Origin of the sequence: Marinobacter panjinensis, from assembly GCF_005298175.1 — a bacterium.
GTDB classification, from domain to species: domain Bacteria; phylum Pseudomonadota; class Gammaproteobacteria; order Pseudomonadales; family Oleiphilaceae; genus Marinobacter; species Marinobacter panjinensis.
In genome coordinates, this window is sequence record NZ_SZYH01000002.1 from 56,610 (window position 1) to 170,224 (window position 113,615).

The following is a 113,615-nucleotide window of genomic DNA, read 5'->3' on the forward strand; positions in this document are numbered from 1 at the left end:
CTACGGTGGTCGGCCTGAACCTGTTGGTAGGCTTTGCGGGGCAGATCAGCCTTGGTCACGCCGGGTTTTTTGGTCTCGGTGCCTACTTCACAGGGATAGCCACGGGAACCTATGGCTGGCCGTCTGTGCCGGCGCTGCTGGTAGGTGCCGCCGTTGTTGGTATTATTGCCTGGGTTGTCGGGCGTCCGATTCTGCGTCTTAAAGGGCACTACCTTTCCATGGCGACCCTTGCAGTGGGTTTTATTATTGCCATTATCCTGAACAACGAACGGGCTATTACCGGTGGCCCCGATGGTATGCCGGTCCCGGCTTTTGAGGTGTTTGGCTGGGAGCTCAGTTCATTTGGCGCATACTCATTATTCGGGCTGGAGATTTCCGGCGTTCAGGCTTGGTATATGTTTGCCAGTGCTGTTCTTCTCGTGGCGGTCTGGTTTGCCCTGAACCTGATTGAATCTCCCATTGGCCGAGCTTTGCGTTCCGTGCATGGTTCGGAAGTGGCGGCCAGTGTCGTCGGCGTCAATACCGCGAAGTACAAGAGCCTCGTGTTCGTGATCTCTGCCATTTACGCCAGCCTGATGGGTGGCCTCTACGCTCACTTCCAGGGCTTTATCACGCCTGCAGTAGCAAGCTTCGAGTTCTCCATTCTCTTTATCACTATGGTCGTGCTCGGTGGCATGGGATCCACATTCGGTGTGATTCTCGGTGCCGTGGTGCTGAAGCTGTTGCCGCAGGTGCTGGCGGACTTCCAGGAACTCGAAACAGTCATGTTCGGCCTGATCCTGATGTTGACCATGATCTTCATGCCCAAGGGGCTGTTACCAACGCTGACCGCAGTTGTTTCCAAAAGAATGCGCAAGAAAGCGGGAGGTGAGGCATGACAGCTCTGGTTGAAGTCAAAGGGTTGGATAAGGCCTTTGGTGGTGTTCATGCGGTGGAAGGTGTCAGCTTCGCCGTGGAGGCGGGGCAGGTCTATTCTGTCATAGGCCCGAACGGTGCCGGAAAAACCACGCTTTTCAACCTGATCACCGGGCTCTATATCCCCACCAAGGGTGAGATTCTGCTGAATGGTGAGAGTACCTCCAGGCTGGAACCGAACCAACTTGCGGAACGGGGTATGTGCCGGACGTTTCAGCAGATGCAGATCTGTATGAACATGACCGCCATTGAGAATGTGATGCTCGGCCGGCACCTCCAGCTCAAGAGCAACCTGTTCACCACACTGTTCCGCTTGCCGGCTTTGCGCCGGGACGAGGAGTTTGCTTACAAGCGCGCCGCTGAACTTATGGAATACGTGGGGTGTGGCGAGTACGTGGGCGCCGAAGCCTCTGCGATGTCCTACGGTGCGCTCAAGCGGCTGGAGATTGCCCGGGCCTTGGCGGCGGAACCCAAGGTCATCCTGCTGGATGAGCCGGCCGCAGGCCTGAACGCCACGGAGACCGCAGCCCTGGAAGACCTTATTCGGAAAATAGCGGATCAGGGCATAACCGTGATGCTGGTTGAGCACGATATGAAACTGGTGATGGGGATATCCGACCGGTTGCTCGTACTTAACTATGGTCGCGTTTTGGCCGAAGGCACGCCCGAAGAAATCCGTCAGAACCCTGACGTTATCGCCGCCTATCTGGGTGGCTGAGCAAGGAGACATTTCACATGAGCGAGCAACACACTGAAATGGCGCCTGCCCGGTCACGCAGTGAGCAGGCCGTCCGAATTATTGTGCACGAACATCAGGCGCTGTGGCGGATCCTCGATCTGCTGGATCAGCTACTGAGTGATATGAACGTCAACGATCAGCGGCCGGATGAGCGGCTGGTCAAGACGATCTTTGATTACATTCAGCACTTCTCCCAACGGGTGCACAGTACGCCCACGGACATCGAGCTCTACAAGCGGCTCAGTGAGAAGTCCCCGGAAACAGCGCCCCTGCTTGAGAAGCTGGCCAAGGGCTATGTGATCGGGCATGAAAAGCTTCTTGAGTTGCGCGAGCTGCTGGCGGAATGCGAAGAACGCTGGCCGGAAGGTCGTGAGGAATTCAGTCATGCCCTGGCACGTTTCACGGAAGCCCTTCGCAAGCATATCCGCAAGGAAGAGGGCGTGGTTATTCCCCGGGCCCGGAAACTGCTGACCGAGGAAGACTGGCAGCAGATCATCGAAGCGCGGGATGTGGAAAACGACCCCTTGTTTGGTGAACGGGTGCGGGAAGAGTTCCGGGAGCTGCGTCACCAGATTGTCAGTTACACACCGGAGAAATTCGGGGGGCTGGGTCTCAAGCACGCAGACCGGGTGACTGCGCCTCACGCAAAGCAGGAAATGCTGTCCATCAAGGGGCTTGTGACGTCCTATGGCCAGATTGAGGTTCTGCACGATGTGGACATCCATATCAACAGTGGCGAGATTGTCTCCCTGGTGGGCGCCAACGGAGCTGGCAAATCCACACTGCTGATGACGATCTCGGGGCTGCAGCCTACAGACCGTGGCGCGATCACCTTTGAGGGCAAGGATCTGGCGAAGATCCCCGCCGATCAGCGGGTGGCTGATGGCATTGTTCAGGTGCCGGAGGGGAGACAGGTGTTCAAGGACCTCAGTGTTCATGACAACCTTTTGCTGGGCGCCTATACCCGTGGCAGGACGCCTGAGGTGATGGACGACCTGGAGCGCATGTACACCAAGTTCCCCATCCTTCGCCAGAAGCGCCACAACCTGGCCGGTGAGCTGTCCGGAGGTCAACAGCAAATGCTGGCCATGGGGCGGGCCCTGATGGCCAAGCCAAGGTTGTTGCTTATGGATGAGCCCAGCATGGGCCTGGCGCCGTTGATCATCGAAGAGATCTTCAACATCGTCAAGGAGCTGAAGGAAGAGGGCATCACCATCTTCCTGGTTGAGCAGAATGCGTCCCAGGCGCTGGCGTTGGCCGACCGTGGTTATGTGCTTGAAACCGGCAAGGTGGTAATTGAAGGCACTGGCCGTGAACTGCTCAGCAATGAGAAAGTTCGTGAAGCATACCTGGGTATGTGATGTTCCAGGTTCGGACCACACAAAGCGCCGCACATTGCGGGGCTTTGTGTTTCACGACCAGTGGACTTTTGAGGGGTTCTGTCAGATAAGATTGTAAAGGAACACTATCGCTATGCCGGCGGGCGTCAGATAGCGGAGTACAAACATAAAGGCCCTGAAGGCACCGCCTTGCAGGCCAATATCCCCCGGCAGACCTTCCCGCTTCATGGCCCAGCCTGCGAACAGGGCAATGGCCAGGCCACCCAGGGGCATCATCAGGTTGGACACCAGGAAGTCGAGCAGGTCGAACACGGTCTTGCCTTCAAAGAACACGATGAACTCCAGCGGATGAAGGTCTTCCCAGACGTTGAACGACAGCACCGTGCCGATGCCGATGAACCAGATCGCCAGCCCGCCACCTAGCGCACTTTTGGCCCGGCCGACTCCTTTGTGTTCTTCCAGCCATTCCACCACCGGCTCGAGCATGGAGATGGCGGAGGTAATGGCCGCCACCAGTAGCAGGGCGAAGAAAACGGTGCCGAACAGGGCGCCACCGATCATCTGGCCAAAAGCCAGCGGCAGGGTCACAAAGATCAGGCCGGGACCGGCGCCCGGTTCGAGGCCGTTGGCAAACACCAGGGGAAAAATGGCGAGTCCGGCCAGCAGCGCAACACTGGTGTCCAGAACGGTGATGGTCATTGCGGTTCTGGCGATATTGACGTCCTTCGGCAGGTAGGAGCCATAAGCCATGAGCACACCTATACCAATGCTCAGGGTGAAGGCGGCATGCCCGAGGGCGGTCAGCACGCCGGCCGTGGTCAGCTTGCTGAAATCCGGGGAGAACATGAAGCTCACTGCACGGCCAAAGCTGCCACTGTTCATGGCATAGATCACCATGGCAATCAGCAGCACGAACAACAGCGGCATCAGCATGTTCACGGCTTTCTCAAGCCCTGAGCGAATGCCGCGGCCAACGATAAACACAACAATCGCCATGAACACGGAGTGCCACAGCAACAGTTCCCAGGGGTTTGCGAGCAACCCGCCGAACTGACCGCCAATGGTTTCGGCATCGGCGCCGGTAAACAGGCCAGAAGCCGCCTTGCCGATGTAAACCAGGGCCCAGCCGCCGATCACGGCATAGAAAGACAGCACCAGAAACGAAGCGATAACGCCGTTCCAGCCGATGATTCTCCAGCCCCTCGCGGTGCCCTCGGTGTGGGTCAGGGTTCGCATGGTGGCTACCGGGCTCTGGCCGCCCCGGCGGCCGATCATGGTTTCAGCGATCAATACCGGCACGCCAATAAGAAAAATACAGGCAAGGTAGACAAGGACGAAAGCGCCGCCGCCATTCTCACCGGTAATGTAGGGAAACTTCCAGATGTTCCCGAGGCCGACTGCCGAGCCGGCAGCAGCAAGGATGAAGGCCATCCGTGAAGACCAGAGGTTGTTGGCCTGCTGGTGTGGTTGGGAATTCTGACTCATTGAGGTCTCCGCGTAGTTGTTTTTGTCGGATTGACGTTTCTGGTCTGGTTTGTTGTCTGAGCTGTCTGCTTACTTGAGGACGTCGCGTATGGCGTCTGCTACCCGTGGCATGACCCGGTCGTTCAGCCCTGCAACATTCACACGGCTGCTCTCCAGCATGTAGATCCCATGCTCCTCCCGTAACTGGCTAACCTGCTCAGGGCTGATCCCGAGGAACGAGAACATGCCCCGCTGACGGGCGATAAAACTGAAATCACCAACTGGCGCCAATGCGTCGGCAAAGCCGTGGCGCAGGTGCAGGATGCGCTTGCACATTCCGCTCAGCTCCTCCTGCCATTGGGCTTGCAGCCAGTCATCCCCCAGAATGGTCTCCACGATAGCGGCACCGTGGGCCGGGGGCATGGAGTAGTGGGAGCGGATGACGCTCAGCAGCTGGCTGGTGGCCGCCGAGTTGATGCTTGCCGTGGCGGAGATCAGAGCCAGGGCCCCGGTGCGCTCACGGTACAGGCCAAAGTTCTTGGAGCAGGACGCAGCAATCAGCATTTCCGGCACCGAACCGGCCAGGTGTCTCAAGCCGGCCGCATCAGCTTCCAGACCCTCACCAAGACCCTGGTAGGCCATGTCCACGAACGGCAACAGACCCTTCCGCTGAATCAGACTGGTGACTTCCTGCCATTGCGACAGGCTCAGGTCGGCGCCTGACGGGTTATGGCAGCAGCCATGGAGTAACACCACATCACCTGCTTTAGCACCTTCGAGAGTGCCCAGCATGGCGGCGAAGTCTACCTCCAGCGTTTCTGGATTGAGGTACGGATATTCTCGGATGGTAAGGCCTGCTCCTCCCAGCAAGGGGAGATGGTTGGCCCAGGTCGGAGTGCTCACCCACACCGTGGTATCCCGCTGGCACAGGCGCAGAAACTCCGCCGCCATGCGCAGGGCGCCACAGCCGCCCGGCGTCTGAACCACCGATGTCCGGCCCTCCCGGATCAGCGGGCTGTTACTTCCCAGGATCAGCTCCGCCACTGCATTGTTGAATCCGGCAGCGCCTGCGGGTCCCACATAGCTCTTGGTGGTTTCGCCCTCAAGCAGACGCCGTTCGGCTTCATGTACAGCGGCCATGATCGGCGTATTGCCGGCGTCATCCTTATACACACCGATCCCCAAATCCACTTTGTCCGGCCGGGTATCTTCCCGGAATGTCTGCATCAATTGCAGGATCGGGTCCTGTGGCAGCGGCTTCAGGGCCTCAAACATGGTTCGCCTCCTTATCGGCCGGTTGGGTACGGATGAGGGTGGGGCGGCCAGTGTCCAGCGCCTTGATCAGTTGGGTCTGTTTTTCACGGATGCCTTCTGCTGCCTGTTCGCGCACCGGCCCATAGCCCCGGACGTCGGCTGGCAGCTCGGCCAGTTGCAAGAAAGTTTCGTAGTTGCTGGCGTCCAGTTCCCGGCCAATGCGAGCCACCAGGTTTTGGTAGTCCTTCAACATGGCGCGATCCAGCTTCCGGTCTGCTGAGTAACTGAAGGGATCCACCGCGGTTCCGCGCAGGCTGCGGAATTTTGCCAGCAGCCTGAAGGCCCGGAACATCCAGGGACCGAATCGGCGCTTCTTCGGGCGTCCCTGGGCATCGGTTTCCTTGCTGAGCAGGGGCGGGGCGAGGTGAAAGTGGACCTTGAAGTCACCTTCAAAGGTTTCCATCACTTCTTTCATGAAGTCGGTTTCCGCAAACAGCCGGGCCACTTCGTACTCGTCCTTGTAGGCCATGACGCGATACAGTTGCTGCGCCACGGCCCGGGTCAGGAGCAGGTTTGTCTGTCCCAGGGCTTCCTCGGCCTTCCGGACTTCGGCAACACTGGCCCGGTACTGATCGGCCCAGCGCCGGTTCTGATAGTTGACCAGATGGCCATGACGGGTCTCGATCAGCTCATCAAGGGTCGGCTCGGACTTGGTCTCAGTAACCTTCGCGCCGCCGGTGTCCAGCAGGTCCGTTACCGCGCTCAGATCAACAGCGGCCACGCGGCCCCAGCCGAAGGCTTCCTTGTTGCGATCAATCGCCACACCGTTGAGTTCGATGGCCTTCATCAAGGCCGCTTCAGACAGGGGCAGCAGCCCTTTCTGCCAGGCAAAGCCGAGCATCATCACGTTTGAGAATACGGTGTCGCCCATCAGCTTCTCGGCGATGCCATTGGCGTCGAGCTGATTGAAGTGGTCCTGACCGACCGCATCTCGGAGCAGGCCCAGTCGCTTGTCGGCTTTCATGTCGGCATCGCGGAAGAGCACGTAATCGGCGGTAGGCAGTTCCGCTTCGTTGGCTACAATCCGGGTGTGGTTCGGCCTCAGTACATTCAGGGCCTTCTGGGAGGACGCCACCACCAGATCACAAGCGATAACCGCATCGGCCTGGCCGTTGCTGATCCGAACCTGGTGCAGCTTGTCCGGAGACGGCGCCATGCGCACATAGCTCAGAACGGTACCACCCTTCTGGGCGAAGCCCATGAAATCCAGTACCGAAGCGCCCCGGGATTCCAGGTGTGCGGCCATGGTGATCAGCTGTCCTACAGTGACCACACCAGTGCCACCGACGCCGCCAACGAGCAGGTCATAGGAGCCGGTCATCTCCGGCAGGTCCGGGGCTGGTATGTTGGCCAGTTTGCCGGTCAGTACCGAGCCGGTGTCCATACCCCGGGATTTGCGCAGCTGCCCGCCTTCAATGGTGACAAAGCTGGGGCAGAAGCCGTTGACGCAGGAAAAGTCCTTGTTGCAGGAAGACTGGTCGATCTTGCGCTTACGGCCCAGGTCGGTTTTGCGGGGCACAACCGAGAGGCAGTTGGACTGCACCGAGCAATCGCCACAACCCTCGCAGACGTGATGGTTGATAAATGCCCGCTTTGCCGGGTCCGGGAACTGATTGCGCTTGCGGCGCCGGCGCTTTTCAGCGGCACAGGTCTGGTCGTAGATCAGCACGGTGCAGCCCGGAATGTCCCGCAATTCGCGCTGAACCGTATCCAGTTCGGAACGGTCGTGGAAGGTGACGTCCTTCGGGAACTGGTCTTTATGGCCATCGTATTTTTCCGGCTCATCGCTGAGCACCACAACCCGGCGAACACCCTCGGCTGCCACTTGTTGGGCAATCATGGGCACGGTGATCTGGCCATCCACCGGCTGGCCGCCAGTCATGGCCACGGCATCGTTGAACAGAATCTTGTAGGTGATGTTGATGCCTGCCGCCACGGCCTGGCGGATGGCCATGGAACCGGAGTGGAAATAGGTGCCTTCACCCAGGTTCTGAAAGACGTGGGGGTTGCCGGTATAGCGGCTCTTTCCGATCCAGTTGACCCCTTCGCCACCCATCTGGATCAGGGATTCCGTGTTGCGGCCCATCCAGGAGGCCATGAAGTGGCAGCCTATGCCGGCCAGAGCCTTGCTGCCTTCCGGGACCTTGGTGGACGTGTTGTGGGGGCAGCCCGAGCAGAAATAGGGCATCCGTTTGACGCCACCCGGGTCCTGGGCATTGGACATGGCGCTGATCTCGGTCATGCGCTCGCTGAAGTCCAGTGAGAAGAACCGGCCAAGCCTGGCAGCCAGGAAGCCGGCAACCAGTTTCGGGCTCAGCTCACCCACATAGGGAATCAGCGGGCGGCCCAGCTCATCCTGTTTGCCGGTAATCAATACCTCGCCGGGGCGGTCGGGCTCGGACATGGTTTCTTTGATCTGGCTCTCGATGATGCCCCGCTTTTCTTCAATGACCAGGACTTCTTCCTTGCCATGAATGAAGTTGAGAATGCCGCGCCGCTCCAGGGGCCAGACCATACCGATCTTGTAGATATCCAGCCCCATGTCCCGGGCCTTGTCTTCATCGATGCCCAGCAGATCGAGGGCTTCGAGCAGGTCCAGGTGACCTTTGCCGGTGGTCACAATGCCGAAGCGGGCGTCCGGGTTGTTGTACAGGCAGCGGTCAATGGGGTTGGCCCTGGCGAAGGCCTGCACGGCGGCCAGCTTGTGTTCGATTCGGGTTTCCAGCTGGGGCCCGGGCAGATCCGGCCAGCGGTAGTGGAGGCCGCTTTCGGGTGCGGTGAAGTCATCGGGCGTGACAAACTCCGGCAGCGGGGGCAGCTCCACGGAGGCCGCGCTTTCAACCGTCTCCGATATCGCCTTGAAACCCACCCAGCAGCCGCTGTAACGGGACAGGGCATAGCCCCAGAGGCCGAATTCCAGGTACTCGGCCAGGCTGGCCGGGTTGATGGTGGGCATGAAGAAACTCATGAATGCCACATCGGACTGGTGGGGCATGGACGAGGACACGCAGCCATGATCATCACCGGCAACTACCAGAACACCGCCGTGGGGGGATGAACCATAGGTGGTGCCGTGTTTGAGGGCATCGCCGGCGCGGTCAACCCCGGGGCCTTTGCCATACCAGAGGCCGAATACGCCATCCACCTGGCGGTCATCATCGGTCTCCACCTGCTGGGTGCCCAGCATGATGGTGGCTGCCAGGTCTTCGTTAATCGCTGGCACAAAATCGATACGGTTTTCATCGAGCAGGGTCTGGGCCTGCCAGAGCGCCTGGTCGTAGGCACCCAGTGGAGAGCCCCGATAACCGCTGACCATGCCGGCGGTGTTCAACCCCTGTTTGCGATCCAGGGCGGCCTGCATCAACGGGATGCGGACCAGTGCCTGTGTTCCGGTCAGGAAAACCCGGCCTGATTCCCGCAGGTAGCGGTCTTCCAGTTTGTAATTGTCGAGCTGCGGGGTATCGGCGGACATGGTGCCCTCCTTTTGTCGGTTTTATAACCAGAATTCTAGAGAGAAGTCCGCAAAAGGTGCTTGCTTATTAAGTGGGGGTTGTCGGGGTTTGCGAAAGGATATTTGATAAAAGACAATGGTAAGCAAGAACCTTTGATAAAAATCAGGTGTTACCAAATGAAACAGGTCAACCTCGATAAACTGGATCGGCGGATCCTGTCGGTGCTTCAGCAGGACGGGCGCATCAGTAACCAGTTACTGGCAGAACAGGTGGGGTTGTCGCCAGCGGCCTGCTGGCGGCGGGTACGGACGCTGGAGGAAAGCGGTGTCATTCGGGGATATAGCGCGCGGTTGGACCCCGATCGCATCGGCCAGGGCTTGTGCGTGCTGGTCAACCTGTCATTACAGCGACACACTATCGACAGCACCGCGGAGATTGAACAGCAGGTCAGCAGTTACCCGGAGGTACTCCAGTGTTTTGCGGTGACCGGCAATGCCGATTTCGTACTGAGGGTTGTCGTGCCGGATATGGCCAGCTATGACCGCTTTCTGAACGAAAAGATCTTTACCTTGCAGGGCATTGCACAGGTGAATTCAAACTTTGCTTTGCGGGAGATCAAGAATACCGAGACCATCCCGGTGGATGGCCTGGTATGAGACGTCAATAATGCGAACCTGAGCGTATCTCCCCGCAGGGCGGGGAGTAAGAGCGGTAGCCCGGTGTTACTCGGGCTTTTTGGCAACCAGTGTCAGGATGTCGTAGCTTGCAACCAGTTCGTCGTTCTGGTTCTGAACCTGAACATCCCAGACCACTACGCCCTGGGGGTGTCCATCCGGGGATGTCCGCCCCTGATCGATCTTGCGCTTGCAGGTCAGCCGCGCCCGGATGGTGTCTCCCGGGGCAACCGGCTCAATAAAGCGCAGAGTGTCCAGACCGTAGTTGGCCAGAACCGGACCTTCGCCCGGATAAACGAACAGACCGGCCGCCGCAGAAAGCACGAAGTAGCCATGGGCAATGCGCTTGCCGAACTGTGAGTCCCGCGCTGCAATTTCATCAAAGTGCATGTAGAAATGGTCGCCGGACAGGCAGCCGAAGTTGACAATATCCGCCTCGGTGACCGTGCGTCGGTGAGTCAGCAGGGATTCATTGATCTGCAGATCTTCAAAGTGGCGACGGAATGGGTGCACGTCGGTTTCAATCAGATCAGCACCACGGACATACTCGCGGGTGACCGCTGCCAGCATGGTCGGGGAGCCCTGGATCGCCGTTCTCTGCAGGTAATGATGGACTGCGCGGATACCACCGAGTTCTTCGCCACCACCGGCGCGACCCGGGCCGCCATGCTTGAGCATGGGCAGGGGTGAACCGTGGCCGGTGGACTCCTTCGCAGCTTCGGCATCCAGCAGGTGCAGACGTCCGTGGAAGGCCGCAAGCAGGGGAGCGATTCTGCCGGCAATGGCGGGATCCCGGGTGGTCAGGGTGGTGACCAGTGAGCCCCGGCCCTGGGCGCACAAAGAGACTGCGTCCTCAATGGTGTCGTAGGGAATCACCGTTGCTACCGGGCCGAAAGCCTCGATGTCGTGCGCGCCACAACCATTTTCGGGGTTCCGGCACAGCAGCACGTGAGGCTCGATGAACGCACCGTTCTCGGTGCCCTCTCCAGTCGGTTTGAAGCTGCCTTCGCCACCCATGACCAGTTCGCTGGTTTTCAGCAGTTCCTGGATGTTGGCTTTGACGTCTTCAAGCTGGTCGATGGAGGCCAGGGCGCCCATGCGAACGCCCTCGACCGAAGGGTCGCCGACGGTGACTTTCGACAGGCGCTCCTTGAGTTTCTCGCAGACAGCATCTACCTGGTCTTTCGGTACCAGGACCCGGCGGATAGCCGTACACTTCTGTCCCGCCTTCGCCGTCATCTCGCGGCCCACTTCCTTCACGAAGATATCGAATTCTTCGTGCTCGGGGGTCACGTCCGGCGCCAGAACGGCACTGTTCAGTGAGTCGGCCTCGGCATTGAACGGAATCGAACGGTTGATGATGTTCGGATGATTCTTGAGCTTGCGAGCGGTTGCCGCCGAGCCAGTGAAGGTGACCACATCCTGCTCTTCAAGGTGATCGAACAGGTCGCCGGTGCTGCCGATGATCAATTGCAGGCTGCCTTCAGGCAGGGCGCCGGATTCCTGCATCAGGCGAACGGCGAGTTCGGTCACATAGCAGGTAGAGGTGGCCGGTTTCACAATGGAGGGCATGCCCGCCAGGAAGGTCGGTGCGAATTTTTCCAGCATGCCCCACACCGGGAAGTTATAGGCATCGATGTGAACTGCCACACCGCCACGGGGCACCAGGATATGGGTGCCGGCAAAGTGGTTGTTCTTGCCCAGCGGGGTCACCGGGCCTTCATGCACCACGTTGCCGGAGGGCAATTCGCGCCGGCCCATGCTGGCATAGGAGAACAGGGTGCCGAAACCGCCATCGATATCAATGCCGTTATCGCCCTTGGTAGAACCGGTATGCATCGACAGTGCGTAAAGCTCTTTCTTGTGTTCCTGGAGGTACATGGCCATGGCCTTCAGGGCCAGGGCGCGCTCCTGGAAATCCATCGCCATCAGGTTCTTGCCGCCGACCTTGCGGCCATACTCAACGGCTTTTTTGAAATCGAGGGTGTCGTCGTGGGTGTGTGCGACGATCTCGCCGTTGATGGCGCTGGGCAGGGCCTTGGCAGGCTTTTCACCGACCCACTGGCCGGCGATGAAACTTTTCAGGACTGACATGGGGAACTCCGTTTGTTTCTGAAACGCCAAGGCAAGCCCCGTGTGTGCGGGGCTTGCCTTGTTCGTGTCTTGGTGGGCTGGGCGGAAACTACATTTCGTCGTAGTCCAGAACCACCTTGTCGCTGACCGGGTAGCACTGGCAGGAAAGCACATAGCCGGCTTCCACTTCGTAGTCTTCCAGGGCAAAGTTCTGGTCCATTTCCACTTCGCCTTCCACAACCTTGGCGCGGCAGGTGGAACAGACGCCGGCTTTGCAGGAGAAGGGCAGATCCGCACCTTCCTCGTTGCCGGCTTCGAGGATGCTCTTGGTATCACGAACCAGCGGGAAGGTCAGGGAGCGGCCATCGGCGATAACGGTCACTTCGCTGACGGACTGCGGGTCCACTTTGGACGGCGCCCTGTCCTTGCGGGCCTGGGGCGCACCACCGACCGGCGTAAACAGTTCGAAATGGATCCGGCTTTTGTCCATGCCATGACGAAGCAGCGAGTCCCGGACATCCTCGGTCATCAGCTGGGGGCCACAGATGAAGGCGGCGGTGAGATCCTTGGCGTTGATCCAGTGATCAAACAGGGCGTCGCACTTGTCGTGGTCAATCCGCCCGTTGTACAGGTCAATGTCCTGCTCTTCACGGGTGAAGATATAAACCAGGTTCAGGCGGGCCATGTATTCGTTCTTCAGGTCCTGGAGCTCATCCCGGAACATGGTGCTGCTGGTGGCCTTGTTGCCATAGAACAGCGTTACCTCACTCTTGGGTTCGGTTTCCAGGGTGGTCTTGACGATCGACAGTATCGGGGTGATGCCACTGCCGGCAGCTACGGCCAGGTAATTACCTTCCCGCTCGGGATCCAGGTCGATGGAGAAATGGCCCTGGGGCGGCATGACTTCCAGCGTCTGGCCTGGCTTCAGCTGCTCATTGGCAAACGTGGAGAAACGACCACCGGCAACCCGTTTGACCGCGATGCGCAGCTCCTGATCGTTGACGCTGCGGCAGATCGAATAGGAACGGCGCACTTCCTCGCCATCCATCTGCGTTCTGACAATCAGGTGCTGGCCCTGTTTGTAGCTGAATTTGTCCGCCAGATCTTCCGGCAGGTCAAAAGCAAGTGATACGGCGTTTCTTGTTTCAGGTCTGACCTCTTTGAGGGTCAGTGAGTAGAATTTATTCATGATCGTATCGGCTCTAGATGCATTTGAAATAGTCGAAGGGCTCGAGGCATTCCTTGCAACGATAAAGTGCTTTGCAGGCGGTCGATCCGAATTCGCTGACCCGTTCAGTGTCGTTGCTGCCACAATGTGGGCAGGCAATGACGTCCGGCTCCCCGAGCAGGGTCAGCTTGCTGGAGCTGCCCTCGGGCGGTGCGATTCCGAATGCCCGAAGCTTCTCTTTGCCTTCGGCTGTGATCCAGTCGGTGGTCCAGGCAGGGGTCAGCACCTGGTTGATTTTCGGATCCCGGAAGCCTGCGGCACGCATGGCTTCGGTAATCAGTTCCTCAATCAACTCGGTGGCCGGGCAGCCGGAATAGGTCGGGGTTACGTCAATGGACAGTTCTTTCCCGTCCCAACGCACGGCACGAACAATGCCGAGTTCCACGACGCTTACTGCCGGCACTTCGGGGTCTTTGACCTCCTCCAGAAGTGTCCAGATATCGTCCTCTGTCAGCAGATCGGGGCGGGCGTTTGCCGGCACCCGATCACTGGCAATCAGGATATCAACGGCTGACCTGTGGTCTGACTCACCATGTTGTGGCATCGGGATAGGCCCTCTGCAGGAACTGCATTTCTGCCAGAATGAAACCGAGGTGTTCGGTGTGCTCGCCGTGCTTTCCGCCCATATACATCCAGGCGTCTTCGGCGCCCGGTGTCAGGGTGGCCTGGGTGAGCACCTCGTTGACCATGCCGCGCCAGTCTGTGGCCAGCTGGTCGGGGTCCGGGCCGATGCCCGCCTCGGCCAGGACACGATCGGTGTCGTCCGGAGTGATCAGTTCGCCGGTGAAGCGCCACAGGATATCAACCGCATCCTGCATGCGTTGGTGGCTCTCTTCGGTGCCATCGCCCAGGCGCTTGACCCACTCGGATGACCGGCGCAGGTGATAGGTAGCCTCTTTCAGGGCCTTGGCGGCAATACCGGCAATACGCTCATCGCTGGATCCGGTCAGGCTCTTGAGTGTGAAGTAATGCCACACGTCGAAGAAAAACTGCCGACCCATGGTGACCGCATAGTCCTCGTTAGGCTGCTCGGTGAGCAGCAAGTTGCGGTAGTTATGGGCATCGCGGCGGAACGCCAGCTTGTCGGCATCGCGGCCGTCATCAATCAGCTCGGCAGCGTACTCGTACCAGTTGCGGGCCTGGCCGACGAGGTCGAGGGCAACGTTCATCAGTGCCATTTCTTCCTCAAGCGCCGGGGCCTTGCCGCATAACTCGCACAGCCGCTGGCCCAGGATCATGTCGGAATCTGCCAGGCGCAGCAGGTATTCCTTTAATGCTTCTGCTTGTGTCATTGGATTCGCTCCTTACATGTGTCCGACTTCATCGGGCAGCTCGTAAAAAGAAGCGTGCCGGTAAATCTTGTCTTCCGACGGGTCGAACAGTACTTCCTTCTCGTCGGATGCGGAGGCCGTGATGGTGTCGGAGGGCACGACCCAGATGCTCACGCCCTCATTACGGCGTGTGTACAGATCGCGAGCGTTTTCCATGGCCATCTCGGCGTCAGAGGCGTGCACGCTGCCCACGTGTTTGTGGTTCAGACCGTGCTTGGACCGCACAAAAACTTCGTAAAGGCGCCATTCAGACATATTGCATTCCTCCAGTATCAGGCGGCTTGTGCGCGCTGTTTTTGTTTTTTGGCATAGGCGACCGCCGCTTCGCGGACCCATGCGCCTTCGTCAATTGCTTTCTTGCGAGTATTGATACGCTCGCGGTTACAAGGGCCGTTACCCTTGAGAACGTCGTAAAATTCCTGCCAGTTGATCTCACCGAAATCGTAGTGGCCGGTCTCTTCGTTCCATTTCAGGTCAGGATCCGGCGCGGTGCACCCCAGGAATTCGAGCTGTGGAATGGTCTGGTCGATGAACATCTGGCGCAGTTCGTCGTTGCTCTTGCGCTTGATCTTCCACGCCAGGGACTGCTGTGAGTTCGGGGACTCGTCATCGTGCGGGCCGAACATCATCAGGGCCGGCCACCACAGGCGGTTGATGGCGTCCTGCACCATGGCTTTCTGTTCGTCCGTGCCTTCACGCATCATGTCCAGCAGGATCTGGTATCCCTGGCGCTGGTGGAAGCTCTCTTCTTTACAGATGCGGACCATGGCGCGGGAGTAGGGGCCATAGGAGGTACGCTGCAGTACAACCTGGTTGACGATGGCAGCACCATCCACCAGCCAGCCAACCGCACCCATATCCGCCCAGTTCAGGGTAGGGTAATTGAAGATGCTGGAGTACTTGGCTTTGCCCTGATGCAGCTTCTCGATTTCTGCATCGCGGTCTGCACCGAGGGTTTCCATGGCGCTGTACAGGTACAGGCCGTGGCCTGCTTCGTCCTGAATCTTGGCCATCAACTGAAGCTTGCGCTTGAGTGTGGGCGCGCGTGTAACCCAGTTGCCTTCCGGTAGCATACCGACCACTTCGGAGTGGGCGTGCTGGGAGATCTGGCGAACCAGCGTCTTGCGGTAGCCTTCAGGCATCCAGTTCTTGGGTTCGATCTTGGTTTCCGCGTCGACCTTTTCCTGAAACTCGCGCTCTTCGGGCGACATCTCTTCCAGGGTCTTCAGGCGCTTGGCGCCGGTTTCAACGAGCTGGGCGTACATAAAATACCTCCGGATCGGGCTTGTTGTTCTGAAGCTCCGTGAACACTGGCACCCTCAAGTAACACCAGAGGGCGAATAACTCCATATTATATGATACTGAATAAATATCAAGAATAGTCTTTGTGTGTCATGTTATATCTCAAGTATCGCTTGATAACGCTTATATGCATGATTTAAATGGTAAAAGTTATGATACGTGAACAAATGCTATCGAGATCATTGGTCGGAAAGTGAAATTAAATCGACGTCTTTGGGTGGGCTGCGGTCAGGGGGCGTCTCAAGGACGGCGGGCCGCCCCCTGGGAGTCATGCAGGTTTATTGTTTGCGGCGGTCAAATACACGCTTGGCCTTGCCTTCGGAGCGGGCCAGGCGATTGGTTTCCACCACCTCGACACGGGTGCTGATGCCAATATAGGACTTGATGTGGTGGGCCAGTTCCTTGGCTGCCGCGGCACGACTTTCGCTGGTGTCAGTTGCGCCAGGTTTCAGCTCGGTCCGGATGTCCACGCAGTCCAGGTTGCCTTCCTTGTAAACCTCGATCTCATAGTGCGGCGCCAGGGCCTCGCATTTCAGCACCTGTTCCTCGATCTGGCTCGGGAACACGTTCACACCACGGATAATCAGCATGTCATCACTGCGGCCGGTGATCTTGTCGATCCGGCGCATCGGGCGCGCGGTTCCTGGCAGCAGGCGGGTGAGATCGCGGGTGCGGTACCGCAGGATCGGCAGCGCCACCTTGGTCAGCGAGGTAAATACCAGTTCACCGTATTCACCATCGGGCAGTACTTCGCCGGTTTCCGGGTTGATGATTTCCGGGTAAAAATGGTCTTCCCAGATGGTCGGGCCGTCCTTGGTTTCGACGCACTCCATGCCAACGCCGGGGCCCATGACTTCGGACAGACCGTAGATATCCAGGGCCTGGATACCGAGGCGTTCTTCAATCTCGGTACGCATGGCGTTGGTCCAGGGTTCCGCCCCGAAGATACCCAGGCGCAGGGGCAGCTTGTGGGGATCAATACCCTGGCGGTCCATCTCGTCAGCGATGTTCAGCATATAGGAGGGCGTCACCATGATGATGTCGGGCTCGAAGTCCTTGATCAGCTGGACCTGTTTCTCGGTCTGGCCACCGGACATGGGGATAACGGTGCATCCGAGCCGCTCGGCACCGTAGTGGGCGCCAAGGCCGCCCGTGAACAGGCCGTAGCCGTAGGCTACATGGACTTTGTCGCCCCGGGAGCCACCGCCTGCCCGGATAGACCGTGCCACGATGTCGGCCCAGGTGTTGATATCACTCTGGGTATAGCCGACAACGGTCGGCTTGCCGGTGGTACCACTGGAGGCGTGCACCCGCACCACGTCGGACATGGGGGTGGCAAACATGCCGAACGGGTAGTTGTCGCGCAGATTCGCCTTGGTGGTAAACGGCACCCTGGCGAGATCATCCAGGGAATGGATGTCCATCGGCTTGAGGCCGAGATCGTCAAAGGCCTTCCGGTAGAATGGCACGTTGGTGTAGGCATGGACGACGCTCCAGCGCAGGCGCTGAAGTTGTTCGTGGCGCAGCTCATCGACGCTGGCTGTCTCCATACGGTCAAGTTTGCCAAGTTTTTGCAGTGGTAAGCTCATGATTCTGTCCTGCGTTGTTCTTGTTGAATAATGGTCTTTGTTCTGTCCTGGTCCGGCGGCCTCAGGCCACCGCATCCATCCGCTCAATAATCAGGGCGATCCCCTGGCCAACGCCGATGCACATGGTGCAGAGCGCGTAACGGGCTTTCTGTCCAGCCGCGTGGCGGCGCTCAAGTTCATTCAGGGCCGTGGTCACGAGCCGGGCCCCGCTCATACCCAGAGGGTGGCCCAGGGCGATGGCGCCACCGTTCGGGTTTACGTGTTCGGCGTCATCGGCAAGTCCGAGGTCGCGGGTAACGGCAAGGGCCTGGGCAGCGAAGGCTTCGTTCAGTTCAATCACGTCCATATCGGCCAGTTCGAGGCCCGCGGTTGCCAGCACCTTGCGGGTGGCCGGGGCGGGGCCGAAGCCCATGATCCGTGGCTCAACGCCGGCGGTTGCCATGGCGACGATCCGGGCGCGGGGTTTGAGGTTGTATTGCTTGAGCGCATCGGCCCCGGCCAGAAGAACGGCGCAGGCGCCATCGTTGACGCCGGACGCGTTGCCCGCGGTCACGGTGCCGTTTTCACGGAAAGGCGTAGGCAGCGAGGCCAGCTTTTCAAGGCTGGTTTCCCGGGGATGCTCATCGGTATCCACCACCAGCGGATCCTGCTTGCGGCGCGGAATGGTTACCGGCGTGATTTCAGCGCCCAGTCGGCCTTCTTTCTGGGCTGCTGCCGTGCGCTGCTGGCTGCGCAGGGCGAAGGCATCCTGATCTTCCCGGGAAATACCGAAATCGGCGGCGACGTTCTCCGCCGTTTCCGGCATGGAGTCGATTCCGTACTGCTTCTTCAGCACCGGGTTTACAAAGCGCCAGCCGATCGTGGTGTCAAAGATCTCCGCCTTGCGGCTGAACGCAGAGTCGGCCTTGCCCATCACGAACGGAGCCCGTGACATGGACTCCACGCCGCCGGCAATCATCAACCGGGTTTCACCGGTGCGAATAGCCCGAGCAGCGCTGCCGATGGCATCCATGCCGGAGCCGCACAGACGGTTGATGGTGCTGCCCGGCACGTCCACCGGCAGACCTGCCAGCAGCAGAGACATGCGGGCAACGTCACGATTGTCTTCGCCGGCCTGGTTGGCACAGCCATAGAGAACGTCGTCGATTTTTGACCAGTCCAGATCCGGATGGCGTTCGGTCAGCGCCTTGATAGGGATAGCGCCCAGGTCATCTGCGCGCACGGCGGAGAGCACACCGCCGTAACGACCGATGGGGGTGCGGATGGCATCGACGATGTAGGCGTCTTTCAGGGGATGGTCGGTGCTCATGCAGTTTCCTCCGAGTTGCGTACGGTGCCACGAACCTCGTAGGAACGGCCCCGGAACAGGGCGACCTTGCGGCCGTCCTGATTGGTTAATGTGATGTCGTAAACACCGGTGCGCCCGCCACGGGCCTGTTCTTCGGCGGTGGCGGTCAGCCGGTCGCCCTCTTTGGCGCCGTACATGTAGTCGATGCTGCAACCGGAGGCGACGGTGGCCCGGTCGTAGCTGTTGCAGGCAAAGGCAAACGCGGAATCGGCCAGGGTGAACAGGTAACCGCCATGGCAGGAGCCGTGGCCCTGGATCATGTCGCTGGTGACGGTCATGGTGAGTACCGCTTTGCCGGGCGCGACAGATTCAATGGTCATGCCCAGGTTCTGGCTGGCACGGTCCCGCGCAAACATGGCCTTGGCGCATTCCTCGGCGAGTGTCTGTGGATCCATCTCGCTCATGAATAAAACCCCTTCTGTGCATATGCGTTCTTCCGGAGCAGCAGGGCAGGGCGATAGCGATCTTCTGCGTAGCTGTTCTGGATGTTGGTGAGCACGTTGAACACATGGCCCGCTCCCAGTCGGTCGCTCCAGCTCAGCGGGCCATCGGGATAGTTCAGTCCGGCTTTCATGGCCAGATCAATGTCCGCAACCGTGGCTACACCATGGAGGGCAGCATCGGCGGCTTCGTTTGCGAGGGTGGCAACCGTGCGCATAATCACCAGTCCGGGACGGTCAGCCACCAGGCTCACGGCAACGCCTGCTCTTTGCAGTAAAGCACAGGCGCAGGAAACCGCTGTGTCGGAGGCCTGGTCTGCCGGTGCTAACGCAAGCCGGGATGCCTTGCTGTAGTCGAAGGCCAGATCAAACAGCACCATGTTGGAAACGCCTTCGGTGGCTGCCCGCTCGGTGGCCATGCGCCCATCAGTCAGCGCCAGCACGACATCTCCGAAGCGAAGCTGGCCGGGGCCGTCGCGCTCAATGATTGTCACGCCTGCAGCTCTCAGTCGCTGGACGAGAGGGGCCGCCACGCCGGGATCACCCTCAACGACAAGCACGGTTTCGTCAGACTGGTGCTCCGGTTCCGTCTGTGGCTCGGGTTTTTCTGCGTCTTCGCCATAGGCGTAGAAACCCTGGCCGTTTTTGCGTCCGAGGCGCCCGGCTTCAACCAGCTCTTTCTGAATCAGCGACGGCAGGAAGCGCGGGTCCTGATAGTAGGAATTGAACACGGAGTTGGTCACGGCGTAGTTGACGTCGTGGCCAATCAGGTCGGTCAGCTCGAATGCGCCCATGCGGAACTGGCCGGCCTCGCGAATGATGGCGTCCAGCGTTGCCGCATCGGTGGCCTGTTCCTGCAGCAGGCGCAGGCTTTCCGCGTAAAACGGGCGGGCGACCCGGTTGACGATAAAGCCCGGGGTCGAGGTGGCGTAGACCGGCTTCTTGCCCCACGCGGTTGCCGTGGCGTGAACTGTCCCGGCTACGGTTTTGCTCGTAGCCAGTCCCATCACGACCTCTACCAGTGCCATCAGGGGCGCAGGATTGAAAAAGTGCATGCCCACCAGGCGCTCGGGCTTATTCATCTCTGCGCCGAGGGCGGTGACGGAGATGGAAGAGGTGTTGGTGGCGAGGATCGTATCCCCGGCACAGAGCTCTTCCAGGTTTGCCAACAGCTGACGTTTGATGTCGAGGTCTTCAATGATCGCCTCGATCACCAGTCCGGCGTCGGCCACGTCATCAAGTCTGGCAACCGGTTGGATCCGGCCAATGGTGGCGTCCAGGTCCTGCTGCTGCATCTTGCCTTTGTCGACGCGGCGCTGAAGCTGCCTGGCGATGCTGTCGCGTCCATTCTGTGCGGCGCCTTCCCTCTGGTCATGCAGGTAAACCCGATGGCCGGCCTGGGCCGCAACCTGGGCAATACCGGAGCCCATGGCGCCTGCGCCTATGACGGCGATGATGGTGTGGGTATCAAGTGCCGGCATGAATTACTTCCCCTTGAAGGCTGGCGTGCGTTTCTCCATGAAGGCGGCGACGCCTTCGCGGTAGTCATCGGTCTGCCCGGCCATTCGCTGGAGGTCTCGCTCCAGATTGATCTGCTCTTCAAAGGTGTTGCTGGCGCTGGCATGGAGCGCGCGTTTGATCAGGGCCAGGCCTTTGGTGGGCTGGGTGGCGAAATGTCGGGCCAGTTTCATGGTTTCTTCCATGAGCTGCTCGTTGTCCACGCAGCGCCAAATCATGCCCCAGTTCTCGGCCTGTTCTGCACTGATCTTCTCTCCCAGCAAGGCCATACCTTTGGCCCGCGCCATGCCGGCCACGCGGGGAAGAATCCAGGTGCCGCCCGAGTCGGGAACCAGGCCCAGCTTGCAGAACGCCTGAACAAAGCTGGCAGAGCGGGCCGCCAGTGTGATGTCGCAGGCAAGCGCAATGTTGGCGCCTGCGCCGGCGGCGACGCCATTGACTGCGCAGAGGACCGGCATCGGTAAATCACGCAGGCTACGCAACATCGGGTTGTAGTAGTTCTCCAGGGAGGCGCCCAGGTCAGGCGCTTCCTGGTCCGGGGATACGCTGCGGTCAGAGAGATCCTGCCCGGCACAAAAGCCCCGGCCAGAACCGGTAATGACCAGTACACGAACAGACTCATCCTTGCGCACGGAGCTGATAGCGTCCCGCATGCGCTCGTGCATTTCGACATTGAAACTGTTCAGGCTGTCGGGGCGGTTCAGGGTAAGCAGAGCCACACCCTGATCGATTTCGAGAAGAATGCTCGGCTGAGTCATGGCGTTATCCTGTAAATGGAATGATGGATGGCTTTCCGACGTGGCTTTGTTTTTATCGGGAGACAGTCTCAGCTACTCGGAATCAGATTTGCCCTGGGGCGATGTTTCCGTGGTGAATAGGCTGATTTTTGAATCAGTATATCTGTAAATTGATACTCGTCAAGGTTTGGGAAGTCCGCCTTTTGTATCACATTGCTCTTTCTGGTTTGAAATCTCTTTAGTGTCTGATAGTTAGGGGTTTTCTTGATTTTTGTCCAGGTTTCACGTGGGTTTTTTCCACGTAGATCGGGATTTAGGTCGCTTTTCTCTGTGAAAACATCCCACAGAAGCGGTAAAGTGATGCCGAAAATGAATCAGAATGAGTCTTCACATTCCGGGCTTGTCAGTGAAGGAGAAAAACATGCCTAGCTACAGCATTGAGGGCGTTCAGCCTGTTGTACATCCGTCTGCATACGTTCACCCGACCGCGATTCTTATCGGGGATGTGTGGATCGGTTCAGGGTGCTACGTCGGCCCGGCCGCCTCTTTGCGCGGAGACTTCGGGCGCATCGTGTTGAAGGAGGGATCCAATATCCAGGACACCTGCGTTGCACACGCCTTCCCGGGCAAGGATGTGGTGGTCGAGAAGGACGGGCACGTGGGCCATGGGGCCATTCTTCACGGCTGTACCGTCGGCGAGGGCGCAATGGTTGGAATGAACGCAGTCATCCTGGACGAGGCTGTTATAGCGCCCCGCTCTATTGTTGGCGCAGGGGCTCTCGTCAAGGCCGGTTTTCAGTGTGATCCGGCATCATTGATTGTAGGTACGCCGGCGAAGGTGGTGAGGATGTTGAGCGATAATGAGGTCGCCTGGAAAGCGAAGGGGACTGAAGAGTATCAGCGGCTGACCCTCCGCTGCTTTGCGAGCCTGAAGGAGTGTCAGCCACTGGAGGAGGCGGATCCTGATCGGACCAGAGTTGATGCCGGCAATTACCAGCCCAAACATCAGAGCTGATTCTGGGATAAACGGATATCACACAGGGTGATTGCGTGTTTCAGGCTGCCAGCTCGGACTTCAGGGCATCGATTATGATGCGGGCAAAGTCGTCGGGAGAGTCTTCCTGGAGGAAATGGCCACCCCGCAACGTAATGTGGGGCTGTCCATGGGCACCGGGTATGCGCCGCTGCATATACCGGTCGCCGCCCCGGGTGATCGGGTCGCCGCTGCTGAAACAGGTTATGAACGGCTTCTTCCATTTTTCCAGAACCCGCCAGGCGGCCTTATTGGCCGCACTTGATGGGTCGTCGGCGGACACTGGAACAAGTTTCGGGAAAGCCCGTGCGCCTGCCTTGTATTCGGCACTGGGGAAGGGTGCCTCATAGGCCGCGATTTCGGCCTTGCTCATGGTTCTTTCTGTTCCCAGCTGGACGATTCGGCCCACAGGAAACCACGGGCTGTGGGTGGCAAAGGCTTTCCAGAGTGAGAATACAGCGGGCACCGGCGTATCGCCTGTTGGCAGCATGCCGTTACCAACAATGATCCGGCGGAAAAGCTGTGGGTGCTCCGCTGCCAGGCGCAGGCCCAGCAGGGAACCCCAGTTCTGGCACACCAGGGTAATATTCTTCAGGTCCAGTGCTTTCAGCCATTGGGAAAGCCAGTGTATGTGACGCTCGTAAGTGTAATCGCCCACGTGGGAGGGCTTGTCGGATTTTCCGAAACCCACCAGGTCGGGTGCCAGTACTCGATGTCCGGCGTCGGCTACCAATGGGATCATGTGCCGGTAAAGGTACGACCACGACGGTTCACCGTGCAGCATCAGCACCGGTGCTGAATCGTTCGGGCCTTCGTCTACATAGTGCATTCTCAGGCCTGGCTCGACGTCCAGGTAGTGAGCAGAAAAAGGGTAATCCGGAAGCCCTGCGAAGCGGGCTTCATCGGTTCTCAGAATACGCATGCCATCGACTGTCCTGACTGAGTGGTTGCGTGGCTGGGTTGTCTCAGCCTTCATGAATCAGGATAAAGCAGATGGAAATTTTGTGTGTTTGGTTTACGTAACAGTGCGTTGGCTGTTTGAATCAGGACGCCTTGCTGAGCAGGTCTGCTGCCAGCGGTTATTGGTCGGAGTCAGCAATGGGGCGGCGGTTGGAGCGCTTGTCCTCCCAGCTGAGTGACTTCGGATCGTACCAGCCTATGCGGTCGAGTACCTTCTCACGGGTGGCGGGCGACAGGGTCGGCCACAGTTCGTGGAATTCGTCGAGCCCGCGTTCCCGCTGGCGTAGCTGCTTGCCCTGAAGCTGCCGAATGATGCGGGGAAGATGCAGGGCTTCTCCCAGTTGCCCGGGCACAAGCACCTCCTGTCCCATCACCTTGCGACGATGGGTTCTGGCAGCCAGTACCCGGTGAAGGGCAGTGGCTGCGCTCAACGCTGTTTCGACATCAAACTCTTCGTTACCCAATGTCTGACCCGTTTCACGAATGACCAGTAACCGTTCACTATAACCTGAAAGCCGCTAGACTGGCCACGGCGCCGTGGTAGTCTGGTGTCCCGGTTGGCAAACAGATTCAGGATCTCACTCTATGATGTACGGAAAACTGGAGACACGGACTTTTCTGGCCATGCTCGTGGGCGTCTCCCTGGCCTTTGCTCTGCTGATGAAGCCGTTTTTTGGCCCGATCTTCTGGGCCATCGCCATTGCGCTGATCTTTCACCCGATACGTGAACGACTGGCAAAGCGGCTGGGTGATCGTCCCAATGTGATTGCCTTGCTGACACTTATACTCTGCATGATTATCGTGGTTATTCCGGTGCTGGGACTGGTGACATCCCTGGTCGCCGAGGGGCTTTCTGTCTATCAGAAAATACAGGACGGGGAGCTCCGCCCTGGCGAATACATAGACCGGGTGAACCAGTCGTTTCCTGCTATTGAGGCTTTCCTTGCCCAGTTCGGAGTGGATTTCGCCGAGGTAAGGGACCGGGCGTCCAATGCGTTTGTCGGAGGTAGCCAGTTTCTGGCGAAACAGGCTCTTGGGGTCGGCCAGAACACCTTTCAGTTCTTTCTGGGGCTGTCGTTAATGGTGTATCTGGCTTTCTTCCTGATCAGGGACGGCAGCAAGCTGGTGGACCTGCTGATCCAGGCGCTGCCACTGGGCGATGAGCGGGAGCGCCTGCTGCTTGCCAAGTTTGCGGAGGTCACCCGGGCAACGGTCAAGGGCAACCTGCTGATTGCCATCATCCAGGGCGCGCTCGGCGGTCTGATTTTCTGGCTGCTGAATATCCAGGGCGCGCTGCTGTGGGGCGTGGTGATGGCGATTGTCTCGCTTATTCCCGCCGTAGGCGCGGCGCTGGTTTGGGTACCGGCGGCCGTCTACCTGGCAGCGACCGGCGAGATTATTTCAGCCGTTATCCTGACCGCCTACGGGACGGTTGTCATCGGGCTTTCCGACAACATTTTGCGCCCGATTCTTGTCGGTCGGGATACAAAACTGCCGGATTATATTGTTCTGCTGTCAACGTTGGGCGGCATTGTGATGTTCGGAGTCAACGGCTTTGTGATGGGGCCGTTAGTGGCGGCCCTGTTCATGGCCTTCTGGGGAATCTTTATTCGCGAGTTCGGGGAGATACCGGGAACAGCTGTGCATAACATGGCCGATACAGCTACAGAAACGCAACAATCTGAAAAACCCCGGCAGGACTAACTATGTTAGGCTTTGGTCTTAGTGTCCACCCTGTAGGGACTGGCAACACAATAAAAAACAACAGGTAACCGGAGTAGATCATGATCAGGAGATCGGCAACACGAAGCCGGCTGGCGGCGGCAGTAATGCTCGGAGCGGTCACGCTCGCAGCAGCCCCGCATGCACTGGCAAACGAGACAGTGGCGCTCAAGAATGCGCTCTACGGTGCTGGCTATGAGATCACTAATGTCAGCCCGCAAATGGACCAGGCAACACGCTCTGCGCTCACAGCGTTCCAGCGGGATCAGGGGTTGAATGCTTCGGGTGAGCTGGATAACGCCACCAAGGAAGCCCTGGGGATGGTGTCCGTGCAGGTTGCGTCATCCGGTTCTAACGGCTCATCGCAGAATGCAACTGCGTCCTCCGGCGCCGCGTCCGAGCCTGAAGAAGCTGAAGATGCTCAGTCCGAAGAGGAAATCGAGGAAGACGATGACGGTGGCTGGTTCTTCTAGTCCCGCGAATAGTACTCTGAACTGAGTCGGACTACCGTAAAGCAACGGGCCCGGTGGTACTCTGTACCCCGGGCCCGTTGCGTTCAGTCCAGTTTTTCCAGGTCTCTGACCGCACCCTTGTCGGCACTGGTTGCCAGCAGGGCATAAGCTTTCAGCGCCGCTGAAACCTTGCGAGGCCTTGCCAGTTCCGGTTTCCAGCCCTTCTGGTTTCTCTCTTCGCGGCGGCGATCCAGCTCGTTCTGGTCTATCTCCACGTTGATGGAACGGTTGGGGATGTCGATGCGGATCAGGTCGCCATTTTCGATCAGGCCAATGGCGCCGCCTGCGGCAGCTTCCGGAGAGGCATGGCCGATGGACAGGCCGGAGGTGCCGCCGGAAAAACGACCGTCGGTCAGCAGTGCGCACTCCTTGCCCAGCCCCTTGGATTTCAGGTAGCTGGTGGGGTAGAGCATTTCCTGCATGCCGGGACCGCCCTTCGGGCCCTCATAGCGAATGATGACCACCTCACCGGGCTTCACCTCGTCGTTGAGGATGCCGGTTACAGCGGTATCCTGGCTTTCGAACACCCGTGCCCTGCCTTCAAAAACATAGATGCTTTCGTCCACACCAGCGGTTTTGACCACGCAGCCGTCCAGGGCGATGTTGCCAAAGAGTACCGCCAGGCCGCCCTCTGAAGAATAGGCGTGTTCGACGGAACGGATGCAGCCGGTTTCCCGGTCGCCGTCCAGCGAAGGCCAACGGGTGCTCTGGCTGAAGGCTGTCTGGGTAGGAATGCCGGCAGGGCCTGCCCTGTAAAACTCCACCACTTCCGGCGTCGGCTCCTGCATGATGTCCCAGGTTTTCAGGGCTTCGCGCATGGTTTTACTGTGCACTGTGGGCAGGTCCGTGTTGATCAGTCCACCCCGTTCCAGTTCGCCGAGGATGCCCATGATGCCACCGGCCCGGTGTACGTCTTCCATGTGGTATTTCGGGGAGTTGGGTGCAACCTTGCAAAGCTGCGGAACCCTGCGGGAAAGCTGATCTATCTCGTTAAGGGTGAATGGAACGCCGCCTTCCTGCGCTGCTGCCAGCAGATGCAGAATGGTGTTGGTCGAGCCACCCATGGCGACGTCCATGACCATGGCATTCTCGAACGCCTCTATGGAGGCGATGCTTAACGGCAGCACGCTGGCATCGTCGTCTTCGTAATAGCGCCGGGCATTCTCTACAATCTGTCGACCGGCTTTCAGAAACAACTGCTCGCGGTCGGAATGGGTGGCAAGCAGTGAGCCGTTGCCCGGCAATGCAAGACCGATGGCTTCGGTCAGGCAGTTCATGGAGTTCGCAGTAAACATGCCGGAACAGGACCCACAGGTGGGGCAGGCACTGCGCTCGTACTCGGCAACTGTTTCGTCGTCCGCGTTCGGGTCGGCAGCAATGACCATGGCATCCACCAGATCCAGCTTGTGTTCGGACAGCTTGGTCTTGCCTGCCTCCATGGGACCGCCGGAGACGAAAATGGTGGGAATGTTCAGGCGCATGGCAGCCATCAGCATGCCCGGGGTGATCTTGTCGCAGTTGGAAATGCACACCAGTGCGTCGGCGCAGTGAGCATTCACCATGTACTCCACGGAATCGGCAATGATTTCCCGGGAAGGCAGGGAATACAGCATGCCGTCGTGGCCCATGGCAATACCATCGTCCACGGCGATGGTGTTGAACTCCTTGGCAACGCCGCCGGCCTGCTCGATTTCGCGGCACACCAGCTGGCCCAGGTCCTTGAGGTGCACATGGCCGGGAACGAACTGGGTAAAGGAGTTGGCAACGGCAATAATCGGTTTGCCGAAGTCTTCATTCTTCATGCCGGTGGCGCGCCAAAGAGCACGTGCGCCTGCCATATTGCGGCCGGCGGTGGATGTCCGCGAACGATACTGGGGCATGGTTTTCTGGTCTCTCTTTTAGCATCTTGGTCAAAAGTCGAAGGCAAAAGGATACCAGATTACCCCTTGATCGCATGGTTGTTTTGACAATCCGTGCTTACAATGTGTAACAGAGTTAATGAACTATTGATCAAGGAGTAGTCCTATGGCTGGGCGGGAAAGCCTGCCGCTGCGTCGTCTCAAACAGTTTCAGCCGTTGAACCGGTTGACCGACGACCAGTTGGTGTTACTTGCAAGCCGGGCAGAGCGGAGAACCCATGGCCCGGGGCAGCGAGTGGTGGAGCGGGGAGTGCGTGATGGGCTGGATTTCTTTCTGGTAGCAGGCAGCGTGGAGCTGGAATCCGTTGATGGCCGCAAGTCCACCATAGACGCGGAAAGTGACAAGGCAGTCAATCCCATTGCCAGGTTGCAGCCACGGATGTATGACGTAACTGCAACCAAAGCCAGTGAGTTTCTGGTGATTCCGCAGGATATCCTGAACCAGCTGCTGCGCTCGGCCCCGGTGCCGCAGGTGGAGATGGACTCGGGTGATGGCTTCGGAGACGACGGCAACGAGGAGCATCACCTGCTGATGGAATTTTATGCCGAGCTGCGCTCCAACCAGCTCAGCCTGCCCAGCGTTCCGGATGTGGCCTGGAAGGTGCGGCGGACCGTGGATCGTGAGGACTCCACCGCTGATCAGGTGGCCAGCGCGATTGGCGCGGACCCGTCGATGGCGGCCAAGCTGGTTCGCGCCTGCAACAGCCCGTTGTACCGGGGTTTCAGCGATGTCCGCAACGTCCGTGAAGCCGTTGTCAGGCTGGGGATGCGCACGACCCGGCAGCTGGTAACCGTGTTTGCCATGCGGGAAGTGTTCAAAACCAGGCAGGCATCGCTGCAGAAAGAGATGGACAAGCTCTGGCGCCACTCCCGCGAAGTTGCGGCGCTATGTTGGGTGCTTGCCGACAGCGCCACGTCCATAAACCCGGAAGAGGCCCTGCTTGCCGGTTTGCTGCACGATATCGGCGTGGTGCCGGTGCTGGTCCAGGCTGAGCATCACGTTAACCTTTTTGCAGATCAGGCCAATCTCGAACATGCCATTGGCGAGCTTCGGGGAGATGTAGGCACTGCGATTCTGGAAAGCTGGTCTTTCCCCGCGAACTTTCTCGAGGCCACCCGCCATGCCGAGGACTGGGCCCATGAAAGCCGCGAATCGGCCCCCCAGTTAGTGGATATTGTGATTGTGGCCCAGTTGCATGCCATGATCGGTTCCAGCCAGAATGGAAACCTGCCTCCGTTCGACGAAGTGCCTGCCTACCGAAGGCTGGGCGAGCTGGAGCTGAATGCCTCCCGAAGCCTGCAACTGCTGACGGAAGCCCGTGCAAGGGTGGATGAACTCCATCGCCTGCTTTCAATACACTGAGGATATGACAAGGTGGTCAGTCTTCCGGAGCTCTTGACTGGTGGCAATACCAACAATGAATGTACCTCTTTTTCCGTTGAACTCTGTTGTACTGCCCGGGGGAAGGATTCCCCTCCAACTGTTCGAGCCACGATATATCGACATGTTGACCCGTTGTCTCAAGGAAGACCGGGGCTTCGTCGTCGTGTTGTTGAGGGAAGGGTTGGAAACCGGTACCGCAGCGGCTTTTTATGACATTGGCACTTACGTGCGCATCATTGATTTCCAGCAGATGGATAATGGCCTGCTGGGCATTACGGTTGAAGGTCAGGACAAGGTGACAGTGGTGCGTTCCTGGCAGCAGCCGGACGGCCTGAACGTGGGCGATGTGGAGTGCCTGCTGGCGGAAGAAGAGTGGCCTGTTCCAGAGCGGTTTACCGAGCTGCCGTCGGTCCTGAAAGCGCTGTTTCGCCATCCGGTCATCCGTGAGCTGGGCATGGACGTCGACTATGACGATGCCCGTGATGTTGGCTGGCGGCTGACAGAGCTGCTTCCTCTGGACAAACAGGAAAAGCAGCGCCTGGTAGAGCTACAGGATCCGTTGGAACGTCTGGAGCGGCTGCTGGGGTTGCTGGAAGCACTGGAACAGAAATGACAGCTGCCTAGCCTGTCACTGGCCCGTAGAGAAGGATCGCTTCCGCCCATTTATCAGTGATGTACCAGACGATGTAGAGCATCCAGGCAACACCTGCTGCCAGTAGCGAACTGTCTGTTGTCAGCGGGATATTATCATAACGACTGTAACTGGCCCTGGTCAGCCCCGAAATGGACAGCCCCAGAAGAATTCCCCCGACGACATCTGTAATCCAGTGAACCCCCAGGTAAAGACGGCTCAGCGCAACCAGAACGATGGGAATACTGAACATCAGGTAATAACGCCAACGCCAACGGTGCCGGCTTTCCCGAGCAACGAAACTGGCGGCCAGTGACGAAAACACGGTAATGCCGGTGGTATGCCCACTGGGAAAGGCGCCGGAGGCAGGCGGGCCAAGCACAAGGTCCGGCCGCGGGATCCCCGACAGGTATTTGAGTGCCCACACCAGCACGGTGGCCAGCAAGGCTGCACCGACAATATGCAAAGCTGCCGCGTAGAAACCACGCACGCCCAGCGCGAGCGCGGCCAATGCCGCCGCAGCCAACAGTATGGGTGGATCTGCCAACAGCGTGATCAGGACCATCACCGGATCCAGTAACGGATTTCTGAGTTGTTCTAACCAATCCAGCGTCAGGGCGTTGTAAGGCTCGAACAACTGCGTTGCGGTTGCCAGTTGCCCCAGGATCATGAACAGTGCCCCGGCACCCAGGGCCAGGGACAGAGAGGGAAGTGGAAACTCGCCGGCCTGGGCCGGCCGCTTGCTTGTGTATAGCCGCCAGAAGCGATAAGTGCTGTGGTAGCGGGCCATCAGGCCGGCAATCCAGTGGTAAAGCCGGCTGCTATGGCCAAGCCCGAGCTGGAAGCGGAAAAGCAGCAGGTAGATCACCAACAGAATTCCGGCACTGACCCCGATAACCGGATAAAAATGGGCAGGTGGTTTGAAATCACTGGCCAGGGCGCTGCCGACCAGGTAGCCAGGCAGAACATAGGTGGGCGCCCAGGCAATGGCCGAGGACAGGTTAAACGCCAGAAATCGTCGCCAGGGCATTAGAAAGGCGCCGGCAATCAGGGGAATGATCGGGCGAATCGGGCCAACGAACCGCCCGATAATCACGCTCTTGCCCCCGTGAAGATGGAAGAATGCCTCACCTTTGGCGACAAAGCCGGGAAAGTGATTCAGCGGCCAGAGCTTCTCCAGTCGGCCCTGGAACAGTCTGCCGAGGGCAAAGCTGATACTGTCACCTGCAATGGCTCCGGTCCCTGCCCAGAACAGCACCTCCAGAATCGGTATGGAAACCTGGCCCGCAAGTGCCGCCACTGCAAAGATGATGGCCACGCCAGGAATAAGGATGCCGGCCAGAGCCAGGGATTCCAGAAAGGCAGTCGCGAAAAGGGCGACCGAAAGCCATCCAGGGTTGGCGCTCAGCCAGGCAGTCAATGCCTGTAACCACTCCGAACTCATGGCTGACGAACTTCTCCCTGGCTATACCAGACCGAATCGGCTCCCCTTTTTCTGGCTTCTTCCATTGCCTGCCGCACGCGTTTTCGCAGGTCGGCCGTGCGGGTGTCAGAGCTGGCGCGGGTAGTACAACCGAGGCTGACAGTGACCTTGCCCGCCAAGGGCCAGGTCTGCTCTGCAATGGTTCGGCGGATGCGTTCAGCGATGACTCTGACACCTTCCTCCGGAGTGAACGGCAGGATCAGGAAGAACTCGCCGTCCTCAAGCGTGTAGAGGGTGTCGCCGGCACGAATAACACCGAACAAATGTTGTGTGAGATCCCGCAGCAGCCGTTGCATGCCGGCTTTGCCGTGGAGATCCTCGGCTTCATCCGCATAGTCGATAGTGAGTGATATGACGGACAAGGAGTGGGACATCTCGATCGCGCGGCTGATTTCTTTCTGCAGGGTTTCATCCAGGAAGCGTGCGTTATGGGCACCTGTCACCGGGTCGGTGATCGCCAGGTCTTCCGCGGACTGCGCCATGTGGTCATAGTGCCAGATATACAGTGCTGCCACCGCCATCAGTGCAAACACTCCCGAGCTGATAGTGACAGTGGCGGTGACCGTTTGCGTGAGCAGCAGGAACAGCACGAGTGCGGCCAGCAACAGCAGCGAGAGAATCATTCCCTGGCGTAAGGGCAGGATCAACAGGTTCAGCAGTACCAGGGGCATAACCCAGTGACTGATTCCGGGCGGATCCAGTACGTAGATTGCAGCGACCAGGCCGCTGTTGAGTGCAGTCAGGATGATCAGGTGCCCGGGTGCTGACAACTGGTGGCGGCGACAGATGAACGTATAGCCGGCGCCAGCAATGGTCAGAAGTGCCATGCCGGACGCCAGGAAAAACAGTTCGTAGAAGCCATAACGAAGATTCTGGAAGGCCAGGCTGGCAATGAACAGGCTGGCAAACAGGTAACCGGCCAGGTGAGTGAAGCTTCTGAGGCGTGTCTCGGTCATGATGACGGCCCTCCGGTAACTTCGGTGCTTGCCGGTGGTGCCGTGTGGGACCAGGTGCTGTAGGACTGGGCCCGGTTACCGCCCTGTTGTTGAGCCCGCCTGAGGGCATTGGCGGCAGACTGCTGCAGGCTGTCGGCATCATCACCTATGTTCAGCCCCGCAATACCGGCGCTGACGGTAAGGTCCAGCTGGTGGGAAGCAAGCAAAGTACTCAGGCCCCTGCGGATGGTCTCAGCCAGTGCGGCTGCATCTGTGGTCGCAATGCCGGGCAGGATGATCAGGAATTGCAGATCCGCGACGCGGTAGTAGGTGTCGAAATCCCGCAGTTGTGAGTGCAGGTAGCGGCCAATTCGTGGCAGTATGGAGCGGATGTCGGCGTCAGGATTGTTGTCGCTCAGGTGAGTGTCCAGGCCGATCATGATCACCGACATGTCGGTGCCTTCCCGCTCGCTGCGCTGGATCTCCTTGTGCAGGTCGGCAGAAAGGTATTCCCGGCTGGCCGCCTGAGTCAGTTCGTCGGTGCGCCGCAGGGGTGCCAGTTGCCGGGATTTGTACTCCCGGAGAAATACCAGTAAGCCAGACAGCATGATGGTCAGCAGCAGAGCGCTGATCATCTGATGGCGTTCCGGGATTCCACCGGACCAATGGGTGGCAAACATCGCCATAATGGCGACCAGCACGGTAATGCAGGCGCCCCAGAAAACCGGCAGCAAGGCAAATCCGATCAGTGGTGCCACATAAAGCCAGTGGGTCAGGTTCCAGGGCCCGGTCCAAAGGCTGGTAACCAGAAGCAGTAGCAGGGCCCCGAACAGCAAGCGGTGAATGGCCGGCCAGGGCTGCCGGAATCGTCCGGGGTGAAACGCGCTGCTGGTGAAGACCAGGCCGGCGCCGATAATCGCCGTAACAGCGTTAAGTGGCTCCCGCTGGATCACAGCGAATACAGCGATAGCGAGCAGGATCAGGAATCCTGTTCTCGATAGTCGGCTTAGCAGGAATTTTTCGGCCATCTGGGCCATGTTTTCCGTCCTCTCCCGGGCGTCCGTGTTGTCAAAGCATACAGCAGGTACTGTTCAATGACCCGCGTAATAACCTGTGTCAGGGCGGTATAATAATCGCTTGGGATGCGCACTTGAAACGGGAAAGGTAAAGTTAGGCCCTGATTCATACAATCGGTTCAAAAATCTAAAGGTAATCGGATGGATATTGCAGTTTACATGGCTGATGTGGGGCAGCAGGCACGGAAAGCCGCCACCGCAGTAGCCCGATCCACAACAGCGGTTCGCAATCAGGCGTTGCTGGCAACGGCGGAAGCACTGGATGCCTCGAGGAATGAACTGGCTGCGGCAAATGCCAGGGATCTGGAGCATGGCCGTAGTAGCGGTCTTGATGACGCCATGCTGGACCGGCTGGAACTGACACCGGCACGCATTGATGCAATGATCGAGGGGCTTCGCCAGGTAGCCTCCCTGCCGGATCCGATCGGTGAGATTACCGACATGACCTACCGTCCGTCCGGCATACAGGTAGGGCGCATGCGGGTGCCGCTTGGGGTGATCGGCATTATTTACGAGTCGCGGCCCAACGTGACCGTAGAGGCAGCCAGCTTGTGCCTCAAATCCGGTAATGCCACCATTCTTAGGGGTGGCTCCGAGGCGATTCATTCCAATCAGGCTATCGCAGAGTGCCTCGCCAGGGGATTGTCAGACGCAGGGCTTCCGGGGAATGCCGTTCAGGTCATCAAAACTACCGATCGGGCGGCCGTGGGCGAGCTGATTACCATGCCCCGGTTTGTCGACGTGATTGTTCCCCGGGGTGGCAAAGGCCTGATCGAGCGAATCAGCCGTGATGCCCGTGTTCCGGTGATCAAACATCTGGACGGCATCTGCCATGTGTATATCGACAGCCACGCAGACCCGGAGAAGGCTCTGGCGGTCGCTCTCAATTCCAAGACCCAGCGTTACGGTACCTGCAATACCATGGAAACCCTGCTGGTGGATCAGGAAATTGCCAGCGACATCCTGCCGTTGCTGGCGGAGGCGTTTCGCGAGAAGGGCGTCGAGCTCCGGGGCTGTGAGCAGACCGTGCAAATTCTGCCGGATGTGGCTGCTGCCACAGAAGAAGACTGGGCAACCGAATATCTGGCCCCGATTCTCGCGGTTAAGGTTGTTGACGGACTGGATGGCGCCATTGCCCATATCAATTGCTACAGCTCGCAACACACCGACAGTATCATCACCGAGAATTTCACCCGGGCACGGCGATTCCTGACGGAAGTGGATTCCGCTTCGGTCATGGTGAATGCCTCTACCCGGTTCGCTGACGGTTTTGAATACGGCCTGGGTGCGGAAATCGGCATCTCGACGGACAAGATCCACGCCCGGGGCCCTGTCGGCCTTGAAGGCCTGACATCACAGAAATACGTGGTGTTCGGCGATGGCCACATCCGGACCTGATTCTGCATGCATGTCATCTACGGCGGTACCTTCGACCCCATCCATCACGGCCACCTGCGCCTGGCAGTCGAGCTTCGGGAGCGGCTGGGCGTGCCCGAGGTGTCGCTGATGCCTTGTCACGTGCCTCCTCACCGGGAGGCTCCCGGCGCAACCAGCGAGCAACGGGTGGCGCTACTGGAACTGGCCATTGCCGATGAGCCCGGGCTGACGCTGGATCAACGGGAGCTGGGGCGCGGTGGCGCCTCCTATACGGCAGAAACTCTGCGCCAGGTCCGTGCGGAGCTGGGTCCGGAGCAGCCGCTGACGATGGTTCTGGGCACTGACTCCTTTGCCGGTTTTGACCGCTGGCAGGAATGGCAGCGCATTCCTGAGCTGGCGCACATTGTGGTGGTGCAACGACCGGGGCCCGGCCTGGAGCCGGGCAGCGCTCCGGCACGCTTGCTTGAGGAGCGCTCCGTCAGCGGGGTGGAGGCGCTCTACGGCGCCCCCTGTGGCCATATCCTGGAACTGGATCCGCCCTTGCTGGACATCTCGGCAACGGGCATTCGCGACCGGATTCTCTCGGGGCGCTCGCCCCGGTATCTCCTGCCTGACAGCGTATGGTGGGAAATTCGTCGCCAGGGACTCTACGGCGCGTGACCTGACGGGAACTTTTAGTGCTACAATCCCGTCTGAATATGACTTTTCGGGTGGCCGCCTTCGCCGCTGCCCGCCAACAGGGTGATTATGCAGGCTGAGCAACTGAAAGAACTGGTCGTGGGTGCGCTTGAGGACGTCAAGGCGCAGGACGTGAGCATTATTGATGTCAGGGGAAGAACCAGTGTCACGGATTACATGGTGCTGGCTTCCGGAACCTCTAACCGGCATGTGAAATCCCTGGCGGATTCGGTGTTGTCGGAAGCGAGGGATCAGGGAGTCAAAGCCAGTAATGTGGAAGGTGCTAACGCCAGCGACTGGATTCTGGTTGACCTTGGTGATGTGGTGGTTCACGTCATGATGCCGGCAACCCGTGAATTTTATGATCTTGAGCGCCTTTGGCGTGATGCTCCGGATCTGGGTGCTGCAGGTAGCGAATAGTCATGCGGTTACGTCTGGTCTGTGTAGGGCAGAAAATGCCCGAGTGGGTCAGCCAGGGCTTTAACGAGTATGCCCGCCGGATGCCGCCGGAACTGCCCGTTGAGCTGGTGGAGATACCGATGGCTCATCGTGGCAAAAATCCGGATATCCCGCGGTTGATGCAGAAAGAGGCGGATTCGATCCTGTCTGCTGTGGGCCCCCGCGACCACGTTGTTGCGCTGGAAGTGGGTGGTCGCAACTGGTCCACTGAAAAACTCGCCAGCCAGCTTGGAAACTGGCAGCAGGATGGCAAGGACGTCAGCTTCCTTGTCGGTGGCCCCGATGGTCTTGCCGACGCCTGCCGGGCCAGAGCTGATCAGTTATGGTCACTGTCATCTCTGACCTTGCCACATCCGCTGGTGCGCATCCTGCTAGCCGAGCAGCTCTACCGGGCCTGGTCCGTCACCCGTAATCACCCATACCACCGGGCCTAGGAAACTGATATGCCCTGGGGCGAATTCAAAGACACTGCAGCCGAACGGCGCCTTTTCCAGCGGCGCACCGTGGTGATGTTGTTACTGGTGTTCGTATTGCTGAGCCTGCTCATTGCCAGGATGTATCAGCTGCAGGTTGTTGAACACGACATTTACACCACCCTCTCCGACAAAAACCGTGTCCAGGTGCAATCCGTAGCTCCGCCCAGGGGGCTGGTTTACGACCGTAACGATGTGCTGCTGGCCGAAAATCGCCCGGTATTCAGCGTCACGCTGGTGCCCGAGCGCGTCGGCGACATGGAACAGACCCTCGCCAAACTTCAGGGCATGCTCAGCATTTCCGAGGAGGATATGGAGCGGTTCCACCGGCGGCTCCTTGAGCCCCGTCGTCCGTTCCAGGAGCTCCCCCTGCGTTACGATCTCAACGAGCAGGAAATTGCGCGCCTGGCGGTCCACCGCCATGAATTGCCCGGTGTTGAGGTGTCCGCCGAGCTGGTGCGTTACTACCCCCACAGTGAGCTGACCGCCCATGCCCTCGGCTATGTGGGCCGGATCAACCGGCAGGAGCTGCAGCGTATTGATCCGGTTAACTATGCGGGTACCAACTATATTGGCAAGTCCGGTGTGGAGCGATTCTACGAACAGCTCCTGCACGGACGTGTCGGCTACCAGCATGTGGAGACCAACGCGCGGGGCCGGACTTTGCGCGTGCTTGAGCGGGAGAATCCCGTACCCGGCGAGGACATCCGGCTGCACATGGATTTACGGCTCCAGCAGCTGGCACATGAACTGCTGGATGGCCGGCGTGGCGCCATTATCGCGATTGAACCCTCCACCGGGGGAATTCTGGCCCTTGCGAGTGTTCCCGGTTTCGACGCCAACCTGTTTGTAACCGGCATTGGTGTTGAGGCGTATCGTGAGCTCAGCAAGAGTGTCGATAAACCACTCTTCAACCGGGCCCTGCGTGGCCAATACCCTCCGGGCTCGACACTCAAGCCCATGCTCGCTGTTGCGGCTCTCGACAGCGGTGCTGTAACCCGGGACAAGACCATATGGGACCCCGGATACTTCCGGCTGACTCCTGGCGGGCGTCCCTGGCGAGACTGGAAGCGGGGTGGTCACGGCTGGGTTGATCTCACGGCGGCGGTGGCTGAATCCTGCGACATCTATTTTTACGAAGCAGCCGTGGCCATGGGCGTTGACACCATGCATCAGTACCTCTCGGAGTTCGGGTTCGGCGAAGATGCGACCCTGGATGTTGCCGGGGCCTTGAGTGGGCTGTTGCCATCCAGGGACTGGAAGCGAGCCGTTCACAGTGAGCCCTGGTATCCGGGTGACTCGGTAAACCTCGGCATCGGGCAGGGGTACATGTTGGCAACACCATTACAACTGGCAACCGCGACCTCGGTACTCGCCAACCGTGGGAATTGGTCCGAGCCGAGATTGCTGAAAGATATCAAGGGCGACCGATCGATCGATGATGTGCTGCCTACCGGCAATCACCAGTCCATCGAGCTTGAGAACTCTGAGGATTGGGAGTATGTCGTGGAAGCCATGGCGGAAGTGATGCACGGCAGTAAGGGAACCGCTCGCGGTGCGGCGAAGGGTGCGCCGTATCGCATGGCTGGCAAAACCGGCACTGCCCAGGTATTCAGTCTTGCTGAGGACGAAGAGTACGACGAGGAGGAGATTCGGGAGCGTCTGCGGGATCATGCCCTGTTCGTGGGTTTTGCGCCAGTGGATGACCCGCAGATTGCAGTTTCCGTGATCGTGGAAAATGGCGGCAGTGGCAGCGGTACTGCGGCACCCGTGGCGCGGGCAATGTTTGACGCCTGGCTGCTGGGCTTCCCCGAAGAAGGAGAGGCGCTGGTTGTGGGTTCATCAGAGGGGGCTTCCCACTGATGGCGGCCGGAAGCATGTTCAATGAGTCGTTGCGCCATCCACTCTCTGGCCCACGGGGCATCTGGTCTTTTTTGCACATAGATCCGGTGCTGATGTTGCTTTTGCTGGCGCTTATCGCCGGCGGGCTGGTGGTGCTCTACAGCGGGGCCGACCAGAATATGGCGGTGGTCAAGGCCCAGGGTGTTCGTATGGGCGTGGCGCTGGTGGTGATGCTGGTCTTTGCCCAGCTTGACCCTTCTGTCTTCAGGCGCTGGGCGCCCTGGCTGTTTGCCGCGGGAATTGCCGGCCTGGCTGCGGTGTTGCTGGTGGGGGTGGGCGCCAAGGGAGCGCAACGTTGGTTGGCGATACCGGGGTTACCCCGCTTCCAGCCCTCTGAGTTGATGAAACTGGTGGTGCCGATGATGGCGGCCTGGTATCTGTCGCGCCACTACCTGCCACCGCGCCTTCGCCACGTGGCTGTAGCGCTTTTGATCGCCTTGGTGCCCATGGCGATGATCATCCTGCAGCCGGACCTTGGTACCTCCCTGCTGGTCGGGGCTGCAGGCATCTTTGTGGTTTTCTTTGCGGGGATCAGCTGGCGATTGATCGGGGCCTTTTTTGCCATGGTTTCTGTGGCCGCGCCATTGATGTGGTTCTTCGTGATGCGGGATTATCAGAAACAGCGTGTGTTGACCCTGCTTGATCCTCAGAGCGACCCCCTTGGTGCCGGCTGGAATATCATTCAGTCGAAAACCGCGATCGGGTCCGGTGGCATGGACGGCAAGGGCTGGCTTCAGGGAACCCAGTCCCATCTGGAGTTTCTGCCGGAAAGCCATACGGATTTCATCGTTGCGGTTCTGGCGGAGGAGTTCGGTTTCGTCGGTATGCTGACGCTGCTGGTGCTCTACATGCTGATAATCCTGCGCTGTCTGTATATTGCCGCCACGGCTCAGGACTCTTTCAGCCGCCTGCTCGCCGGAGCGCTGACCATGACCTTTTTCATCTACGTGTTTGTCAATGTCGGGATGGTCAGCGGGCTGCTTCCGGTGGTTGGGGTTCCGTTGCCGCTTGTCAGCTATGGCGGAACCTCCAGTGTTACGCTTATGGCGGCCTTTGGAGTGCTTATGTCCATCCAGACCCACAGGCGTATGATCAGTGCCTGATGGTCCCGTACCAGCATGGACGCCGGGTAATGGTTGCTTCGCGGGTCGTCGTGGTAATCTTGGTAGCCTCATCCTTGCAGGGAGTTTCATGAAAGCAGTCATTAACAGGGCGCGTAACGCACTTGTGGTGGTCGTTGTTTTGGTCATGCCGGCGCTGGCATCGGCGCAGTACGACAAAACACCTGAGGGCCAGGCTTTTATTCGCGAGATGGCGGGGCGTTACGGCTTCGAGGCGAGCCGGGTCAAAGCATTACTGGAAACCGCCGAACGCAAGGATTCGATACTGGAGTCCATCAGCCGGCCAGCTGAAAAAACACTGGAATGGCACCAGTACCGCAAGATTTTTATCCGTCCGGAAAGAATTGATCAGGGCGTGGAATTTCTCAGTCAGTATCGAGAGGCATTCGAGCGGGCTGAAGATGAATACGGGGTGCCGGCATCGGTCATTGCCGCGATCATTGGTGTGGAAACCTGGTATGGCACGTACAAGGGCAACCACAGGGTGCTGGATGCATTGGCCACCCTGGCATTCGATTACCCCCCGCGGAGTCGTTTTTTTCGCAGTGAACTGGTGCAGTATCTGCTGATGACCCGCGAGCAGGGTTTTGATCCGGAAGAACTTACCGGCTCCTATGCCGGGGCAATGGGGTATGGTCAGTTTATCTCCAGCAGCTACCGTCACTACGCTATTGATTTCGACGGCGATGGCGTAGCCGATATCCTGAACAACCCGGTTGACGCGATTGGCAGTGTGGCCAATTATTTTCGCGCCCATCACTGGAGGCAGGGAGCGCCGGTGGCAGAGCGTATGCACAACAGCCTGCCGGAAGGCTCACCAATGCTGACAGGGGAACTGAGGCCGACCCTCACAGTCAATGACTATCGGCAGGCCGGGTTGTCGCCCGAAGCCGATGTGGCTGCTGATGCAAAAGCAAGGGCAATCCGCCTTGCTGGTGCCGATGGCCCTGAGCTGTGGCTGACATACCATAACTTTTATGTGATAACCCGCTACAATCACAGTCATCTTTACGCCATGGCTGTATTCCAGCTGGCCAATGCACTGAGCGAACAGGCCAGTCAGCCAGAAAAACAGAACGGGGTGAATAATAACTCGTGATCACACGCACTTTCTTATTGGTTATCGCCGGAGCCCTGGTTCTGGCGGGATGTGCTTCATCACCGGAACCGGATCATTCCTCCAGGTACACCTTGTCTCAGGACAGGGCGCCAACTGGCAGTTTTGATGCATCCGGCCTGCAAGATGCGAAGCCCCGTTATGAAGAACCCCGCAGAGCCGGTAACAAATCCCCCTACAACGTCTGGGGCAAGGAATATTGGGTTCGGGAGAGCAATGACGGTTATGTCCAGCGGGGCACGGCCAGTTGGTATGGCGAGAAATTCCATGGTCATAACACCTCCAACGGTGAGGTGTTTGACATGTATGAGATGACGGCGGCCCACAAGAGCCTGAGGATTCCGGGGTACGCCCGCGTTACCAATCTTGATAACGGCCGTTCCGTGATTGTGAGGGTGAATGACCGCGGCCCTTTCCACGGTGATCGCCTGATCGATCTTTCCTACGCTGCCGCCAAGAAACTGGGCTACCAGGGCAGGGGCACCGCCAGGGTAGAGGTGGCAGCTATCACGGTGAAACCGGATGGCTCGATGACACTCGCTGGCAAGCCCTTCCCTGATGCAGGGGCGCCGGTTGATGCCGAGCGCCTGGCTGACCCGGGAACCGGCAACGAGGCTTTGTTCGTGCAGCTCGGTTCGTTCAGCCAGCGTAATCCTGCCGAGGCTCTTATGGACCGCGCCCGGCGGGCTGTTGCAAACCCCATGCGGGTCAGGGAAATAGAAACGGCTTCAGGCCGCTTCCACCGGGTTCAGGTAGGGCCGTTCAGGGATGAAGATGAGGCTCTTAGAACCCAGAGTCTGCTTGAAAACCAAGGATTCGGTCAGTCAATATTGCTGACCGATACACACTGAACCAGTCACCCACTAGATATTGAATGGACCCATGGTAATAAACAACGTATTCCGCGCCTGTACCGCTGTTCTCATGTTGGCCCTGCTGACAGCAATGCCTGCTGCGGCACAGTCTGTGCTGATCCCGTCGCCGCCTCAGATCGGTGCTAGCTCCTACATTCTGATGGACCCGCTGTCCGGGCGGATCATCATGGAGGAAAACAGCCATGAGCGTCTGCCTCCTGCGAGCCTGACCAAGATGATGACCGCCTATATCGTTGAGCGGGAGCTGGATGAGGGGCGTATCGTTATGTCCGACATGGTACCCATCAGCGTCAACGCCTGGCGCACCGAAGGTTCGCGCACCTTTGTGCAGGAGGGAACCCAGGTGTCTGTGGAGGATCTGCTGAAGGGCGTCATTATCCAGTCGGGTAACGACGCCTCCGTTGCCCTGGCGGAGTTCGTTGCCGGTAGCGAGGATGCCTTCGTTGATATCATGAACCAGCAGGCGCAGATTCTGGGGATGAATGAGTCCAGTTTTGCTAACGCCACCGGGTTACCGTCCCAGGATCATTTCTCGACCGCCTACGATCTCGCTCTGCTGGCCAAGGCGATCATTAATGATTACCCGGAAAACTATCCGCTGTACGCGCAAAAGCACTTCACCTTCAATAATATACGCCAGCCTAACCGCAACAGCCTGTTGTGGCGTGATGACAGTGTCGACGGTCTGAAAACCGGCCATACAGAAGAGGCGGGATACTGTCTGGTGGCGTCAGCCAAGCGAAATGATACCCGCATGATTGCGGTGGTTATGGGCACCGACAGCACAGCCGCCCGCGCCCAGGAAGTCCAGAAAATGCTCAATTATGGCTTCCGTTATTACCAGACAGAGCGTCTGTTCCGTAATGGCCAGGAGCTGCTAGAAGCAAAGGTCTGGGGTGGTGAGAGTGACAGCCTGTCGGTGGGTCTCATGAAGGACGTTCACGTGACCATTCCGCGGGGCTCCCGTGATTCCCTGGAGTCCACGGTAGAAATGGATTCCGTGATCAAGGCGCCTGTGTCCAAAGGGGACGAGCTGGGACGGGTGACGGTGAAGCTGGACGACGAAGTGTTGGTTGACCAGCCGGTACTTGCCCTCAGTGATGTGCCCGAAGGTGGATTCTTCAAGCGCATATGGGACGCCATCAAGTTATTCTTTATGCAATTGTTCGACTAATGGCCGGTGCGCCTGGGAGAGATCCGCGATGAATGAGCCGAAGGCACCCAAAATCGAGTTCCCCTGTGACTATGTGATCAAGGTCATCGGGGATTCCGCTCCGGACTTTGTGGAGTTTGTGGTGGAAGTCGTCGAGCAGCACGCACCAGGACTTTCCGAAAAGGATGTGTTTGTCAGAGACAGCAGCGGGGGGCGCTTTTCCTCGGTCAACCTGACCATCGTCGCCACGGGTGAGCCGCAGCTCAAAGCCCTGTTTGAAGAGCTCAAGGCCAGTGGCCGGGTCCATATGGTGCTGTGACCAGATGGACGAATTGATTGTTCGTACACTGGGAGAACAGCCTTATCTGGAAACCTGGGAGGCGATGAAAGCCTTTACCGCCGACAGGGATGCTTCAACGCCGGATGAAATCTGGCTGTTGGAGCACCCACCGGTGTACACCCAGGGCCAGGCAGGAAAGGCCGAGCATATTCTTGCACCGGGCGACATACCGGTCGTTCAGGTAGACCGGGGCGGGCAGGTAACTTATCACGGGCCCGGGCAACTGGTGGTTTACCTGATGATTGACCTGACCAGGCACAAGCTCGGCGTGCGTGCGCTGGTGGATGTGATCGAGCGGTCGATTGTCCAGACCCTCGCCACGTTCGGGATTTCCGCCTCACCGCGGCCTGATGCTCCGGGTGTTTACGTTGATGGGGCCAAGATTGCCTCTCTTGGCCTGCGAGTGAAGCGGGGATGCTCCTTCCACGGTCTGGCGCTGAATGTGTCCATGGATATGGAGCCGTTTCGTCGTATCAATCCTTGTGGTTACGCGGGCATGTCTATGTGCCAGATCCGTGACTTTGCTCCGGGCGTGGACATCAGCGATATCACAACCATTCTGTCTGGCGAACTTGCCGCCAGTCTGGGCCACGGCAGAATTCGCCGTATTCCTTAGTGCCCCCCGGAATCACACACCTGATCGCGGCCCAGGGTCTTGGCGCGATACAGCGCCTCGTCGGCCCGTTGCAGCAGGCGGTCAACGGACTCCGATCCCTGGATGGTTGCCACGCCAATACTGATCGTGGTGTTGATGCTCTGGCCATCGGCATTCACCGGTGTTGACGCAATCGTCTGGCGTATTCGATGGGCCGTCTGGACGGCTTCAGCGGTATCCGTTTCCGCCAAGAGCACGAGGTATTCCTCGCCACCCCAGCGTGAGAGTGTATCCACCTTCCTGCATTGTTCCTGCAGCGTACGGGCGACCATGATGATGGTTTGATCGCCCACATGATGACCATATTTGTCGTTTACGGACTTGAACAGATCGATGTCCATCAGCAGGACTGAAAACGGGCGCCCGTTGCGAAGATAGCGCTGATATTCGGCCTCCAGTTGCTCATGGGCCTCGCGCCTGTTCGCCAGCCCGGTCAGTGCATCGTGTTTTGCCGCATACTCGAATTCCGCTGCCAGTTTGAGTAGCCCCAGTTTGCTCCGACGCCGGCTCTGATCCAGCACATAGCAGGTGGACATTTCGAAGCCCAGAACAGCCAGCATGGTCAGGCGAAAGCTGGTGCTGTAGGGAGAATTGAACGCCATGTCTCCCAACGGGCTGAACAGAAGCGCTACTGCTGTCAGGCCTCCCGCGCAGGCAATCACGCCGACTCTTGCCTCACTGATGTAAAAGATGATCGGCGGATAGGCAAACAGCCATATAATGGCGGAGCCGTCCTCTATCGCGTTGACAGCCAGGTAGGTAAACAGCACCGTGATAACAGTAATGAAGCCACGGCGCTGAAGGGTACTGTTATGGCTGGCAAGATAGACAATACCGTTGATGCTGAGCAGGGCCGCAAAAACGATGAGAATGGTGGCAGAGCCTGCCAAACCGCGATCCAGCGAGCGCCAGGCAAACAACAGAAGGATAGGGATGGCAGCCAGTGTCAGCCAGCCGATCAGCATGGGAACCGGGATTTCGCCCTTAACCCGGAACTGCGACAGCTGGGTGTCTGATGTTCTGCTGGTCGTTTGTGTCATTATGATGGTCTTGTTGTTTTTGGTTATGAGCGAGGGCTTCAGGGCCTGCGCTCAATACTAAACGCCTTTAAAGGCAGGATCTGTGTAAAAACGTAAACCGTTTCCAGACTCCATGAGTAAACAGGAGGCAGGGCGTTTACATTGGCCTCACGGCCATGGGTTTGATGGCGCATCGGTTAGGTTTGAGCGTAGAGGTATCCGTATAATGGTTGTGATGGCCTATAGCGCCAACACTTACTGAACCGGGCAGGTTTTTGATGGCATCCAGATCCAGGAACAACTCCGTTGCACGTATCAAGACCGGAAGCTTTGAGCGCCGGCTTACCCTCACAAGGGCCGGGCTGTTTGCCGGTACACGCATGGCGTCCCATATGGCCACCAACTGGTTTGGCAGCAAGGACAAACGGGATGCCAGACATCGCAAGATGCTGTCCAGCCAGGCCGAATTTCTGGTGGACGAGCTCGGTAAGCTGAAAGGCAGTGTGGTCAAGATCGGACAGGTAATGGCTCTGTACGGCGAGCACTTCCTGCCAGAGGAAGTGACCGAAGCGCTGCATACCCTGGAAGACCAGACCACCTGGCTGGAGTGGTCCGCCATTGAGCGTGTACTGAAAGACGAGCTGGGTGCTGACCGGCTGGCGGAACTGGAGGTAGATCCTGACCCGATCGGCGCTGCCTCCCTTGGCCAGGTTCACCGTGCCCGGCGGCGCAGTGACGGGCTCGAGCTGGTGCTCAAGGTTCAGTACCCTGGCGTTGATGAGGCTGTAGACAGTGATCTGAACTCGGTAGCCCAGCTGCTCAAGGTGGCACGCCTGGTGTCGTTTGGCCCGGAATTTGATGACTGGCTGGAAGAAGTGCGGGACATGATGCACCGGGAGGTCGATTATCGCCTTGAGGCCCGCACCACGGAGAAATTCCGTCAGATGCTGCTGGACGATCCGCGCTTTGTGGTGCCCCGGGTCCTGGACGAATACTGCACGGCTCACGTTATCGCCTCCACCTACGAGCAGGGCCATTCGGTCAGTTCTGTGGCAGTCAGGGAGCTGTCTCTGGAGCGCCGCAGTGAACTTGGCAGGGCGGCGCTGGAGTTGTTCTTCAGGGAACTGTTCGTCTGGGGTGAAATCCAGACCGACCCCAACTTTGGCAACTATCGCATCCGCATTGCCGGCGAGAATGGTGCCGACAGCCAGCATGACCAGATCGTATTGCTGGATTTCGGTGCGGTTCAGTCCTATTCGGCAAAGTTTCTCGACCCGGTTATCCAGATGATCCGGGCCTCCTACGAGGGTGACCTGGAGGCCGTCATTGATGGTGGTGTGAAGCTCCGTTTCATGAGCGTGGACTGGCCAGCAGACGTGTTGGAAAAGTTTGGTGCCGTCTGCATGTCGGTGCTGGAACCCCTGTCACGGGACAGGAGCAGTTGGCCGGATTACGCCGTAAACGACAAGGGCGAATATCGCTGGAAACAGAGCGACCTGCCGTCCCGGGTTGCCCGTCAGGCGGCACGGTCCGCCATCAGCCGTTACTTCAAGGTTCCGCCAAAGGAATTTGTCTTTCTCAATCGTAAGCTGATTGGTGTCTATACCTTCATTGCGGTGCTCAATGCCGAGTTCAATGGTGAGGATCTGCTGCGGGACTACCTCTACGGTGACCCGGGGACACCGGATGCCTCCAGTACCAGCCATATCACCAAGGCATAGCGGATTCCCTTGCCAATGCCCACCAGCACCACGAAATTGAGCCAGGGCACGCGCATGATGCCTCCCACGAGAGTCAGCGCGTCGCCGCCGATAGGCAACCAGCCCATAAGCAGTGACCACTGCCCGTAACGGTTGAACTGGGTGCGAGCTTTCTCAAGCTGGTTTTCCGTCACCGGAAACCAGCGCTTGTGCTTAAAGCGATCCACCTGCCGGCCGATAACCCCATTGACGACTGAACCCAGGGTATTGCCGGCGGTGGCCCAGAACCAGATCCACCAGAGCGAATAACCTTGTGTGACCATGCCGCCAAGCAGTATTTCCGAGTACGCCGGCAACAGTGTTGCGGCAGCGAGGGCGGTCATGAAAAGGGTAAGATAGGCCAATATTTCTCCTCACCAAGACAGGTTGTTGTACCAATGAGAAAGCTGTCACTTCGCTTCAAGCTCTACGCCCTTGTGATTTCCCTTCTGCTGGTTATGGGCATCAGTATCGTGGTGACGGCGCAGCTGTCCCTGGGACAAATGGAGCAAAGAATCACCTCCGAAACCCGTGAAACGGTTCAGAGTATGGCCGTCGAGCGGCTGAGTGCAACGGCCGGCAAGTATGGAGAGCTGGTCAGCGGCATGTTTGCGACAGCCTACCGGACGCCGGAAGTGGTTCGCAATGTGATCAGCCGGAACATCCAGGCCGACAGCTCCGGGCGAATCAGCCGTATTGACCTTCAGGAAACCATCGGGGCTATTCTGGAAGAGCAGGACAGCCTCAGCTCAATCTACGCCCAGTTCGAGCCCGATGCCTATGATGGCCAGGACCGCTATTTTACCGGTGGTGTGGAAGAGCACAGCAGTGACGAAGGCACCCTGGAGATCTATTACTATCGCGCGCCGGAAGGGGATGTGACGTTCAGTCGCACGGAAGATCCGGCGATAAAGTACCTGGAGACTCGCAACGAGTTCGGGATTCGCGAGGCGGAATGGTACCTGTGCTCCAGGGATGCCAGAAAGCCCTGCATCATGGAGCCCTACGAATATGAAATCGAAGAGGGCTATTCCGAGCTGATGACCAGCCTGGTGATGCCCATTCTCAAAGACGACGAGTTCGCCGGTGTGACAGGGGTTGATATCAACCTGTCCACGTTGCAGCAAACCGTCCAGAACGTCAGTCGTGAGCTCTACGACGGTGAATCGCGGGTCACTCTGCTCAGCAACAAGGGCCTGATCGCTGCGTCCAGTCACTACGATGATTACCTGGGCCGGCCACTCTCGGAAGCACTGCCACAACAGGCAGACCAATACACCGCTCTGCATCGTGGTGATGGCACCTACGATGACGGGGAGACGCTGGCCGTGTCCTACCCTATCGAGATCGACCTGCCGGATACCGAATGGTCGCTGCTGATCGAACTGCCCCGGGAAACTGCACTGGCGGATGTGGCCGAGATTACCGGGCTGCTGTCCAGTGAGGTGAGCACCACGGCCGGGCGACAGACCATGGTGGGTGTGCTGGTATCGATCCTTGCAATTGTGGTTCTGGTGGTACTGGTGCGCTCGGTTACCAAACCGCTCAATGAGATCCGCGACCGTATGAAAAACCTGGCCAGTGCAGAGGGGGATCTGACCCGCGAGCTGGATATTGAAACCCATGCGGAGTTGATCGAGCTTGCCGGTGGGTTTAATACCTTCCTTGGCCGGCTCCGGGAAATGATCAACGATCTGAAAGAGGTCAACGGCAAGGTTAGCCAGCAGGCGGCGGATGTGGGCGTGATTGCCGGGGAAACCGATGACCAGACCGAGCGTCAGCATCAGGATATCGAGAGTGTTGTTGCTGCCATGAACGAGATGTCCGCGGCTGCCGGCGAAGTGGCCGGATTCGCCGGTGAAGCGGCAGAAAATGCGCAAATGGCCCAGGACGGCGTGCGCTTTACCCAGGACACGCTGACATCAGCCCTGGAGGGTGTCAGCGCACTTGCCGGCGATATGGACGAGGCGAGTACGGCTATCAGCCATGTTGCCACCCGTAGTGAGGAAATTAACCGGATTATCGAGGTTATCCGCGGTATTGCCGAACAGACCAACCTGTTAGCCCTGAATGCGGCCATAGAGGCAGCGCGGGCAGGAGAACAGGGCCGCGGTTTCGCCGTGGTGGCGGATGAGGTAAGAACCCTCGCGTCCCGCACCCGGGAGTCGACCGACGAGATCAGCCAGATGATTGATGGCCTGCAAAGTGATGTGAGTGGTGCCGTCACCGTTATCCGGAGTGGTGTTGACCGGGCTACCCGGGCCGTTGAAGGAACCCGTGAGGCAGACCATTCCCTGGCTTCGGTAGTAGAGCGTATTGCCACCATTGTTGAGCACGTTACCCACGTGGCTACCGCGGCGGAGGAACAGAGCTCTGTCAGTGAGGAAATCAATCAAAACCTGACCCGTATTGGCGACGCCGCTAACGATCTGCGAGCCCTCGCGCAAAGAGTGAGTGGAAGCGGGCGCTCGCTGGATGAACAGGTGCGGGCGCTGGATTCCGAGCTGAGTCGCCTTAAAACCTGACCTGTATCGTCTGTTACTATCGATACCATTCAGCCCATCAATTTTATTTTTCAGCAAACGTGCGATCATAATGCCGTTTGTTCGAGGCTGTGAAAGCCCGCCTATTTTCCGGATCAGGAGTTGAATTATGGAGCAAGTCACTATTTTTGGCCGTGCTTCCTGTGGTTTCTGTACGCGCGCAAGGCAGCTTTGCGAAATCAATGATCTCCCCTGTCGCTACGTCGACATCGTCGAGGAGGGGATCAGCAAAGAGGATCTGTCGAAAACTATTGGCAAGCCGGTTCACACGGTACCGCAGATTTTCGTGGGCCAGGTTCATGTTGGCGGGTTTGACGATTTTTCCCGGTTTCTGGAGCGGGTCGGTACCACGGCCAGTTGAACAGTGACCCAAAAAAAAGGCGCCCCGGGGGTAACCGGGGCGCCTTTTTTGTCTGCGGGCCAATCAGATCTGGAAATCGGCCTTCAGCTTCTTTTCAACCAATTGGTTCTTCAGCTTCGCCACCCGCGGCAAACCGTCGTCAAACGGCGGGAAACTCTCGCCGTAAATCAGAGGCTCGAGATAGTCGCGGCAATCCTGGGTGATGCCGTAGCCATCATCGGTAATATAGTGGATCGGCATTTTCTTTTCCTGGTTGGCAACGTCGGCCAGGGGGGCTTCGCCGATGTGCCAGCGATAGGGCCGTGACTGCTCGCGCACAATCGTCGGCATCAGTGCCTGCTTGCCGGCCAGGGCCATTTCCACGGCCACCTTGCCGACTGCGTAGGCCTGCTCGACATCCGTGGCCGAGGCAATATGGCGGGCGCTGCGCTGCAGGTAATCCGCAACCGCCCAGTGGTATTTGTAACCCAGCGCCTGGCGCACCATATTGGCGAGGGTCGGCGCTACGCCTCCGAGCTGGGTATGGCCGAAGGCATCCTTGGCGCCGGCGTCGGCCAGGAAGCGGCCGTCTTCATATTGGGCGCCTTCTGAAGCGACCACGACACAGTAACCATATTCCCTGACGCAGAAATCCACCCGCTCCAGGAACCGTTCCCGCTCAAAAGGTACTTCCGGGAACAGAATGACGTGGGGCGGTTCGCCTTCACCTTTGCCGGCAAGGCCACCAGACGCGGCAATCCAGCCAGCATGGCGCCCCATCACTTCCAGGATGAACACTTTGGTGGAGGATTCGCACATTGAGCGGATGTCCAGGCTCGCTTCCAGGGTGGATGTGGCAATGTACTTGGCCACCGAACCGAAGCCGGGGCAGCAATCGGTAAAGGGCAGATCATTGTCCACCGTTTTGGGAACGCCGATGCAGGTAATCGGGTAGCCCATCTTCTCGGCAAGCTGCGATACCTTGTAGGCGGTATCCTGGGAATCGCCGCCACCGTTGTAGAAGAAATAGCCGATGTCGTGGGCCCGGAACACTTCGATCAAACGCTCGTATTCGCGCCTGTTTTCAGAAAAGTTCTTCAGCTTGTGGCGACAGGACCCGAACGCACCGCCTGGCGTATGGATCAGTGCCTGGATATCATCATCACTTTCCAGGCTGGTATCGATCAGCTCCTCTTTCAGGGCGCCGATGATACCGTTGCGCCCGGCGTAGACCTTGCCGATCTGGTCCGGGTGCTTGCGCGCGGTCTGGATGAGCCCGCAGGCGCTGGCGTTAATAACGGCGGTTACACCGCCTGACTGGGCATAAAATGCGTTTCTGATGGCCATTTCCGGCTAGTGCCTCCTGCAGTTTCATCGAATGCGGCAGATGATACGCCAATCGCTGGTTTTTTTCATGACATCAAAGGTCGTAACGAACGCTTGACGACCCGCATTCTATACGGGACGCTTTGCAGGTTTCATCCAAGAGGTCGACAACCGAATGCATATTCATATCCTGGGAATCTGTGGCACCTTCATGGGCAGCCTGGCCGTGCTGGCCAGAGAGCTGGGGCATATTGTAACCGGCTCCGATCAGGGCGTGTATCCGCCCATGAGCACCCAGTTGGAAGCCCAGGGCATCGGATTGATGGAGGGTTACCGTCCCGACAACCTGAAACCCGAACCTGATCTGGTGCTCATTGGCAACGCCATGTCCCGGGGCAATCCGGAAGTGGAAGCGGTCCTGAACCAGAATATCGACTACATGTCCGGCCCCGAATGGCTGGCGCGGGAAGTGTTGCGTCATCGCTGGGTATTGGCGGTAGCGGGTACCCATGGCAAAACCACCACAACCGCCATGTTGCTGTGGATACTGGAACAGGCAGGTTTCGAGGCTGGCTACCTGGTGGGCGGCGTGCCCAACGACTTCCCGGTCTCCGCCCGGCTGGGTAACAGCGATTTCTTCGTGATCGAGGCGGATGAATACGACAGCGCCTTCTTCGACAAGCGTTCCAAGTTTGTTCACTACCGACCTCACACCCTGATTCTCAACAATCTGGAGTTCGACCACGCCGACATTTTCGAGAACGTGGAGGCCATTGAGCGCCAGTTCCATCATCTGGTCAGAACTGTGCCCTCCCGCGGTCTGATCGTGCGCCCAGCGCTGGATGCCCATCTCGACAGGGCGCTGGAAATGGGCTGCTGGACCAGCATTCAGGCCACGTCAGTCGGCAGTGAGGTGCCCTATATGGCCGACTGGCGGGCGGAGTTGCTGGCCGAGGATGGCAGCCGGTTCATGGTGGTTCACCACGAACAGCCCGTCGCGACAGTGAATTGGTCGCAGACGGGGCTGCACAACGTTCGTAACGCCCTGGCAGCTATCGCCGCTGCCCGCCATGTAGGGGTAACGCCGGACCATGCCGTGGCAGCATTGTGCCGGTTTTCCGGAGTCAAACGGCGGATGGAGTTGCTGGCAGATATTGATGGAGTCCACATATACGACGATTTCGCCCATCATCCCACAGCCATCACCACCACCCTCGAAGGGTTGCGCAACAAAGTGGGGGAGGAGACCATCCTCGCCCTGATCGAACCGCGCTCCAATACCATGCAGCAAGGGGTGCACCAGCAGACACTGCTGCCCAGCGCCGCAGCGGCAGACCGGGTAATCTGGGCCAACCTGAATCAGATGGACTGGTTGCCAGCGTTGATTGAGGGCCATAACGCCACAGCGGAGGCGCCGGAGCGTCACTGTGTGGAGTCAACCGTGGAAGCGCTGATTGGCAGGGTTCTGGAACAGGTCTCCGGCCCCTGCCATATTGTCATCATGAGTAATGGCGGTTTTGGTGGTATTCATCAGAAGCTGATTGCGGAACTTGAAGGTAAAACCGGTCAGGGAACATCAGCATGACAGCAGCACCAGACAACCCGCGGGTGATCAATCTGGCTTTTACCGGTGCTTCCGGCGCCCAGTACGGCCTTCGCCTGCTGCAATGCCTGGTGGCAGCGGATTGCCGGGTGCATGTGATGGTCAGCAAGGCCGCCCAGGTGGTGATTGCCACCGAAACCGACCTGAAACTGCCGGGTAATACGCCGGCCATGCAGGAGGTGCTGACCAGCTATGCGGGCGCCAGGCCGGGGCAGGTGCTGGTATTCGGGCGGGAGGACTGGTTTTCTCCGCCGGCATCCGGCTCAGGCGAGAAAGCCCCACTGGTGATTTGCCCCTGCAGCACTGGCACATTGTCTGCACTGGCCACCGGCGCCAGCAACAATCTCATTGAGCGTGCCGGGGATGTGGCCCTGAAAGAGCGCCGACAACTGATCCTGGTGCCCCGGGAAGCGCCTTATTCCGAGGTGCACCTGGATAACATGCTGCGTCTGACCCGCATGGGTGCGGTTATCATGCCGGCCAGCCCCGGGTTTTATCATCAGCCGCAATCTGTCAGTGACCTGGTGGACTTTATCGTTGCCCGCCTGCTGGACCACCTGGGCCTGCCCCAGGATCTGATGCCACGCTGGGGTGAGGAACGACTCAAATCAAAACAGCCCGATTGACGATGGTTTTGGTCAGCCCGATTGATGCTTTTCATCATTGAGCGAAAACGCCGCTCCCCCGAGACTTGGTGAACGACAACCACAAGACAGTCATTCACCGAGGTTCACCATGATTCCACGCACACTCTTCGATGCCGACCTTGAAGGTTTCCGGGATTCCGTCCGCAAGTTCCTGCAGCAGGAAGCGGCGCCCTATCACGAACAATGGGAAAAGGACGGCCAGGTCAGCCGGGAACTCTGGACCAAGGCCGGCGAGTTGGGCTTTCTCTGCCCGACCATGCCGGAAGAGTATGGTGGCGTAGGGGCGGATTTTCGCTACAGCGCGGTTATCATGGAAGAGGTGTCCAGGGCCGGGTTGTCCGGCATCGGCTGGACCCTGCACTCCGATATCGTCGCCCCTTATATCCTCAATTACGGTTCGGAAGAACAGAAGCAGTATTACCTGCCAAAACTGGCCACCGGGGAGATGATCGGCGCCATCGCCATGACCGAGCCCGGTGCCGGTTCCGACCTCCAGGGTGTGAAAACCACGGCGGTAAAGAACGCGGCCGGCGATCACTACGTGCTTAACGGTTCCAAAACCTTCATCACCAATGGCCAGTTGGCGGACCTGGTCATTGTCGTGGCCAAGACCGATCCCAAAGAAGGCGCCAAGGGTACCAGCCTGCTGCTGGTGGAAAGCGCCTGGGAAGGCTTCGAGAAAGGCCAGAACCTTAACAAGGTGGGCATGAAGGCCCAGGATACCTCCGAGCTGTTCTTCCAGGACGTCCAGGTGCCGGCGGATAAACTGCTGGGCTCCATGGAAGGCCAGGGCTTCTTCCAGTTGATGGCGGAATTGCCGGCTGAGCGACTGCAGGTTGGTTTGACCGCCGTGGCTGCAGCAGAGGCGGCCTGGCAGTGGACGCTGGACTACGTCAAGGAGCGCAAAGCGTTCGGTAAACCGGTAATTGCGTTCCAGAATACCCGCTTCAAGATGGCGGAGATGAAAGCGGAAATTACCGCAGCCCGGGTGTTCTGTGACCGCTGCTTGGAGCTGCACCTGGAGAAAAAGCTGGATATTCCCACAGCAGCGATGCTGAAACAGCACACCACCGACCTGCAGTGCAAAGTCATGGACGAGTGCGTCCAGCTTCATGGCGGCTATGGCTATATGTGGGAGTACCCCATAGCCCGTGCCTGGGCCGATAGCCGGGTTCAGCGCATTTATGCCGGTACCAACGAAATCATGAAGGAAATCGTTGCACGCTCGTTTTAAAGCCTGGCCTGAAGTGACGGCGCGCCGCCGGAATCTCTCCGCCGGCGCGCTTTCGTTACCAAAGTTTACAAATTGCCAAACCTATCAAGGTTCACCCCGGCAACATCCCCTAAAGTAGCGGCACAACCTCTAACAAGGATAATGGTTGCCGCAATGAAACGCCTGCTCCCCATTTCAGTTGCCCTGTTTACACTTGCCCTGGCCGGATGCGGCGAGGAATCTGACGAATCACCGGTGGATGGCCGCGATTTTGACGCTCAGGACTACAGCGAGCCCAGGCCCTATACTGGCAGGGTTATAGACGGCTACCTGCGTCATGCACGGGTGTGGCTGGATATGGATGGCGACAGCCAGTACACCCCGGGGCCGATGACCATCAAGAACAGTGCCGGCACCGAAATTACCCTGCCCAATGGTGAGCCCACCGCCATGACGGGTGAAGACGGCAAGTTCACCCTCGACACCACCGGGCTGGTGCAGGATCCATCGGTGTCCCCGGACATCGACCCCCGGGATTTCCCGCTGTTTGCTGTCATTCTCCCGGGCCAGACGCTTGAACAAACCCGCATGGGGGATGTGGTGCTGGAAGACGCCTACATGCTCAGCGCACCTCCGGGGGTTCGTGATGTCACACCCCTCAGTACGCTGGTGCGCCAGCGCCGGGTCATTGGTGTGCAGGATCTGACGGCCACCACCAATGATCTGGCGGATGCACTGGGGAATGTGAATCTGCTCAGTGACTACGTGAAATCCGGAGATCACCGGGCCCATGCCTATGCCCGTGCCTTTGCCCGCTTTATGGCCAGCCAGTTTCCGGACGACTACGCCAGCCTGCTGCGTGGCGGCGACGGACGCGAGCGTTTTCTGAGCAAGGACGCGGCATTCCTTCTGGGTGTCTCGTTTGTTCGTAATGCGCTGGATGTGGTGAAGGTAGTGGACGAAGCTGCCTCCCAGGGCAACTACGAAAATGTGGATGTCGACGGGCTGGCGTTGCCGGAGGTGCCCATTGAACTGGAGGATCCGGTGATTCTGGAGCGACAGACGGTTCTGGCGCGGGGCGAGGGCAGCGAACTGCCTGCTTCCATGTCCAATCTCGGCGTGTCCGCGGAACTGGTGTTCGATTACTCCGAGGATGGCCGGGTTACGTCCATTACGGCCCACGGCTGCATGATGCCATCGTTGAGGGAAATGGCCCGCCTGATCAACGCCGGCGGCAAGATTGCGAACACCGGCACACAGTGGATGCCGGGCATATCCCTGTCTCAGGAAAGTGCCGGTTTCTACGAGGATGAAGGTCCGGACGAGCGGCTGGTATTCGACTGGGAGAATCGCCGGGCGACGTTTGAAACCACCACTGGCTGTCATCCGGGGCTTGCGTCATCATCGGCATTGGGTGGCGTTGCGGCGATCAGCTATGAGTGGACTATGGCGAATACACAGGTCCAGGAGCTCATTGCAACGTCAGGAGACAAAACCGAAGTGCTGGAACCCGACTATCAGTTTGGCACTGACGCTTTCTTCGGTTTTACCCGCACGGTGGACGAAACTGAAGAAGAAATCATGACGCTTTCTGGTGATGTAGAGTCCTGCGATGCGGCTATTGATCCGGACGATGCAGACGCGGCGCTCCTGGTTTCCGCCCAGCAACCCTACACCGTATCCGGAAGTATTCCGCAGCCAGACGGGTTCAGCCCACTGGCGCTGGAATTCGACAATCGCAATGATCGCCTGCGCCCCCTCCGGTTCGGCTTCCTGGATCCAGCCATGGCTTCCACCACTGGGGTCAACAATATCGAGGGTTTTGACTGGGCGTTCTATTACCCCTTCGAAACGTCAAACGAATTCGTGGAAGAGCAGCCCAACCTGATCGGCACTGCCTACCTGAACCGGCGCGGTGGCAGCAGGGTCTGTGGAAGGGAGTTCGAGAGGATGCCTTCGGCGGCGTATGCCCGGGTCAATTACACCTATCAACGACTGTCCGAATATCTGTCAGGGTTGGTGGAATAGGGGGCAAGGCAGGGCGCTCCTCGGCCAAAGCCGGGGAGTCAGTACTGTTTTTGCCGAATAACGCCAGTCTGCCGGACAACGTCTGCGACATGTGCTTATAAAGGTTCGGGATTCGTAACACTTCCTGAGGGAGGAAGTGGTGCCGAGGAGAGGACTTGAACCTCCACGGGGTTGCCCCCACTAGCACCTGAAGCTAGCGTGTCTACCAATTTCACCACCTCGGCAGGTGATTTGCAGCTTTTCCGGTGGGTTTCAACAGCTTTACCTTGTTGAATTTCCGGTGTTTCTGCCACGGTTGCGGGCAATGCCGTCAACCGATGGCGCGTACTTTAATCATTCGGAAAAAGGCTGTCAAACATTTTTTGTCGGCCAATGCCGGTTTTTGTGCCTGTTTTTTCGTGGCCGGTTAGGCACGCAGGCGTTGGCAGCGTTATACTCCTCGGCAAACATTATATAACGCATGATTTCCAGGCAGGAAATCGAGATAGGGATACGAATGGTTTCCAGTAAAAAGACAGATAATGACCCACACGCACAGCGTGAGGCCAGCAAGTACGACAACCCCATCCAGAGCCGGGAATTTATCCTCGAGCATCTGAAAGAGAGGGGCGCGCCGGCCACCCACGAAACCCTGTGTGAAGAGCTCGGGCAGCAGTCCGAAGAGGGCATCGAAGCCCTGCGTCGCCGGCTGATCGCCATGTGTCGCGATGGACAGCTGATCTGCAACCGCCGTGGTGCCTACCTGCCCATCGAAGAGGCGGACCTGGTGACAGGCCGCGTAACGGGGCACAAGGACGGATTCGGGTTCCTGATACCGGATGATGGTGGGTCAGACCTGTTCCTGACAGCACGCCAGATGCGCCAGGTTTTCCATGGGGATCGGGTTGCTGCTCGCGTGGACCGGGTTGATGACCGGGGTCGTCGTGAAGGTGTGATCGTCGAGGTGCTGGAATATCGTACCCATCAGACTGTTGGCCGGCTGTTCCAGGAAAGCGGCATTTCCTTCGTGGTTCCGGAGAATGCCCGCATCAATCACGAAGTGTTGATTCCCGCTGAACACATTAACGAAGCGCGGCATGGCCAGTACGTGGTGGTGGATATCCTGCGTCAGCCCACGGTGCGCACCCAGCCCACAGGCAAGATAGTGGAAGTGCTTGGCGAGCACATGGCGCCGGGCATGGAAATCGATGTGGCGATCCGCTCCTACGATATCCCCCATAGCTGGCCGCCGGCGGTGGGTGAGCAGGCGGCGGAGATCCCCGAGGAGGTCACTGAGAAGGATAAGCAGAACCGGGTGGATATCCGCAACCTGCGCCTGGTGACCATTGATGATGAAACCGCGCGGGATTTTGATGACGCCATCTACTGTGAGCCACGTCCACGCGGAGGCTACCGCTTGCTGGTGGCGATCGCGGATGTGTCCCACTACGTGCGCCCCGACACGCCGCTGGATGAAGAGGCGATCAACCGCGGCAACTCCGTGTATTTCCCGGATCACGTCGTGCCCATGCTCCCGGAAAAGCTGTCCAATGGCCTGTGTTCGCTGAACCCGGGCGTGGATCGGTTGTGCATGGTGGCGGACATGACCATCAGCGCGGCAGGTGCCGTCAGTGGTTATACCTTCTACCAGGCGGTGATGCACAGCCATGCGCGGCTGACCTACAACAAGGTCAGCGACATGCTGGAGCGGCCGGATTCCGAACCGGGCTACAGGCTTTCGGAGCAGTACGCCCACGTGCTGCCGCACCTGCACAACCTCTACAACCTCTATAAGTTGCTGCGCAAGGCCCGAACCGAGCGGGGTGCCATCGATTTCGAAACCACGGAAACCAAGGTTGTGTTCGATGCGGACCGCAAGATCGAGGAAATCGTTCCGGTCCAGCGTAACGACGCCCACAAGATTGTCGAGGAATGCATGCTGGCTGCCAACGTGGCAACAGCGCGATTCCTCAAGAAGCACAAGGTGCCTTCGCTGTATCGTGTGCACGACGGCCCTTCAGAAGAACGGCTTAATGCGGTGCGGCTGTTCCTGAGTGAGCTGGGTCTGCAGCTGGGTGGCGGCGACAAGCCAACGTCGGCTGATTACCGGGAGCTTTTGTCCAGCATTGCTGACCGCTCCGATGCCAATGTGATCCAGACCGTGATGCTGCGCTCTCTCAGTCAGGCAGTTTACAGCCCGGATGAGGGTGGCCACTTTGGTCTCGGCTTTACCAGCTATGCCCATTTCACCTCGCCGATTCGCCGGTATCCGGACCTGATTGTGCATCGGGGCATCAAGTCCATCGTGCACAGTGAGGAAGGCAGCAAGGATGTTGTGGTGCCGCCGAAAAAGGACCCGGAGCTGGCGGAATACCCTTATGACATGGCCCGGATGTATCAGTTGGGTGAGCACTGCTCAATGACCGAGCGCCGTGCTGACGATGCCACCCGGGATGTGATGGCCTGGCTCAAGTGTGAGTACCTGAAGGACCATGTGGGCGAGGAGTACGAAGGTGTTATCGCCGCAGTCGTGCCGTTCGGCTTCTTCGTGGAGCTGTCCGGGGTCTATATCGAAGGCCTGGTGCACGTATCCACGCTCAGTGGCGATTACTTCCATCACGACTCTGCCAAGCATCGCCTGATTGGCGAGCGCACGGCCATGAGCTTCCGCCTGGGCGACGATGTCCGGGTGAAGGTGGTGCGTGTGGGCATGGAAGACCGCAAGATTGATCTGGAACTGGTGAGTGAACCCCAGCATAGGCAGGCCGACCGGGACGCGCTGGAAATTACCAAGCGAGAGCCGAAGGACAAAGGCAAAGGCCGGGGCAAGGGCGGCAAATCCGCCCCTGGCCGCTCCACGAGGGGCGACCGCGGGAAAGGCTCCGGCGGGAAAGCCGGGCGCGAGAAAGCCGGCGATGCGGGTGAAAAACCACGCCGCAGGAAAGGTTCCGGGTCACCCACGGCCGGCAAGCAGGGGCGGCCCGAGCAGGTGGCGCCGACCTACGAAGACGATGGCGAGTTGTCAGCCCGTGACAAGCTGGTGGCTGAAGCCGCCAAGCTGGCGTTGGGTAAGGGCAAGGGCAAGAAGCCTGCTGGCAAAACCGACGGCGCTGACAAGAAACGTAAACCCCGCAAGTCAGGAAAATAAGCTGTGTCTGAAGAGTTTATTTTTGGCTGGCATGCGGTTGAGGCGGTGCTCAAGCGAGAGCCTGAGCGCCTGCAACAGGTGTGGATTCAGACCGGGCGGGAGGATCGCCGGGTCAAAACCGTAACCGATGCCCTGAACGAGCTCGGGGTGCGCTGGCAGGTTGTGCATCGTAAGGAGCTGGATCAGCGGGTCTCCGGGGTTCACCAGGGGGTCGTGGCGGCGGTGTCTGAAAGCCGTGAATGGAGCGAGGACGACTTGCTTGCCATGCTGGCCGGCTCCGATAAACCGCCGTTCCTGCTTATCCTTGATGGTGTCACTGATCCCCACAACCTGGGAGCCTGCCTACGTACTGCCGATGCCGTTGGTATTCAGGCGGTTGTGGTACCGAAGGACAAGTCTGCCTCGTTGTCGCCCACAGTGCGCAAAGTGGCCTGCGGGGCTGCTGAAACCGTACCGCTGGTGCGCGTAACCAATCTTGCACGATTCATGCGGGCCATCCAGGATAACGGCGTCTGGCTTATCGGCACCGCGGGAGAAGCGGAAAGCACCGTATACCAGGCTGACTTTACCGGTCCCGTGGCTCTGGTGATGGGTGCCGAGGGCAAGGGTATGCGCAGGCTGACACGCGAGCATTGCGATCTGCTGATTAATATCCCGATGCTCGGCCACGTGGGCAGCCTGAATGTTTCTGTTGCCACCGGTGTTTGCCTTTACGAAGCTTTGCGTCAGCGGCTTGCATAGTACCCTCCACGCGCCTAGAATACGTGACCCCCTTTTCCAGGGGGCGGTGTCTTATTGCCTGAAGTCAGGGTAGTAGGCATCAAGAAGCCGGCGGCTGTGGCTGCCACCTCCTTGCTTCTTGCATTGGCTCAGTCTGTTTCTGTGCGTTTGCTGGGGGCTGTTTAAACCGTAGGGAGAACTCATGCGTCACTACGAAATCGTATTTATGGTACACCCGGATCAGAGCGAGCAGGTGCCCGCGATGATCGAGCGTTATACCGGCGTCATCAATGAAGATGGCGGCAAGGTACATCGCCTGGAAGATTGGGGCCGTCGTCACCTGGCTTACCCGATCAACAAGATTCACAAGGCTCACTACGTACTGATGAACGTTGAATGTTCACAGGCAGCGATGGACGAGCTGACTCACAACTTCCGTTTCAACGATGCCATCATCCGCGACATGATCCTGCGCCGCGATGGTGCCGATACGGACCTGTCCCCGATGAAAGCTTCCGAGTCCCGTGAAGACCGTCGTGGCGGCGATGATCGTCCGCGTCGTTCAGCTGAATCTGACGAGCCACGTCAGCAGGCTGAAACCCAGGACGAAGAAGAGTAAAACCATCACCGGAGTTGAGGAGTTAAGTTATGGCTCGTTTTTTCAGACGTCGTAAGTTCTGCCGCTTCACGGCAGAAGGTGTTAAAGAGATCGATTACAAGGATCTGGACACCCTGAAAGGTTATGTTACTGAAACCGGCAAAATCGTGCCCAGCCGTATCACCGGCACCAAGGCACGCTATCAGCGTCAGCTGGCTACCGCTATCAAGCGTGCCCGCTACCTGGCACTGCTGCCGTATTCGGACAGCCACGATAACTAAGTAACAGAATAAACAGGACCCGGGACCATGCGTGCACTGGCACAGTTTGTAATGCGCGGTCCTCTGCAGGCAGGCGGGGTTGCGGCAGTTACCACTGCGATACCCCTGTTGTTCTGGATTGGTGCAGCGGTTATCGGCCTGGTAATTCTCAGGCTGGGTATCAGCCAGGGGCTTAATATCGGCCTCTGGGCATTGCTTCCGGCACTCGGCTGGAGCTGGTTCGGGCAGGACCCGACAGCACTGGCGGTATTGCTTCAGGTGATGTTGATTGCATCCATACTGCGAACAACCCTGTCCTGGGAGAAAGCGCTTCTGGCAGGCAGTTTCCTGGGTATTGTGACAGGCATGATGCTGCCCCTGCTGTATCCGGATCTGTTAAATGATCTGGTGCAGACCGGGGTCAGGTTTTACGAAGAGTACAACGCTGAAGTCGCCAGCAGTCTTGGCGACAGACTGGAAACAGTCATTCGGCAGACCATGAACGCAAGCATGGCAGGCACTTACCTGGTTACCGGTGTGGGCATGACCATGTTGGCAAGATCCTGGCAGGCAGGGTTGTATAACCCTGGCGGATTCCGGGCCGAGTTCCACTCGCTCCGGCTGTCACCGGCAATCGCGGTTATCTGTGTGATTACCATGGTGGCAGGGCCCGTCCTCGGGCTGAACTCCATGCTGCTGGGTTGGGCCGGAGGTTTGCCGCTGTTTCTGGCGGGGCTGGCCCTGGTTCATGGCATTGTTGGTCGTAAAAATCTGAGTGGTCAGTGGCTGATAATATTCTATCTGGCACTGGTACTGCTTGGTCCCAGCCTGATGATTCTGTTAGTAGTTCTGGCTTTTGTGGATAGCTGGCTGGACATCCGGAGGCGAATAAAACCCTCCGGCCCGGCTGAATAAAGCACGAAGAGGTTAACGAGATGGAAGTTATTCTGCTCGAAAAAGTAGCAAACCTTGGTTCACTGGGTGACAAGGTCAAAGTAAAGGCCGGTTACGGTCGTAATTTTCTACTGCCGTATGGCAAGGCTGTTCCGGCAACTGCCGACAACCTGAAGGCGTTCGAAGAGCGTCGTGCAGAGCTTGAAAAAGCTGCCGCCGAGAAGCTGGCCGAAGCCCAGGCTCGTGGCGAGAAGCTGGAAGGCGCCTCCGTCACCATCACCTCCAAGGCTGGTGAAGAAGGCAAGCTGTTCGGTTCTATCGGTGTGCGTGACATCGCTGATGCGATTACCGCCACTGGCACCGAAGTCGAGAAAAGCGAAGTTCGTCTGCCGGAAGGTCCACTCCGTGTGGTCGGCGAGTACGAAATTGAGCTTCAGCTGCACTCCGACGTGACCGTTGCGATTAACCTGGCGGTTGTTGCAGAGTAAGCAGCCGAGTAAATTGCACGTCAGGCGGTAACGCCGGGTTTCGACCCGGCGGCAGCCATACAAGCCCGGAATCCGTTCAGTTGGATTCCGGGCTTGTTGCTTTGTGGTGTATGATTTGTCCTTGCCCTAGCTAGACGAAGAAGTTCCCATGGCCAACCCGAATTTCAAACCGGTAAACAGCGATCCCGAAACCAGCCGTATCAAGGTTCCGCCTCATTCTGTCGAGGCCGAACAGGCGGTTCTCGGTGGCCTGATGCTGGACAACCGCCGATTTGATGAGGTCTCGGAAATGATTTCCGCGGTCGATTTCTATCGCCAGGACCACCGGCTTATCTTCGGCGCTGCAGAACGCCTTGCCAGTGAGAGCGAACCGCTGGATGTGGTTACGCTGACGGAATTCCTCGAGCGTGCAGGCGATATTGAAGACGCTGGCGGGCTTTCCTACCTGGCAGAACTGGCAGAAAAAACCCCGGGCGCCGCCAACATCCGCGCCTACGCCGAGATTGTGCGCGAGCGTTCAATACTGCGGCAGCTGGTGCAGGTATCCGGGCAGATCTCGGATTCGGCCTTCAATCCCCTGGGGCGAAACAGCAACGAGATACTGGACGAAGCCGAGCGCAATGTCTTCCAGATTGCTGAATCCCGGGTTAAGGAAGGCACCGGCCCGCAGACCATCAATCCGATTCTCACCAAGGCTCTCAGCCGTATCGAGGAGCTGTTTGAATCCGGCGAAACCACAACCGGCCTGACCACCGGGTTCAAGGATCTGGACGAGTGGACATCCGGTATGCAGCCGTCCGACCTGTTGATTGTGGCAGGGCGACCCTCCATGGGTAAGACCACCTTTGCCATGAACATCGTCGAGAACGCGCTGATCAGCACCAGCACGCCGATTCTGGTGTTCAGCATGGAGATGCCCGCAGATGCATTGGTGATGCGTATGCTGTCGTCCCTGGGACGGATCGACCAGAGCCGGATCCGCAGTGGCAAGCTGGAAGAGGATGACTGGCCCAGGCTTACCTCGGCCGTCAGCCTGTTGAAGGACAAGCCGCTTTACATTGATGATACCCCTGGCCTGAGCCCGACGGAGATGCGCTCTCGCGCCCGCCGTATTGCCCGTGAGAACAACGGCCAGCTTGGCCTGATCATGGTGGATTACCTTCAGTTGATGCGGGTGCCGGGTAACACCGAGGGCCGTACCGCCGAGATTTCCGAAATTTCCCGGTCCCTTAAAGGCATCGCCAAAGAGCTCAGTTGCCCGGTGGTAGCGCTTTCCCAGCTCAACCGCAGCCTGGAGCAGCGGCCCAACAAGCGCCCGGTGAACTCGGACCTGCGGGAATCCGGTGCCATCGAGCAGGATGCGGACGTGATCATGTTCGTATACCGCGACGAAGTCTACAACGAAGACACGTCCGACAAGGGCATCGCCGAGATCATTATCGGCAAGCAGCGGAACGGCCCCATTGGCACCGTCCGCCTGGCCTTTATTGGCAAGTACACCAAATTCGAAGACCTGGCCCACGGCGATTACGGCGGGGATTATTGATGCCTCGGAAGACCGTTGCCCGCATTGATACCGGGGCACTTCGCCATAACTATCGCCTTGCCTGCAGGCTGGCCAGCCCGGCCCGGGCGATGGCGGTCATCAAGGCTGATGGCTACGGCCATGGCATACGTGAAGTGGCACGGGCGCTGGCGGATGTGGCTCCGAAGTTTGCCGTTGCCAGCATTGAAGAGGCTCTGGCTATCCGGGAGGCGGGTGTTGATCACCCGGTGGTATTGCTGCAGGGCCCGCACAGTTTCGAGGATGTCGCCACCAGCGCCCGTGAAGGTTTCGAAATGGTGGTGCACAGCGACTACCAGCTGGACTGGCTGGAGCAGGCACCGGCCACGCCAAAATTCTGGCTCAAAGTGAATACCGGAATGAACCGCCTGGGGTTTGCATCTGCCGCTCTGGCGCAGGTGATGGCCCGCTTGAAGGACCACGGGGCAGGGGAGCAGGTTATAGGCTTCGTCACCCACTATGCCTGCGCGGATGACATTTCCAGTGGTTTCACCGACAAGCAGACCCGGGTCTTTGCCGAGGCCGTGGTTGACTGGCCAGCGCTGGAAAAAAGTGCCGGCAACTCCGCAGCCCACTTTCTTCCCGGCCAACCACTGTTTGACTGGAGTCGCCCCGGCATAATGCTGTATGGCGCTTCTCCGACGCTTGGAAAAACCGGCCCGGAACTGGGCCTTGAAGCGGTGATGACGCTGGAAGCCGAGTTGACGGCGGTTCGAACGCTCCAGCCCGGGGAATCCGTGGGTTATGGCTGCTCCTGGGCAGCGGAACAGGAAACAAGGATGGGAATTGTCGGGATTGGCTACGGTGATGGTTACCCGCGCCATGCCGGCACGGATACGCCGGCCTGGGTGGCTGGTAGCCGGATACGTCTGATCGGTCGGGTGTCCATGGACATGCTGGCGGTAGATCTGACCAACTCTCCGGCCGCCCGTCCAGGAGATACCGTCGAGCTGTGGGGGCGGCATGTGAGTGTCGATGAGGTGGCGCAACACGCCGGTACCATCGGCTACGAGCTACTTACAGGTATTACAGCCCGGGTGCCCAGGCTGTATGACAGTTCCGGCGATGGGCCAGTGTAAATCAGGAAGCAGCTTCCGGCTCGTGGATGATTTCCTCAATGAAATCGAGAATGGCCGCCAGGCTGCGGTCATCCAGTTTTTTCAGTACCTTGTGAACCACCATCTTGCTGCCTTTGAGCATGCTGCTGATGCCCATCCTGGCCATGCCCATCAGCATGCTGCTGGCATTCAGCCGACGCAGGGGTTCCAGGAAGAAAAAGTCCAGACCGTTATCGGTCAGCTCGACAATCAGTTCAAACAGCTTGTCGATGGCTTCCTTGTCGGCTTTGCCCCGTTCGCGGAGTTCGCTGACAGTGTAAAGGGCGCGGGTGCGCAGCTCATCCGGTATGGGCGCGACGATATGGCTTTGTTGTTTCAGCATATGGGATCCTGTTGTTGTATGCTCGTAAGGTATGCTCGGTTCTCCGATAAGCATTCTATGGGTTGGGGCACAGGTGCCATTGGCTTGAACGGTATCAGGTACCCGTCATATCAGTGATATCCCGGGTATGCGTTCCAACCGTCGGCTTGAACGATTACAGTATGGATAAAGACAGTCGACCGAAACCGGAGGCAATGAGCGCCCGTGCACGTTCTTGTTGTTCATGATTATGGCCCGTTGGGGCGGGTTTTGCTGGAGCGCTTGAGAAAAACGTCGCTTCACGTCAGTCCGTTGCTGATCAGTGAGCTGGAAACGGCGGATCTCACAGCACTGGACGGCTGGATTCCCCAGGATACTGACCTGATTGTGAACGCGTTATGGCTGGCCAACCCGGAAATTGCCGAACAGGATCCAGAGGCTGCCCATAAGGTATCCTTTTCGCTGCCTGTTGCGTTGGCGGAGTATGCCCGCGACCGGAACATGGCCCTGCTGCAGCTGTCGACCTGTTACGTGTTCGATGGCCGCAAGCAAAGCGCCTATATCGCTTCCAACCCTGGCCAGCCCAGCAATGAGCTGGGTAATTGGCAGTGGGAATGCGAGCAGGCAGTACGAACGCTTTTGCCCCGCCATATTATCCTGCGAACGGGCTGGAGCCTGGGGCGTTTTATCCGCAAGGTGCAGTCCGTGGCGGCGCGCTCTGATGTCATCAAGCTGCCTGGCAAGTGCCATGGTCAACCGGTGACCGTAAGCGATCTTTCCCGGGTGATGACCGCAATTATTCAGCAGATAGATTGTGGTGCCGAGGTATGGGGAACCTACCAGTATGCCGGTGCAGAGGATATCTCGCTCTATGAGCTGGGCCTGGCCATCACCGGGCTGAGTGGTATTCCCGATGGATTGCGGGTGGTGGATGAGATGCCGGCCTGGGCCGCTCTCGAGCCCGCCAATACCACGATGATCTGCACCAAGATCCGCAATACTTTTGGCGTCAAACAGCTGCCCTGGCGTTCCGGGCTGGCGGAAGAGCTGGAATTACTTTCGCTGAATGGGGACAGGGAACTGATTGACGAACCGGCGAGCTGACGGCAGCCGGTTCGTGGTCAAGGCAGGCAGCGTCATCAGGTGTTCTGACGCGAAAATTCCCGGGTGACTGTCTGCAGTGCTTCCACATCCAGCAGCTCTACCTCCCGCCCCCGGGCGCTGATAATGCCCTGATTCTGGAAACGGGTGAACACCCGGCTGACGGTTTCTACCGCCAGGCCCAGGAAATTGGCAATGTCGTTGCGTGCCATGGGCAGGCTGAAGTTGGTGCCGGACATGCGGCGGCGCTGGAACCGGCTGGACAACGACAGCAGCAGTGCCGCAATCCGCTCCTCTGCCGTATTCTTGCTCAGTAACATGGCTAACTGATGGCTGCCCTGAATTTCCTGGCTCATCAGGTGATACATGTGGTGCTGGAGATCCGGCAGGCTACTGGTGAGCTCTTCCAGCTTCTCGATCGGGAACTCGCAGACACTGGTGCGCTCCAGGGCCCTGGCGGTGCAGGCGTAGTTCTTGCTGCCCATGCTGTCCAGGCCCACCAGTTCGCCGGGCATGAAGAACCCCGTTACCTGCTCCTCGCCATTCTCACTGATAATGGACGTCTTGACGGCCCCGCTCTTGACCGCAAAGCAGGACCGGAACGGTGTGCTCTGGTCAAAGATATGCTCGCCACGGTTGAAAATCCGGCCTTGCTGGACAATGTCTTCGAGCCGGTCAAGGTCATTTTCTTCCACTGCCAGGGGAAGGCACAGGTTGCTCAGGCTGCACTGGTGACAGGATGCCTTGAGCGGGGAAACCTGGTGGAGTCTGATAGCTTGGACCATGGTAGATGAACCATCCATTATTGATTCATGTCAAAACCGTACTCTAGTACGAACGGTCGGTTTTGCCAATGACTAATATCCTTGATTTTTTTAAGCATATATTGTTTGGGTATATGCTTGGCCGGCTCAGAATCCTTTGACAGTTTCTGAGCCGGCGGGAGGTGCTTCAGACCTTCCGAAACACAAGGGACGCATTAGTGCCGCCGAACCCAAAGCTGTTGGACATAACAGTGCCAAGCTCGGCTTCGGTGGAATCCGGTCCTACCACTGGCATGCCGGCAATGGTTTCATCCAGATGCTGCAGGTTTTTGGTGCCCGCGATGAACCCGTTCTGCAACATAATCAGGGAATAGATCGCTTCATGCACACCGGAAGCACCCAATGAATGTCCCGAGAGGGACTTGGTAGAGGATATCTGCGGTATTTTGTCGCCGAAGACACTGCGGACCGCTTTCATTTCGGCCACATCGCCTACGGGCGTACTGGTGCCATGTGCATTGATATAGTCTACCGGACCTTCCACCGTTGACAGTGCCTGCTGCATGCAACGCATGGCGCCTTCACCGGATGGAGCCACCATATCGTGGCCGTCGGATGTAGCACCGTAACCCACCAGTTCGGCAATGATGGTTGCCCCGCGTTTGCGGGCATGTTCCAGTTCTTCCACCACAACCATGCCACCGCCACCGGCGATCACGAAGCCGTCACGGCCGCTGTCGAACGGCCTGGAGGCAGTATCCGGCGCGTCGTTGTACTTGGTGGACAGGGCCCCCATGGCGTCGAAGAGCATGGTCAGGCTCCAGTCCTCTTCCTCCCCGCCACCGGCAAACACAATGTCCTGTTTGCCGGCCTGGATCTGTTCAGCGGCATGGCCGATACAGTGGGCACTGGTGGCACAGGCTGACGACATGGAATAGTTCACGCCGCGAATCTTGAAAGCCGTGGCCAGGCAGGCTGATACCGTGCTGGTCATGATCCTGGGCACCATATAGGGCCCGATACGCTTCACGCCTTTCTCACGCATGATATCCACCGCTTCCACCTGGCTGGCACTGGACGCGCCGCCGGATCCGGCAATCAACCCGGTGCGGTCATTGGACACCATGTCGTCTGTCAGCCCGGAGGAGGCGATGGCCTGTTCCATGGCGAGGAAGCTGTACATTGCGGACTGACCCATGAACCGTCGGGTCTTGCGGTCGATGACCGTGGTGTCCACATCGATCGACCCCGCAATCTGGCTGCGGAAGCCCATGTCCCGATAGGTCTCGTTGAAGCGGATACCGGATTTACCGGTTTTTAGGCTTTCCAGCACCGCTTCGGTGGAGTTGCCCAGGCAGGAAACAATGCCCATGCCAGTGATTACAACCCGTCTCATACCTTCCTCCTTTAAAAGGTCTGCTCCGAAAACCGGGCGGATCCTTTTTGCGTCTGACTATAACTACCAGTCTAGGCGCTTTGGCGTTCGGACGGTATTTGACCTTGGTAAGGGAGGAACCAATGCCTGAAGGAGGCGTCAGGGTTTTTCATTTTTGGCCTGTTGGCGCTCGGCCTCTTCCCGGGTCTCTTTTTCCACCATCTCAGGTGTTTCCAGGGAAATGCGCCCCAGTTTGCCGGATCGGAATTCATTGAGCAGTATCTCAGACACCTTGTGCAGGTCCGGAACACCACCCCGACCAAGGAATCGTCGCTTCAATGCAATGCCGTCCATCAGGGCCAGTCCGTCCTGTGGCCTTTCCTCAAATCCGTAGCGTGCCATCACCAGCCCCGGATAGGCTTCCAGCAGATAGTCCGCCTCGAACATCGCCACGTCCTCGAATTCGATGACTGCACTGCGGATGGCGCCACTGATGGCCAGGCGGTAGCCACAGGCTTCCGGTGACAGCTTTGGCCAGAGAAAACCGGGAGTGTCGTACAACAATATATTATCTGGCAGCTTGATGGCCTGCTGAGCCCGCGTCACGGCGGGTTCGTTACCGGTCTTGGCGGCAGGTCGGCCAGCAATGGTATTGATCAGCGTGGATTTGCCGACATTGGGAATGCCCAGAATCATCACCCGCAGGGCCCGCTTCTGACGGTCATGTCCCGGTGTCATTTCTCCCGCCAGGCGCAGGATATCAAGGGCTTCACCGCGCTGGTTATGGGTCATGGTGATGGCACGAACGCCCCGTTCCTTCTCCAGCCAGGTCAGCCATCGTTCGGTGATGTCCGGGTCGGCAAGGTCGCGTTTGTTGAGTACCTTTATCACCGGTGTATCGCCGCGCAGGGCAGGGACCAGTGGGTTTTCACTGCTGAAGGGCAGGCGTGCGTCCACGACCTCAATGATGAGATCCATCTGGGGCATTATCTTTTTGATTTCCTTGCGGGCCTTGTGCATATGCCCTGGAAACCAGTTAATGGCCATGTTTGTTACTCCGGAAATGACTGAACGGCGCCATTATGGACGGGAATGACTAAATTTTCACATTTCTCTCAACCCGCCTGTGGCGGGAGTTGAGGGTTTCCTGGGTGTGAAGTGTGTACAAAAAGAGGGGGGTTCGGGATGAAATGCCCGGTTGTTTTGTTTTAGGGTGTAGGGCTCGAAAACCTGAAGCGACTCAATAATCGATTAGTGGAGATATCTATGAAGCTCGTGAAACTGTTCGGAATTGCCCTGATTGCACTCGGGCTGTCTTCTCCGGCGATGGCCCAGCAATCTGGCGGGCAGCCGGACCAGGTTGATCAGCTGGCACAGATGGTTGGCCTGAGCGAAGACCAGCAGAAAGAAATCCGCGGCATCATCGAAGAGATGCAGGCTGAGATTCAGGAGCTTCAGGGCGAAGCCCAGCAACTGCAGCAGCAGATCCAGGCCCAGATCAAGCCGGATTACGATGAAGACGCGATTCGTGAAAACGCAGAGAAGCTTGGTGATGTAACCGGCGAGATGACAGCAATGTCGACTCTGATGCAGGCCAAGGTGGATGCGGTATTCACTGAGGCGCAGCGTGAAGAGCTGAACAAGCGCATGCAGCAAATGCAGCAGCAGATGCAACAGCGCCGCCAGATGCAGCAGCAACCGCAGGGTATGCAGTAAGCCCCGTTAGCTTTGCCTGGCCTCCGGGTTAACGCCCGGAGCCTGGAAGAGACCGCCTTGGCTTATCGCTTGGGCGGTTTTTTTGTACCTGTAGCCTGCTTTTTATGAGTCAGTCGCGGCGGGGCGGGCCTCCAGAAACACCAAACGGCTTAAACAACACGATAAGCCGTGGCAGCAACGTGAGAGCGCCGACCAGCGCCATAAACATGGCGAAGCCGGTGAACAAACCGAAGTAGATGGTCGGGATAAAGTTCGACAGCACCAGGATCGAGAAGCCGGTGATGATCGTCAGCGAGGTGAAGAACATCGCCTGCCCGATACTGCGGTGGCAGCGGTGCATCGTGGCGATGTAGTCGCCGTCTTTCTCGAACTCGGTCTTGAAGCGGTGGATGTAGTGAATGGTATCGTCCACCGCAATCCCCACGGTAATCGCCGCTACCGTAATCGTCATCATATCCAGCGGAATACCCAGCCAGCCCATCAGACCCAGCACCGAGCCCGCGGCAATCAGATTCGGCGCCATACCGATCAGCGCCAGCTTTATCGACCGGAACAGGATAAGGAACATGATCATGATGGCCAGGAATACCACGCCCAACGTCTTGATCTGGGACTCGAACAGGCTTTGCAGCATGTTGTTGTACATCACCGTCATCCCCGTGAGCTGGATCTGGTCGTATTCAAAGCCCATTTCTTCGGTCAGGTGAGTACGTATGCGGTCCAGCAACGCCTGGCGGCGCAAGTCCGGTGAGGTCTCCAGAATGCGGATACTGAAACGGGCCTGGTCGTGTTCCTCGCTGATGTAGGGTGTCAGCAGGATATTCTGCAGATCGTCCGGCACCGCCGAGGGCACAAAGGCCAGCTCCAGGGCGTTCAGGGGCTCGCCGCCGTTGACCTGGGCCAGTATGTCCAGCGTGGTTTTGATCGACTGTACCTTGCCGGTTGCCGCCAGGCTGTCCAGATAATCGTGTACCTTGCTCAGGCGGTCCATCTTCTGATAGGTGAACCAGGTATCCCGGTACTCCTCAGCGCCGTCGCAGTCGTCCACAAACGGGTCGCAGTCGCTGGCGAAGGGGTCACCGCCGCTGGCGCTTTCCGGGGGCTTGTCGTCCGTTATTACCACGTCCAGCGGTGTGGTGCCGCCCAGGCGGTCGTCGATGGTGATCATGCCCTGGTGGATTTCAGTGCTGGACTTGAAGTAGTCGATGAAGCTGTTTTCCACTGACAGGCGGTTGAGGCCGATGACGCAGAGTATGGCGAGGATGCCAGATCCGACCAGTACGGTTTTGCCATAGTGCTCCGTAAACCGTGCAAACATGTCGGTAAAGGGAACCCGGTCCGAGCGCACCCGGTCGTCCACCGGTGGCGGCAACAGCGCCAGCAGCGCCGGGAAGATCACGAAGGTGATGAGAAAAGCCACGGCCAGGCCAATGGTCATCATCCAGCCGAAATCGATGACCGGGCGGATGCCACTGAAGGTGAGCGAGCCAAAAGCGACGATGGTAGTAGTGGCCATGTAGAAGCAGGGCTTGATCATCGCCAGCAGAGTATTGCGAAGGATTTCCCTGGGCGGGGCATCCGGCTCATCGTGCTGGAATTCCCGGTAGCGGACGATCAGGTGGATGGTCAGCGACAGGGTCATGATCAGCAACAGCGATACGAAGTTGGAGGAGATGACCGTTACCGGCCAGCGCACCCAGCTCAGGTAACCGACCACCAGCCAGACAGTAAAGCTGCAACACAGCAACGGCACCACGACCCAGCGCCACTGGCGGAAAATGATGGCCAGGGTCAGCAGCAGGAATACCAGTACGCCGATGCCAAAGGTGGAAAGATCGTTCTCGATAAAGCGAATCATGTCCGCGACGATCATTGGTACGCCGCCCAGGTAAATTTCGGCCCGGTCCCGGTAGCTGTCGAGAATGGCGCGAACGTTGTCGATGGTGCGGTCACGCTCTTCACCCTGGGCTTCGGTGAACTCGATAAATTCCTGGCTCACGGCTTCCAGTCGTTGCTGTTCTTCTTCGGTAGCGTCGCCGCTGTCGACCCTGTCCCGCAGGCTGTTGCGCTCATACAGCAACTCAAAATAGCGTTCCGGGGTGGGCAGGTTGACCTGTATCGCGGTGGTGCGTCCGTCCTCGCTGATCAACAGGTTGGGGTAAAGGGGGTTACTGAGCAGGGCCTTGCGGGCGGTTTCGGGTTCAACCCCATTCTCGTCGATTGTTTTTATCTCGGAATCCACAGTGTCCAGGGTCAGGTCCGGGCTGTGAAGCAGGGGAACGTTGAGTATGCTGTTGGTGGAGCTGACGTTGTCCAGTGCCGCCAGGTCATCCCGCAGAGACGCCAACAGTGCCAGGCCCTCCTCACTGAACAGCTCTTCGTTGGGTGTAAAGGTGACCACCAGAAAGTCGTCGGAGTTAGTGAACCGCCGGTTCACCTCCCGATACTGCTCCAGGGAGCGGTCGTTCTCGAGAACCAGGGATTCGGCCGAGGCGTCCAGACGGAACTGGTCCAGCCGCAGGCTGGCAATCACCAGCAGCACACCGAACAGCAGAAGAATCACAACGGGACGGGGGAAAATCAGCCGGTCATAAAACGATCGAAGCCAGGACATCGAAAAGAGCACCCTTCACAATGGAAACGAGTGCAGAGTGTGCCACAAAGTGTCAGTTGACGGTGACTCTGTTTGACGCTTCTTCGAGGGAATCGATCAACTGTTTCAGGCGCTTACTCATATCCGCACTTTCGGTGAGCTGGGTGACCATGCTTTCGGTGGTGTCGCGGATGCTTTGAACGTTGGCCAGCACCTGGTCGGTAGAAGCCGTCTGGTCGGCGGAGACGTTGGCAATTTCCTGGTTGGTCTCGTCGATGCGGCTGACGACCGAGTTGATGGCATCCAGGGATTTGCGGGCTTCTTCGGATTCATCTACACAACGGGACGCGTCTTCTGAACTGCCGGTCATCTGGGTGACGGCGGCGTCCATGGCGGTGAGCAGGCGGTCGATGGTGCCCTGAATCTGGTCGGTGGAATCCTGAACCCGCTGCGCCAGGTTGCGAACTTCGTCCGCCACCACGGCAAACCCCCGGCCCTGTTCCCCGGCCCGGGCCGCTTCAATGGCGGCGTTCAATGCCAGCAGGTTGGTCTGTTCGGCAATGCCCTTGATTTCGGCAACCGCGTGACTGATTTCGTGGCTGTTTTCGGCCAGCGCCTGAACACTGTTTGCCGATGTCTGGATGGCCGTTGCCAACTGACGGATGGAGTCCGCACTGCGGCTGACCCGCTCGCTGCCATCAACGGCGGTGTTTCTGGCTTCGTGGGACAGGGTCTTGGCAATACCGGCCTGTTCAGCAATGCCGGTAAAGCTCTGAAGCATGGCTTCGACGACCTCGGCGCTGCGGTCGGCGCCGGACTGCTGGCGGCTCAGGTCGTCCCTGCGGGCTTCCGCCGCGGTTGTCAGTGCCCGAACCTCATTGTGCAGGTGGTCGATCGCCTGTTTCATGCTTTTGACCACACCCATGGTGCGGTCCTGCATGGCGTTGAAGGCCTGGGCCATCTCCCCGATTTCGTCCGTGGAGTCAACGTGAGCCCGTTCGCTCAGATTGCCGGAAGCCTGAACCGAAACCATGGTCGTTTTCAGGCGGTACACGTGTCGTTCGATAAAGGAAATCAGCAGTTGCGAGCCGGCCATCTCCAGTACCATCAACACGGTGACCACCAGTGCGAAGCCTCCGGCGGTTTCGCTGAAAACGGCTGAGAAGGACTGGTCAGTCAGCCCGGCAATGGTGTTCATGGCGTAGAGCACCAGCAGGCAGAGCACCACGAACACAACAATATTGAGCAGCCAGAACTTGTATTTAAGCCGGGCATTTCTGAGCAGTTGTAGCATGGAGGTTCTCAGTCAACGGCTTTTACGGGGATTTGCTGTGCTTTAGATGAAGCGGGAACTTCCGGCACGGCAAGGCCAAGGTTGTTCTTCTCGAACACCCGGTCGGCTCGATAGCTCGAGCGCACCATGGGCCCTGAGGGCACTTCCATGAAGCCTTTCTCCAGGCCGATTTCACGGTAGCGGTTGAAGTCTTCCGGGGTAACGTACTTCTCGACCGGCAGGTGGTTCTGGGTGGGGCGCAGGTACTGGCCCAGGGTCAGGATATCCACACCGACGGCCAGCAGGTCGTCCATGGTCTCCAGTATTTCTTCCTCGGTTTCACCCAGACCCAGCATCAGGCTGGTCTTGGTAAGCACGTCCGGACGGTATTTCTTGGCATGGGCCAGCACGCTGAGGGTTTTTTCATAGCCGGCGCGCGGGTCCCGCACATGGGTGGTCAGGCGTTTCACGGTTTCCACATTCTGGGCAAAAACGTCCAGTCCGGAGTCCACTACCTTCTCGACGTGTTCCATCACCGCATCGAAATCCGGCGTCAGGGCTTCAACGGCTACGTGTGGTGTGCGTTGCTTGATGGCGGATACACACGCTGCGTAGTGGGCTGCGCCACCGTCGTCCAGGTCGTCCCGGTCCACTGAGGTGAGCACGATATAGCGCAGACCCATGAGTTCCACGGATTTGGCGGTGTTCTCCGGCTCTTCATGGTCCAGCCAGCCTTTGGGGTTACCGGTGTCGACGGCGCAGAAGCGGCATGCGCGGGTGCAGACGGAGCCCATAACCATGATGGTGGCGGTGCCGTTGGTCCAGCACTCACCGATGTTGGGGCAGTGGGATTCCTGGCACACCGTGCTCAGGCGGTGTTCGCTGACGTTCTTGCGAACGGACTCATAACGCTCGCCACCGGGCATACGGGCCCGCAACCAGGAGGGTTTGCGCTGGGTTCCTGTGTCGATAATGCCCGAACCCGACCGTTTGATTCCGTCCTTGATGGCGGAAAAACCATGTTCATTGCGGAACTTGGAACCACTGGTGACACGGGGTTTGGCGTTATCGCTCATTACAACTGGACTCTTTGCGGCTGACTCGGGGCTTGGCTGATCTTAAAGGGTAATCCGCACCCGCGAAGGATACAAGACAGGTACGGATAATCACGGGGATTCCGGGCACGACATTCGTCGTACCCGGTTGCCGTTTCAGGCCGTGGCCTTGTCCAGCGCCTGACTGATATCGGCAATGATGTCATCCACATGCTCAATGCCAATAGACAGCCGCACGAGATCCTCACTGACGCCGGCACTTTCCAGCTCTTCCGGGTTGAGTTGCCGGTGAGTGGTGGTGGCCGGATGGCAGGCCAGGGACTTGGCGTCGCCAATATTCACCAGGCGGTAAATCAGTTGCAGGGCATCGATAAACTTTGCGCCGTTTTCTTTGCCACCCGCGATGCCGAAGCTGAGGATGCCAGAAGCGCGGCCACCACAGATCTTGTCGCAGGTAGCCTTGTAGGGGCTGTCTGCCAGGGTGGCGTAGTTCACCCACTCAACGGCCGGGTGCTCCTGCAGGTAGTTGGCCACTTTTTCCGCGTTCTCGCAGTGGCGCTCCATACGCAGGCCAAGGGTTTCCAGGCCTTGCATGATCAGGAAAGCATTAAAGGGCGCCAGCGCAGCACCGGTGTTTCGCAGCGGAACCACACGGCAGCGACCGATGAAGGCAGCAGCGCCCAAGGCTTCGGTATACACCACGCCATGGTAGGACGGGTCCGGTTCATTGAGCATTGAAAACTTCGCCTTGTTGGCTGCCCAGTCAAATTTTCCGGAATCGACCACCACACCGGCAACGGTAGTGCCGTGGCCGCCGATGTATTTGGTCAGTGAGTGAACGACGATATCAGCCCCATGCTCGATAGGGCGGCACAGGAACGGTGTTGCCACTGTGTTGTCGACGATGAGCGGAATACCGTGCTTGTGGGCGATTTCCGCCCAGCGCTGAATATCCACCACGTTGCCCGCCGGATTACCAATGGATTCGCAGAACAGGGCGCGGGTGTTGTCGTCTATGGCTTTGTCTACGGCGTCGAAGTCATCGTGCCTTACCATGCGGCAGTCGATACCCTGGTTCGGCAGCGAGTGGGCAAACAGGTTATAGGTGCCGCCATAAAGCTGGCCGGTGCTGACAATGTTATTGCCCACCTTGCAGATGGTCTGCAGGGCATAAAGGATAGCAGCCATGCCCGATGCCACCGCAAGCGCCCCCACGCCGCCTTCCAGCTGCGCCATGCGCTCTTCCAGTACGGCGTTGGTGGGGTTCATGATGCGGGTATAGATGTTGCCCTGGACCTTCAGGTCAAACAGGTCGGCACCATGCTGGGTGTCGTCAAAGGTGTAAGAAGTGGTCTGGTAAATGGGAGTGGTAGCGGCGTTGGTGGTTGGGTCGCCGTTAAAGCCCGCGTGGAGGGCGATAGTTTCGGGTTTCATGATAGTGCATCCCTTTTGTTTTGGTGGGTACTGGTATTGAGGCAGAACATCTCCGGGAGAGTATGCCACAGGCAGCCGATTGTGAGCAGAGTTTCATGTTTGTGTCATTGGCTTGTGACTTCCCTGATTTCGCGCTAGCTTCGATCAGATATGACCCTTATCAACCAGCAAACAAAAATCATCCAGAGGTGCGGGCTGTCCGGGAGTGACGTACGGCACTCGGTTCAGTCTGTTCTGATTTTGCTGGTATTGCTGGCACTGGCGGCCTGCGGTGGAGAGGGCAAGGGAAAAGCCGGTGTTGCAGCCCTGGCTGCTACTGATATCAGTGCCCCGGAAGCGCGCCTTCGGGAGCACCCGGAAACCGGCGAGAGATTGGCCCGCAAGCAGGTGCTTGTGCGGGGCAATGCAAGTGAGCCAGCGTCGCTGGATCCTCAACTGGTGCAGGATACCGTGGGGGGCGCCATTGTAGTCGATCTGTTCGAAGGGCTGACCCGCAGCGGTCCCGATGGTGACACCGAACCCGCGCTGGCTAAGTCCTGGGCTTCGTCGGATAACAACCTGACGTGGACCTTTCACCTGCGGGAAGATGGCCGCTGGAGTGATGGCACAGGCGTAACCGCCCACGACTTTGTATACAGTTGGCGCCGGGCCGTGGATCCCGAGCTGGGGTCCAACTACGCTTATTACATCGAATCCGCCGGGGTGGCCAATGCCGGTGAGATCATCGCCGGGGAGAAATCACCGGAAACACTGGGTGTGCGTGCCCTTGACGATTTCACCTTCGAGGTGTCCCTGGCCGAACCCATCACTTACCTGCCGGACATGACCGTGCACTACACCATGTTTCCCGCCCCCCGACAGGCTATCGAAGCCCACGGCGCGGACTGGACCAAGCCGGGAAATATGGTCTCCAACGGTGCCTACCTGCTGCACACCTGGCATCTGGGCGAGAAGCTCGTGGCCGCCCGCAACCCCTATTACCGCAGGGATGATCAAACCATTATCGACCGCGTGGTGTACGTGCCCATTGAGTCGGCTTCGGCAGAACTCCAGCGTTATGCCAGTGGTGAGCTTCACATGACATCCACGGTGCCGGTATCCCAGATGGCTCGGCTGAAGAAGGAGCGGCCCGATGAGCTGGTGATGGCTCCCAGCATTGCCACCTATATGTATACGTTTAACGTCAACCGGTCGCCGTTTGATGACGTGCGCGTTCGCCGGGCCCTGACCTACGCCATCGACCGAAACATTATCGTCAGCTACATCACCCGTGGCGAACAGATGCCTGCTTTCAGCCTGACGCCGCCGTACGTCAGTGGCTTCGATTTCCGGCAACCGGACTACGCCACCTGGAGCCAGCCAGAGCGTGACGAGGCAGCACGACAGGAGCTTGCGAAAGCGGGCTATACCGAGGACCACCCGCTGGAATTTGAATTGCTTTACAACACCGATGAAAGCCACAAGGCGCTAGCCATTGTAATCAGCCAGATGTGGAAGGAAAAACTGGGGGCAAACGTCACCATCAGCAACCTGGAATGGAAGACGTTCCTCTCGGAAAAACAGGCCGGCAACTTCGGTATGGCCCGCCATGGCTGGAAAGGGGACTACAATGAAGCCTCCACCTTCCTGACGCTGTTAACCAGTGACAGCGGCAATAATGATGGCGGCTGGAGTAATCCCGAATACGATCAGCTGCTGCTGGACGCCCGTTCCAGCGAGGATCCGAACCCCTATTACGTGCGGGCGGAAGAAATCCTGTGGCAGGAATTCCCGGTGGCGCCGGTGTATTTCAACACCACGGTGGCCCTGGTAAGCCCGATGCTGAAAGGCTACCCGGAGAATAACCCCCGAAATATCATATACAGCAAGGATATGTACATCACTGCGGACTGAGGGAAGCCATGTTCAGTTTCATAATCCGGCGTTTGCTGGTTGCGGTCCCCACCGTTCTGGCGTTGATTACCGTCTCGTTCGTGCTGATGCACGCAGCGCCGGGTGGCCCGTTTACCAATGAGCGTAATGTGCCGGAAGCGGTGATGGAAAACATCGAGGCCAAGTACAACCTGGATAAGCCCCTGTGGCAGCAGTATTTCATCTACGTGGGTAACGTCGCCCAGGGTGATCTGGGGCCCTCGTTCCGCTACAAGGACTTCACCGTCAATGAGCTGATCGAGTCCAGTTTTCCCCGGTCCGCCTACATCGGTGCCTGGTCTTTCCTGTTCGTGGTGGTGTTCGGAGTCGGGCTGGGTGTCCTCGCCGCCCTGAAACAGAACCGCTGGCCGGACTACACCGTTATGACCGCTGCCATGACTGGCGTGGTCTTTCCCAACTTCGTGATGGCGCCGCTACTGGTTCTGCTGTTTGCCGTCACCCTGCGCTGGCTGCCCGCCGGCGGCTGGGAAGGCGGGCAGGTGGAGTACATTGTGATGCCCATCATCGCCATGGCGACGTCCTATATTGCCCAGGTGGCGAGGATCACCCGCAGCAGCATGATCGAGACCCTGCGCAGTCCGTTTATCCGCACTGCCCGGGCCAAGGGGATACCCCGGCACAAGATTGTACTGCGCCATGCCCTCAAACCGGCGCTGATCCCGGTGGTGTCCTATCTGGGGCCAGCGTTTGTCGGCATCATTACCGGCTCGGTGATTATTGACCAGGTGTTCTCTACTGGTGGTATCGGCCAGCACTTCGTCAACGGCGCCATCAATCGCGATTATTCGCTGATACTCGGAATCACCATTCTGGTGGGCATACTCACCATCGTGTTTAACGCTGTGGTGGATATTCTTTACACCTGGCTGGACCCGAGGGTGCGTTACTGATGTTTTTCTCTGACAAGCACGCCGGAATGGGTGAGCTGGCGGACACCCTGGCAGACGACGCCTATACCGAAGGCCGCAGCCTGTGGCGCGACGCCCGTCGGCGGTTCATGAACCACCGGGCAGCGCTGGCAAGCCTGGTGGTACTGGCACTGCTGCTGTTGTTTGCGGCTTTTGGCCAGCACCTGTCACCCTGGGACAACGAGTCCATCGACTGGGCCAGCCTGCCGAACCTGGATGAAGACGGCGTGCCGAGCCTGGCCAGCCAGCACTACTTCGGTCTGGACCCCATTGGCCGCGATCTGTACCAGCGCACGGTGCAGGGCAGCCGGATATCCCTGTTGGTGGGTGTGCTCGGGGCACTGACGGCGGTAATTATCGGCACGCTGTATGGCGCCATCTCCGGCTACGTGGGCGGGCGTACCGACGCCATCATGATGCGTACCCTGGAAGTGCTCAGTGCCTTCCCGTTCATGTTCTTGGTGATTGTGCTGATGGCGGTCTTCGGGCGCAATGTGCTGCTGATCTTTATCGCCATTGGCGCGGTGAGCTGGCTGAACATGGCCCGTATCGTCCGCGGCCAGACCCTCAGTCTCAAGCGTAAGGAGTACATCGAGGCCGCCATGGCCGTGGGTGTGCATCCCTTCCTGATCGTTATCCGCCACATCGTGCCCAATGTGCTGGGGGTTGTGATTGTCTACGCCACTCTGCTGGTGCCGGAAATGATCCTGTTCGAGTCCTTTATCTCGTTCCTCGGGCTGGGGGTGTCGGAACCCCACACCTCCTGGGGCGCGCTGATTTCCGAGGGGGCGGATGCCATGTGGACTGCCCCATGGACGCTGATCTTTCCAATGCTGATGCTGGTGCTCACCCTGTTCTGTTTCAATTTCCTCGGCGATGGGCTGCGGGATGCCCTCGACCCCAAAGACCGCTGAGCCGGCAGGAACCTGTTCTATGGCAATGCTGGAAGTAAACAACCTGAAAGTGGATTTCGACACGCCGGATGGCACCCTGCAGGCGGTGAGGGGGCTGAGCTACCAACTGGAGGCCGGGCAGACTCTGGGGATCGTGGGGGAGTCCGGCGCCGGCAAGAGTCAGGGCGTGTTTGCCCTGATGGGTCTGCTGCCAGACAACGCCCGGGTGAGTGGCGAGGTGCTGTTTGAAGGCGAACAACTGCTCGGCCTGTCGGAAAAACGTATGAACCGGATCCGCGCGGCCCGCATTGGCATGATCTTCCAGGACCCGATGACCTCCCTGAACCCCTTCATGAAGGTCAGCGACCAGCTCAGCGAGGTGCTGGTGCAGCACAAGGGCATCAGCCGCAAACAGGCGCTCCAGGAGTCTCTGCAGATGCTGGATGCGGTGCGTATCCCGGAGGCCCGCAACCGCATCCACCGGTATCCCCATGAATTTTCCGGTGGTATGCGCCAGCGGGTGATGATTGCGATGTCCCTGCTGTGCCGTCCACAGCTGTTGATTGCGGACGAACCCACCACCGCCCTGGATGTAACGGTGCAGGCCCAGGTGATGGGCCTGCTGCGGGAGCTGCAGCAGGAATTCAACACCGCCATCATCCTCATCACCCACGACCTGGGCGTGGTGGCGGGAAGCTGCGACCAGACCCTGGTGATGTACGGCGGCCAGTTGATGGAATACGCCGCCACCCGGGACCTGTTCCGCGACCCTACCCATCCCTATACCATAGGGCTGATGGGGGCGATTCCGCGTATCGACGAGCAGATTGACGAACTGGTCACCATTCCCGGCAATCCGCCCAATCTGATGAATCTGCCGCCCGGCTGTCCGTTCTTCAGTCGCTGCCCGGTGGCCGAGCCCCGTTGCTATCACGAACTGGACCGGCCGGAGCATTTTGAGCCGGACCGGATAAGGGTCTGTAACCTGCCACGGGAGGCCGTTCGATGAGCAAACAGCAGCCCCTGCTGGCGGTTGAAAACCTGCAGGTAACCTTTGCCATCATGCCCCGCAACGCCTGGCCCTGGACCCGCCCGCAGCAACTGCGGGCGGTGAACAACGTCAGCTTTACCCTGAATGAAGGGGAGACACTGGGTATTGTGGGCGAATCCGGCTGCGGCAAGTCCACCCTGGCAAGGGCCATCATGGGCATGGTCCCCAGCCAGGCAGGGAAGGTGGTCTGGCTGGGCGAAGACCTGCGCGGCCTGAGTCTGAAACAACTCCGCAAACGCCGCCAGCGCCTGCAGATGGTGTTCCAGGACCCCCTCGCCTCCCTGTCGCCCCGCATGACCGTTGGCGACATCATTGCCGAACCCCTGCGTACCCACTACCCGGACATCAAGGGCACCGAGGTGCGGGAGAAAGTGGATGCCATCATGGACCGTGTCGGCCTGCACTCCCATCAGAAGAACCGCTACCCCCACGAATTCTCCGGCGGCCAGTGCCAGCGGGTGGGCATTGCCCGGGCACTGATCCTGGAGCCGAAACTGATCATCTGCGACGAGCCCGTCTCTGCGCTGGATGTGTCGGTACAGGCCCAGGTCATCAACCTGCTCAAGAGCCTGCAGCGGGAGATGGGTCTGTCACTGATCTTCATCGCCCACGACCTGAGCGTGGTGAAACACATCAGCGACCGGGTGATGGTGCTGTATCTGGGCAACGTAGCTGAAAACGCCACGCGGGCTGAACTGTTCGCCAACCCCCAACATCCCTACACGCAGGCCCTGATGGCCGCCGTGCCGATTCCCGACCCGGAGAGGGAGCGGGCGAAACCCCCAGCGGAACTGGAAAGCGATCTGCCATCTCCCATGGACCCGCCCAGTGGCTGCGTTTTTCGCACACGCTGCCCGCTGGCAACGGAGTATTGCAGCAGGAAAGTGCCGGTACTGGAAGACAAGACCGGGGCAGGGCATTGGGTGGCCTGCCATTATGTGAAGTGAGATCCTGGCTGGAAGCCCCCCGAACTATTCCAGTGATTTGGACACCATGCCCGACCGGGGGCTTTCCAGGCCACTTTGGTCCACCACGATGATTGAAAAGTACCAGTTCCCTTTGGGAAGATCCTGAAAGGTGTAGGAACTCTGGTCGCTATCCAATTTATGGACGTTGACCAGTTCTTTTGCGCTGTTGCCATACAGGATTCTGTAATGATCAATTTCACTGAGGGCTATCGATGTACCGTCCATTCGGGTAAGCGGAGCGATCCACGACAGACTTATGGAATTGTTTGAAGCCCCGGTTTCCTTTGTGGCAGCTGTTTTGGAATCGGGAGTGATCACGGTTTTCGAGATCGGAATGTCAGCGCCAGTGGCAAGATCGGTAATGGTCAGGTATGCAAAAGCACTGCCTTCATTTTCGTAATATTCCATGATCAGCGGCAAGCGTTGGCCGGCACTCAGTGAAACCTCGTGGCTATGACGCTGTTTGCCCTGGCGCTTCCATTGGTCGATAACGGCCTTGTTACCGAGATAAAGCTTAACACCGTCGTCGGTGGTGGTGGTGAACCGATTTTTCCGCGTACCGCTTCGATGGGGGGCTGTGAACAGCCCGCTCCAGCGCACGCTGAAGCTATCCGCCGGGACCCCCTTCATGGGATTGCTGTAGCTCCAGTGGAAATTGATATCCGAGTCTACGCGGGAGTGGATCAGGGAATTGAAGTTATTGCCTTTGTAGTACTCGCCGAAAAACCCGGGAGTGGAAGCGTGGGCGATGGTCGCGCTACTGCCGAGTAGAAGGCAGCCTGTAATGCAGACCAGTTTGCTGAGAGTCATCTGAGCCTCTTTTAATTGTTTAAGCAGGGAGCGCTCTTCCAGAACGAACCTATATGCGAATGGAAAGTATGGAGTATGCCGGCCTGGCTTTAAAAATCGGGAGTAGGGTAGACCCGTTACTGCGGAGTGTTTAATTAAGAATTATTCAGTTTGTAACCGGGCATGTATTAAAAAAGGGCCCACGCTTGCGCGAGGACCCTTTTGTAATACTGGTAGCAAGGGGCGGAGTCGAACCGCCGACCCCGGCATTATGAGTGCCGTGCTCTAACCAACTGAGCTACCTTGCCATTTCGTTGCGGGACAAGCCCAAACGAGGCGCGTATTTTCAGTATTTGGGCCCCTGCTGTCAAGGCTTGGGGCCCGCTTTTTCAGAAAATTACACGTTGAACCGGAAGTGGATGACGTCGCCGTCCTGGACGATGTATTCCTTGCCTTCCAGGCGCCACTTGCCGGCATCCTTGGCGCCGGCTTCGCCGTTGTACTTGACGAAGTCTTCGTAGCTCACCACTTCGGCGCGGATGAAACCACGTTCGAAGTCGGTGTGGATGACGCCGGCGGCCTGTGGCGCGGTTGCACCGACTTTCACGGTCCAGGCACGGACTTCCTTCACCCCGGCGGTGAAGTAGGTCTGCAGGTTCAGCAGGCCGTAGCCGCCGCGGATAACGCGATCCAGCCCCGGCTCTTCCATACCCATCTCTTCCAGGAACATCGACTTCTCATCGTCTTCGAGTTCGGAGATCTCGGCTTCTATCTTGTTGCAGATGGGAACCACGACGGCATTTTCAGATTCGGCGATTTTGCGCACCGTATCCAGGTGAGGATTGTTCTCAAAGCCGTCTTCGCTGACGTTGGCGATGTACATGGTGGGCTTTACGGTCAGCAGGCACAGCTCGCGGATCAGTGCCATCTGGTCCTTGTCCAGGTTCATACTGCGCACCGGCTTGCCTTCGTTCAGAACTGGCATCAGCTTTTCGAACATCTCCAGTTGCGCCTTGGCTTCCTTGTCGCCGCTCTTGGCGACCCGCTGGACCCGCTTGATGGCTTTCTCGACGGTTTCCAGATCGGCAAGGGCCAGCTCGGTGTTGATCACGTCGATGTCCGAGGCTGGATCAATTTTGTTGGAGACGTGAATAACGTTGTCGTCTTCAAAGCAGCGCACAACGTGGGCAATAGCGTCGGTCTGGCGGATGTTGGCCAGGAACTGGTTTCCCAGGCCTTCGCCCTTCGAGGCGCCCTCTACCAGGCCTGCAATGTCCACAAACTCCATGGTCGTTGCGACTACTTTTTCCGGCTTCACGATCTCGGCGAGCTTGTTCAGGCGCGGATCAGGCATGGCAACCACGCCAGCGTTGGGCTCGATGGTGCAGAAGGGAAAGTTTTCGGCGCCAATGCCGGATTTGGTCAGCGCGTTGAACAGGGTGGATTTGCCGACGTTCGGCAGGCCTACGATGCCGCAGTTAAATCCCATGGAATGCCTCTGCTGGGTATGAAAAATTTGGCCGGATTATACCGGTTTGAAGCTGTGCAAGCGATTCATCGCAGCCGGAAGTTTGCCGCTGGCCGCATCCGGCAGCACGCGGATGATCTCGTCGATCACGGCGTTGAGTTCTTCGGTTTCCCGTTTGCCCAGGCGGCCGAGTACGTAGCCGGTTACCTGGCGGCTGTCGCCGGGGTGGCCGATGCCGATGCGCAGTCGCTGGAAGTCGTTGGTGCCCAGGTGGGCAATGGTGTCCCGCAAGCCGTTGTGTCCGCCGTGGCCGCCGCCTTTCTTGAGTTTGGCAGTGCCTGGGGGGAGGTCGAGCTCATCGTGGGCAACCAGAATCTGTTCGGGCTGAATCTTGAAAAAGTCCGCCAGTGCCTTGATGGAGAGGCCGCTGCGGTTCATATAGGTGGAGGGATTCAACAGGTGCAGGTCGAGACCCTGCATTTGAATGCGGGCATAGAGCCCGTGGTACTTCTTTTCGGGGCGCAGCGTCTGGCCCGCTTCACGGGCCAGCGCTTCGACGAACAGGGCGCCGGCGTTATGGCGGGTATTCGCATAGTCGGGGCCGGGGTTACCCAGCCCCACCACCATGAGAATATCCTGTGCCATTTGCCATTGCCCTCGTCACTACCGTAGCGAAAGGAGCGATTACTCCTTGTCTTCGCCTTCTTCACCTTCTTCGCCTTCTTCGCCTTCACCGGTATCTTCGGTTTTGGCGGCGCGAGGCTTGTGGATTGCCACAACAGGCAGATCGTGATCTTCGCCCTGCAGCAGTGCAGCGATACGAACGCCTTTGGACAGCTTCAGATCGCTCAGGTGAATAACCTGATCCATTTCCACTTCGCTCATATCAACTTCAATGAACTCTGGCAGGTTCTGCGGCAGACAGATCACTTCCACTTCGTTGATCTGGTGGTGAGCAACGCCGCCCTGGAGTTTGATGGCCGGTGCAGAATCTTCGTTCAGGAAGTGCAGCGGTACGTTAACGTGGATCTCGTGATCCTTGTCAACGCGCAGGAAGTCGGCGTGGGTCAGCAGCGGCTTGTACGGGTGACGCTGCAGATCCTTCAGGATCACGCTTTCTTTCTTGCCGTCCAGCTCGATGGTCAGAACGTGAGAGAAGAAGGCTTCGTTCTCCAGAGCTTTTTTCAGCTCGTTGTGCCAGATGGAGATAGAAACGGCTTCTTTTTTGCCGCCATAGACGATGGCGGGAATTTTCCGTTCCTCACGACGCAGGCGGCGGCTCGCACCTCTCCCCTGATCGCCACGAGGAAATGCTTCAATAAGAAATTCCTGAGACATGGTTATAACCTCACTTTTCACCCGAGCGGCCCGCGACCAGGTCCTGAACAGGTGACATTTGCGAAATGCCGGAAGCTTTTCCGGCGGACTAAACAGACCGGGAGCCCACTGGGCTCCCGGTCCGGATTCTTTTCAGTAAATCAGGTTGTTAGCTGATCAGGCGTTCTCGAACATCGCACTGATAGACTCTTCGTTGCTGACGCGACGAATGGACTCTGCAAGCAGCCCAGCCATACTGAGGATGCGGATCTTATCACAATTGTGCGCTTTGTCACCCAGCGGGATGGTGTCACAGACAACCAGCTCGTCCAGTTCGGAAGCGTTGAGGTTGTCAACAGCCGGTCCGGACAGGACGGGGTGTGTGATATAGGCGACCACTTTGGAGGCCCCGTGCTCTTTCAGAGCATTGGCGGCTTTGCACAGAGTGCCGGCGGTATCGATGATGTCGTCCACCAGGATACAGGTCTTGTCTTTCACATCACCGATGATGTGCATGACCTGGGATACATTGGCCTTCGGGCGGCGCTTGTCGATGATGGCCAGGTCGGCATCGTCCAGGCGCTTGGCCACGGCGCGGGCACGAACAACGCCGCCCACGTCAGGGGATACCACAACAAAGTTTTCGAAACGCTGCTTCTCGATATCCTCGAGCATTACCGGCGTGGCGTAGATGTTATCCACCGGAATGTCGAAGAAGCCCTGGATCTGGTCTGCGTGCAGGTCCAGTGTCAGGACCCTGTCAACGCCAATACTGGAGATCATGTCTGCAACCACTTTCGCGCTGATGGCAACACGGGTGGAACGAACGCGGCGGTCCTGACGGGCGTAGCCGTAGTAGGGGATAACCGCGGTAACCCGGGTGGCGGAGGCACGACGCAGGGCGTCAGCCATCACGATCAGTTCCATCAGGTTGTCGTTGGTGGGGTTGCAGGTAGGCTGGATAATAAAGACATCATGCCCGCGAACGTTTTCATTGATCTCGACGGTGGTTTCACCATCGCTGAACGTTCCAACGGTGGCCTGGCCCATGGGGATGTGGAGTTTCTGGGCGATGGCCTTGGCAAGCTCGGGATTGGCGTTGCCGGTAAAAATCATCAGTTTGGACACGACGGCATCCTTCTCGGTAACGGCGTTTGATTCAGAAGAAGCGGGAGAAAGGTGGCTGGGGTGGCAGGATTCGAACCTGCGCATGACGGGATCAAAACCCGTTGCCTTACCACTTGGCGACACCCCAGTATCGTGCTTTTTTGGCATCATTTCAGCTCTGTCAGCTTTTTGTGAAGTGGTGAAATGTTCACCCCTTGAGCTACGAACCCCGTGATGCCGGAGGGTTTGCTTTCCCAGATAATCCGGGCTGCGGATTCTGTCGGGAAACGTCCAAATATGCAAGCCCCGGTTCCGGTTAATCTTGCAGGTCCGAATTGTGCAAGCCACTCCAGGCTTTGATGAACCTCAGGATACAGTCTTCGAACTACATCCTCACAGTCGTTTCGGTACCTCGAGGCGTCTCCCTCAAAAGCGGGCGCTATTTTGATTCCGGGGGTATCCCTTGTCAACCCTTGCTCGGAAAAAATCTCTTTAGTGCTTATATCGCACGGTGGCTTTATAACCACAAACCAGTCTTCCGGAGGGTTGGCGTCGGTAAGCCGTTCACCCACGCCTTCACCCCACGCTGAGTGGCCACGAACGAATACCGGGACATCGGCGCCCAGGGCCAGTCCAAGCTCGGCCAGCTCGTCGAGAGAGCGGTCGAGACCCCACAGGTGGTTCAGTCCCAGCAGCGTGGTGGCGGCATTGGAGCTGCCGCCACCCAGGCCGCCGCCCATGGGCAGTATTTTGTCGATGGCGATGCTGACGCCGGCAACTTCGTTGTTGGCCGTTGCCGCGAGTTGTCGGGCCGCGCGGAGGACCAGGTTGTCTTCGTCGGGCACGCCGGGCACGGATTGCTCGAGCACGATCCGGTCATCCGTGCGGGGCGTCAGGGTGATCGTGTCGCCATAATCCAGAAACTGAAACAGGGTCTGCAGTTCGTGGTAGCCATCGGGCCGGCGACCAAGGATGTGCAGGAACAGGTTCAGCTTTGCCGGGGAGGGTAATGCCAGGCGGGTCACCGGCCGTCTCCATCCGTCTGGTGCCAGGTGGTCACTACCAGCCTTACGCGTTTCTTGCCCTTGACTGCGGTGATCCGGGCCGGCAGGGGCGGATAATCGTTGATGAACGTTTGCCAGCGGTCGTAGCGGATTTCCCAGCCCAGCTGGCGGATGACGGCCAGCCGGTCCTGATCGTCAAAGAACAACCGGAAATCACCTTCAGGGCCGGGCAGGCCCCTTATCCACCAGGCCAGGCTGTCGATCGGCAGCTGCCAGCCGGTGGCGGCATTGACCAGGGCTTCCGGATCGCCGGACTGGTACCGCTCGCCGTCTGGAAGCGTGAGTTCGATAAAGCCGGGCACGCCCTCAAGGGTAGTGCGGCCCATGCCGAGGAAGGATGAGGACAGGGCCAGTTCGTAGGCTTCCTGGTCCTGTTTCCAATAGTTGATCACGGCAGTACCGCTGTCCGAGGGTTGGCGGACAGCCAGTTTGCCCGTCAGTTCCCAGTGCCGGAACTGGTCGCGTTGAGCACTGGTTGTGCTCCAGTCCGCCGGTGGCTGCTCGGTCAGGCCTTCGGGCAGCGGGTCAACCTGCAGGGAAGTACAGCCGCCCAGAATCAGGGCGGCGAGCGTCAGAGCAATCGCGGGAAATCTCACGGGGATTGCTCTCCGGTAAGCCTCTCAACGGTCTCGATCAGTATCGGATGGTCCGGGTCCTGCTCGAAGCCTTCTTCCCAGATGATGCGGGCCTGTTCCTTTTCGCCGGTTTGCCAGAGTACTTCGCCGAAGTGGGCGGCCACTTCCGGGTCGGCATAGGCTTCCCAGGCGCGTGAAAGGTACTCAAGGGCCTTTTCAGTTTCACCCTGCTGATAGAGTACCCAGCCCATGCTGTCGAGGATGGCGGGGTTTTCCGGGTCGATTTCCAGCGCCCGTTCAATGTAATCCCTGGCTTCCGCGTAGCGATTGGAGCGGGTGGTGATGATGTAACCCAGGGCATTAAGCGCAACCGCATTCTGTGGCTGCTCGTCAATGATCTGTCTCAGATCTGCCTCCGCCTGCGCCGACTCGCCCATTGAGTCCAGCAGCATGGCGCGCGCATAGCGGATGCGAATATTGTCCGGGTAGTCTTCCAGGGCCTTGTTGGCCGCCTTCAGTGCCCGCTCGTTTTCCTCCCTGTCCAGTAGCAGGTTGATTTCCAGCAGGTGGAAGTTCTCTTCCTGCGCCGGGTTGTTCTCTCTCAGCTGTTGTATTGCGGCCAGTGCCTCGTCAAGATCGCCCTGCTTCGCCATGAGTTCGCTCGCCCGTGCCAGGGCGGGGAAGTAATAATTACCTTTCTCCACGTTGTTGTAGAAGCCGATGGCCTGCTCGGTGTTGTCCTCCTCGTCGGCAATCCGGCCCAGGTAATAATGGGCTTCATCGGTATGGTGGCCCTGTTCGATCAGCCGGGTCAGTTCTTCCTCTGCCAGGGCGCTCTGGCCGTTCTCAAGCGCCACAAGCGCGTGGGAAAGGCGTAGGCCGGGTACATTGGGGAAGCGCCTGACCAGCCGGCTGAATTCGTCCTGGGCTGCCTGCAGCTCACCTTCGCCGATCAGCATGCGGCCATAAAGAGTGCCCATCTGGCGGTTGTCGGGGAAGCGCCGGGTGTGACGCAGGAGGTGGTCGAGTGCCTTGCGCTTCTCGCCAGTCTGGTAGAGCAGGTCTCCTTTAAGAACCAGGGCGGGCTGGAAGTCGGGCTCATCGTTCAGCAGGGGAGTCAGTTTATCCAGGGCCTGCTGGGGTTCTCCGGTAACTTTCAGCAGCAGGGCGATGCTGTACTGAAGTTCCGCATTGCCCGGGTGTCGTTGTTCCATTTGCCGGTAGAGCTGGAGCAGTTCCTGCTGTTGTTCGGGCGGCAGGTTGCCCGCCATGGCTGCGAGGCTGTCAAAGTCTGCATCACCACCCAGGTCCATGATGCGCTCCATGTGCCCCAGGGCAGTCTCCAGATCGTTGTTCTTTACCGCCTGGATGGCCGAGATCCGGTGCGCCTGCATGTTGTCCGGGTCCACATCCAGCCACAGTGTGGACAGCTTCTTCTGGGCGTTGTCGGCGTTGAGGGATTGGGCAATGCGCATGGTTCTTTCGATCACCGCCTTGTCGCGGGACTGCTGGGCCGCTTTCATGTAATTGACAAGAGTGACGTCAAAGCGCCCGCGTTGGGCGGCTATCTCGCCGGACAGGAGCAGGTAGAGCACTTCAGGCTCGAAATCAGCGTAGCGGATTTCCGGTTCCTGATTCTTTTCCGCCGAAGGCCCGGTGTTTTCGGTATTTTCCGGCGACGTGTCGGGTTGCTGTTCCTGATCACCCTGGAGAAAAGCGCAGCCGGACAGGGAAAGCCCGAACAGGCAGGTAACAAGCAGTAATGCGGACTTTTGCATGCAACATCCCATGATCTGTGTACAGTGCACCTGATCGGCCGGAAGTGGCTCTGGCGGCAGTCTCAGATGTGGCGTAATAAGACGAAGTTCTATGATGGCACAAGCGCCTGATATTGCCCAACCTGTCAGCAGTTCCCGATATCACTGTGGTTTTGGGTGGCGATAGAGGCCTCTGACCGTTAAAATACCGTTAATTCTCCGTCTTCCGGCATAAGGCAGTCTAACCCCGATATGGCACTGGTCACTCTCGGAATCAACCATCGTACCGCACCGGTCGAGTTGCGTGAGCGCGTCGCGTTCACTCCCGAGCGCATGGCTGAGGCCTTTGCCGAACTGCGAGCCACCACCGGGGCCAGTGAGGCCGCCATCCTCTCCACCTGCAATCGCACCGAGCTTTACCTTGCCGGGGACGACGATTGTGCGCCCGCCGTGCTGCGCTGGCTGGCCGGATTCCATGACATGGAGGCCGGGGATCTGGAAGAAGTGCTTTATATTTACCGGGACTCGGAGGCTGTACGCCATATCATGCGGGTAGCGGCCGGCCTGGATTCCATGGTTCTTGGTGAGCCCCAGATCCTGGGGCAGCTCAAGGATGCCTACGCCCTGGCCCGGGAGCATAACGCCAGCGGAGCCTTCCTGTCGCGCCTGTTCGAGCAGACCTTCTCCGTGGCCAAGCGGGTACGCACCCAGACCGCCATTGGCGAGAACCCGGTGTCTGTCGCTTACGCCGCCGTCAGCATGGCACACCATATTTTTGCGGACATGTCCCGCAACAAGGCCCTGCTGATTGGTGCCGGCAAGACCATTGAACTGGTCTCCCGGCATCTGGCGGATGCCGGCGTAAAGAATTTTCTTGTTGCCAACCGCACCCTGGAACGTGCCCAGGCGCTGGCGGAGTCCCGTGGCGGGAAGGGGATTCTGCTCTCGGAGATTCCCGACCACCTGGCCGACGTGGATATCATCATTTCTTCGACCGCCAGCCCCCTGCCGATTCTGGGCAAGGGCGCTGTGGAGCGGGCGCTGAAAAAACGCAAGCACCGCCCCTATTTCATGGTGGATATCGCGGTTCCCAGGGATATAGAACCGGAAGTCAGCTCGCTTGCGGACGTTTACCTCTATACCGTCGATGACCTGCGTCAGGTTATTGAAGAGAACGTGCGCTCCCGCGAAGGGGCGGCCCGGGAAGCAGAAAACCTGGTCACTGACGGTGTACAACAGTTCCTCAGCCAGCTGCGGGCGCTGGATGCGGTGTCTACTCTCAAGCAATTCCGTCAGCGCGCAGAAACCCTGCGTGACGCGGAAACCGAGAAGGCCATCCGCGCCCTGCGCAATGGTGCCGACCCGGAAACCGTCTTGCGGGGCATGGCCCGGGGTCTGACCAACAAGCTGCTCCACGAACCTTCCATCCAGGTCAGGAAGGCGACAACCGAAGGCAGAACGGAAGTGACCGAATGGCTCCGAGAGTTGCATCAGCTTGATGCGCTGGATGCCGACGCGCCCATCATCCCGGAAAAACTATGAAGTCATCGATTCAGTCACGCCTTGAGCAGCTCACCGATCGCTTCGAGGAAGTCAGTGCGTTGTTGAGTGATCAGGGCACTATCGCCAATCAGGACAAATTCCGGGATCTTTCCCGGGAGTTCGCGGAAATTGAGCCCATTGTTCATTGCTTTCAGGCCTGGCAGAAATCTCGCGAAGATATCAGTGAAGCGGCAGAGCTGGCCCGCGATGGTGATGCTGACATGCGTGCCATGGCGGAAGAAGAGCTGAGCCTTGCGGAACAGAAAAGCGAGGAACTGGACGAAGAGCTCCAGCGACTGATGCTGCCCAAGGACCCCAACGACGGCAAGAACGTGTTCCTGGAAATCCGTGCCGGCACCGGTGGTGACGAGGCCGCTATCTTTGCGGGTGACCTGTTCAGGATGTACATGCGATACGCCGAGCGCAAGCGTTGGCAGGTGGAGGTCATCAGTGAAAACGAGGGAGAGCATGGTGGCTACAAGGAAATTATCGCCCGTATCGCTGGCAGTGCGGTCTACGGCGCCCTGAAGTTCGAGTCCGGCGCCCATCGTGTGCAACGGGTTCCGGAAACCGAGTCCCAGGGCCGTATCCACACCTCTGCCTGCACGGTGGCGGTGATGCCGGAAGCGGACGAGACCGAGGCCGTGGAACTCAACAAGTCCGACCTGAGAGTGGATACCTTCCGTGCCTCCGGCGCCGGCGGCCAGCACGTGAACAAGACCGATTCTGCCATTCGTATCACCCATATCCCCACCGGTATTGTGGTGGAATGTCAGGAAGAACGCTCCCAGCACAAGAACCGCGCCAAGGCCATGAGTTTTCTGGCCTCCCGTCTCCAGAACGAGGAAATCGAGCGCCAGCAGAAATCCATGGCGGCCACCCGCAAGAGCCTGGTGGGCAGCGGTGACCGCTCCGAGCGCATTCGTACGTACAATTTCCCTCAGGGTCGGGTGACCGACCATCGCATTAACCTGACCCTGTACAAGCTGGACGAAGTGATGTCCGGTGACCTGGACGCGGTTATCGTGCCCCTGCAGCACGAACATCAGGCCGATTTGCTGGCTTCACTGGCTGATGAGTGAGGCGCCTTTATCCTGTGAGGCATTGCTTAAACAAGCCGCTGACGTTATCGGTGGCGATACCCCGCGCCTGGATGCCGAATTAATGCTCAGTGACGTGACCGGATGGTCCCGGACCTCTTTCCGGGCCTGGCCTGAGCGTGAAGTGAACGTTGCCGAGGTTGCCCGATTCTGCACCCTGGTGGAGCAACGCTGTGAGGGCCGACCGGTGGCGTACCTGTTGGGCGAACAGGAATTCTGGTCACTGCCACTGAAGGTTAGCCCCTGCACACTCATTCCCCGGCCCGATACCGAGTGCCTGGTAGAAGCCGCCTTGGCGCTGGAGTTGCCGGAAAACGCCAAAGTGCTTGATCTTGGCACCGGCACAGGTGCCATCGCGCTGGCACTGGCCAGTGAACGGCCTGGCTGGCAGGTTTCCGCATCCGATGCCGTCACCGAAGCGGTAGAACTGGCCACGGAAAATGCCACCCGCCTGGGCCTGCCGGTGACGGTCAGGCAGAGCAACTGGTTTGCAGATCTGCCAGCTGGCTGCTTTGATCTGATTGTCTCCAACCCTCCGTACATTGCGGGCAAGGATCACCATCTGAGCGAAGGAGACGTACGGTTCGAACCGGCGTCGGCCCTTGTTGCCGGTAACGATGGCCTGGATGATATCCGGCGGATCACCACCGAAGCGCCGGCCTGGCTCTCGCCGGGTGGCTGGCTGATGCTGGAACATGGTTACGAACAGGGTGCGGCGGTGCACCGGCTTTTCACCCAGGCCGGCTTCGCCAGTGTGGAAACCCGCCAGGATTACGGCCGCCGTGATCGCTATACCCTTGGGAGAAAACACCATGCTGAATGATGAAGAACTGCTTCGCTACAGCCGGCAGATACTGATGCCCCGCTTCGACATTGCCGGCCAGACCAGACTGAAGTCTGCGCGCGTTCTTGTCGTTGGTGCCGGCGGCCTGGGTTGCCCGGTGGCTCTCTACCTCGGCGCTGCGGGTGTTGGCCACCTGACTCTGGCCGACGACGACAGTGTAGAGGTAGCCAACCTGCAGCGTCAGATAGCATTCGAGCAGTCCGATCTTGGCGAGTCCAAAGCTGAGCGTCTGGCTGATCATGTGCGGCGTATAAACCCGGAGGTGTCAGTAACTGCACTGCCAGAACGACTGGAAGGGGACGAGCTACAGCGTCAGGTTGATTCTGCCAGCCTGGTTGTTGACTGCACGGACAACTTCAATACCCGTTTCGCCCTCAATCGCGCCTGTGTAGCGGCCCGCGTGCCACTGGTTTCTGGCGCGGCCATCCGCGGGGAAGGGCAGTTGGCGGTTTACGATGTGCGTGATGAATCCAGCCCCTGTTACCACTGTTTGTATGCGGAACAGGGCAATGAAGACCTCACTTGTTCCGAGGCGGGCGTCATTGGTCCATTGGTTGGCATGATCGGCGCCTCCCAAGCGATGGAGGCCATCAAGGTAATCACCGGCGTTGGCAAAACCCTTACAGGCCGGTTATTGATTCTGGATGCCTGGCAAATGGAGTGGCGCGAAATGAAACTGGCAAGAGATCCGGGGTGCCCTGTTTGCGCAGGCCGGCGAACTGGGGAGTAGAAAACCGGCGGATAAGCTCTGCCAAAACACGCTGTAAATACCTCCCTGTACGCTCGGGCTCCGCCATCCCTGGCTCCGCATGGTTTTGGCAGAGCTTACCCGCCGGTTTCCCCTGACTTTTTCAGGGCCTGAAACTTTGCTATTGCTTCCTTTCTGCTTTCCTTAAGGTCGACAATCGGTCTCGGGTACCCTTCGGGAATGACACCAGAGATCCAAGGCTGGTGAATTCGTTTGTTGTCCAGCTTGGCAATTTCGGGCACATATTTTCTGATGAACTCACCTTTCGGGTCGAACCGCTCACTCTGGGTGGCCGGATTGAACACCCGGAAATAAGGCGCTGAATCGGTTCCGGTGGAGGCGCTCCACTGCCAGCCGCCGTTGTTTGAGGCCAGGAATCCGTCTACCAGTTTCGACATGAAATAAGCCTCACCCAGGCGCCAGTCGATAAACAGGTTTTTGGTCAGGAACATGGCGGTGATCATGCGCGGGCGGTTATGCATCCAGCCGGTCTGGTTCAGTTGGCGCATGGCGGCGTCGACAATGGGAATGCCGGTATTGCCGGTTTTCCAGGCTTCGAAGTTCTCGCCGGGCGTGTTCCACTGAAGCGCCTCGGTCTCTGGCTTGAAAGCCCGATGCATGCTCACCCTCGGGTAGTGGTAGAGGATGTTGATGTAGAAATCCCGCCAGGCGATTTCGTTGGTCCAGGTGGCCAGGCCTTCCTGATTGCCGCCCATGCCCTGATGCTGGCGGGCGGCGATCAGGCATTGTCTGCCGGAAAGCACACCGTTGGCCAGGTAGGGCGAAAGCACGCTGGTGCCATCCACCGCAGGCAGGTCCCTCAGATTCTTGTAGTCGCCCGCGCGGCTGTCGAGAAAGTGCTCCAGTTGACGGTGGGCGGCATCTTCGCCGGTTTCAACCAGTCGGGATGGAGGGCTCTCGAAACCTTCGGGAGTCTCGTCATAGCTGGATGCCTCGACGACATCGCCCACCGGTTCGGGGATGGCAAACAGGGTTGGCTGCGCTGCGTCGATCCAGCTACGCCAGCGGCGGGAGAATGGGGTGAAGACAGAGTAGGGCTCTTCCTGCTGGGTCAGGATGCTGCCAACGGGTGCCGCGGTCTGGTCCCGGTACTTGTTGACGCCGGTGCCAGTGGATCCGAGAGCCTGTTTCAGGGCTTTGTCCCTGCGTCTTTCGTTAACTCCGTATTCCTCGTTGAAGTGAACATGCCGGATACTCTCGCGCCGGCAGAATTCTTTGAGTTTTTCAGTGCTGTCCGCAAAGGTTGTTGCTGTGATAAACGATAGCGGGATACCCAGCTTTGCCAGCTCTTTTGACAGGGCATTGGCGTGGTCCAGAACGAAACGAACACGGGCAGGAGACCAGTCGTGCTCGCGCCACTGCTCCGGGGTGACGATAAAGCAGGCGCGTACCGGTTGCTGTTGTTTGCAGGCAGCAGTGAGGGCGGCGTTATCGGCCACACGCAGGTCGTTTCGGAACCAGATGAGCTGAGTCATTGTGTTTCCTTTATCCGGTGGCAGGTTTATGGGGACGATGGATATTCGCCGGAACGTGCTGATTGGATTATAGTTAATCGCAGGATTCATCAATAAAGGGCCGGAATGACAACGAGTCTGGAAACACCGCAAACGATGCAGGATGGCCAATGGGGAGTACACTACGCGCTGGAACCTGGACAGACACAGTACCATGAGCTCTGTCATACACGGGTTTGGGCAACCTTGCTGGAGCAGGAGTGGCAGATCCGTTATCAGCGCATGCCCGAAGACGACGATCAGGAACGCTGGCTACAGCGGGTAACAGATACCTTGCCCGATGCCGAACTGGGGGTTCAGCGATTTGTGCGGCCGGATGATGGTTGCCAGCTTCACTACCTGCCGGCCATGTCGAGTCTCGCCACGGTCATTCGTCCCTATCAGCCGCTGACCATTCCTGCCGCCAGTGAGTGCACGATCTATGTGGGAACGCTGCTGTGGATGCGAATCCAGGCCGGGAGCAAAGGGACCCACCTGATGGAGCTGCCGCTGGCGGATCCGTCACTCACCTGGGTGGGGCGGACTACGATGGAGGGCGAGCTTTGTTACTCCGCTGCCACTTTTGCACGTCTGGTACTGGATGCGGTGCCCAAACGCCCATGGCGTGCGATCACACCCGTGAGAATTATCAATGAGCGGCCAGAACCGTTGTTGCTGGAGCGTTTTAATCTGCCAACCCCTCTGCTGTCGCTGCACCGCAATGAAAAGGGCCACCTGTGGACACCGGGTGTGACGGTTATCTGTGAAACGGATATGAATTCAGCGCGCCTGCGAGTTGACCATGATCTTATTGCTGCTGCCGGGCGTTGCGAGCTGGTGGCTCCCGCCCGGGAGCAAACCGCTCGGGGTGGTCTGGTACGAGCTTACGACCGCATATTTGGCTGACAGATCCGGCTGTTTGTCGTCACCAATGCCACAGATGGAGTTACCTTTTTGATCGAGCAGTTTGAAAGCAGTCTGATGCAGTTTTTCGGTGCCGTTGCCTGGAGCAAGTGGATCAGCACCCTGTTTTTGCTGGTTCTCGGCATCGTGCTGGCTTCCTTCGCGGCCCGGGGCATTTCCCGGTTCATGGAGGATCGGGCCTCGCGTCACCACACCGTGATGGTAAGACGGCTGGTATTCTACCTGGTACTGGCCATATTTTTCTTTGCTGCGCTGAGGGAGGCTGGCTTCTCTCTGGATGTGGTGTTGGGTGCGGCCGGCATATTGACCGTTGCCATTGGCTTTGCCTCCCAGACCTCTGCCTCCAACATGATCAGCGGTCTGTTCCTGCTGGTGGAAAAGCCCTTTGAAATCGGCAACTTTATTGAGGTGGAAGGCACTATTGGTGAAGTCGTTTCCATTGATATGCTGAGTGTGAAGTTGCGTACCCCGGACAACCTCTATGTGCGCATTCCCAACGAAACGCTGATCAAGACCCGGGTGGTCAATCGCTCTCGCTTTCCCATCCGCCGCATGGACCTGACTGTAGGGATTGCCTACGCCGAGGATGTGGCGCGGGTGGAAAATCTGTTGTTGGACCTGGCAAGACAAAGCAGTGTCAGTCTGGAGGAGCCAAAGGCGTTTGTACTGGTGACCGGGTTTGGTCCATCCTCGATAGACATGCAGTTTTCTTTCTGGCTGCCTAGTGACAGGGTATTGCAAGGGCGCAGCCAGATGATGGTGGCCGTCAAGAAAATGCTCGACGAGGAAGGGATTGAAATACCGTTCCCCCACACAAGTATCTATGCCGGAAGCCATTCCGAACCCTTCCGGGTGGAACTGCTGCGGCCGGAAACCGAAACCAACAAGGGAGATCCGGATGCCTACCAGAACGGATGAAGCCACCAAAACCGGCCAGGCGCCGGACATCGACGGAAAGCTGGCCCTCGGCTGGCGTGAATGGGTTGGCTTGCCTGAGTTCGATATATACCGGATCAAGGCAAAAGTGGATACCGGCGCTCGCACCTCGTGTCTTCATACGTTTCGTACCGAACCCTACACTGACAGCGGCGAGCGTCGGGTCCGCTTCTGGGTGCACCCTATCCAGAATGATCTGCACCATGTGGTGGAATGCGATGCGTTGGTGTTGGACGAACGCAATGTGTCCGATTCCGGTGGTCACAAGGAGCTTCGGCTGGTGATCGAAACCCGCATCGTGCTCGGCGACACCGAATGGCCGATTGAAATGACCTTGACCAACCGTGACTCCATGCGTTTTCGTATGCTGCTTGGTCGAACGGCAATGGCCCGGCGCGCCATTGTACTTCCTGAATGCTCCTATCTTGCCGGCGAACCGGCCCTAAGGACGAAAAAATGAAAATTGCGATTCTGTCGCGTAACCGTCATCTCTACTCGACACGTCGTCTGGTGGAAGAGGGTGTTAACCGGGGCCATGAAGTGAAGGTGATTGACTGCCTGCACTGCTCCATGAATATTACCTCCGCTGACCCGAGGATCCACTACCACGAGGAAGTGCTGGAAGACTTTGATGTGGTGATTCCCCGAATCGGTGCTTCGGTGACTTTCTATGGCACAGCGGTGCTGCGGCAGTTCGAGATGATGGGGGTTTTCCCCGTCAACGAGTCCGTGGCCATTACCCGCTCTCGAGACAAGCTGCGCTCACTGCAGCTGTTGGCCCGCAAGGGTGTGGGCATGCCGGTGACAGGGTTCGCCAACAAGCCGGACAACGTGCCGGAACTGCTGAAAATGGTGGGTGGTGCACCGGTAGTGATCAAGTTGCTGCAGGGCACCCAAGGCATTGGTGTGGTACTGGCGGAAACCCGCAAGGCGGCGGAAAGCGTGATCGAGGCCTTTATGGGGCTGAAAGCCGACATCCTGGTGCAGGAATTCATCAAGGAGGCCGGCGGCGCCGATATTCGCTGTTTTGTCATTGGTGACAAGGTGATTGCAGCCATGAAGCGCCAGGGTGGTGAAGGTGAGTTCCGTTCCAACCTGCACCGCGGCGGGACTGCATCACTGATTCGCATCACGCCGGAGGAGCGTCGAACGGCGATTACTGCGGCCAAGTCCATGGGCCTCAATGTGGCCGGTGTGGATCTACTGCGCTCCAGCCGCGGCCCGCTGGTGATGGAGGTCAACTCCTCGCCGGGCCTTGAGGGCATCGAAAATGCCACCGGTAAAAACGTGGCCGGCATGATCATGAACTGGACCGAGAAGAATCAGCAGCCCTGGAAAACTCGTACCAAGGGGAGAGGCTGAAATGGCCGCTCGAGCCCCGTTTGTTATGGCCGGCAACGAAATCAAAGCCGGAACCCGGCAGACCGTGGAAATACCGGTCGCCAAGTTGTATACCCACACACCGCTTCACGTTCCTGTGGAAGTGGTGCATGGCCGCCGCAGTGGCCCTGTGTTGATGGTGTGTGGTGCTATTCACGGGGATGAAATCAACGGTGTGGAAATCGTGCGCCGGGTGCTGACCAACTCCGCCTTGCGTCATCTGCGGGGTACTCTGGTTGCTGTGCCGATCGTTAACATCTTCGGATTTGTCCAGCGTACCCGTTACCTGCCGGACCGCCGTGACCTCAACCGCTGTTTCCCGGGCAGTGAGTCCGGCTCCCTGGGTGGGCGCATCGCTTATCTGCTGCGTACCCAGATCATGGAGAAGGTGTCTCATATTATTGACCTGCACACGGGGGCCATACACCGGTTCAACCTGCCGCAGATTCGCGCCGAGCTGAAGAACCCGGAAACCATCCGCATGGCGGAAGCGTTCGGGGCACCGATCATCATCAATGCCAGCTTGCGGGAAGGTAGCCTGAGGGCCTACGCTGATTCCCAGGATATTCCGGTGGTGACCTTCGAGGGCGGTGAAGCCCTGCGGTTTGACGATGTCGTAATCTCCAGTGGCGTGAAAGGTGTGATCCGGGTAATGCGGGAGCTGGAAATGATTCCCGCCAAGAAGGGCCCCAAAGCGCCGAGAAAACGCTCGGAAACCGCCGCCAACTCGCAGTGGGTACGTACCGACACAGACGGCATCATGCGTCCGGTGGCAAGCCTGGGGCAGAAAGTGCGCAAGGGCCAGAAACTGGCCATGGTGGCGGATCCGTTTGGCGAGTCCGAGACGGCGGTGCTCTCACCCTGTTCCGGCATTGTGATCTGTGTGAACAACCTGCCGCTGGTTAACGAGGGTGAAGCGATTTATCACATTGCCCGGTTCGATGAGCTCAACGAGGCGGAAAAGGCCATGGATTATTTCCGCAGCAGCTACGAAGGGGACATGGGCGACGATATGATTCCCGTTCACCCCTGGGATGACCGGCAGAGATAACGACGAGGTGGGCTATGATCTGGGATCAGACTTTTATTGAACTGGCGCCCCTGCCCAGGGGCTTTCATCTGGTCACCAATGAAATCCTGGCCCAGGCGCCTGCGTTGCAGAATTGCCAGGTAGGGTTGCTGCACCTGTTCATCCAGCATACCTCTGCCTCCCTGGCCATCAATGAAAACGCCGATCCGGACGTGCGAGGTGACCTGGAGCGGCATTTCAATGTGATGGTGCCGCAGAACGCACCTCATTATGAGCACATCACCGAGGGCCCTGACGATATGCCCGCCCACATCAAAAGTGTTCTGGTAGGACCGTCGCTCACTATTCCGGTGAACGATGGCCATCTGGCCCTGGGTACATGGCAGGGCATTTACCTGTGCGAGCACCGGGACAGTGCCGGCGGCCGGAAAATTGTCGCCACATTGCAGGGGCGCTGGTAGAGGGCCGGTGGTAGCGGCAGTTATTGGGCTGTTGTTTCAACCGGCTCGTACCCGAAACTGTTTCTGCCGCTCTCCTTGACCTTGTAAAGCGCCTTGTCGGCCGCACTGACAAGGTCCTCCATGGTAAGGTCGCTGTGGGGTACCACCGTTGAAACTCCGATGCTGATGGTCAGGTATGGCTCAACCGGGTTGCTATCGTGTTCAATTCCGGCCGCGATGATCCGCTCCCGTATCGAGGCAGCAATCTCCGTGGCGGCATCGACATCGGTTCCCGGAAGCACCAGCAGGAATTCCTCGCCGCCATAGCGGGCTGCCATGTCGGATTTCCGCTGCACAGCGCTCTCCAGAATAGCCGCAACCTGCTTCAGGGCGTCGTCTCCCGCCTGGTGCCCATACCGGTCGTTGTAGCGTTTGAAATGGTCAATGTCGACAAGCATGACGGTGAGAGGGTCGCCGGTCCGGCTCAGTATCTCCCACGCCTGCTTCAGTTTCTTTTCTAGGGCCAGCCGGTTTGAGAGCCCGGTGAGCGGGTCGTGCTCGGACACCCGTTTCAGTTCCGCATTGGCGCTCTGCAGTTCGCTCTGGATTTCAAGCACCTTTTGATGCTTCGACGTCAACTCGGCATTCAGCCGCAGCAGTTCTGTGTTGTTTGACTCGATCATCCCCAGCATGGAATTGAACTCCCGGGACAGGGCGCCTATTTCATCGTTATTTTTGATGCTGGCACGAAGGGAGTAGTCCATGGCATTGGAGATACTGGAGATATCAGCCTTCAGGCCCATAATCGGCTTCACGACCATCCATCGGAACAATGCCAACAGTGCCACTGCGAGAAGGGCGCACAGGAACACGAGCAGTGCCACACCATAGAAGGTGATTTCTTTACCCAGCTCAGTGATTTCGCGCGGCAGAATCGCGGTTGCCCGCAAGCCAGGAGTGCCCTCGATGCTGTAAATCTTTGAGGCGGAGAGTGTACTCCGGTCAATGATTTCAAGTGTGTAGGTATCCGCGCTGGCCGGAACCCCGGTATCCGGGACCGGGTCGATACTGAACTCCAGGACAATCTGCTCTGAAAGCTTGCTGATCAGCTCTTCATCCAGAAACTGGCCAAACACTACATACCCCTGGTGTGGGCCTGAGCCATCGCTTTTCACGATCGGGCGCATGGCGAAGAGAACCGGAATGCCATCCACCTCGACAATGCCGCTGGTGCTCTGGTCATCGATATATGCCTCGGTGTCAATCCGCTGTCTGAAGCCTGCTATGGCTGCGACAGCCGCTTCAAGGTAGCTTTCTGACAGATCGACGTAGCCGCCTTCAGGTGGAAAGTCGAAAACCCTACCCCAGACGGGTTGCCCGTCAAGGTCGAGGAAAAGGGCAACATCGAACCCGAAGTTCAGAAAGGTGTCCGGATACAGATTGGACTCGATGTACTCCGGATCACCGGATTGGATGAACGAATAGGTGTCATTCCATGCCGACCAGTCGTAGACGGTGAAATCGATAGTTTCACGCTGGGCTTCCAGCCGCCGGACGACCCGGTCAATGTTGTTTCTGGCGTAATCGACCTCGATATCATGAAAGGCGGGATAGATAACATTGCGCTGGATAAAAAAGGCTGACACCGAAAGCAAAAGCCCCATCAACAGAATCAATGCGGTGGTTTTTGCAGAAATCGACATGGCATTGGGCCTTGCGTACGGGCGGCTGTTCCGGAGTGGGCTGGGTTCAGACTCACTATCAAGGCTGACCTGATTTTAGTTTGACCAGTTACGTTTCCCGAAGGAAGACATTGGACAAGATTTGACAGTCTTGGCCGATCTCCACCCATTGCAGGGTTTTGATGGGTGGGTTTCTACCCATATTGATGCTCTGAAATGCCATTTTATTCGATAGGCTATTGTTTTAAAGTCAGTTTTTTAACCTGGTCTGCTCCTTGCTCCATTCCCGTCACTGAAGCCTGCTGTGCTTCGTTGAGCACCCAACAAACACAATGAGACGGGGAGCACCCACTATGAAAACCCAAGCCGTAATTGCGTTGGCACTTGCCTCCACTTTCGCTGTTACCAGTCCGGTTGTTGCACAGGACAAGTCCGACTGGCCAGACAACTTCACGGTTGGTACTGCCAGCCAGGGCGGAACCTACTTTGCGTATGGTTCCGGGTGGGCGAACTTTGTTGCCGATAACCTGGGCGTGTCTGGTGGTGCCGAAATCACCGGTGGCCCGATGCAGAACATGGCGCTGGTGCACACCGGAAATCTGCAGTTCGGTCTGACCACCATGGGCCCCGCCCGGGAGTCCATGGAAGGTAACAGCCCGCTCGCACCGGGTCTGAACATGGATAACGTCTGCGCCATCTTCCCGATGTACCAGACGCCCTTCTCCGTGACCGCGCTGTCTGACTCTGGTATCACCTCGATTTCAGACATTCCCGATGGCGCGACCATTGGCTTCGGGCCCGCAGGCTCCACCTCCGATACCTATTTTCCGCGCATGATGGAAACCCTGGGGGTGAACTTCGAGCGCCGCAACGGTAGCTGGTCAGACCTGGGTACCCAGTTGCAGGATGGCCTGATCGACGTGATTGCCTTCGCGGCCGGCATTCCCATCCCGGCCGTCAGCCAGCTGGAAGTTCAGACCGACGTGAACATCATCGGCATGACCGACACAGAAGCCGAGAAGATCACTGATAACTTCCCGGTTTCCGAGTTCATCATTCCGGCGAGCACTTACCAGTCTTTGGAAGAAGATTCCCGTGTGGTATCCATGTGGAACTTTGCCATCGCCAACTGTGACGTTCCGGAAAGCCTGGTGTATGAAATTACCAAGCTGACCATGGAAAACAACGATCAAATGGTGTCGATCCACAAGGCGGCACGCACGTCTATCCCGGAAAACTACGACAAGAACAACGTTCTGCCCTGGCATCCGGGTGCGGCTCGCTGGTTCAACGAAAATGGTTACGAGATTCCCGAAAGCGAGATCAAGTAACTACCCTTGTGTGTCAGGGGGTTCGGCTGGGCCCCCGTCGGCGGCCGGCTTAATGCCGGCCCAGTTTTTCTGTAGACAGGGCTTATCATGACCACCGAACACTCCCCCAAGGATCCGACTCCGACCGTACTGTCGGACGAAGACCATATTCTTGCCCACGACGTTGACGAGGAGCCGGTTGAAGCCAATCGTCGGCTGTTTGAAGGCTGGTTGCTGAAATTTGTTACTTTGCTGACGATCAGCTATTCATCATTCCATCTTTTCTCGCTGAACATTGCCCCGATGGAAACCTGGAGTTATCGCATTGTTCACGTCGCGGGAGCTCTTGTATTGGGCTTTATACTGTACGCCGGTGCCAGGTTTGCCACCCGGGAAGAGGGTGGCGCACGACACAAGTGGACGACGTGGTTTGGTGGCGTTGCCCTGTTGCCTGCCCTTTATGCGCTCTACCAGACGTTTTCCTTCAGCCAGATCGTCGCCGGTGGCGCCCTGCGTATTCCGCCGGAGCTGGAAACCTGGCATTTTGGCTGGCCTCTGCTGGTGGCTACCGCTGTTGGTATTGTTCTGAGCTGGTTCCACCAGCGTGAGCGCTCGCGGTTCAGCGTGCCCGATCTGGTGCTGATCGTGTGCTCGATTGCCGTCGCGGCCTATTTCCTGGTGGCTTACAACACGAATATGCGTATGAGCACGGGCACCTCGTTTGCGCCCGTGGGCATTTCTTTCGCCGCCGCTGCCGGCACCGCCCTGATCATGGAGCTGACCCGCAGGGTTGCCGGTCTGGCGCTGGTGGTGATTGGCCTGGTGTTCCTGGTGTATGTGTTTGCCGGTCCCTACCTGCCTGGTTTTCTCGGATACCCCGGATTGTCGGTGCAGCGCTTCTTCAGTCAGGTGTATACCGATGCCGGCATTCTTGGGCCCACCACGGCGGTTTCTTCAACTTACATTATCCTGTTCATCGTTTTTGCCGCTTTCCTGCAGGCGTCGAAGGTGGGCGATTACTTTGTGAACTTCGCCTTTGCGACGGCCGGTCGTTCCCGTGGCGGTCCGGCCAAAGTGTCGATCTTCGCTTCGGGTCTGATGGGTATGATCAACGGCACCAGTGCCGGCAACGTGGTTTCTACTGGCTCGCTGACTATCCCGCTGATGAAAAAGGTGGGCTACTCCAAGAAATCAGCCGGTGCGGTCGAGGCTGCTGCGTCGACCGGCGGACAAATCATGCCCCCGATCATGGGCGCGGGCGCCTTCATCATGGCGGAAATCACTGGTATACCCTATACCGAAATTGCCATTGCGGCGATCATTCCCTCGATCCTGTATTTCGCATCGGTCTATTTCATGGTGGATTTCGAAGCAGCGAAAATGGGCATGCGTGGCATGCGCGAGGATGAACTGCCGAAGCTTCGCAAGTTGATCAAGCAGGTCTACCTGTTCATTCCCATCATCATTCTGATCTATGCCCTGTTCCAGGGGTATTCGGTGATTCGCGCCGGTACGCTGGCTACAGTGTCTGCTGCGGTGGTGAGCTGGTTAACGCCCAACAGGATGGGGATACGCTCTATTTTGCGGGCGCTGGATATTGCGTCCATGATGGCGATCCAGATTATCGTGGTGTGTGCCGCAGCCGGTATTATTGTGGGTGTGATTTCACTCACCGGTGTTGGTGCCCGGTTCTCGGTACTGCTGCTGGATGTGGCCGAGGCCAGCCAGCTACTCGCGCTGGTTTTCGCCATGTTCATTTCGATTCTGCTAGGCATGGGGATGCCAACAACCGCAGCTTATGCGGTGGCCGCGTCGGTGGTGGCGCCGGGCCTGGTGAAACTGGGAATTGACCCGCTCACGGCGCACTTCTTTGTATTCTACTTTGCTGTGGTGTCGGCCATCACGCCTCCGGTTGCCCTGGCGTCCTATGCGGCGGCCGGCATTTCCGGGGCCAATGCCATGGAAACGTCGGTAGCTTCGTTCCGGATTGGCATCGCAGCATTTATCGTACCGTTCATGTTCTTCTACAACAGTGCGCTGTTGATGGACGGGGACTGGTTTGTTATCGCCCGCGCCCTGGTCACCGCAACCTTTGGTGTGTATCTGTTGTCTGGCGGCGTGTTGGGCTGGTTCGGCAAGGTCAGCGCGCCCTGGCTGGTTCGTATTATGCTGATTGTCGCGGCGCTGCTGATGATCGAAGGTGGACTGTGGACGGATATGACCGGCGTTACCCTCGCGGTGATCTCGTTCCTGATCCAGCGCCAGCGCAGACAGCGCATTGCGCCCATGGCAGTCTGATCCCGCAGAAAGCAGGCCAATCGTACCGGTGTGCGGTTGTCCTGCCCGATGCCGGGCGCTACGCTAGCAGTTTTCTCAGGAACCGGGTTATATGTCCTACCGGATCGGCGCTGTCCTCATATTCTGCCTGACTCTTCTGGTCTCCTGGGCGGTGGGTGGCTGGGTCGGCTACAGACAGGTAGAGCAGGAAAGCCTGGAAGAATCCTTTCGTTACCGTCAGCTCGTGGCCAACGAACTCAATCGCTATCTGCCAATACCCGAGTTGATGGCTGAGCATCCGTTGTTGGCGGAGGCACTGAGTTCGCCTGACGCGGCCCGGATCATCCTGCAGGCCAATGTAGAAATGCAGCGGATGGCGACCATTGTCGGCAGTTCCGATGTATATTTGCTGGATACAACCGGGCTGACCATCGCGGCCAGTAACTATCTGCAGAACGACAGTTTTGTAGGCCAGAGCTACCACTTCCGGCCCTATTTCAGTGATGCCATGGAGACCGGTGAGTCGGCCATCTATTTCGCGCTGGGCTCGATGTCCGGTGTTCGCGGCCTGTATTTCTCCCATCCCGTTCGTAACGAACGTGGCAACATTCTGGGGGTTATTGCAGTCAAGGTGCTGGTGCAGGAGCTTGAGTCCCAGTGGCACCGGCCTGCCACGTTACGGGAAGCCGAGATGGTGGTGCTGGATCCGGCCGGTATCAGCTTTCTGGCCAGCAAGTCCAAGTGGTTGTACCGGGATTTCAATGGCCCGGAATCGGCTGCGCCCGGCAAGGCCTCCCATCGGCGATACCCGAACCGGGAGTTGCGCCCCATCGATTTTGAAGTGCTGGAGAAGCCCCCCGGATTGTCCGCGCAGTCTGGCAAAATCCGGGTGATGGAAGAGGGTGTGGCCCGGGAATATCTGAGTATCAGAACCCCGTTGCCGAGGCTGGATTGGACCCTGCAGGTGATGGTGAGCACTCGGCCCGTGCTCTGGACCCGTCTCGGGTTTGTAGTGGCCGGAATGGTCGTGTTCTTCGGTGGTCTGCTTACCTGGCTGTACCTGCGCGAGAGATATCGCCGTGAAGCGGAACTTGCGCTTCGTGGGGAGCAACTGGAGCGCAGTGTCGCGGAGCGGACAGTGGATCTCGAGCGTTCGAATCAGCAGTTGCTGGAAGAGGTGCGCGAACGTGAGCGCACCCAGAATGAGCTGCGTGAGACCCAGCAGGAGCTGATTCAGGCGGCCAAGCTGGCCGTGCTGGGGCAGATGTCGGCTGGCCTGAACCACGAGATGAACCAGCCGCTGACAGCCATTCAGACATATGCCCGCAATAGCCGGCGCTTCCTCGAAAAGGGCGCATCCGAGATGGTGGAGGCCAACCTCGCTGAGATCGTCAGTCTGTGCGACAAAATGGCCGAGCTTACCCGTCAGTTCAAGGTCTTCGCCCGCAAATCCGAGGGGCCACCCACTGTTGTGGACCTGCGGCAATCAGTAGATGCTTCGCTGAAGATCATCGCAGCCCAGGACAACAGTTCCGGTATTGATATCCGCTGGAACCGCCCGGAGCTTCCGGTAATGTGTCACGGTGACCTGATACGCATCGAGCAGGTGATGGTGAACCTTCTGGCCAATGCGGTTCAGGCTGTAGATGGCACTGAACAGCAGAAGATTACGATTGATATTGATGGGGACAATGAGAACTGGCGGTGTGTCGTGCGAGACAGTGGTTCCGGTTTGCCGGGTAACAGCGAGCAGATTTTTGAGCCCTTTTTTACCACCAAGTCGGTCAAGCAGGGACTTGGTTTGGGCCTTTCAATATCGCGCCAGATCGTGGACGCCCTGGGCGGAAGTCTGACAGGGCGCAACCGGAGTGACGGCCCCGGTGCGGAATTTGTGCTAACTCTGAAGAAGCGGGAGACCACGGAATGACAGACATATCGGTAATCTTTGTGGATGACGACCCGCACATACGCCAGGCAATCGCCCAGACCCTTACCCTTGAAGACATGCCGGTGGCCTGTTTTGAGGATGCTCCATCCGGCCTGGAGAAAATAACACCCGAGTATGACGGCGTTGTGTTGTGTGACTACAACATGCCGGGTATGGATGGCATCGAGATGCTGGACCGGGTAAGGGCTGTGGATGAGACCATCCCGGTGATCATACTCACGGGGCAGGGCGACATAAGCACGGCGGTGACTGCCATGCAGCGTGGCGCCTATGATTTTATCGAGAAGCCGTTTGATGAGGACGAGCTTCTTGAACTGCTGCGCCACGCCCTGGAGAAACGTAACCTGGCCCTGGAAAACCGTCGCCTGAAAGCTCAGTTGAAGCAGCTGGCACGGCCTGGCCCGCGGATTCTGGGGAATTCTCCGAGCATGCAGAAGGTGGTGGCGACCATTGATCCGATTCTGGATATTTCCGCCAATATTCTGCTGCAGGGGGAGACCGGCTCCGGTAAGGATGCAATTGCACGGTATATCCATGAGAACAGCCCCCGCAGTAGTCACAACTTCGTGGCCATTAACTGTGGCGCGGTGCCGGAGCACCTGATCGAGAGCGAGCTCTTTGGCCACGAGGCCGGCGCCTTTACCGGCGCGGACAAACGCCGCATTGGTAAAATCGAGTATGCCCATAAGGGCACCCTGTTCCTGGATGAACTGGAAAGCATGCCCATGGCGCTTCAGGTGAAGCTGCTGCGGGTACTCGAAGAGCAGCGCGTTGAACGCCTGGGTAGCAATCAGGTGCAGGAAGTGGATGTGCGCATCATTGCTGCCACCAAGGCTGACCTGAAAACACTGAGTGACGAAGGTGAGTTTCGGGCCGACCTGTACTACCGGCTGAACGTGGTGAAGGTGGATATTCCGCCGTTGCGTGAGCGCAAGGAAGATATCCCGCTGCTATTTCACCACTTCGTACTGATCGCAGCGGCCCGGTATGACCGCGAGAGTATTCCACTCGATGCCAGCCAGGCAGCAGGGTTGATGCAGCATTCCTGGCCGGGCAATGTGCGGGAACTGCGCAACCTGGCAGAACGTTACGTGCTGCTGGGGCCAGCGGCACTGAAGGAAGACGACTCGTCCGCCACCGCTGATGTGGCGGCGCGCCAGACCCTGTCGGAAATGATGGACGGGTTTGAGCGTTCGGCGATCATCAGCGCGCTGAATGCCCGCCAGGGCAGCATCAAGGACACCATGGTCCAACTCGGCATCGCCCGTAAAACGCTGTACGACAAGATGAAAAAGCACGGGCTTGATAAGTCGCAGTTCAAGGATTGAGCCGCACCACAGGCCGTTGATCTAGATGTGGTAACGTCTTTCCGGCCGCTTCGGCGGGGAGGAGTCGCCACTTCTGGGTAGCAGGACATCAACCTCCTTCTGGGCGACCTGCACGAGGCCCGACAGGTGCTGCAGGTGGTCGCGATAGCGGCTGACTGCCTCCTCGAGACGCTCAAAGACCAGGGGTTTGAGAATATAATCGAAAACGCCACCACGCAGGGCGCTCCTGAGAGAATCTACCTCCTTGGCAGCGATGATGATGTGACGGAAGTTGGCGTCAGGTTCTCTGGTAAGTTTGGCGGCAAGATTGACGGTGCGTTGGGGTATTCCGTCAGGGATATTGGTGGTGTAGCTGGAGATACTGAAACAATGGGAGGCTCACTGTCATGGTTGCATGGCAGCGGTATCAACCTCACGGGGGCCTACTCAACCACCAGCGACGATAACCCGGCCAATCCGGATGCCGATTTCTATCTCGCCAAACTGGGCTACAAAATCGGCAGGCACGCCTTCGATATTCACTACATGGAAACGGAAGACCGGGCGGAAAAGGGCGATTCGGCGGAAACCCTCGGGGTAGGTTATGTCTTTACCCCGATCAAATGGTTTGAGACCTATGCCGGGTACAACAACCATTCCCTGAATCGCTCAGGCGCAGACTTTGACGATGTCAGCACTGTGCTGGTAGGGGGCCGCCTCAAGTTCTGAGCGGCACGCATCTTTTGTTGTGCTCGGGTGAATAACCCCCACTTTGCCGCACCGGCTTCCCGGTGCGGCTTTTTTGCGTTTACCTGAACGATCAGAGGTTTGCTTCCGCGTATTCCGCCAGTACCGACCTGGGCACGCCCTGCAGGTGAATATGCCCGCCATGGCGGAAGCTCTTGAAGCGTTCGGTCATGTAGGTCAGGCCTGAGCTCAGGGCGCTCAGGTACGGGGTGTCGATCTGCGCCAGGTTGCCCAGACAGATCACCTTGGAGCCGTTGCCGGCACGGGTGATGATGGTCTTGATCTGGTGTGGTGTCAGGTTCTGGGACTCGTCGATGATGATCAGGCTGTGCTGGAAGCTGCGCCCGCGAATGTAGTTCATGGATTTGAAGTGCAGGGGCACCTTGCTGAGGATGTAATCCACGCTGGCGGTCATATTCTCGTCGTCTTCGTGGAGGGCTTCCAGGTTGTCCACAATGGCGCCCAGCCAGGGCTCCATTTTCTCGGCCTCGGTGCCGGGCAGGAAACCGATATCCTCGTCCAGCCCCTGGGTGCTGCGGGTAGCGATAATGCGTTTGTAGATCTTGCTGGCAACGGTCATCTCGATGCAGGCAGCCAGGGCCAGGATGGTTTTTCCGGAGCCTGCGGAGCCGGTGAGGTTCACCAGGTGGATATCCGGATCCAGCAACAGGTTCAGAGCGATGGCCTGGTAGATGTCCCGTGGCACCAGGCCCCAAACCTCCTCATTCATCAGATCGTGCTGATGCAAGTCACGGATAACGATCTGATCGTCGCTCAGGTCAGACACCTTACCCACGAAACCCTGTTCATCAATCACGAACTCGTTGATCGTCAGCTTGGCCAGGTCGCCCTCGCGACGCAGGATGTGTTCGGTGATGCCCTCCCGCTGGATGGTTTCCACTTTTTCGATGGTGTCCCAGAAGGAATTGGCGAACTCCTTGTAGCCCTTGGGTAACAGGTCGATGTCGTCCAGCAGCATGTCGTTGTGGTAGTCCTGGGCCTCCACACCGAAGCCCCGGGCTTTCAGGCGCATGTTGATGTCCTTGCTGACAAGGATGATATCGCGGGACTTGTGGCGGGCCTGCAGGGCGGCCAGGGTGTTTATGATTTTGTTGTCGTTGAGGTGTTCCGGCAGGGCATGATTGCCATGATGCTCAGTGCTCATCAGTATCGACAGTGCCCCCAGGGGCTCTGCCTTCTTGCCGCGCACAATGGGAACGCCTTTCTCGATGTCTCCGGGGCTGGCGTCTCCCAACAGCTTGTCGATGTTGCGTATGGCCTGGCGGCAGTCTGCGGCGACCGCCTGCTTGCCGGATTTGAGACTGTCGAGTTCTTCAAGGACCGTCATCGGGATAATGACGTCATGTTCTTCAAAATTCAGGAGGGCGTTCGGGTCGTGGATGAGGACGTTGGTGTCGAGGACATACATCTTTCTGCGAGCCTGCGGTGCTCTTGGCATAGGGTGTGATACCTCTCTGGTCAGCCGTTCCCGGCACAGCGGTTGGTGAGCTCCTGGTCGGAGATCAGTTTGAGCATGTCATAAGTGGTTACGATTCCGGTGATTTTTTCATCCTTGGTGATGAAAATCCGGTGCAGGTGTTCACGCATCATTATATCTGCAATGTCGCGCACCGGTGTTTGCTCGTCAACCGATAAAACGATGGGGGTCATGATATCGCGAACCTCCACCGGTACCTTGCCCATTTCCTCGAAAATGGCCATCCGCAGGCGCCTGGCTTCCTGTTCCTCTTCCGGCGTCATGCGGGTATCGGTTTCGGAGCGGCTGGCGTTCCAGCGGAATTCGGTGATGTCCTTGAGGGTGGCGATACCGACGATCTCACCGGTTTCATCGGTAACAGGGCTGCCGGTGATCTCGTTGTCGGTGAGGAATCTTGCCAGCCGGTCCATCGTCCATGACTGGGGTACGGCCTTGATGCTCGGGGTCATGATCTCGTAAGCGAGAACGGTCATTTACGATTGGGCTCCGTTAACAGGTCCTTTGTAAAAGAGCTTAGCTGCTACTGACTGGCTAGTCATCCCCTTATTGGGTTTCCGGAACCACATCTTTCAGTTTTCCATCATCATAGACCAGTTCATGGTTTTGATAACGGTCTCGCCGGGCTACGCGCTCCAGTTGCTCAATTGAGCGGATGGGTATATCCACCAGCAGAGTATTGACCAGCCATCCGGGAATCGACCCGTTGGGGTTGGTGTGTTGTACCCAGATCATACGGGTCCGGTCGCCTTCGGGGATGAACCGGTAGAGGGTGTCGGACTTATCGACCCGGACGTAATCGCTTTCTTTCTCGCGCCCGTCGGGGATCGCATTCAGGTCCATTACAATTTCACCGGTGGCCTGATCACCGCGCGTGCGAATGCGAATGACATAATCCCGGTCGGTGACTGGCCAGGGCATGTTATTGACAGAATAGGCGTAGCGGTCATGGAAGCTGCCGTCACCGAAGGCGTAGGATTCAGAGCAGTTGTGCACCCATTCCACGCAGGACTTCGGGTTGACCATCACCGCCATGAGATTTTCGATGGGCACGTCGAGAACCGCCTCGGCCTTGAAGGCCTGGAAGCTGGAAGCGGGCTGGTCGATGGTGAATACCCGGATGTTGTCGGTTTCCTTGCGAAGGCTCCAGCCGTCGGTGTTTTCATCCGGCAGCTGCGCCAGTGCAGTGGCCGAGACCATGGCGGACACAATGGTCGTCATCAACAGCGTGGTCAACGCCCAAACCCGACGGTTGATGCCCGGGGCCTTCAGGTTATGCATAGGTTTCACATCCTTGGAAATGTCCGGGCGAGTCTATCATGGGTGATGTGTTGCTTTGCGGATGTAATCGGGGGATTGTGAACTGGGTAACTGACTGAAATTCTGAAGGTAACTTTTGGCCTGATTTGATGGGCAGAATGGGCAGAGTGAACGACTCCGGCAGGTTCCCTGCCGAAGTCGGAGGAAAAAGCGCGGGTCCGGTCAGTGCTCCGGCAGGGTCACGTTCAGTTCCAGCACTGAACAGCTGTCGTTGCGGTCGACTTCCACCTGAACCATATCATCGCTGATCTGAACGTACTTGCGGATGACCTCAAGCAGCTCTTTCTGCAATGCTGGCAGATAGTCGGGCTGTTCGCGCTGGCCCCGTTCGTGGGCAACGATTATCTGCAGACGTTCCTTGGCAACACTGGCAGAGCGGTTGTCCTTCTTACTCTTGAAATAGTCGAAGAAACTCATCCGTCAGCCCCCCTTGAACATCCGTGAGAAGAAACCCTTTTTCTGGGATGACATAAACCGGTGCTCACGCTCCTCACCCAACAGACGGGCAACAGCATCATCATAGGCCTGCCCGGCGTCGCTGTCTTCCTCAAGAATCACCGGAAGCCCCTGGTTGGAGGCGTTCAGTACAATCTGTGATTCAGGAATCACGCCCAGCAGGGGGATAGCGAGGATTTCTTCCACGTCTGCCACCGACAGCATTTCGCCCCTGGCCACCCGGTCCGGGTTATAGCGGGTCAGTAGCAGGTGTTCCTTGACCGGATCCTGTCCCATTTCGGCGCGACGGGACTTGCTCTGCAGAATGCCCAGAATCCGGTCGGAGTCCCGCACCGAAGACACTTCCGGGTTGGTGACCACTACCGCTTCGTCAGCGTAGTACAGGGCCATCAGCGCGCCGTGCTCGATGCCGGCAGGGGAGTCGCAGACAATATAATCGAAGCGCTCGGACAGCTCGTTGATGACCTTCTCGACACCCTCTCTGGTCAGCGCCTCCTTCTCCCGGGTCTGGGATGCAGGGAGGATGTAGAGGGTATCAACCCGTTTGTCCCGGATCAGGGCCTGGTTCAGCGTGGCTTCGCCCTGGATCACGTTCACGAAGTCGTACACCACCCTGCGTTCGCAGTTCATGATGAGATCCAGGTTGCGCAGGCCCACGTCAAAATCAATGACCACGGT

103 protein-coding genes, 3 tRNA genes and 1 pseudogene (2 of these 107 cut by a window edge) are annotated in these 113,615 nt (G+C 58.3%); 58 read left to right on the top strand and 49 right to left on the bottom strand.

Annotated features, from left to right (window positions below; translation table 11 throughout):
• The 4 genes and pseudogenes from FDP08_RS16565 to FDP08_RS20525 form a co-directional block, all read left to right on the top strand.
• A protein-coding gene (locus tag FDP08_RS16565; RefSeq protein WP_137437414.1) for a branched-chain amino acid ABC transporter permease crosses the window boundary here: on the top strand, nt 1-878 show its 3' portion. It extends 130 nt beyond the left edge of the window; only the last 878 of its 1,008 coding nucleotides appear in the window; its start codon lies off the left edge, out of view; the stop codon is at nt 876-878.
• The gene (locus FDP08_RS16570; protein ID WP_137437415.1) at nt 875-1,633 is read left to right on the top strand and encodes an ABC transporter ATP-binding protein; all 759 of its coding nucleotides are present in this window, start codon (nt 875-877) and stop codon (nt 1,631-1,633) included. The genes FDP08_RS16565 and FDP08_RS16570 overlap by 4 nt, the downstream gene beginning before the upstream one ends.
• 38 nt (nt 1,634-1,671) lie before the next feature.
• Nucleotides 1,672-2,100 (top strand): annotated as a pseudogene (locus tag FDP08_RS20520) (hemerythrin domain-containing protein); the annotation flags it as partial.
• Between the two features lie 210 nt (nt 2,101-2,310).
• Nucleotides 2,311-3,015, top strand: coding sequence for an ABC transporter ATP-binding protein (locus FDP08_RS20525; protein ID WP_228263396.1), 705 nt, complete (start codon nt 2,311-2,313; stop codon nt 3,013-3,015).
• Nucleotides 3,016-3,096: 81 nt separating this feature from the next.
• Here FDP08_RS20525 and FDP08_RS16580 read toward each other — a convergent pair whose 3' ends face one another.
• The 3 genes from FDP08_RS16580 to FDP08_RS16590 all read right to left on the bottom strand — a co-directional run bounded on the left by FDP08_RS16580 (nt 3,097) and on the right by FDP08_RS16590 (nt 9,244).
• Nucleotides 3,097-4,479 carry a sodium-dependent transporter gene (locus tag FDP08_RS16580; RefSeq protein WP_137437417.1) on the bottom strand — a complete coding sequence of 461 codons (1,383 nt, stop codon included), beginning with the start codon at nt 4,477-4,479 and terminating at the stop codon, nt 3,097-3,099.
• Between the two features lie 69 nt (nt 4,480-4,548).
• Complete coding sequence (locus FDP08_RS16585; RefSeq protein WP_137437418.1) at nt 4,549-5,733, bottom strand: amino acid aminotransferase; 1,185 nt, start codon at nt 5,731-5,733, stop codon at nt 4,549-4,551.
• Nucleotides 5,726-9,244 (bottom strand): indolepyruvate ferredoxin oxidoreductase family protein, encoded by a 3,519-nt coding sequence (locus tag FDP08_RS16590; protein WP_137437419.1) that lies wholly within the window; start codon nt 9,242-9,244, stop codon nt 5,726-5,728. The genes FDP08_RS16585 and FDP08_RS16590 overlap by 8 nt, the downstream gene beginning before the upstream one ends.
• 156 nt (nt 9,245-9,400) lie before the next feature.
• Here FDP08_RS16590 and FDP08_RS16595 point away from each other — a divergent pair, with 156 nt between their 5' ends.
• Nucleotides 9,401-9,880: an Lrp/AsnC family transcriptional regulator gene (locus FDP08_RS16595; RefSeq protein ID WP_137437420.1), complete on the top strand. Its 480-nt coding sequence runs from the start codon at nt 9,401-9,403 to the stop codon at nt 9,878-9,880.
• A gap of 66 nt (nt 9,881-9,946) precedes the next feature.
• On the opposite strand, the gene paaZ is transcribed toward FDP08_RS16595, so the two are convergent.
• The 11 genes from paaZ to paaG all read right to left on the bottom strand — a co-directional run bounded on the left by paaZ (nt 9,947) and on the right by paaG (nt 21,485).
• Nucleotides 9,947-11,992 (bottom strand): phenylacetic acid degradation bifunctional protein PaaZ, encoded by a 2,046-nt coding sequence (gene paaZ, locus FDP08_RS16600; protein WP_137437421.1) that lies wholly within the window; start codon nt 11,990-11,992, stop codon nt 9,947-9,949.
• 88 nt (nt 11,993-12,080) lie between these two features.
• The gene (gene paaE / locus FDP08_RS16605; protein WP_137437422.1) at nt 12,081-13,160 is read right to left on the bottom strand and encodes a 1,2-phenylacetyl-CoA epoxidase subunit PaaE; all 1,080 of its coding nucleotides are present in this window, start codon (nt 13,158-13,160) and stop codon (nt 12,081-12,083) included.
• A gap of 13 nt (nt 13,161-13,173) precedes the next feature.
• Nucleotides 13,174-13,743, bottom strand: a complete 570-nt coding sequence (gene paaD / locus FDP08_RS16610) for a 1,2-phenylacetyl-CoA epoxidase subunit PaaD (RefSeq protein ID WP_137437423.1) — start codon at nt 13,741-13,743, stop codon at nt 13,174-13,176.
• A complete protein-coding gene (paaC, locus tag FDP08_RS16615) occupies nt 13,727-14,491 on the bottom strand; it encodes a 1,2-phenylacetyl-CoA epoxidase subunit PaaC (protein ID WP_137437424.1) in 765 nt (254 codons plus the stop codon). Before paaC ends, paaD begins: the two co-directional genes overlap by 17 nt.
• A gap of 12 nt (nt 14,492-14,503) precedes the next feature.
• A complete protein-coding gene (paaB, locus tag FDP08_RS16620; protein ID WP_027831090.1) occupies nt 14,504-14,785 on the bottom strand; it encodes a 1,2-phenylacetyl-CoA epoxidase subunit PaaB in 282 nt (93 codons plus the stop codon).
• Between the two features lie 17 nt (nt 14,786-14,802).
• A complete protein-coding gene (gene paaA / locus FDP08_RS16625) occupies nt 14,803-15,795 on the bottom strand; it encodes a 1,2-phenylacetyl-CoA epoxidase subunit PaaA (RefSeq protein ID WP_137437425.1) in 993 nt (330 codons plus the stop codon).
• Nucleotides 15,796-16,110: 315 nt separating this feature from the next.
• Nucleotides 16,111-17,421 carry a phenylacetate--CoA ligase PaaK gene (paaK, locus tag FDP08_RS16630; RefSeq protein ID WP_137437426.1) on the bottom strand — a complete coding sequence of 437 codons (1,311 nt, stop codon included), beginning with the start codon at nt 17,419-17,421 and terminating at the stop codon, nt 16,111-16,113.
• 61 nt (nt 17,422-17,482) lie between these two features.
• Nucleotides 17,483-18,730: a 3-oxoadipyl-CoA thiolase gene (pcaF, locus tag FDP08_RS16635; protein ID WP_170979082.1), complete on the bottom strand. Its 1,248-nt coding sequence runs from the start codon at nt 18,728-18,730 to the stop codon at nt 17,483-17,485.
• The gene (gene paaI / locus FDP08_RS16640; protein WP_137437427.1) at nt 18,727-19,173 is read right to left on the bottom strand and encodes a hydroxyphenylacetyl-CoA thioesterase PaaI; all 447 of its coding nucleotides are present in this window, start codon (nt 19,171-19,173) and stop codon (nt 18,727-18,729) included. The genes pcaF and paaI overlap by 4 nt, the downstream gene beginning before the upstream one ends.
• Nucleotides 19,170-20,690 (bottom strand): 3-hydroxyacyl-CoA dehydrogenase PaaH, encoded by a 1,521-nt coding sequence (gene paaH / locus FDP08_RS16645; RefSeq protein WP_137437428.1) that lies wholly within the window; start codon nt 20,688-20,690, stop codon nt 19,170-19,172. Before paaH ends, paaI begins: the two co-directional genes overlap by 4 nt.
• Nucleotides 20,691-20,693: 3 nt before the next feature.
• Nucleotides 20,694-21,485 carry a 2-(1,2-epoxy-1,2-dihydrophenyl)acetyl-CoA isomerase PaaG gene (gene paaG, locus FDP08_RS16650; RefSeq protein ID WP_137437429.1) on the bottom strand — a complete coding sequence of 264 codons (792 nt, stop codon included), beginning with the start codon at nt 21,483-21,485 and terminating at the stop codon, nt 20,694-20,696.
• Nucleotides 21,486-21,885: 400 nt separating this feature from the next.
• Between paaG and FDP08_RS16655 the strand changes: the two genes are divergently transcribed.
• Nucleotides 21,886-22,479: a transferase hexapeptide repeat family protein gene (locus FDP08_RS16655; RefSeq protein WP_137437430.1), complete on the top strand. Its 594-nt coding sequence runs from the start codon at nt 21,886-21,888 to the stop codon at nt 22,477-22,479.
• A 40-nt stretch (nt 22,480-22,519) separates the two neighbouring features.
• On the opposite strand, the gene FDP08_RS16660 is transcribed toward FDP08_RS16655, so the two are convergent.
• Together FDP08_RS16660 and FDP08_RS16665 are read right to left on the bottom strand one after the other, a co-directional pair.
• The gene (locus FDP08_RS16660; RefSeq protein ID WP_137437431.1) at nt 22,520-23,419 is read right to left on the bottom strand and encodes a haloalkane dehalogenase; all 900 of its coding nucleotides are present in this window, start codon (nt 23,417-23,419) and stop codon (nt 22,520-22,522) included.
• A gap of 157 nt (nt 23,420-23,576) precedes the next feature.
• Nucleotides 23,577-23,921 carry a hypothetical protein gene (locus FDP08_RS16665; protein ID WP_137437432.1) on the bottom strand — a complete coding sequence of 115 codons (345 nt, stop codon included), beginning with the start codon at nt 23,919-23,921 and terminating at the stop codon, nt 23,577-23,579.
• A 124-nt stretch (nt 23,922-24,045) separates the two neighbouring features.
• Here FDP08_RS16665 and FDP08_RS16670 point away from each other — a divergent pair, with 124 nt between their 5' ends.
• Entirely contained in the window at nt 24,046-25,161 is a 1,116-nt protein-coding gene (locus tag FDP08_RS16670; RefSeq protein WP_137437894.1) for an AI-2E family transporter, read from the top strand.
• 80 nt (nt 25,162-25,241) lie between these two features.
• Nucleotides 25,242-25,652: a peptidoglycan-binding domain-containing protein gene (locus FDP08_RS16675; protein WP_170979083.1), complete on the top strand. Its 411-nt coding sequence runs from the start codon at nt 25,242-25,244 to the stop codon at nt 25,650-25,652.
• An 83-nt stretch (nt 25,653-25,735) separates the two neighbouring features.
• Here FDP08_RS16675 and ilvD read toward each other — a convergent pair whose 3' ends face one another.
• The gene (gene ilvD, locus FDP08_RS16680; protein WP_137437433.1) at nt 25,736-27,571 is read right to left on the bottom strand and encodes a dihydroxy-acid dehydratase; all 1,836 of its coding nucleotides are present in this window, start codon (nt 27,569-27,571) and stop codon (nt 25,736-25,738) included.
• A gap of 145 nt (nt 27,572-27,716) precedes the next feature.
• On the opposite strand from ilvD, the gene FDP08_RS16685 reads away from it, so the two are divergent.
• Nucleotides 27,717-28,973 carry an HDOD domain-containing protein gene (locus FDP08_RS16685; protein WP_137437434.1) on the top strand — a complete coding sequence of 419 codons (1,257 nt, stop codon included), beginning with the start codon at nt 27,717-27,719 and terminating at the stop codon, nt 28,971-28,973.
• 55 nt (nt 28,974-29,028) lie between these two features.
• A complete protein-coding gene (locus FDP08_RS16690; RefSeq protein ID WP_137437896.1) occupies nt 29,029-29,607 on the top strand; it encodes an LON peptidase substrate-binding domain-containing protein in 579 nt (192 codons plus the stop codon).
• Nucleotides 29,608-29,614: 7 nt separating this feature from the next.
• Here FDP08_RS16690 and FDP08_RS16695 read toward each other — a convergent pair whose 3' ends face one another.
• From FDP08_RS16695 to FDP08_RS16705, 3 genes are read right to left on the bottom strand one after another with little or no spacing between them, the layout of a single operon-like run.
• Complete coding sequence (locus FDP08_RS16695) at nt 29,615-31,069, bottom strand: bifunctional DedA family/phosphatase PAP2 family protein (protein WP_137437435.1); 1,455 nt, start codon at nt 31,067-31,069, stop codon at nt 29,615-29,617.
• Nucleotides 31,066-32,064 (bottom strand): GGDEF domain-containing protein, encoded by a 999-nt coding sequence (locus FDP08_RS16700; protein ID WP_137437436.1) that lies wholly within the window; start codon nt 32,062-32,064, stop codon nt 31,066-31,068. Before FDP08_RS16700 ends, FDP08_RS16695 begins: the two co-directional genes overlap by 4 nt.
• Nucleotides 32,061-33,080 (bottom strand): GGDEF domain-containing protein, encoded by a 1,020-nt coding sequence (locus FDP08_RS16705; protein ID WP_137437437.1) that lies wholly within the window; start codon nt 33,078-33,080, stop codon nt 32,061-32,063. The genes FDP08_RS16700 and FDP08_RS16705 overlap by 4 nt, the downstream gene beginning before the upstream one ends.
• Nucleotides 33,081-33,260: 180 nt before the next feature.
• Here FDP08_RS16705 and FDP08_RS16710 point away from each other — a divergent pair, with 180 nt between their 5' ends.
• From FDP08_RS16710 to lipB, 11 genes are all read left to right on the top strand, one after another.
• Nucleotides 33,261-34,517 (top strand): glutamate-5-semialdehyde dehydrogenase, encoded by a 1,257-nt coding sequence (locus FDP08_RS16710; protein WP_137437438.1) that lies wholly within the window; start codon nt 33,261-33,263, stop codon nt 34,515-34,517.
• A gap of 6 nt (nt 34,518-34,523) precedes the next feature.
• Nucleotides 34,524-35,156, top strand: coding sequence for a nicotinate-nucleotide adenylyltransferase (gene nadD, locus FDP08_RS16715; RefSeq protein ID WP_137437439.1), 633 nt, complete (start codon nt 34,524-34,526; stop codon nt 35,154-35,156).
• A gap of 87 nt (nt 35,157-35,243) precedes the next feature.
• The gene (gene rsfS / locus FDP08_RS16720; RefSeq protein ID WP_137437440.1) at nt 35,244-35,594 is read left to right on the top strand and encodes a ribosome silencing factor; all 351 of its coding nucleotides are present in this window, start codon (nt 35,244-35,246) and stop codon (nt 35,592-35,594) included.
• A gap of 2 nt (nt 35,595-35,596) precedes the next feature.
• Nucleotides 35,597-36,067, top strand: a complete 471-nt coding sequence (rlmH, locus tag FDP08_RS16725) for a 23S rRNA (pseudouridine(1915)-N(3))-methyltransferase RlmH (RefSeq protein ID WP_137437441.1) — start codon at nt 35,597-35,599, stop codon at nt 36,065-36,067.
• Nucleotides 36,068-36,076: 9 nt separating this feature from the next.
• A complete protein-coding gene (mrdA, locus tag FDP08_RS16730) occupies nt 36,077-37,969 on the top strand; it encodes a penicillin-binding protein 2 (protein WP_137437442.1) in 1,893 nt (630 codons plus the stop codon).
• Nucleotides 37,969-39,111, top strand: a complete 1,143-nt coding sequence (rodA, locus tag FDP08_RS16735) for a rod shape-determining protein RodA (protein ID WP_137437443.1) — start codon at nt 37,969-37,971, stop codon at nt 39,109-39,111. Before mrdA ends, rodA begins: the two co-directional genes overlap by 1 nt.
• Nucleotides 39,112-39,199: 88 nt before the next feature.
• Nucleotides 39,200-40,228, top strand: coding sequence for a lytic murein transglycosylase B (gene mltB / locus FDP08_RS16740; protein ID WP_228263374.1), 1,029 nt, complete (start codon nt 39,200-39,202; stop codon nt 40,226-40,228).
• Nucleotides 40,225-41,097 carry a septal ring lytic transglycosylase RlpA family protein gene (locus FDP08_RS16745; RefSeq protein ID WP_427901856.1) on the top strand — a complete coding sequence of 291 codons (873 nt, stop codon included), beginning with the start codon at nt 40,225-40,227 and terminating at the stop codon, nt 41,095-41,097. The genes mltB and FDP08_RS16745 overlap by 4 nt, the downstream gene beginning before the upstream one ends.
• Nucleotides 41,098-41,128: 31 nt before the next feature.
• Nucleotides 41,129-42,295, top strand: coding sequence for a D-alanyl-D-alanine carboxypeptidase family protein (locus FDP08_RS16750; RefSeq protein ID WP_137437444.1), 1,167 nt, complete (start codon nt 41,129-41,131; stop codon nt 42,293-42,295).
• Nucleotides 42,296-42,323: 28 nt separating this feature from the next.
• Entirely contained in the window at nt 42,324-42,593 is a 270-nt protein-coding gene (locus FDP08_RS16755) for an HP0495 family protein (RefSeq protein WP_137437445.1), read from the top strand.
• Nucleotides 42,594-42,597: 4 nt separating this feature from the next.
• A complete protein-coding gene (gene lipB / locus FDP08_RS16760) occupies nt 42,598-43,230 on the top strand; it encodes a lipoyl(octanoyl) transferase LipB (protein WP_137437446.1) in 633 nt (210 codons plus the stop codon).
• Here lipB and FDP08_RS16765 read toward each other — a convergent pair.
• The gene (locus FDP08_RS16765; RefSeq protein ID WP_137437447.1) at nt 43,227-44,309 is read right to left on the bottom strand and encodes a GGDEF domain-containing protein; all 1,083 of its coding nucleotides are present in this window, start codon (nt 44,307-44,309) and stop codon (nt 43,227-43,229) included. The genes lipB and FDP08_RS16765 overlap by 4 nt on opposite strands.
• Nucleotides 44,310-44,566: 257 nt before the next feature.
• Here FDP08_RS16765 and FDP08_RS16770 point away from each other — a divergent pair, with 257 nt between their 5' ends.
• Complete coding sequence (locus FDP08_RS16770) at nt 44,567-46,009, top strand: ABC1 kinase family protein (protein WP_137437448.1); 1,443 nt, start codon at nt 44,567-44,569, stop codon at nt 46,007-46,009.
• On the opposite strand, the gene FDP08_RS16775 is transcribed toward FDP08_RS16770, so the two are convergent.
• Nucleotides 45,952-46,392: a YqaA family protein gene (locus FDP08_RS16775; RefSeq protein ID WP_137437449.1), complete on the bottom strand. Its 441-nt coding sequence runs from the start codon at nt 46,390-46,392 to the stop codon at nt 45,952-45,954. The genes FDP08_RS16770 and FDP08_RS16775 overlap by 58 nt on opposite strands.
• Nucleotides 46,393-46,425: 33 nt before the next feature.
• Between FDP08_RS16775 and FDP08_RS16780 the strand changes: the two genes are divergently transcribed.
• Both FDP08_RS16780 and FDP08_RS16785 read left to right on the top strand, forming a co-directional pair.
• Nucleotides 46,426-48,552: a methyl-accepting chemotaxis protein gene (locus tag FDP08_RS16780; protein ID WP_137437450.1), complete on the top strand. Its 2,127-nt coding sequence runs from the start codon at nt 46,426-46,428 to the stop codon at nt 48,550-48,552.
• A 127-nt stretch (nt 48,553-48,679) separates the two neighbouring features.
• Nucleotides 48,680-48,931: a GrxA family glutaredoxin gene (locus FDP08_RS16785; RefSeq protein ID WP_137437451.1), complete on the top strand. Its 252-nt coding sequence runs from the start codon at nt 48,680-48,682 to the stop codon at nt 48,929-48,931.
• A 63-nt stretch (nt 48,932-48,994) separates the two neighbouring features.
• Here the strand turns inward: FDP08_RS16785 and FDP08_RS16790 are convergent, their stop codons facing one another.
• Nucleotides 48,995-50,257 (bottom strand): 6-phosphofructokinase, encoded by a 1,263-nt coding sequence (locus FDP08_RS16790; protein WP_137437452.1) that lies wholly within the window; start codon nt 50,255-50,257, stop codon nt 48,995-48,997.
• Between the two features lie 154 nt (nt 50,258-50,411).
• Here FDP08_RS16790 and mpl point away from each other — a divergent pair, with 154 nt between their 5' ends.
• The 4 genes from mpl to FDP08_RS16810 all read left to right on the top strand — a co-directional run bounded on the left by mpl (nt 50,412) and on the right by FDP08_RS16810 (nt 55,727).
• A complete protein-coding gene (mpl, locus tag FDP08_RS16795; RefSeq protein ID WP_137437453.1) occupies nt 50,412-51,821 on the top strand; it encodes a UDP-N-acetylmuramate:L-alanyl-gamma-D-glutamyl-meso-diaminopimelate ligase in 1,410 nt (469 codons plus the stop codon).
• On the top strand, nt 51,818-52,465 hold the full coding sequence (locus FDP08_RS16800) for a flavin prenyltransferase UbiX (protein ID WP_137437454.1): 648 nt from the start codon (nt 51,818-51,820) through the stop codon (nt 52,463-52,465). The genes mpl and FDP08_RS16800 overlap by 4 nt, the downstream gene beginning before the upstream one ends.
• A gap of 109 nt (nt 52,466-52,574) precedes the next feature.
• Nucleotides 52,575-53,720: an acyl-CoA dehydrogenase family protein gene (locus FDP08_RS16805; protein WP_137437455.1), complete on the top strand. Its 1,146-nt coding sequence runs from the start codon at nt 52,575-52,577 to the stop codon at nt 53,718-53,720.
• 153 nt (nt 53,721-53,873) lie between these two features.
• A complete protein-coding gene (locus FDP08_RS16810; RefSeq protein ID WP_137437456.1) occupies nt 53,874-55,727 on the top strand; it encodes a hypothetical protein in 1,854 nt (617 codons plus the stop codon).
• A gap of 137 nt (nt 55,728-55,864) precedes the next feature.
• On the opposite strand, the gene FDP08_RS16815 is transcribed toward FDP08_RS16810, so the two are convergent.
• Nucleotides 55,865-55,951, bottom strand: a tRNA-Leu gene (locus tag FDP08_RS16815).
• Nucleotides 55,952-56,223: 272 nt separating this feature from the next.
• On the opposite strand from FDP08_RS16815, the gene rnr reads away from it, so the two are divergent.
• The 8 genes from rnr (at nt 56,224) to alr (ending at nt 64,457) form a co-directional block, all read left to right on the top strand.
• Complete coding sequence (rnr, locus tag FDP08_RS16820) at nt 56,224-58,854, top strand: ribonuclease R (RefSeq protein ID WP_137437457.1); 2,631 nt, start codon at nt 56,224-56,226, stop codon at nt 58,852-58,854.
• Between the two features lie 3 nt (nt 58,855-58,857).
• Nucleotides 58,858-59,595 carry a 23S rRNA (guanosine(2251)-2'-O)-methyltransferase RlmB gene (gene rlmB, locus FDP08_RS16825; protein ID WP_137437458.1) on the top strand — a complete coding sequence of 246 codons (738 nt, stop codon included), beginning with the start codon at nt 58,858-58,860 and terminating at the stop codon, nt 59,593-59,595.
• Between the two features lie 181 nt (nt 59,596-59,776).
• Nucleotides 59,777-60,193 carry a 30S ribosomal protein S6 gene (gene rpsF / locus FDP08_RS16830; protein ID WP_135955260.1) on the top strand — a complete coding sequence of 139 codons (417 nt, stop codon included), beginning with the start codon at nt 59,777-59,779 and terminating at the stop codon, nt 60,191-60,193.
• Nucleotides 60,194-60,222: 29 nt separating this feature from the next.
• Nucleotides 60,223-60,453, top strand: coding sequence for a 30S ribosomal protein S18 (rpsR, locus tag FDP08_RS16835; protein WP_114613426.1), 231 nt, complete (start codon nt 60,223-60,225; stop codon nt 60,451-60,453).
• Nucleotides 60,454-60,480: 27 nt separating this feature from the next.
• On the top strand, nt 60,481-61,347 hold the full coding sequence (locus FDP08_RS16840; protein ID WP_137437459.1) for a hypothetical protein: 867 nt from the start codon (nt 60,481-60,483) through the stop codon (nt 61,345-61,347).
• Nucleotides 61,348-61,367: 20 nt separating this feature from the next.
• Nucleotides 61,368-61,814, top strand: a complete 447-nt coding sequence (rplI, locus tag FDP08_RS16845; protein WP_137437460.1) for a 50S ribosomal protein L9 — start codon at nt 61,368-61,370, stop codon at nt 61,812-61,814.
• Between the two features lie 148 nt (nt 61,815-61,962).
• A complete protein-coding gene (dnaB, locus tag FDP08_RS16850) occupies nt 61,963-63,360 on the top strand; it encodes a replicative DNA helicase (protein WP_137437461.1) in 1,398 nt (465 codons plus the stop codon).
• Nucleotides 63,360-64,457 (top strand): alanine racemase, encoded by a 1,098-nt coding sequence (gene alr, locus FDP08_RS16855; RefSeq protein WP_137437462.1) that lies wholly within the window; start codon nt 63,360-63,362, stop codon nt 64,455-64,457. Before dnaB ends, alr begins: the two co-directional genes overlap by 1 nt.
• A 1-nt stretch (nt 64,458) precedes the next feature.
• On the opposite strand, the gene FDP08_RS16860 is transcribed toward alr, so the two are convergent.
• Nucleotides 64,459-64,818, bottom strand: a complete 360-nt coding sequence (locus FDP08_RS16860; protein WP_137437463.1) for a hypothetical protein — start codon at nt 64,816-64,818, stop codon at nt 64,459-64,461.
• 204 nt (nt 64,819-65,022) lie between these two features.
• Between FDP08_RS16860 and FDP08_RS16865 the strand changes: the two genes are divergently transcribed.
• Entirely contained in the window at nt 65,023-65,901 is an 879-nt protein-coding gene (locus tag FDP08_RS16865; RefSeq protein WP_137437464.1) for a sugar nucleotide-binding protein, read from the top strand.
• Between the two features lie 35 nt (nt 65,902-65,936).
• Here FDP08_RS16865 and fnr read toward each other — a convergent pair whose 3' ends face one another.
• From fnr to ylqF, 3 genes are all read right to left on the bottom strand, one after another.
• Nucleotides 65,937-66,683, bottom strand: coding sequence for a fumarate/nitrate reduction transcriptional regulator Fnr (gene fnr / locus FDP08_RS16870; protein WP_137437465.1), 747 nt, complete (start codon nt 66,681-66,683; stop codon nt 65,937-65,939).
• A 166-nt stretch (nt 66,684-66,849) separates the two neighbouring features.
• Nucleotides 66,850-68,058 (bottom strand): beta-ketoacyl-ACP synthase I, encoded by a 1,209-nt coding sequence (gene fabB / locus FDP08_RS16875; RefSeq protein WP_137437466.1) that lies wholly within the window; start codon nt 68,056-68,058, stop codon nt 66,850-66,852.
• Between the two features lie 138 nt (nt 68,059-68,196).
• On the bottom strand, nt 68,197-69,084 hold the full coding sequence (ylqF, locus tag FDP08_RS16880; protein WP_137437467.1) for a ribosome biogenesis GTPase YlqF: 888 nt from the start codon (nt 69,082-69,084) through the stop codon (nt 68,197-68,199).
• A 219-nt stretch (nt 69,085-69,303) separates the two neighbouring features.
• Here ylqF and FDP08_RS16885 point away from each other — a divergent pair, with 219 nt between their 5' ends.
• Nucleotides 69,304-69,753, top strand: coding sequence for a Spy/CpxP family protein refolding chaperone (locus FDP08_RS16885; RefSeq protein WP_137437468.1), 450 nt, complete (start codon nt 69,304-69,306; stop codon nt 69,751-69,753).
• A 109-nt stretch (nt 69,754-69,862) separates the two neighbouring features.
• On the opposite strand, the gene FDP08_RS16890 is transcribed toward FDP08_RS16885, so the two are convergent.
• The 4 genes from FDP08_RS16890 to FDP08_RS16905 all read right to left on the bottom strand — a co-directional run bounded on the left by FDP08_RS16890 (nt 69,863) and on the right by FDP08_RS16905 (nt 76,108).
• Nucleotides 69,863-72,367, bottom strand: coding sequence for an efflux RND transporter permease subunit (locus tag FDP08_RS16890; protein WP_137437469.1), 2,505 nt, complete (start codon nt 72,365-72,367; stop codon nt 69,863-69,865).
• A gap of 52 nt (nt 72,368-72,419) precedes the next feature.
• Nucleotides 72,420-73,640, bottom strand: a complete 1,221-nt coding sequence (locus tag FDP08_RS16895) for a methyl-accepting chemotaxis protein (RefSeq protein WP_137437470.1) — start codon at nt 73,638-73,640, stop codon at nt 72,420-72,422.
• An 8-nt stretch (nt 73,641-73,648) separates the two neighbouring features.
• Entirely contained in the window at nt 73,649-74,695 is a 1,047-nt protein-coding gene (gene lipA, locus FDP08_RS16900) for a lipoyl synthase (protein WP_137437471.1), read from the bottom strand.
• 135 nt (nt 74,696-74,830) lie between these two features.
• The gene (locus FDP08_RS16905) at nt 74,831-76,108 is read right to left on the bottom strand and encodes an O-acetylhomoserine aminocarboxypropyltransferase/cysteine synthase family protein (RefSeq protein WP_137437472.1); all 1,278 of its coding nucleotides are present in this window, start codon (nt 76,106-76,108) and stop codon (nt 74,831-74,833) included.
• 150 nt (nt 76,109-76,258) lie between these two features.
• Between FDP08_RS16905 and FDP08_RS16910 the strand changes: the two genes are divergently transcribed.
• From FDP08_RS16910 to FDP08_RS16930, 5 genes are read left to right on the top strand one after another with little or no spacing between them, the layout of a single operon-like run.
• Nucleotides 76,259-78,001 carry a peptide ABC transporter substrate-binding protein gene (locus FDP08_RS16910; RefSeq protein WP_137437473.1) on the top strand — a complete coding sequence of 581 codons (1,743 nt, stop codon included), beginning with the start codon at nt 76,259-76,261 and terminating at the stop codon, nt 77,999-78,001.
• 8 nt (nt 78,002-78,009) lie between these two features.
• The gene (gene oppB / locus FDP08_RS16915; protein WP_137437474.1) at nt 78,010-78,930 is read left to right on the top strand and encodes an oligopeptide ABC transporter permease OppB; all 921 of its coding nucleotides are present in this window, start codon (nt 78,010-78,012) and stop codon (nt 78,928-78,930) included.
• Nucleotides 78,930-79,862 carry an oligopeptide ABC transporter permease OppC gene (gene oppC, locus FDP08_RS16920; RefSeq protein WP_228263375.1) on the top strand — a complete coding sequence of 311 codons (933 nt, stop codon included), beginning with the start codon at nt 78,930-78,932 and terminating at the stop codon, nt 79,860-79,862. Before oppB ends, oppC begins: the two co-directional genes overlap by 1 nt.
• A 19-nt stretch (nt 79,863-79,881) precedes the next feature.
• On the top strand, nt 79,882-80,850 hold the full coding sequence (locus FDP08_RS16925; RefSeq protein ID WP_137437475.1) for an oligopeptide/dipeptide ABC transporter ATP-binding protein: 969 nt from the start codon (nt 79,882-79,884) through the stop codon (nt 80,848-80,850).
• Nucleotides 80,847-81,839, top strand: a complete 993-nt coding sequence (locus tag FDP08_RS16930) for an oligopeptide/dipeptide ABC transporter ATP-binding protein (RefSeq protein WP_137437476.1) — start codon at nt 80,847-80,849, stop codon at nt 81,837-81,839. The genes FDP08_RS16925 and FDP08_RS16930 overlap by 4 nt, the downstream gene beginning before the upstream one ends.
• 24 nt (nt 81,840-81,863) lie before the next feature.
• On the opposite strand, the gene FDP08_RS16935 is transcribed toward FDP08_RS16930, so the two are convergent.
• The 10 genes from FDP08_RS16935 to FDP08_RS16980 form a co-directional block, all read right to left on the bottom strand.
• Nucleotides 81,864-82,670 carry a PA14 domain-containing protein gene (locus tag FDP08_RS16935; protein ID WP_137437477.1) on the bottom strand — a complete coding sequence of 269 codons (807 nt, stop codon included), beginning with the start codon at nt 82,668-82,670 and terminating at the stop codon, nt 81,864-81,866.
• A 210-nt stretch (nt 82,671-82,880) separates the two neighbouring features.
• Nucleotides 82,881-82,957: transfer RNA gene (locus FDP08_RS16940), tRNA-Met, on the bottom strand.
• 89 nt (nt 82,958-83,046) lie between these two features.
• A complete protein-coding gene (gene ychF, locus FDP08_RS16945; RefSeq protein WP_137437478.1) occupies nt 83,047-84,138 on the bottom strand; it encodes a redox-regulated ATPase YchF in 1,092 nt (363 codons plus the stop codon).
• 36 nt (nt 84,139-84,174) lie between these two features.
• A complete protein-coding gene (gene pth, locus FDP08_RS16950) occupies nt 84,175-84,762 on the bottom strand; it encodes an aminoacyl-tRNA hydrolase (RefSeq protein ID WP_137437479.1) in 588 nt (195 codons plus the stop codon).
• A 39-nt stretch (nt 84,763-84,801) separates the two neighbouring features.
• Nucleotides 84,802-85,455, bottom strand: a complete 654-nt coding sequence (locus tag FDP08_RS16955; RefSeq protein ID WP_137437480.1) for a 50S ribosomal protein L25/general stress protein Ctc — start codon at nt 85,453-85,455, stop codon at nt 84,802-84,804.
• A 156-nt stretch (nt 85,456-85,611) separates the two neighbouring features.
• Complete coding sequence (locus FDP08_RS16960; RefSeq protein ID WP_114613706.1) at nt 85,612-86,562, bottom strand: ribose-phosphate diphosphokinase; 951 nt, start codon at nt 86,560-86,562, stop codon at nt 85,612-85,614.
• Nucleotides 86,563-86,614: 52 nt separating this feature from the next.
• Nucleotides 86,615-86,689 (bottom strand) — tRNA-Gln (locus FDP08_RS16965).
• A gap of 19 nt (nt 86,690-86,708) precedes the next feature.
• On the bottom strand, nt 86,709-87,566 hold the full coding sequence (ispE, locus tag FDP08_RS16970; RefSeq protein ID WP_137437481.1) for a 4-(cytidine 5'-diphospho)-2-C-methyl-D-erythritol kinase: 858 nt from the start codon (nt 87,564-87,566) through the stop codon (nt 86,709-86,711).
• Complete coding sequence (lolB, locus tag FDP08_RS16975) at nt 87,563-88,201, bottom strand: lipoprotein insertase outer membrane protein LolB (RefSeq protein WP_137437482.1); 639 nt, start codon at nt 88,199-88,201, stop codon at nt 87,563-87,565. The genes ispE and lolB overlap by 4 nt, the downstream gene beginning before the upstream one ends.
• Nucleotides 88,198-89,958, bottom strand: a complete 1,761-nt coding sequence (locus tag FDP08_RS16980) for a tetratricopeptide repeat protein (protein WP_137437483.1) — start codon at nt 89,956-89,958, stop codon at nt 88,198-88,200. Before FDP08_RS16980 ends, lolB begins: the two co-directional genes overlap by 4 nt.
• A gap of 231 nt (nt 89,959-90,189) precedes the next feature.
• Between FDP08_RS16980 and hemA the strand changes: the two genes are divergently transcribed.
• From hemA to FDP08_RS17000, 4 genes are read left to right on the top strand one after another with little or no spacing between them, the layout of a single operon-like run.
• On the top strand, nt 90,190-91,479 hold the full coding sequence (gene hemA, locus FDP08_RS16985; RefSeq protein ID WP_137437484.1) for a glutamyl-tRNA reductase: 1,290 nt from the start codon (nt 90,190-90,192) through the stop codon (nt 91,477-91,479).
• On the top strand, nt 91,476-92,561 hold the full coding sequence (gene prfA, locus FDP08_RS16990) for a peptide chain release factor 1 (protein WP_137437485.1): 1,086 nt from the start codon (nt 91,476-91,478) through the stop codon (nt 92,559-92,561). The genes hemA and prfA overlap by 4 nt, the downstream gene beginning before the upstream one ends.
• Nucleotides 92,554-93,402 (top strand): peptide chain release factor N(5)-glutamine methyltransferase, encoded by an 849-nt coding sequence (gene prmC, locus FDP08_RS16995; RefSeq protein WP_170979084.1) that lies wholly within the window; start codon nt 92,554-92,556, stop codon nt 93,400-93,402. Before prfA ends, prmC begins: the two co-directional genes overlap by 8 nt.
• Nucleotides 93,392-94,153 (top strand): HesA/MoeB/ThiF family protein, encoded by a 762-nt coding sequence (locus FDP08_RS17000; RefSeq protein WP_137437486.1) that lies wholly within the window; start codon nt 93,392-93,394, stop codon nt 94,151-94,153. The genes prmC and FDP08_RS17000 overlap by 11 nt, the downstream gene beginning before the upstream one ends.
• Nucleotides 94,154-94,248: 95 nt before the next feature.
• Here the strand turns inward: FDP08_RS17000 and phrB are convergent, their stop codons facing one another.
• Entirely contained in the window at nt 94,249-95,667 is a 1,419-nt protein-coding gene (gene phrB, locus FDP08_RS17005) for a deoxyribodipyrimidine photo-lyase (RefSeq protein ID WP_137437487.1), read from the bottom strand.
• 105 nt (nt 95,668-95,772) lie between these two features.
• Between phrB and FDP08_RS17010 the strand changes: the two genes are divergently transcribed.
• From FDP08_RS17010 to FDP08_RS17035, 6 genes are read left to right on the top strand one after another with little or no spacing between them, the layout of a single operon-like run.
• Nucleotides 95,773-96,591 carry a hypothetical protein gene (locus FDP08_RS17010; protein ID WP_228263376.1) on the top strand — a complete coding sequence of 273 codons (819 nt, stop codon included), beginning with the start codon at nt 95,773-95,775 and terminating at the stop codon, nt 96,589-96,591.
• Between the two features lie 48 nt (nt 96,592-96,639).
• On the top strand, nt 96,640-97,527 hold the full coding sequence (locus FDP08_RS17015; protein WP_427901857.1) for a mechanosensitive ion channel family protein: 888 nt from the start codon (nt 96,640-96,642) through the stop codon (nt 97,525-97,527).
• On the top strand, nt 97,508-98,005 hold the full coding sequence (locus tag FDP08_RS17020; RefSeq protein WP_137437488.1) for an ATP-dependent zinc protease family protein: 498 nt from the start codon (nt 97,508-97,510) through the stop codon (nt 98,003-98,005). Before FDP08_RS17015 ends, FDP08_RS17020 begins: the two co-directional genes overlap by 20 nt.
• Entirely contained in the window at nt 98,002-98,907 is a 906-nt protein-coding gene (rimK, locus tag FDP08_RS17025; protein ID WP_114613449.1) for a 30S ribosomal protein S6--L-glutamate ligase, read from the top strand. The genes FDP08_RS17020 and rimK overlap by 4 nt, the downstream gene beginning before the upstream one ends.
• 1 nt (nt 98,908) lies before the next feature.
• On the top strand, nt 98,909-99,976 hold the full coding sequence (locus FDP08_RS17030) for a succinylglutamate desuccinylase/aspartoacylase family protein (protein WP_137437489.1): 1,068 nt from the start codon (nt 98,909-98,911) through the stop codon (nt 99,974-99,976).
• 14 nt (nt 99,977-99,990) lie between these two features.
• The gene (locus tag FDP08_RS17035; protein WP_137437490.1) at nt 99,991-100,416 is read left to right on the top strand and encodes a secondary thiamine-phosphate synthase enzyme YjbQ; all 426 of its coding nucleotides are present in this window, start codon (nt 99,991-99,993) and stop codon (nt 100,414-100,416) included.
• A gap of 20 nt (nt 100,417-100,436) precedes the next feature.
• Here FDP08_RS17035 and FDP08_RS17040 read toward each other — a convergent pair whose 3' ends face one another.
• Nucleotides 100,437-102,098, bottom strand: coding sequence for a sensor domain-containing diguanylate cyclase (locus tag FDP08_RS17040; RefSeq protein ID WP_137437491.1), 1,662 nt, complete (start codon nt 102,096-102,098; stop codon nt 100,437-100,439).
• A 332-nt stretch (nt 102,099-102,430) separates the two neighbouring features.
• Here FDP08_RS17040 and FDP08_RS17045 point away from each other — a divergent pair, with 332 nt between their 5' ends.
• The 5 genes from FDP08_RS17045 (at nt 102,431) to FDP08_RS17065 (ending at nt 109,648) form a co-directional block, all read left to right on the top strand.
• Nucleotides 102,431-103,408: a TAXI family TRAP transporter solute-binding subunit gene (locus FDP08_RS17045; RefSeq protein WP_137437492.1), complete on the top strand. Its 978-nt coding sequence runs from the start codon at nt 102,431-102,433 to the stop codon at nt 103,406-103,408.
• Between the two features lie 87 nt (nt 103,409-103,495).
• Complete coding sequence (locus FDP08_RS17050) at nt 103,496-105,685, top strand: TRAP transporter permease (protein WP_137437493.1); 2,190 nt, start codon at nt 103,496-103,498, stop codon at nt 105,683-105,685.
• Nucleotides 105,686-105,776: 91 nt separating this feature from the next.
• A complete protein-coding gene (locus tag FDP08_RS17055; protein WP_137437494.1) occupies nt 105,777-107,591 on the top strand; it encodes a sensor histidine kinase in 1,815 nt (604 codons plus the stop codon).
• The gene (locus FDP08_RS17060; protein WP_137437495.1) at nt 107,588-108,940 is read left to right on the top strand and encodes a sigma-54-dependent transcriptional regulator; all 1,353 of its coding nucleotides are present in this window, start codon (nt 107,588-107,590) and stop codon (nt 108,938-108,940) included. The genes FDP08_RS17055 and FDP08_RS17060 overlap by 4 nt, the downstream gene beginning before the upstream one ends.
• Before the next feature lie 126 nt (nt 108,941-109,066).
• Nucleotides 109,067-109,648 carry a porin gene (locus FDP08_RS17065; RefSeq protein WP_170979085.1) on the top strand — a complete coding sequence of 194 codons (582 nt, stop codon included), beginning with the start codon at nt 109,067-109,069 and terminating at the stop codon, nt 109,646-109,648.
• Nucleotides 109,649-109,739: 91 nt separating this feature from the next.
• On the opposite strand, the gene FDP08_RS17070 is transcribed toward FDP08_RS17065, so the two are convergent.
• The 5 genes from FDP08_RS17070 to minD all read right to left on the bottom strand — a co-directional run.
• Nucleotides 109,740-111,125, bottom strand: coding sequence for a PhoH family protein (locus FDP08_RS17070; protein ID WP_206077327.1), 1,386 nt, complete (start codon nt 111,123-111,125; stop codon nt 109,740-109,742).
• Between the two features lie 20 nt (nt 111,126-111,145).
• The gene (locus tag FDP08_RS17075; RefSeq protein WP_137437497.1) at nt 111,146-111,637 is read right to left on the bottom strand and encodes a CBS domain-containing protein; all 492 of its coding nucleotides are present in this window, start codon (nt 111,635-111,637) and stop codon (nt 111,146-111,148) included.
• 70 nt (nt 111,638-111,707) lie between these two features.
• A complete protein-coding gene (locus FDP08_RS17080; protein WP_137437498.1) occupies nt 111,708-112,442 on the bottom strand; it encodes an START domain-containing protein in 735 nt (244 codons plus the stop codon).
• A 201-nt stretch (nt 112,443-112,643) separates the two neighbouring features.
• Entirely contained in the window at nt 112,644-112,898 is a 255-nt protein-coding gene (gene minE / locus FDP08_RS17085) for a cell division topological specificity factor MinE (RefSeq protein ID WP_137437499.1), read from the bottom strand.
• Nucleotides 112,899-112,901: 3 nt separating this feature from the next.
• A protein-coding gene (minD, locus tag FDP08_RS17090; RefSeq protein ID WP_137437500.1) for a septum site-determining protein MinD crosses the window boundary here: on the bottom strand, nt 112,902-113,615 show its 3' portion. The gene runs 99 nt beyond the window's last position; only the last 714 of its 813 coding nucleotides appear in the window; the start codon falls outside the window, past its right edge — the gene reads right to left on this strand; its stop codon occupies nt 112,902-112,904.

What these genes read in the sequence shown, in the direction of transcription:
- FDP08_RS16690 (WP_137437896.1), top strand. Translation starts at nt 29,029, where the DNA reads ATGAATGTACCTCTTTTTCCGTTGAACTCTGTTGTACTGCCCGGGGGA.
- FDP08_RS16590 (WP_137437419.1), bottom strand. Translation starts at nt 9,244, where the DNA reads ATGTCCGCCGATACCCCGCAGCTCGACAATTACAAACTGGAAGACCGC.
- oppC (WP_228263375.1), top strand. Translation starts at nt 78,930, where the DNA reads ATGTTTTTCTCTGACAAGCACGCCGGAATGGGTGAGCTGGCGGACACC.
- mrdA (WP_137437442.1), top strand. Translation starts at nt 36,077, where the DNA reads ATGCCCTGGGGCGAATTCAAAGACACTGCAGCCGAACGGCGCCTTTTC.
- rsfS (WP_137437440.1), top strand. Translation starts at nt 35,244, where the DNA reads ATGCAGGCTGAGCAACTGAAAGAACTGGTCGTGGGTGCGCTTGAGGAC.
- FDP08_RS16785 (WP_137437451.1), top strand. Translation starts at nt 48,680, where the DNA reads ATGGAGCAAGTCACTATTTTTGGCCGTGCTTCCTGTGGTTTCTGTACG.
- FDP08_RS17055 (WP_137437494.1), top strand. Translation starts at nt 105,777, where the DNA reads ATGTCCTACCGGATCGGCGCTGTCCTCATATTCTGCCTGACTCTTCTG.
- FDP08_RS16810 (WP_137437456.1), top strand. Translation starts at nt 53,874, where the DNA reads ATGAAACGCCTGCTCCCCATTTCAGTTGCCCTGTTTACACTTGCCCTG.
- FDP08_RS16895 (WP_137437470.1), bottom strand. Translation starts at nt 73,640, where the DNA reads ATGCTACAACTGCTCAGAAATGCCCGGCTTAAATACAAGTTCTGGCTG.
- rpsR (WP_114613426.1), top strand. Translation starts at nt 60,223, where the DNA reads ATGGCTCGTTTTTTCAGACGTCGTAAGTTCTGCCGCTTCACGGCAGAA.
- FDP08_RS16790 (WP_137437452.1), bottom strand. Translation starts at nt 50,257, where the DNA reads ATGGCCATCAGAAACGCATTTTATGCCCAGTCAGGCGGTGTAACCGCC.
- FDP08_RS16980 (WP_137437483.1), bottom strand. Translation starts at nt 89,958, where the DNA reads ATGCAAAAGTCCGCATTACTGCTTGTTACCTGCCTGTTCGGGCTTTCC.
- paaA (WP_137437425.1), bottom strand. Translation starts at nt 15,795, where the DNA reads ATGTACGCCCAGCTCGTTGAAACCGGCGCCAAGCGCCTGAAGACCCTG.
- rimK (WP_114613449.1), top strand. Translation starts at nt 98,002, where the DNA reads ATGAAAATTGCGATTCTGTCGCGTAACCGTCATCTCTACTCGACACGT.
- FDP08_RS16655 (WP_137437430.1), top strand. Translation starts at nt 21,886, where the DNA reads ATGCCTAGCTACAGCATTGAGGGCGTTCAGCCTGTTGTACATCCGTCT.
- FDP08_RS16925 (WP_137437475.1), top strand. Translation starts at nt 79,882, where the DNA reads ATGGCAATGCTGGAAGTAAACAACCTGAAAGTGGATTTCGACACGCCG.
- FDP08_RS16885 (WP_137437468.1), top strand. Translation starts at nt 69,304, where the DNA reads ATGAAGCTCGTGAAACTGTTCGGAATTGCCCTGATTGCACTCGGGCTG.
- ylqF (WP_137437467.1), bottom strand. Translation starts at nt 69,084, where the DNA reads ATGGCCATTAACTGGTTTCCAGGGCATATGCACAAGGCCCGCAAGGAA.
- FDP08_RS16805 (WP_137437455.1), top strand. Translation starts at nt 52,575, where the DNA reads ATGATTCCACGCACACTCTTCGATGCCGACCTTGAAGGTTTCCGGGAT.
- FDP08_RS17045 (WP_137437492.1), top strand. Translation starts at nt 102,431, where the DNA reads ATGAAAACCCAAGCCGTAATTGCGTTGGCACTTGCCTCCACTTTCGCT.
- phrB (WP_137437487.1), bottom strand. Translation starts at nt 95,667, where the DNA reads ATGACTCAGCTCATCTGGTTCCGAAACGACCTGCGTGTGGCCGATAAC.
- FDP08_RS16770 (WP_137437448.1), top strand. Translation starts at nt 44,567, where the DNA reads ATGGCATCCAGATCCAGGAACAACTCCGTTGCACGTATCAAGACCGGA.
- FDP08_RS16700 (WP_137437436.1), bottom strand. Translation starts at nt 32,064, where the DNA reads ATGACCGAGACACGCCTCAGAAGCTTCACTCACCTGGCCGGTTACCTG.
- FDP08_RS16905 (WP_137437472.1), bottom strand. Translation starts at nt 76,108, where the DNA reads ATGAAACCCGAAACTATCGCCCTCCACGCGGGCTTTAACGGCGACCCA.
- FDP08_RS16705 (WP_137437437.1), bottom strand. Translation starts at nt 33,080, where the DNA reads ATGGCCCAGATGGCCGAAAAATTCCTGCTAAGCCGACTATCGAGAACA.
- FDP08_RS16570 (WP_137437415.1), top strand. Translation starts at nt 875, where the DNA reads ATGACAGCTCTGGTTGAAGTCAAAGGGTTGGATAAGGCCTTTGGTGGT.
- FDP08_RS16585 (WP_137437418.1), bottom strand. Translation starts at nt 5,733, where the DNA reads ATGTTTGAGGCCCTGAAGCCGCTGCCACAGGACCCGATCCTGCAATTG.
- rplI (WP_137437460.1), top strand. Translation starts at nt 61,368, where the DNA reads ATGGAAGTTATTCTGCTCGAAAAAGTAGCAAACCTTGGTTCACTGGGT.
- lipB (WP_137437446.1), top strand. Translation starts at nt 42,598, where the DNA reads ATGGACGAATTGATTGTTCGTACACTGGGAGAACAGCCTTATCTGGAA.
- FDP08_RS16710 (WP_137437438.1), top strand. Translation starts at nt 33,261, where the DNA reads ATGGATATTGCAGTTTACATGGCTGATGTGGGGCAGCAGGCACGGAAA.
- prmC (WP_170979084.1), top strand. Translation starts at nt 92,554, where the DNA reads ATGAGTGAGGCGCCTTTATCCTGTGAGGCATTGCTTAAACAAGCCGCT.
- paaE (WP_137437422.1), bottom strand. Translation starts at nt 13,160, where the DNA reads ATGAATAAATTCTACTCACTGACCCTCAAAGAGGTCAGACCTGAAACA.
- minE (WP_137437499.1), bottom strand. Translation starts at nt 112,898, where the DNA reads ATGAGTTTCTTCGACTATTTCAAGAGTAAGAAGGACAACCGCTCTGCC.
- FDP08_RS16935 (WP_137437477.1), bottom strand. Translation starts at nt 82,670, where the DNA reads ATGACTCTCAGCAAACTGGTCTGCATTACAGGCTGCCTTCTACTCGGC.
- rnr (WP_137437457.1), top strand. Translation starts at nt 56,224, where the DNA reads ATGGTTTCCAGTAAAAAGACAGATAATGACCCACACGCACAGCGTGAG.
- pcaF (WP_170979082.1), bottom strand. Translation starts at nt 18,730, where the DNA reads ATGAGCACCGACCATCCCCTGAAAGACGCCTACATCGTCGATGCCATC.
- FDP08_RS17020 (WP_137437488.1), top strand. Translation starts at nt 97,508, where the DNA reads ATGCCTACCAGAACGGATGAAGCCACCAAAACCGGCCAGGCGCCGGAC.
- paaI (WP_137437427.1), bottom strand. Translation starts at nt 19,173, where the DNA reads ATGAGCGAGATGGATCCACAGACACTCGCCGAGGAATGCGCCAAGGCC.
- FDP08_RS16800 (WP_137437454.1), top strand. Translation starts at nt 51,818, where the DNA reads ATGACAGCAGCACCAGACAACCCGCGGGTGATCAATCTGGCTTTTACC.
- alr (WP_137437462.1), top strand. Translation starts at nt 63,360, where the DNA reads ATGCCTCGGAAGACCGTTGCCCGCATTGATACCGGGGCACTTCGCCAT.
- rodA (WP_137437443.1), top strand. Translation starts at nt 37,969, where the DNA reads ATGGCGGCCGGAAGCATGTTCAATGAGTCGTTGCGCCATCCACTCTCT.
- FDP08_RS16840 (WP_137437459.1), top strand. Translation starts at nt 60,481, where the DNA reads ATGCGTGCACTGGCACAGTTTGTAATGCGCGGTCCTCTGCAGGCAGGC.
- FDP08_RS16910 (WP_137437473.1), top strand. Translation starts at nt 76,259, where the DNA reads ATGACCCTTATCAACCAGCAAACAAAAATCATCCAGAGGTGCGGGCTG.
- FDP08_RS17035 (WP_137437490.1), top strand. Translation starts at nt 99,991, where the DNA reads ATGATCTGGGATCAGACTTTTATTGAACTGGCGCCCCTGCCCAGGGGC.
- FDP08_RS16685 (WP_137437434.1), top strand. Translation starts at nt 27,717, where the DNA reads ATGGCTGGGCGGGAAAGCCTGCCGCTGCGTCGTCTCAAACAGTTTCAG.
- ychF (WP_137437478.1), bottom strand. Translation starts at nt 84,138, where the DNA reads ATGGGATTTAACTGCGGCATCGTAGGCCTGCCGAACGTCGGCAAATCC.
- ilvD (WP_137437433.1), bottom strand. Translation starts at nt 27,571, where the DNA reads ATGCCCCAGTATCGTTCGCGGACATCCACCGCCGGCCGCAATATGGCA.
- lipA (WP_137437471.1), bottom strand. Translation starts at nt 74,695, where the DNA reads ATGAGCGATAACGCCAAACCCCGTGTCACCAGTGGTTCCAAGTTCCGC.
- FDP08_RS16755 (WP_137437445.1), top strand. Translation starts at nt 42,324, where the DNA reads ATGAATGAGCCGAAGGCACCCAAAATCGAGTTCCCCTGTGACTATGTG.
- paaH (WP_137437428.1), bottom strand. Translation starts at nt 20,690, where the DNA reads ATGCCGGCACTTGATACCCACACCATCATCGCCGTCATAGGCGCAGGC.
- FDP08_RS16695 (WP_137437435.1), bottom strand. Translation starts at nt 31,069, where the DNA reads ATGAGTTCGGAGTGGTTACAGGCATTGACTGCCTGGCTGAGCGCCAAC.
- FDP08_RS16595 (WP_137437420.1), top strand. Translation starts at nt 9,401, where the DNA reads ATGAAACAGGTCAACCTCGATAAACTGGATCGGCGGATCCTGTCGGTG.
- FDP08_RS16860 (WP_137437463.1), bottom strand. Translation starts at nt 64,818, where the DNA reads ATGCTGAAACAACAAAGCCATATCGTCGCGCCCATACCGGATGAGCTG.
- FDP08_RS17040 (WP_137437491.1), bottom strand. Translation starts at nt 102,098, where the DNA reads ATGTCGATTTCTGCAAAAACCACCGCATTGATTCTGTTGATGGGGCTT.
- rpsF (WP_135955260.1), top strand. Translation starts at nt 59,777, where the DNA reads ATGCGTCACTACGAAATCGTATTTATGGTACACCCGGATCAGAGCGAG.
- FDP08_RS16670 (WP_137437894.1), top strand. Translation starts at nt 24,046, where the DNA reads ATGTACGGAAAACTGGAGACACGGACTTTTCTGGCCATGCTCGTGGGC.
- FDP08_RS16765 (WP_137437447.1), bottom strand. Translation starts at nt 44,309, where the DNA reads ATGACACAAACGACCAGCAGAACATCAGACACCCAGCTGTCGCAGTTC.
- hemA (WP_137437484.1), top strand. Translation starts at nt 90,190, where the DNA reads ATGGCACTGGTCACTCTCGGAATCAACCATCGTACCGCACCGGTCGAG.
- FDP08_RS16675 (WP_170979083.1), top strand. Translation starts at nt 25,242, where the DNA reads ATGATCAGGAGATCGGCAACACGAAGCCGGCTGGCGGCGGCAGTAATG.
- FDP08_RS16660 (WP_137437431.1), bottom strand. Translation starts at nt 23,419, where the DNA reads ATGCGTATTCTGAGAACCGATGAAGCCCGCTTCGCAGGGCTTCCGGAT.
- FDP08_RS16750 (WP_137437444.1), top strand. Translation starts at nt 41,129, where the DNA reads ATGGTAATAAACAACGTATTCCGCGCCTGTACCGCTGTTCTCATGTTG.
- mltB (WP_228263374.1), top strand. Translation starts at nt 39,200, where the DNA reads ATGAAAGCAGTCATTAACAGGGCGCGTAACGCACTTGTGGTGGTCGTT.
- FDP08_RS16890 (WP_137437469.1), bottom strand. Translation starts at nt 72,367, where the DNA reads ATGTCCTGGCTTCGATCGTTTTATGACCGGCTGATTTTCCCCCGTCCC.
- FDP08_RS17000 (WP_137437486.1), top strand. Translation starts at nt 93,392, where the DNA reads ATGCTGAATGATGAAGAACTGCTTCGCTACAGCCGGCAGATACTGATG.
- pth (WP_137437479.1), bottom strand. Translation starts at nt 84,762, where the DNA reads ATGGCACAGGATATTCTCATGGTGGTGGGGCTGGGTAACCCCGGCCCC.
- rlmH (WP_137437441.1), top strand. Translation starts at nt 35,597, where the DNA reads ATGCGGTTACGTCTGGTCTGTGTAGGGCAGAAAATGCCCGAGTGGGTC.
- FDP08_RS17075 (WP_137437497.1), bottom strand. Translation starts at nt 111,637, where the DNA reads ATGACCGTTCTCGCTTACGAGATCATGACCCCGAGCATCAAGGCCGTA.
- fabB (WP_137437466.1), bottom strand. Translation starts at nt 68,058, where the DNA reads ATGAGACGGGTTGTAATCACTGGCATGGGCATTGTTTCCTGCCTGGGC.
- fnr (WP_137437465.1), bottom strand. Translation starts at nt 66,683, where the DNA reads ATGGTCCAAGCTATCAGACTCCACCAGGTTTCCCCGCTCAAGGCATCC.
- FDP08_RS17060 (WP_137437495.1), top strand. Translation starts at nt 107,588, where the DNA reads ATGACAGACATATCGGTAATCTTTGTGGATGACGACCCGCACATACGC.
- FDP08_RS17050 (WP_137437493.1), top strand. Translation starts at nt 103,496, where the DNA reads ATGACCACCGAACACTCCCCCAAGGATCCGACTCCGACCGTACTGTCG.
- paaZ (WP_137437421.1), bottom strand. Translation starts at nt 11,992, where the DNA reads ATGTCAGTCCTGAAAAGTTTCATCGCCGGCCAGTGGGTCGGTGAAAAG.
- paaB (WP_027831090.1), bottom strand. Translation starts at nt 14,785, where the DNA reads ATGTCTGAATGGCGCCTTTACGAAGTTTTTGTGCGGTCCAAGCACGGT.
- FDP08_RS16955 (WP_137437480.1), bottom strand. Translation starts at nt 85,455, where the DNA reads ATGTCTCAGGAATTTCTTATTGAAGCATTTCCTCGTGGCGATCAGGGG.
- dnaB (WP_137437461.1), top strand. Translation starts at nt 61,963, where the DNA reads ATGGCCAACCCGAATTTCAAACCGGTAAACAGCGATCCCGAAACCAGC.
- oppB (WP_137437474.1), top strand. Translation starts at nt 78,010, where the DNA reads ATGTTCAGTTTCATAATCCGGCGTTTGCTGGTTGCGGTCCCCACCGTT.
- FDP08_RS16930 (WP_137437476.1), top strand. Translation starts at nt 80,847, where the DNA reads ATGAGCAAACAGCAGCCCCTGCTGGCGGTTGAAAACCTGCAGGTAACC.
- nadD (WP_137437439.1), top strand. Translation starts at nt 34,524, where the DNA reads ATGCATGTCATCTACGGCGGTACCTTCGACCCCATCCATCACGGCCAC.
- paaK (WP_137437426.1), bottom strand. Translation starts at nt 17,421, where the DNA reads ATGAGCTTACCACTGCAAAAACTTGGCAAACTTGACCGTATGGAGACA.
- prfA (WP_137437485.1), top strand. Translation starts at nt 91,476, where the DNA reads ATGAAGTCATCGATTCAGTCACGCCTTGAGCAGCTCACCGATCGCTTC.
- FDP08_RS17070 (WP_206077327.1), bottom strand. Translation starts at nt 111,125, where the DNA reads ATGCCAAGAGCACCGCAGGCTCGCAGAAAGATGTATGTCCTCGACACC.
- FDP08_RS17010 (WP_228263376.1), top strand. Translation starts at nt 95,773, where the DNA reads ATGACAACGAGTCTGGAAACACCGCAAACGATGCAGGATGGCCAATGG.
- FDP08_RS16780 (WP_137437450.1), top strand. Translation starts at nt 46,426, where the DNA reads ATGAGAAAGCTGTCACTTCGCTTCAAGCTCTACGCCCTTGTGATTTCC.
- FDP08_RS17030 (WP_137437489.1), top strand. Translation starts at nt 98,909, where the DNA reads ATGGCCGCTCGAGCCCCGTTTGTTATGGCCGGCAACGAAATCAAAGCC.
- paaG (WP_137437429.1), bottom strand. Translation starts at nt 21,485, where the DNA reads ATGACTCAGCCGAGCATTCTTCTCGAAATCGATCAGGGTGTGGCTCTG.
- FDP08_RS17080 (WP_137437498.1), bottom strand. Translation starts at nt 112,442, where the DNA reads ATGCATAACCTGAAGGCCCCGGGCATCAACCGTCGGGTTTGGGCGTTG.
- mpl (WP_137437453.1), top strand. Translation starts at nt 50,412, where the DNA reads ATGCATATTCATATCCTGGGAATCTGTGGCACCTTCATGGGCAGCCTG.
- FDP08_RS16580 (WP_137437417.1), bottom strand. Translation starts at nt 4,479, where the DNA reads ATGAGTCAGAATTCCCAACCACACCAGCAGGCCAACAACCTCTGGTCT.
- paaD (WP_137437423.1), bottom strand. Translation starts at nt 13,743, where the DNA reads ATGCCACAACATGGTGAGTCAGACCACAGGTCAGCCGTTGATATCCTG.
- paaC (WP_137437424.1), bottom strand. Translation starts at nt 14,491, where the DNA reads ATGACACAAGCAGAAGCATTAAAGGAATACCTGCTGCGCCTGGCAGAT.
- FDP08_RS20525 (WP_228263396.1), top strand. Translation starts at nt 2,311, where the DNA reads ATGCTGTCCATCAAGGGGCTTGTGACGTCCTATGGCCAGATTGAGGTT.